87 protein-coding genes, 7 tRNA genes and 2 pseudogenes are annotated in these 99423 nt (G+C 52.9%); 24 read left to right on the top strand and 72 right to left on the bottom strand.

The genetic code is table 11. From position 1 onward, the window contains the following. The 9 genes from ACY1JZ_RS24715 to ACY1JZ_RS24675 all read right to left on the bottom strand — a co-directional run. Positions 1-4089: prealbumin-like fold domain-containing protein (locus ACY1JZ_RS24715; protein ID WP_462631404.1), on the bottom strand; the 4089-nt coding region annotated here is incomplete at its 3' end. A 565-nt stretch (positions 4090-4654) separates the two neighbouring features. Beyond that, positions 4655-5563, bottom strand: coding sequence for a sugar phosphate isomerase/epimerase family protein (locus ACY1JZ_RS24710; protein WP_462631397.1), 909 nt, complete (start codon positions 5561-5563; stop codon positions 4655-4657). Between the two features lie 60 nt (positions 5564-5623). Next, positions 5624-6568, bottom strand: coding sequence for a sugar phosphate isomerase/epimerase family protein (locus tag ACY1JZ_RS24705; protein ID WP_462631395.1), 945 nt, complete (start codon positions 6566-6568; stop codon positions 5624-5626). Positions 6569-6591: 23 nt separating this feature from the next. Next, a complete protein-coding gene (locus tag ACY1JZ_RS24700; RefSeq protein ID WP_462631393.1) occupies positions 6592-7365 on the bottom strand; it encodes a sugar phosphate isomerase/epimerase family protein in 774 nt (257 codons plus the stop codon). Positions 7366-7385: 20 nt separating this feature from the next. Then, the gene (locus ACY1JZ_RS24695; RefSeq protein ID WP_270169156.1) at positions 7386-8228 is read right to left on the bottom strand and encodes a carbohydrate ABC transporter permease; all 843 of its coding nucleotides are present in this window, start codon (positions 8226-8228) and stop codon (positions 7386-7388) included. Beyond that, positions 8228-9139 carry a carbohydrate ABC transporter permease gene (locus ACY1JZ_RS24690; protein WP_270169154.1) on the bottom strand — a complete coding sequence of 304 codons (912 nt, stop codon included), beginning with the start codon at positions 9137-9139 and terminating at the stop codon, positions 8228-8230. Before ACY1JZ_RS24690 ends, ACY1JZ_RS24695 begins: the two co-directional genes overlap by 1 nt. A gap of 18 nt (positions 9140-9157) precedes the next feature. Continuing rightward, complete coding sequence (locus tag ACY1JZ_RS24685) at positions 9158-10510, bottom strand: ABC transporter substrate-binding protein (RefSeq protein ID WP_462631391.1); 1353 nt, start codon at positions 10508-10510, stop codon at positions 9158-9160. Between the two features lie 42 nt (positions 10511-10552). Next, on the bottom strand, positions 10553-11482 hold the full coding sequence (locus ACY1JZ_RS24680; RefSeq protein WP_462631390.1) for a 2-hydroxyacid dehydrogenase: 930 nt from the start codon (positions 11480-11482) through the stop codon (positions 10553-10555). A gap of 47 nt (positions 11483-11529) precedes the next feature. Continuing rightward, positions 11530-12345 carry a sugar phosphate isomerase/epimerase family protein gene (locus ACY1JZ_RS24675; RefSeq protein ID WP_462631389.1) on the bottom strand — a complete coding sequence of 272 codons (816 nt, stop codon included), beginning with the start codon at positions 12343-12345 and terminating at the stop codon, positions 11530-11532. Between the two features lie 263 nt (positions 12346-12608). On the opposite strand from ACY1JZ_RS24675, the gene ACY1JZ_RS24670 reads away from it, so the two are divergent. Together ACY1JZ_RS24670 and ACY1JZ_RS24665 are read left to right on the top strand one after the other, a co-directional pair. Next, a complete protein-coding gene (locus ACY1JZ_RS24670) occupies positions 12609-13325 on the top strand; it encodes a response regulator transcription factor (protein WP_270169146.1) in 717 nt (238 codons plus the stop codon). Between the two features lie 3 nt (positions 13326-13328). Further along, entirely contained in the window at positions 13329-15122 is a 1794-nt protein-coding gene (locus ACY1JZ_RS24665) for a cache domain-containing sensor histidine kinase (protein WP_462631387.1), read from the top strand. 166 nt (positions 15123-15288) lie between these two features. Here ACY1JZ_RS24665 and ACY1JZ_RS24660 read toward each other — a convergent pair whose 3' ends face one another. The 9 genes from ACY1JZ_RS24660 to ACY1JZ_RS24620 form a co-directional block, all read right to left on the bottom strand. Then, entirely contained in the window at positions 15289-16269 is a 981-nt protein-coding gene (locus ACY1JZ_RS24660) for a helix-turn-helix transcriptional regulator (RefSeq protein ID WP_462631386.1), read from the bottom strand. Positions 16270-16411: 142 nt separating this feature from the next. Then, positions 16412-17950: a glutamine-hydrolyzing GMP synthase gene (gene guaA / locus ACY1JZ_RS24655; RefSeq protein WP_270169140.1), complete on the bottom strand. Its 1539-nt coding sequence runs from the start codon at positions 17948-17950 to the stop codon at positions 16412-16414. Positions 17951-18005: 55 nt separating this feature from the next. Next, positions 18006-20723 carry a transglutaminase TgpA family protein gene (locus ACY1JZ_RS24650; RefSeq protein ID WP_462631385.1) on the bottom strand — a complete coding sequence of 906 codons (2718 nt, stop codon included), beginning with the start codon at positions 20721-20723 and terminating at the stop codon, positions 18006-18008. Beyond that, positions 20692-21993 carry a DUF58 domain-containing protein gene (locus ACY1JZ_RS24645; protein WP_462631383.1) on the bottom strand — a complete coding sequence of 434 codons (1302 nt, stop codon included), beginning with the start codon at positions 21991-21993 and terminating at the stop codon, positions 20692-20694. The genes ACY1JZ_RS24650 and ACY1JZ_RS24645 overlap by 32 nt, the downstream gene beginning before the upstream one ends. After that, complete coding sequence (locus ACY1JZ_RS24640; RefSeq protein ID WP_462631381.1) at positions 21990-23345, bottom strand: AAA family ATPase; 1356 nt, start codon at positions 23343-23345, stop codon at positions 21990-21992. Before ACY1JZ_RS24640 ends, ACY1JZ_RS24645 begins: the two co-directional genes overlap by 4 nt. Before the next feature lie 190 nt (positions 23346-23535). Continuing rightward, positions 23536-24006 carry a thioredoxin-dependent thiol peroxidase gene (bcp, locus tag ACY1JZ_RS24635; protein ID WP_462631403.1) on the bottom strand — a complete coding sequence of 157 codons (471 nt, stop codon included), beginning with the start codon at positions 24004-24006 and terminating at the stop codon, positions 23536-23538. A gap of 80 nt (positions 24007-24086) precedes the next feature. Continuing rightward, positions 24087-24878, bottom strand: coding sequence for an ABC transporter permease (locus ACY1JZ_RS24630; protein ID WP_462631379.1), 792 nt, complete (start codon positions 24876-24878; stop codon positions 24087-24089). Between the two features lie 4 nt (positions 24879-24882). Further along, entirely contained in the window at positions 24883-25677 is a 795-nt protein-coding gene (locus ACY1JZ_RS24625; protein ID WP_270169131.1) for an ABC transporter permease, read from the bottom strand. After that, a complete protein-coding gene (locus ACY1JZ_RS24620; RefSeq protein WP_270169129.1) occupies positions 25674-26681 on the bottom strand; it encodes an ABC transporter ATP-binding protein in 1008 nt (335 codons plus the stop codon). The genes ACY1JZ_RS24625 and ACY1JZ_RS24620 overlap by 4 nt, the downstream gene beginning before the upstream one ends. A 459-nt stretch (positions 26682-27140) precedes the next feature. Between ACY1JZ_RS24620 and ACY1JZ_RS24615 the strand changes: the two genes are divergently transcribed. From ACY1JZ_RS24615 to ACY1JZ_RS24605, 3 genes are all read left to right on the top strand, one after another. Further along, complete coding sequence (locus ACY1JZ_RS24615) at positions 27141-28292, top strand: LCP family protein (protein ID WP_270169127.1); 1152 nt, start codon at positions 27141-27143, stop codon at positions 28290-28292. A 205-nt stretch (positions 28293-28497) separates the two neighbouring features. Beyond that, positions 28498-29826 carry a glutamate-1-semialdehyde 2,1-aminomutase gene (locus ACY1JZ_RS24610; protein WP_462631376.1) on the top strand — a complete coding sequence of 443 codons (1329 nt, stop codon included), beginning with the start codon at positions 28498-28500 and terminating at the stop codon, positions 29824-29826. Further along, positions 29823-30782, top strand: a complete 960-nt coding sequence (locus ACY1JZ_RS24605) for an acetylxylan esterase (RefSeq protein ID WP_462631375.1) — start codon at positions 29823-29825, stop codon at positions 30780-30782. Before ACY1JZ_RS24610 ends, ACY1JZ_RS24605 begins: the two co-directional genes overlap by 4 nt. Positions 30783-31349: 567 nt before the next feature. Here ACY1JZ_RS24605 and ACY1JZ_RS24600 read toward each other — a convergent pair. The 5 genes from ACY1JZ_RS24600 to ACY1JZ_RS24580 are packed head-to-tail and all read right to left on the bottom strand — an operon-like array spanning position 31350 to position 35823. Beyond that, a complete protein-coding gene (locus ACY1JZ_RS24600; protein WP_462631373.1) occupies positions 31350-32423 on the bottom strand; it encodes an ABC transporter substrate-binding protein in 1074 nt (357 codons plus the stop codon). Beyond that, positions 32420-33226: an ABC transporter permease gene (locus tag ACY1JZ_RS24595; protein WP_270169121.1), complete on the bottom strand. Its 807-nt coding sequence runs from the start codon at positions 33224-33226 to the stop codon at positions 32420-32422. Before ACY1JZ_RS24595 ends, ACY1JZ_RS24600 begins: the two co-directional genes overlap by 4 nt. Further along, positions 33223-34029, bottom strand: a complete 807-nt coding sequence (locus ACY1JZ_RS24590; protein WP_270169120.1) for an ABC transporter permease — start codon at positions 34027-34029, stop codon at positions 33223-33225. The genes ACY1JZ_RS24595 and ACY1JZ_RS24590 overlap by 4 nt, the downstream gene beginning before the upstream one ends. Beyond that, positions 34026-35135: an ABC transporter ATP-binding protein gene (locus tag ACY1JZ_RS24585; RefSeq protein ID WP_270169119.1), complete on the bottom strand. Its 1110-nt coding sequence runs from the start codon at positions 35133-35135 to the stop codon at positions 34026-34028. Before ACY1JZ_RS24585 ends, ACY1JZ_RS24590 begins: the two co-directional genes overlap by 4 nt. A 19-nt stretch (positions 35136-35154) precedes the next feature. Further along, positions 35155-35823 carry a fumarylacetoacetate hydrolase family protein gene (locus ACY1JZ_RS24580; protein ID WP_462631370.1) on the bottom strand — a complete coding sequence of 223 codons (669 nt, stop codon included), beginning with the start codon at positions 35821-35823 and terminating at the stop codon, positions 35155-35157. A 201-nt stretch (positions 35824-36024) separates the two neighbouring features. Here ACY1JZ_RS24580 and ACY1JZ_RS24575 point away from each other — a divergent pair, with 201 nt between their 5' ends. Next, positions 36025-36240, top strand: a complete 216-nt coding sequence (locus tag ACY1JZ_RS24575; RefSeq protein ID WP_462631369.1) for a hypothetical protein — start codon at positions 36025-36027, stop codon at positions 36238-36240. Between the two features lie 36 nt (positions 36241-36276). On the opposite strand, the gene ACY1JZ_RS24570 is transcribed toward ACY1JZ_RS24575, so the two are convergent. The 5 genes from ACY1JZ_RS24570 to sigY are packed head-to-tail and all read right to left on the bottom strand — an operon-like array spanning position 36277 to position 39083. Further along, a complete protein-coding gene (locus ACY1JZ_RS24570) occupies positions 36277-37101 on the bottom strand; it encodes an ABC transporter permease subunit (protein WP_270169116.1) in 825 nt (274 codons plus the stop codon). Continuing rightward, entirely contained in the window at positions 37091-37999 is a 909-nt protein-coding gene (locus tag ACY1JZ_RS24565; RefSeq protein WP_462631367.1) for an ABC transporter ATP-binding protein, read from the bottom strand. The genes ACY1JZ_RS24570 and ACY1JZ_RS24565 overlap by 11 nt, the downstream gene beginning before the upstream one ends. Then, complete coding sequence (locus ACY1JZ_RS24560; protein WP_462631365.1) at positions 37996-38190, bottom strand: sigma-Y antisigma factor component; 195 nt, start codon at positions 38188-38190, stop codon at positions 37996-37998. The genes ACY1JZ_RS24565 and ACY1JZ_RS24560 overlap by 4 nt, the downstream gene beginning before the upstream one ends. Further along, positions 38180-38563 (bottom strand): DUF5345 family protein, encoded by a 384-nt coding sequence (locus ACY1JZ_RS24555; RefSeq protein ID WP_462631363.1) that lies wholly within the window; start codon positions 38561-38563, stop codon positions 38180-38182. Before ACY1JZ_RS24555 ends, ACY1JZ_RS24560 begins: the two co-directional genes overlap by 11 nt. Further along, complete coding sequence (gene sigY / locus ACY1JZ_RS24550; protein WP_462631361.1) at positions 38550-39083, bottom strand: RNA polymerase sigma factor SigY; 534 nt, start codon at positions 39081-39083, stop codon at positions 38550-38552. The genes ACY1JZ_RS24555 and sigY overlap by 14 nt, the downstream gene beginning before the upstream one ends. 333 nt (positions 39084-39416) lie before the next feature. Between sigY and ACY1JZ_RS24545 the strand changes: the two are divergent. Both ACY1JZ_RS24545 and ACY1JZ_RS24540 read left to right on the top strand, forming a co-directional pair. Continuing rightward, positions 39417-40322 (top strand): annotated as a pseudogene (locus ACY1JZ_RS24545) (endo-1,4-beta-xylanase); the annotation flags it as partial. Next, the gene (locus ACY1JZ_RS24540) at positions 40299-40817 is read left to right on the top strand and encodes a hypothetical protein (protein ID WP_462631401.1); all 519 of its coding nucleotides are present in this window, start codon (positions 40299-40301) and stop codon (positions 40815-40817) included. The pseudogene ACY1JZ_RS24545 and the gene ACY1JZ_RS24540, both read left to right, overlap by 24 nt. 184 nt (positions 40818-41001) lie before the next feature. On the opposite strand, the gene ACY1JZ_RS24535 is transcribed toward ACY1JZ_RS24540, so the two are convergent. Continuing rightward, entirely contained in the window at positions 41002-41790 is a 789-nt protein-coding gene (locus ACY1JZ_RS24535; RefSeq protein WP_462631359.1) for a nucleotidyltransferase domain-containing protein, read from the bottom strand. Between the two features lie 184 nt (positions 41791-41974). Between ACY1JZ_RS24535 and ACY1JZ_RS24530 the strand changes: the two genes are divergently transcribed. Together ACY1JZ_RS24530 and ACY1JZ_RS24525 are read left to right on the top strand one after the other, a co-directional pair. After that, positions 41975-43315: a helix-turn-helix transcriptional regulator gene (locus ACY1JZ_RS24530; protein ID WP_462631357.1), complete on the top strand. Its 1341-nt coding sequence runs from the start codon at positions 41975-41977 to the stop codon at positions 43313-43315. Next, the gene (locus ACY1JZ_RS24525) at positions 43290-44141 is read left to right on the top strand and encodes a WYL domain-containing protein (protein ID WP_462631355.1); all 852 of its coding nucleotides are present in this window, start codon (positions 43290-43292) and stop codon (positions 44139-44141) included. The genes ACY1JZ_RS24530 and ACY1JZ_RS24525 overlap by 26 nt, the downstream gene beginning before the upstream one ends. On the opposite strand, the gene ACY1JZ_RS24520 is transcribed toward ACY1JZ_RS24525, so the two are convergent. From ACY1JZ_RS24520 to ACY1JZ_RS24490, 7 genes are all read right to left on the bottom strand, one after another. Then, positions 44138-45295, bottom strand: coding sequence for an acyltransferase (locus ACY1JZ_RS24520; RefSeq protein ID WP_462631354.1), 1158 nt, complete (start codon positions 45293-45295; stop codon positions 44138-44140). The genes ACY1JZ_RS24525 and ACY1JZ_RS24520 overlap by 4 nt on opposite strands. 126 nt (positions 45296-45421) lie before the next feature. Beyond that, on the bottom strand, positions 45422-47002 hold the full coding sequence (gene gntK, locus ACY1JZ_RS24515) for a gluconokinase (protein ID WP_462631400.1): 1581 nt from the start codon (positions 47000-47002) through the stop codon (positions 45422-45424). 256 nt (positions 47003-47258) lie between these two features. Beyond that, the gene (locus tag ACY1JZ_RS24510; protein WP_462631352.1) at positions 47259-47930 is read right to left on the bottom strand and encodes a GntR family transcriptional regulator; all 672 of its coding nucleotides are present in this window, start codon (positions 47928-47930) and stop codon (positions 47259-47261) included. A 68-nt stretch (positions 47931-47998) separates the two neighbouring features. Further along, complete coding sequence (locus ACY1JZ_RS24505; protein ID WP_462631350.1) at positions 47999-48748, bottom strand: amino acid ABC transporter ATP-binding protein; 750 nt, start codon at positions 48746-48748, stop codon at positions 47999-48001. Between the two features lie 15 nt (positions 48749-48763). Beyond that, positions 48764-49423, bottom strand: coding sequence for an amino acid ABC transporter permease (locus ACY1JZ_RS24500; protein WP_270169104.1), 660 nt, complete (start codon positions 49421-49423; stop codon positions 48764-48766). 13 nt (positions 49424-49436) lie between these two features. Then, complete coding sequence (locus ACY1JZ_RS24495) at positions 49437-50240, bottom strand: amino acid ABC transporter substrate-binding protein (RefSeq protein WP_462631349.1); 804 nt, start codon at positions 50238-50240, stop codon at positions 49437-49439. 181 nt (positions 50241-50421) lie between these two features. Beyond that, a complete protein-coding gene (locus ACY1JZ_RS24490; RefSeq protein ID WP_462631348.1) occupies positions 50422-51603 on the bottom strand; it encodes an SEC-C metal-binding domain-containing protein in 1182 nt (393 codons plus the stop codon). Positions 51604-51991: 388 nt separating this feature from the next. Between ACY1JZ_RS24490 and ACY1JZ_RS24485 the strand changes: the two genes are divergently transcribed. Beyond that, positions 51992-53146, top strand: coding sequence for a GntR family transcriptional regulator (locus ACY1JZ_RS24485; RefSeq protein ID WP_462631347.1), 1155 nt, complete (start codon positions 51992-51994; stop codon positions 53144-53146). 291 nt (positions 53147-53437) lie between these two features. Further along, entirely contained in the window at positions 53438-56203 is a 2766-nt protein-coding gene (locus ACY1JZ_RS24480; protein WP_462631346.1) for an alpha-mannosidase, read from the top strand. Positions 56204-56285: 82 nt separating this feature from the next. Here ACY1JZ_RS24480 and ACY1JZ_RS24475 read toward each other — a convergent pair whose 3' ends face one another. From ACY1JZ_RS24475 to ACY1JZ_RS24455, 5 genes are all read right to left on the bottom strand, one after another. Continuing rightward, positions 56286-57506 (bottom strand): aminopeptidase, encoded by a 1221-nt coding sequence (locus ACY1JZ_RS24475; protein ID WP_270172343.1) that lies wholly within the window; start codon positions 57504-57506, stop codon positions 56286-56288. Positions 57507-57657: 151 nt separating this feature from the next. After that, positions 57658-57948 carry a hypothetical protein gene (locus ACY1JZ_RS24470; RefSeq protein ID WP_462631344.1) on the bottom strand — a complete coding sequence of 97 codons (291 nt, stop codon included), beginning with the start codon at positions 57946-57948 and terminating at the stop codon, positions 57658-57660. 132 nt (positions 57949-58080) lie between these two features. Further along, positions 58081-59985 carry a cyclic nucleotide-binding domain-containing protein gene (locus tag ACY1JZ_RS24465; RefSeq protein ID WP_462631342.1) on the bottom strand — a complete coding sequence of 635 codons (1905 nt, stop codon included), beginning with the start codon at positions 59983-59985 and terminating at the stop codon, positions 58081-58083. A 104-nt stretch (positions 59986-60089) separates the two neighbouring features. After that, a complete protein-coding gene (locus ACY1JZ_RS24460; RefSeq protein ID WP_270169095.1) occupies positions 60090-60698 on the bottom strand; it encodes a hypothetical protein in 609 nt (202 codons plus the stop codon). Positions 60699-60859: 161 nt separating this feature from the next. After that, positions 60860-61504: a hypothetical protein gene (locus ACY1JZ_RS24455; RefSeq protein WP_270169094.1), complete on the bottom strand. Its 645-nt coding sequence runs from the start codon at positions 61502-61504 to the stop codon at positions 60860-60862. Positions 61505-61720: 216 nt separating this feature from the next. On the opposite strand from ACY1JZ_RS24455, the gene ACY1JZ_RS24450 reads away from it, so the two are divergent. After that, a complete protein-coding gene (locus ACY1JZ_RS24450) occupies positions 61721-63463 on the top strand; it encodes a glycosyl hydrolase (protein WP_462631340.1) in 1743 nt (580 codons plus the stop codon). Between the two features lie 258 nt (positions 63464-63721). On the opposite strand, the gene ACY1JZ_RS24445 is transcribed toward ACY1JZ_RS24450, so the two are convergent. The 4 genes from ACY1JZ_RS24445 to ACY1JZ_RS24430 form a co-directional block, all read right to left on the bottom strand. Next, complete coding sequence (locus tag ACY1JZ_RS24445) at positions 63722-63901, bottom strand: hypothetical protein (RefSeq protein ID WP_462631338.1); 180 nt, start codon at positions 63899-63901, stop codon at positions 63722-63724. A gap of 115 nt (positions 63902-64016) precedes the next feature. Then, positions 64017-64772, bottom strand: a complete 756-nt coding sequence (locus ACY1JZ_RS24440) for a MerR family transcriptional regulator (protein WP_462631336.1) — start codon at positions 64770-64772, stop codon at positions 64017-64019. A gap of 265 nt (positions 64773-65037) precedes the next feature. Continuing rightward, positions 65038-66222, bottom strand: a complete 1185-nt coding sequence (locus ACY1JZ_RS24435) for a hypothetical protein (RefSeq protein WP_462631335.1) — start codon at positions 66220-66222, stop codon at positions 65038-65040. A gap of 270 nt (positions 66223-66492) precedes the next feature. Next, a complete protein-coding gene (locus ACY1JZ_RS24430) occupies positions 66493-67386 on the bottom strand; it encodes an alpha/beta hydrolase (RefSeq protein ID WP_462631333.1) in 894 nt (297 codons plus the stop codon). 370 nt (positions 67387-67756) lie between these two features. Here ACY1JZ_RS24430 and ACY1JZ_RS24425 point away from each other — a divergent pair, with 370 nt between their 5' ends. Next, positions 67757-67834 carry a transposase gene (locus tag ACY1JZ_RS24425; protein ID WP_462631398.1) on the top strand — a complete coding sequence of 26 codons (78 nt, stop codon included), beginning with the start codon at positions 67757-67759 and terminating at the stop codon, positions 67832-67834. A 216-nt stretch (positions 67835-68050) separates the two neighbouring features. On the opposite strand, the gene ACY1JZ_RS24420 is transcribed toward ACY1JZ_RS24425, so the two are convergent. Further along, positions 68051-68881: a NotI family restriction endonuclease gene (locus ACY1JZ_RS24420; protein ID WP_462631332.1), complete on the bottom strand. Its 831-nt coding sequence runs from the start codon at positions 68879-68881 to the stop codon at positions 68051-68053. Then, entirely contained in the window at positions 68874-69929 is a 1056-nt protein-coding gene (locus tag ACY1JZ_RS24415; protein ID WP_270169083.1) for a DNA-methyltransferase, read from the bottom strand. Before ACY1JZ_RS24415 ends, ACY1JZ_RS24420 begins: the two co-directional genes overlap by 8 nt. A gap of 338 nt (positions 69930-70267) precedes the next feature. Between ACY1JZ_RS24415 and ACY1JZ_RS24410 the strand changes: the two genes are divergently transcribed. Further along, a complete protein-coding gene (locus tag ACY1JZ_RS24410) occupies positions 70268-70447 on the top strand; it encodes a hypothetical protein (RefSeq protein ID WP_462631331.1) in 180 nt (59 codons plus the stop codon). A 380-nt stretch (positions 70448-70827) separates the two neighbouring features. Here the strand turns inward: ACY1JZ_RS24410 and ACY1JZ_RS24405 are convergent. The 3 genes and pseudogenes from ACY1JZ_RS24405 to ACY1JZ_RS24395 form a co-directional block, all read right to left on the bottom strand. Further along, positions 70828-70954, bottom strand: a pseudogene (locus tag ACY1JZ_RS24405) (GNAT family N-acetyltransferase); the annotation flags it as partial. 97 nt (positions 70955-71051) lie between these two features. Continuing rightward, on the bottom strand, positions 71052-71264 hold the full coding sequence (locus ACY1JZ_RS24400; protein ID WP_462631329.1) for a helix-turn-helix domain-containing protein: 213 nt from the start codon (positions 71262-71264) through the stop codon (positions 71052-71054). 148 nt (positions 71265-71412) lie between these two features. Beyond that, positions 71413-71625, bottom strand: coding sequence for a helix-turn-helix domain-containing protein (locus ACY1JZ_RS24395; protein WP_462631329.1), 213 nt, complete (start codon positions 71623-71625; stop codon positions 71413-71415). 317 nt (positions 71626-71942) lie between these two features. Between ACY1JZ_RS24395 and ACY1JZ_RS24390 the strand changes: the two genes are divergently transcribed. Further along, complete coding sequence (locus ACY1JZ_RS24390) at positions 71943-72251, top strand: DUF6809 family protein (protein WP_462631327.1); 309 nt, start codon at positions 71943-71945, stop codon at positions 72249-72251. Between the two features lie 167 nt (positions 72252-72418). Here ACY1JZ_RS24390 and ACY1JZ_RS24385 read toward each other — a convergent pair whose 3' ends face one another. The 7 genes from ACY1JZ_RS24385 to ACY1JZ_RS24355 all read right to left on the bottom strand — a co-directional run bounded on the left by ACY1JZ_RS24385 (position 72419) and on the right by ACY1JZ_RS24355 (position 78546). Then, positions 72419-72715, bottom strand: a complete 297-nt coding sequence (locus ACY1JZ_RS24385) for a type II toxin-antitoxin system RelE/ParE family toxin (RefSeq protein WP_462631326.1) — start codon at positions 72713-72715, stop codon at positions 72419-72421. Beyond that, entirely contained in the window at positions 72716-73102 is a 387-nt protein-coding gene (locus ACY1JZ_RS24380; protein ID WP_462631324.1) for an AbrB/MazE/SpoVT family DNA-binding domain-containing protein, read from the bottom strand. Positions 73103-73309: 207 nt separating this feature from the next. After that, positions 73310-74266, bottom strand: coding sequence for an acetylxylan esterase (locus tag ACY1JZ_RS24375; protein ID WP_462631322.1), 957 nt, complete (start codon positions 74264-74266; stop codon positions 73310-73312). A gap of 64 nt (positions 74267-74330) precedes the next feature. Further along, a complete protein-coding gene (locus tag ACY1JZ_RS24370; protein ID WP_270169071.1) occupies positions 74331-75353 on the bottom strand; it encodes a glycoside hydrolase family 130 protein in 1023 nt (340 codons plus the stop codon). Between the two features lie 32 nt (positions 75354-75385). Then, positions 75386-76219 (bottom strand): carbohydrate ABC transporter permease, encoded by an 834-nt coding sequence (locus tag ACY1JZ_RS24365; protein ID WP_462631320.1) that lies wholly within the window; start codon positions 76217-76219, stop codon positions 75386-75388. A gap of 1 nt (position 76220) precedes the next feature. Continuing rightward, the gene (locus tag ACY1JZ_RS24360; protein WP_442954898.1) at positions 76221-77060 is read right to left on the bottom strand and encodes a carbohydrate ABC transporter permease; all 840 of its coding nucleotides are present in this window, start codon (positions 77058-77060) and stop codon (positions 76221-76223) included. Positions 77061-77205: 145 nt separating this feature from the next. Next, on the bottom strand, positions 77206-78546 hold the full coding sequence (locus ACY1JZ_RS24355) for an ABC transporter substrate-binding protein (protein WP_462631319.1): 1341 nt from the start codon (positions 78544-78546) through the stop codon (positions 77206-77208). A gap of 386 nt (positions 78547-78932) precedes the next feature. On the opposite strand from ACY1JZ_RS24355, the gene ACY1JZ_RS24350 reads away from it, so the two are divergent. The 3 genes from ACY1JZ_RS24350 (at position 78933) to ACY1JZ_RS24340 (ending at position 82597) form a co-directional block, all read left to right on the top strand. Then, a complete protein-coding gene (locus ACY1JZ_RS24350) occupies positions 78933-79940 on the top strand; it encodes a substrate-binding domain-containing protein (RefSeq protein WP_462631318.1) in 1008 nt (335 codons plus the stop codon). 261 nt (positions 79941-80201) lie between these two features. Then, positions 80202-81389 carry an AGE family epimerase/isomerase gene (locus ACY1JZ_RS24345; RefSeq protein WP_462631317.1) on the top strand — a complete coding sequence of 396 codons (1188 nt, stop codon included), beginning with the start codon at positions 80202-80204 and terminating at the stop codon, positions 81387-81389. Positions 81390-81424: 35 nt separating this feature from the next. Then, the gene (locus ACY1JZ_RS24340) at positions 81425-82597 is read left to right on the top strand and encodes a glycoside hydrolase family 130 protein (protein ID WP_462631315.1); all 1173 of its coding nucleotides are present in this window, start codon (positions 81425-81427) and stop codon (positions 82595-82597) included. A gap of 139 nt (positions 82598-82736) precedes the next feature. Here the strand turns inward: ACY1JZ_RS24340 and ACY1JZ_RS24335 are convergent, their stop codons facing one another. Next, complete coding sequence (locus ACY1JZ_RS24335; protein ID WP_462631314.1) at positions 82737-84431, bottom strand: hypothetical protein; 1695 nt, start codon at positions 84429-84431, stop codon at positions 82737-82739. Positions 84432-84693: 262 nt separating this feature from the next. Here ACY1JZ_RS24335 and ACY1JZ_RS24330 point away from each other — a divergent pair, with 262 nt between their 5' ends. The 3 genes from ACY1JZ_RS24330 (at position 84694) to ACY1JZ_RS24320 (ending at position 87285) form a co-directional block, all read left to right on the top strand. Beyond that, positions 84694-85104: a YybH family protein gene (locus ACY1JZ_RS24330; RefSeq protein ID WP_462631313.1), complete on the top strand. Its 411-nt coding sequence runs from the start codon at positions 84694-84696 to the stop codon at positions 85102-85104. A 391-nt stretch (positions 85105-85495) separates the two neighbouring features. Continuing rightward, positions 85496-86563, top strand: coding sequence for a hypothetical protein (locus ACY1JZ_RS24325; protein ID WP_462631312.1), 1068 nt, complete (start codon positions 85496-85498; stop codon positions 86561-86563). A 152-nt stretch (positions 86564-86715) separates the two neighbouring features. Beyond that, complete coding sequence (locus ACY1JZ_RS24320) at positions 86716-87285, top strand: hypothetical protein (protein WP_462631311.1); 570 nt, start codon at positions 86716-86718, stop codon at positions 87283-87285. Positions 87286-87809: 524 nt separating this feature from the next. Here the strand turns inward: ACY1JZ_RS24320 and iolG are convergent. From iolG to iolD, 6 genes are all read right to left on the bottom strand, one after another. Then, positions 87810-88856, bottom strand: coding sequence for an inositol 2-dehydrogenase (gene iolG / locus ACY1JZ_RS24315; RefSeq protein WP_462631309.1), 1047 nt, complete (start codon positions 88854-88856; stop codon positions 87810-87812). A gap of 211 nt (positions 88857-89067) precedes the next feature. After that, positions 89068-90522, bottom strand: coding sequence for a CoA-acylating methylmalonate-semialdehyde dehydrogenase (locus ACY1JZ_RS24310; protein ID WP_462631307.1), 1455 nt, complete (start codon positions 90520-90522; stop codon positions 89068-89070). Beyond that, the gene (gene iolC, locus ACY1JZ_RS24305; protein WP_462631305.1) at positions 90519-91532 is read right to left on the bottom strand and encodes a 5-dehydro-2-deoxygluconokinase; all 1014 of its coding nucleotides are present in this window, start codon (positions 91530-91532) and stop codon (positions 90519-90521) included. Before iolC ends, ACY1JZ_RS24310 begins: the two co-directional genes overlap by 4 nt. Continuing rightward, entirely contained in the window at positions 91529-92362 is an 834-nt protein-coding gene (iolB, locus tag ACY1JZ_RS24300) for a 5-deoxy-glucuronate isomerase (protein ID WP_462631303.1), read from the bottom strand. The genes iolC and iolB overlap by 4 nt, the downstream gene beginning before the upstream one ends. A 241-nt stretch (positions 92363-92603) precedes the next feature. Continuing rightward, positions 92604-93506, bottom strand: a complete 903-nt coding sequence (gene iolE / locus ACY1JZ_RS24295) for a myo-inosose-2 dehydratase (protein ID WP_462631302.1) — start codon at positions 93504-93506, stop codon at positions 92604-92606. Between the two features lie 39 nt (positions 93507-93545). Then, entirely contained in the window at positions 93546-95411 is a 1866-nt protein-coding gene (gene iolD, locus ACY1JZ_RS24290; protein WP_462631300.1) for a 3D-(3,5/4)-trihydroxycyclohexane-1,2-dione acylhydrolase (decyclizing), read from the bottom strand. Positions 95412-95952: 541 nt separating this feature from the next. On the opposite strand from iolD, the gene ACY1JZ_RS24285 reads away from it, so the two are divergent. Next, the gene (locus ACY1JZ_RS24285; RefSeq protein ID WP_462631299.1) at positions 95953-97221 is read left to right on the top strand and encodes a copper amine oxidase N-terminal domain-containing protein; all 1269 of its coding nucleotides are present in this window, start codon (positions 95953-95955) and stop codon (positions 97219-97221) included. Positions 97222-97345: 124 nt separating this feature from the next. Next, positions 97346-97630 (top strand): TM2 domain-containing protein, encoded by a 285-nt coding sequence (locus tag ACY1JZ_RS24280; RefSeq protein WP_462631298.1) that lies wholly within the window; start codon positions 97346-97348, stop codon positions 97628-97630. A gap of 272 nt (positions 97631-97902) precedes the next feature. Here ACY1JZ_RS24280 and ACY1JZ_RS24275 read toward each other — a convergent pair whose 3' ends face one another. The 8 genes from ACY1JZ_RS24275 to ACY1JZ_RS24240 form a co-directional block, all read right to left on the bottom strand. Further along, on the bottom strand, positions 97903-98502 hold the full coding sequence (locus tag ACY1JZ_RS24275) for a restriction endonuclease (protein WP_462631297.1): 600 nt from the start codon (positions 98500-98502) through the stop codon (positions 97903-97905). A 266-nt stretch (positions 98503-98768) separates the two neighbouring features. Continuing rightward, positions 98769-98842: transfer RNA gene (locus ACY1JZ_RS24270), tRNA-Gly, on the bottom strand. A 9-nt stretch (positions 98843-98851) separates the two neighbouring features. Then, positions 98852-98928, bottom strand: a tRNA-Pro gene (locus tag ACY1JZ_RS24265). Positions 98929-98948: 20 nt separating this feature from the next. Continuing rightward, positions 98949-99025: transfer RNA gene (locus ACY1JZ_RS24260), tRNA-Arg, on the bottom strand. Between the two features lie 3 nt (positions 99026-99028). Further along, positions 99029-99103: transfer RNA gene (locus ACY1JZ_RS24255), tRNA-Gly, on the bottom strand. Between the two features lie 6 nt (positions 99104-99109). Beyond that, positions 99110-99197: transfer RNA gene (locus ACY1JZ_RS24250), tRNA-Leu, on the bottom strand. Between the two features lie 13 nt (positions 99198-99210). Further along, positions 99211-99283: transfer RNA gene (locus ACY1JZ_RS24245), tRNA-Lys, on the bottom strand. 19 nt (positions 99284-99302) lie between these two features. Continuing rightward, a tRNA-His gene (locus ACY1JZ_RS24240) sits at positions 99303-99378 on the bottom strand. Between the last annotated feature and the right edge of the window lie 45 nt (positions 99379-99423).

Raw genomic sequence — 99423 nt, 5'->3', positions numbered from 1 at the left:
AGGCAGATTCAGGATGTCCAGCGTCTCCCCGTCCTTGAGCTGGAAGCTGTCGCCGGATTGGATCGTTCCTGTACTGCCATCCGACTTCTCATACGTGTAGCTTCCATCCTTGCCGGTGTCCTCAAAGCTGACGGTGTATTCGAAATCTCGCGTCTTATTGCCGCCATTGCCCATTACCTTATTGCTGATAGTCAGCTTGGCTACCATTCGTTCATTGAGGAAGTCTGCCTTATGATCGCCCTTATACTCGATCGAACCGGAATACTCTCTCGTCTCTGGCGTGGTCGTATATCCGTCGATGATCGTATACTCGGCCTGCGTTACAGCATAGACCAGACCCTCGGGCAATGCCGGGAGCGTCACCGCTTCCCCGTGTTTGAGGGTGAACTTGTCTCCGCTCTTGAGCGTGCCCGATGTTCCATCTGACTTCTTGTAGGCGTATTCTCTGTCATTGCCTGTCCCGGTAAAGGTCACCGTGTATTCAAAACCCTTGAACACATCAGCGCCATTCCCTTCCACCTTATTACTGATGGTCAGCTTTCCTTGTGCCGGTGTAGGGACAACCAGAGGATCATCAGAGCCTACCTTGACGCCATCTACCCAGATGGGCTTCCCTGGCGTATTGCCGACGTATACCTGATAGATTCTTGTCGTTGGCAACCAGGTTGTGGTATCAATATACGTTTCCTTCAGCTCATAATACCCTGGGTCCGGGAATAACAGATTAAGCTTCCCTCCGGTACCGGTTGTTCCTTTGGCAACTTGAGTTCCATCATTCTTCTTGTAGAGTGTAAACTCTACACCAGACAGCGGATTGCCCTCGGGATCTACCTTGGTCAGGGGCAACAGAGCATTGGAGGTGGAGCTTCCAGCTACGTCCGCACTGTCGAGCGTGCTTTCGCTTTTGGCACTGACAGATTTCAGCTTGTCATCGCCCTCCAGCTTGACCTCGTTGCCCATCTTGTCTCCAGGCTTCGCTTTCTTGGGATCAACCTCTGTTTGATATACAAATTGATAGAGCTTGTTTGGATCTTTCATCTTGAAGGTTAGCACCGTAGTGCCTTCCGCACCTGGTTCAGCCTTCACCTGAACTTCAGCATCAGGGTCGCTCAGATCCAGTGCTGCGCCGACTCGTTTCAGAGCGCCGCTGGCAGTCAGCTCGGCAGGATACACTGCCATGCTAGGCGATGTCAGCACAAGCTCGCCGCTGCTATCATAGCGCGGATTCATGCCGGCACCCAGAGTGTCCTGCAAGTATACCCCTTTCTCCATGTTGAACGGCGGGGTATAATTCACTGTCCATTCCAGCACCCCTGGCACTGGCTTGCTTACGGATTTGCCTAAGGTCTGAACCGGCACAATCATCTTGCGTTGTTCGGTCACAACCTTTTCTTCCCCGCCCCATATCATGTGAAGATCGGCTTTGTTATACAGCACCTGCTTGTCTGTGCCGCCCGTTAGATATTCCTCCAGATACTTCTCTAATGCCGTGTTGGACGGTCTTGCCTTTATCAAAATCACATAAGGGCTTTCCAACTTGGAGAAGGTGAAGGTTCCTACGTTTCCACTATGGGAGAAGCTGACGACATGAGCAGTCGTACCAGGTTCAATAACGGTTTTGGCATCGTTTCTGATACCATACTCGGTACCTCCGCCATTACCGGAGGAACCCTCCCAGAGCTCGAATTCCTTGTCATCTGAAAACGGCACGAATTCCCAGCCATCGGGCAGTGTATCCACAAGCCTGATGTTGCTGATGACTCGGCTGCCGCCTTGCTTCGCCATTTCCTCTGTGTTGTACCCCGGCATATTCACGCCTAAGCGGAATGTAACCGTCTTGGTTGTCCTATCATAGGCGGACAATGTCCATGCTGCATTATCGTCGTTTCTAATGTAGCTGCTGACGTCATTGGGCTTCACATTTTCAAGTGTACCGTCTTCCTTCAGCGGCTTCGACGCAAAGAGCATGTCCTTGTTCAGCATACGCAGATGAAGATTAACAGAGATTTGCGCCGATTTTACGACTGCTCCATCAACTAGCAGAGCACGATTCCAGCGTGTTTTATTAGTAGAAGTAGCATCCTGTCTGAATAGAATATCTGGACTGGTCTCAAGGGAACGGAAGCTGAAGGACGCGGCTGTGTCGGTATATCCGGTCACTTTGATCAGATCCGCCACCACTTTACCGTCCACAGTCAATGGGATAACCTTCAAGGTTAACCCGTCGCCGCTCTTGAGGGTTCCCTCGTGATATTGCTTCCATAGCTGAGCCGTATTCAAGTTTTGCTTGATTTTCGCAATCGTTTGCGAATCTACCTCTCCGGTTGCATCGACAGCGTTGTCTAGGACATTCAAATCTCCGCCATGCACCAGCACATCGTATACCGCCGCGTTTGGAAGAGCATACTGAGGCGTTAGCGTGACGGTCCACGTGATACCACCCAGATTATAGTCCTCCGTCGAGATAGAGCCTGCTTTTGTAAAAGCATGTGCGCCGATTGTAATGATAGCGTCGTCCGTTACCGAAGCAGGCCTTGGACCGCTAGTCACATCATTATCCTGAATGCCACCTGGTGTATTCAATGTCCAGTTGGCGAGCGGGTTGATTGTGAAGCTGGAGCCAGTTGTCACTTTACTCTGAATCACTAGCTCTACACGTCCATTAACCGTTCCAAAGGAATAAACGCCGTCCGTTGGTACAATTGACTGTTCTTCAGATGCGACGCCATCCTCCCATGCCTGCCACTTGGCAGATACGAAGTCGAGTCCCGCAGGCAAAGCGTTGGTGATCGTAAAGTTTTGCAACCCTTTTTTATTATATTGGTTGACAACGATCTTCCATGTAATGGTTTCACTCGGATGGTCATAAGAGCCTGATGCTTGAATCCAGTCAGGTGCAATCCACGTTTCACGCGTTACACTTGCTTTCACCTCATCATTCGTATCCTTCAGGTCAGCTTTGGGATCAAAGCGTTGTCCCTTATCACGCCCTGGATCAATGGACACATTACGATACTCTTTATAATACAAGTCCTTATGAAACCATGCCTGATACTCGACCTTAGGCTCCACCCCTGTGCCCTTCGGGAAGAGGTAGCTCAGACCGCCATCTTCATCGATGGACGGATCTACCTGAGAACCGTTTACCTTAAAGGAACCTGGCACATATACCATACGGTAATCGGAGGGCTTCGTGTAATACGTCATTCCGTCGAGCGGCAGCTTGATTGTGGGATCAAGCACATCAAACGAGGATGGAGTGGACTCGAAGGTCAAATATCCATCCTGATAGGCCGGTACGGTTACATACCACCAGGTCCAGCTTTTCGTCTTGGGCCAGTTGTTGCCGGTCAAGGTAATGCTGTACCCCGGCGTAACATCCGGGTTCTTCAGCTCATAGGCTTGCCCGAATATCGAGATTGGCTTGGTGTCGCCATATTCCATTCCCGTAATATCCGCTCCGGCAGTCGTTTCAAAGCTGAGGACAACTCCTCGTCCAACTCCGTTGAAGAAGTTATCATCGCCGTTAAACACAATCCTGATGCTATTCGGTGTGAAATAGACCGTACCGAGCGGTTTTACACCGGATTCTGTCTGTGCATTGAGGACTCTATTCGCAGTCGGCAGCACCACTTCCTTGAAGTAGTCCTCTCTCTTCAGCTCAACCCAGTCACCCTTTTGAATATAGCTTGCGGGGTCTGCATTCGTTGGATCGGGGTCATCGCCATTCACGAGCACCCTGAGATCTGCCAGCTTGAGAGTAAGCGGTAATCTCCCCTGAATTGTACCGCCTGACTGAACAGTAGAGCCTCCCTGTGACACTTCCACAGCAAAGGTTGAATTAGCTCCTGTAAGTACTGCTGTTTTGTCCGTCGGGCCTGCCGCCCTCGCAACAATATTCTCCAGCACCTCAGGTTCACTCGCCACTTCTGTAGCGGCATCATCTTGCACGCTCTCCACATCGGATTCCGAAGATGGTTCTTCCGCGTTCGGCAGGTCTGATTCAATGACCGACTCCGTATCGGAGCCGTGCGGGAGGCTCTCTGCATATGCCGCAGCAGAGAACATCACCGTCTGCAGGATTAGCATAACTGCCAAAAATAAAGGCAGGAACGCTTTACCTACATAGCTTTTTCGTTTCGACACCCATGTCTCCTCCATTCCCTAAATCCGCGAACTTTCTTGTTGACAGCAGGTTGATTCCCGGGCATTATGCCTCACGCGAATAAACCCATGCTGTTTGCCCAAGATCATGTACACCGTAGAGACTTCAAGGAAATCAGATGCAATGGGTACATGTCGAGCGTTCAGTAGGTGGCCTGTCCTTCGTAGTTCTTCCCTCCTTTCTTTCGAGCATGTTCACCATGACGCCTATCAATTTGGAATAATATACCAAAAATCGATACGGCATTCATATTATAGCAGGCCAATCTATACGAAAAATATACAAGGCTCGACAAACAACGCTAATCACTTCCACCTCAGCATTTGAAGCCAGTACAAGGCATAGGAAATAAGTCACAAGCGCTATGAACTTGAATGCATAGACAACTCGTCCTCTGACAAAATGTAAAAAAACTCCCTTCTATTTTGCGAAACAACGCAAATAGAAGAGAGTAATTTTGAACAAGGGTAGAGAGAACGCCCCTAACGGTTATGCCGATTCCTTCCCTGCCATCTGAATCGCAGCTTCCAGAATCGTTCTGGCTGATTTGGCATTCTGCTCTATATCGCTTTGTTCATGGCTTCTGACTTCCATGGCAATGCGCACTCCCTTCCCTTCCGGGTCATTCGGCTGTCCGACCGCCCTCAGGATAGAAGCTATTTTTTCCGTTGTCAGAAACCCTGGCAGGCCAATCGGCATATGATGATCGCCATATCCTTCGCTTTCCTTGTCCAGAATGGCATTGGAGAAATGAATTTGTTCCAGGCATGATCCAGCCAGGGCAATAGCCTGCTCTATGTCTTCTCCGTTCAGCGCCGCATGAGCGGTATCAAAGGCAATACCCGCATTGAGATATTGCTGTCTCACCCTGGACAGGAGCGCAACCGCGTCCTCTGTTGGGCCTACAAGCCGTTTCTTGTGGGCATCCCGATCGAGCGGCTCCACCAATATCGTCAGATTGTACGAAGCGGCTTCCTCACAAATGGCGCACAAGCTCTCATAGAAGGCTTCGAAGCCTTCCTTGCGCCGCTCGATACCCGGGTCGGGGCCAGGGATAAACGCAACGTTGGATGCGCCACATTCTGCGGCCAGGTACAGATTTTCCTTGATCCGTCGCACCGTCTCCAGCCGCAAGGAGGAGTCCAGCGAAGACACATCCAGATTGTGGCGGTAAATAAAGAAGGTCAGCCATTGGGTAATAACAAGTCCGTTAGCCTGTGCCGTCGTCCGAATCCGTCCCCGATCCTCCGCATCAAAGCCATCGCAAATTTCGAAGGAGCGGTAGAAGCCCTCCGAGCCCAGCTCCTCGATCAGACCTGCCGTATATCCCTTGTCATTCATAACGGGATGATAGATTTCCGGTATAAGCAATGATGGCAAAAAAAGTTGCTGTGTCATACGTTTCACTCCCTATGATTAAATGCCGCCAATGCGGGCTTTGCCCTAGCTATGTCCGCGCTAGCTCAGAAGCGCTTCCTCACGCTCACGGAAATAAGCTGCCGATTGCATCACCATGTGATCCAGCAATGCCTTGTCCGGCTTGCCATACATTGCCGGGTAGGGGTCTCCTCCGGGACCAAGCGGCTCCGGTGTTACGAAGCGTCCCTCCCGATTGTAGCCAAGCACATACAGCGCCATAATGACGGTATCCAGATCAAGCGAACCCTCTCCGAGTGCGCAGCGATTGCTGTCCGCCAGATGGAGATTGACGAGTTGCTCACCGGCAGCCAGCAGCGATTCTCCGATATGGGCTTCCTCCGCCTGCATGTGGTATATATCCGCATTGATATGTCCGATGCCAGGATGGTCTACAGCGCGAATATATTTCTGGGCGTCCGCGATCGAATGGACAAAGCTTACCTCCGCAGAGCGGATCGGCTCAATTGCAGCTTTCACGCCATGCTTGACGAATAAATCGGCCACCAGGCGCAGCGTCTCGACGCTGCGATCAAACTCCATATCGTCATATTTGGCCGCACGCCCGACAGCTCCCGGTACAACGAGCAGATAGCTTCCTCCAACCGCCTCGGTAAATTCGATTTCCCGCTTCAGGTAATCAATCGCCGCCTGACGATGAATGGCACGGTTGCTGGACAAATCATTGTCCGCTGAGAACATGCCGCAGACACCAGACACCTTGAGATCATGTTCATCCAGCACCGCTAGCGTTTCGTTTACCTTGTAGCCTAGATCGCCACCGTAATGATTTCCATGCAGCTCGATATAACGAATACCGGCCTTCTGTAGCCGTTTCGCCGTATCCTCCAGTGATTCTAATCCAAAGCCCCAATTGCTCCATGAGAAATTCAGACGTTGCTGACCATTGAATTTCCCGCTTTGCTTCAACTCCAAAAATGCATTCCTGATCCGTTCATTTTTGACGATATAGTTCTGCACCGACATGATCGGCCATCTCCTCTCATTATCTAGGCTTGTGACAACAGCTCCACGTAATATCGGGTCGCCCGCTCCGAGTCCTCCACAGCTATCGGAAATTCAATTACCCGCGGCAACTCCGCGGAGAAGCAGGGCAACACGTCTCTCCAGCGGGCATCGGCATCTGTGGGTAGCGGAGCCGCCGCCATAACGCCGTCACACGTTGCCGACCACTTGAAATGAACATATACGATATAAGGCGTGAGCAATTGCGCTGCCGCTACAATATCCTCGCCAAGCCATAACCAGTTGCCAACGTCAAAGGTCATGCGAACTGGAATATGAAGCTCCGCGCAATCATCCAGGAAGGACTTCAGCACAGCGGGACGTCCTCCATGCTCGCTCTGGTCGTTCTCTACGGTCAGTTGTATGGGCAGCTTCATGTATCCGGCTTCCTCCAGGCAGACGCGCAGTGCAGACAGATCGGACAAGCCATGGCGATAGCCGCCCAAGGTTGTTTTCACAAATTCTGCCCCCAGCTTCCTGCCTTCCTCCAATGCGCGAAGCAGTTGTTCGCGGTTCAAGCCTCCGTCACTTTCCCACAGCTCCAAGGGAACGGAATAAGCGGCGCGCAGACCGCTGCCCTGAACGGCTGCCCGCAATTCTTCATACGGCGGCTCGTCTCCCTCAAGCAGCTCCCGCCGGATTTCAAAACCCGCTGCCCCGGAGCGGGCCGCCATGGCGGCAATATAAGCTTGCCCGCGCCGCTCTGCCAGCGTACCGTATACCGAGGCTGCTACAAATACAGGTGATTCATGATTCATTCTGTTCCCTCCGTTGCGGGTTATCCTTTGATACCCGTTGTTGCAATACCTTCCACAAAATAACGCTGTGCCATAAAGAACACCGCCAGACACGGAATAATGGAGACAACCGACATAGCCATGACCTGATCCCAGTTCGAAATCGAGGAGGTATCCAGCGACATCCGCAAACCAAGGGACACTGGATATTTTTTGACACTGTTAATAAAGATCAGAGAGTTGAAGAAATCGTTCCAGGTCCAGATAAACTGGAATACAGCAGCGGACACGACCGCCGGCTTGCTCAGCGGCAACAAAATATGCGTCAATATTTTGAAGGAATTGCAGCCATCCATAACTGCCGATTCATCCAGATCACGCGGAAGACCACGCAAAAATTGCACCATCATAAAGATAAAAAAGGGATACGTGGCAAATGCCGCCGGAATAATAAACGTCCAGTACGTATCCAACCAGCCAAAGTTACGGAAAAGCAGGTAACTCGGGATAATAATGACCGCATTAGGCAGCATCAACGTAGCAATCATTAAGGAAAACAACACATTTTTGCCCGGGAACCGAAAACGCGCAAAGCCGTAGGCCACAAGCAGACTGGATATAACAGTGGCGATAACCGTAGGCACCACCATCAGGAAGGAGTTGAAGAAGAAGGTGCTGAATCCGAACTGCCCTGTGCCCTTCCAACCGTTAATGTAGGAATTGATTTGGAATTGAGACGGAAGCAAGCTTACCGTCGAGAATATTTCATGCATAGGCTTGAAAGAGGCGCTGACCATCCACAAAATCGGATAAATCAGGATGGCGCCAAAAATCGTCAAAAATACGATTCTGCCCATACTGCTTATACGCATCAGCATAGTCATCAAAATTTGCCCCCATCCTCGTAGTGAGTCCAATATTTCTGCGATTTAAAAGCAATAATCGTAAACAGCATGATGCAGATAAATAATATCCAGGACAACGCCGAGGCATAACCCATTTTGGAAAATTGGAACGCATCCTGATACAGCTTCAGTCCAAACAAATAGGTACTATTCAAAGGTCCGCCGTTCGTAATCAGGAAAGCCGCCGTAAACTCCTGGAAGGCATTGACCGTCTGCATAATAAGGTTAAAGAACAGAATAGGCGTCAGCAGAGGGAACGTAATGCTGAAGAACATCCGCAGCTTGGAAGCGCCATCAATTGTACCGGCTTCGTACAGATCCTTCGGGATTTGCTTCAGCCCGGCCAGGAACAGAACCATCGATGAGCCGAATTGCCAGACCGTCAGCAAGCTGATCGACATTATGGCCAGCGAAGGAATGCCAAACCAGTTCACAGCCGGAATGCCGATGGAGGTCAGAAACTGATTAACAATTCCGTCAACGGTGAACATCGAGCGCCACAGCACCGCGATGGCTACACTCCCGCCAAGAATAGACGGGAGATAGTAGATCGTGCGGTACAATGAAATAAACTTCAGCTTCATGTTCAGAATAACGGCAATGATCAGCGCAAAACCAAGCTTTCCAGGCACCGAAAGCAACACATACAAGAAGGTTGCCTTCAAGGACGGAAAAAACAGCGGGTCCTTGGTGAACATGTAGACGTAGTTGGACAGACCAACAAACGTTTCTTTTCTCAACAGACTAAAATCGGTAAACGAATAATAGAATGAGGCCATAAAAGGATACAGCTTGAACACAAGCATACCGATGATGAATGGCAAGACATACAGCAGACCTGCCCATTGCCTGTCCTCCGAACGTTTGAAAATGCTTGCTGAGCGAATCATGTGTACCACCTTATTTCATTATTTTTTGGTTGCTGCCTCGATCTCTTTCAGCTTGGACTCATAGCGTTCTACCATTTCTTTGGCACCCGCCTCCGGAGAAGCCTTGCCGAATGCTACCTTCTCAACGACTTCGTTGGTAATTTTAAGCAACTCCTGATTATTATTGATATAGCTCGGAGCGGCATCCTGATGAGCAAGCGCAGTATCCAGAGCTTCCGCAACCACCTGATCCAGCTCGTTACGATCAAGGAGCAGCTTCTTCGCAGACGGCTTAACCGGGATGGAGCGCTCCACGCCCAGCGTCAGCGTCGCTTGCTCGCTCGTGAAGAACCAATCCAGGAACTTTGCCGCCTCTTCGATATTTTTGGAACCTTGGTTAATGCCGATCAATTGTGACGGTCTTGCATTAAGACCAGAGGAAACCGCCTTATCCTTGATCGGGAACAGCGTAGTTGCAATGTCGAAACCAACTGCTGTCCCGCGATGCTTCGGAATATCCGTAACATTGGCAATTGTCATCGCTGTTTGGCCGTTAATCCACTTCGGATTTTGCTCTGTCTTGGCATTGTACAACGCGCTTTCTCCAAGCGGCTGCAGAACGCCGCGTTCAAACAAGGACTGTAGGAAAGCGAACGTCTGGGTCATGGATTGCTGGTCGAAGCCCAGGGAGTAATCGGAGTTTACCAAATATCGGCCTGTCAATTGACTGTGATAGGACGGTATAATCTTCTCCGTGAGCGTAGCCAGATCGGAATTAATCAGATAGTAATCTGCGTTTTTCTGATGCAGCTTTTCGCCCTCCTCCAGCACCTGCTCCCAGGTCCAATCTGCGTCGGTCGGCAGCCCTTCACGCTCCATAAACGTTTTGTTCGTAATAGCTGTCAATGCATTGATCCCGGTAGGCAACCCTTGCAGCTTGCCATTGATAATCGCCCAATCCTTCAGGAATTGCTCGTCGAATTCACTTAAATCAATGGTATCTGCCAGCGTATTCATATCCACGAACAAATCGCCTTGACTGACCAGATCATTAATCCACAAATAATCAAGCTGGATCAGATCGGGAGCCGTTCCGCCCGAAAGCTGCGTCTGAAGCTTCTGGTAATAACCGTCGAAAGTACCGTATTCCGCTTCGATGGTAACATTCGGATGCTCGTCCATATACATCTTGATTGCCGCCAGCGTAGCCTGATGCCGGCTCTCGCCTCCCCACCAGGAGAAACGCAGCGTCACTTCTTTGTCTCCGGTCGTTTCCGAACCATCGTTCCCGTTCTTGCCCTCCGTATTCGAGCCGGAGCATGCAGACAGCAGAAGCGTAGTACCCAGCAGCAAGGTCATTCCCGCTTTGATGGATTTATGAATATTGAACATTTGATCTCCCCCTATGGCTTACTATGATAGAACTGAATAGAATTATCGATTGACACAGGATGGCATTGGCTGCCCTGCAAGTCCGCACAACAAATTGTCTACCGCCAGCATCGCCATGCGTGTACGTGTCTCCAAGGTTGCGCTGCCAATATGCGGGGTTACCAGCACATTAGGCAACTCCAGCAAAGGATGATCTCCCGGCAGTGGCTCCGGGTCAGTCACATCCAGTGCAGCATATGCGATCTTGTGCTCTCGCAAAGCCTCGTATAGTGCAGATGTCTGCACCAGCGCTCCTCTTGAAGCGTTTACAAAATAAGCCGATGGCTTCATACGATCAAATTGCTCCTTGCCGAACATCCCTTTGCTATCGCTGGTCAGAGGCACAAGCACCACGATACAATCTGACTGCTCCAGCAGCTCGTCCAGTCGGACATGTCTAGCCTCCAGTTGCGCCTCATGCGGGCTGGGCTTTCGATTGCAATAGATAATATTCATGCCGCTTGCCCGCGCCCTTCTTGCCACCGCGGTACCAATATCGCCCATGCCCGCGATCCCAAGCGTTTTGCCGTACAGGTCGCTGCCCATCACTTCCTGCCACTGACCCGCCTTGACCAGTTGCCAGCCCTCATGGATTCTGCGCATCGCCGATAGCATAATGCCGAATACCAGATCCGCGGTCGCTTCGGCCAGCACCCCTGGCGTATTGCCAAATGGAATGCCTCTTGCCGTACAGGCGGCAACATCAATATTGTCATAGCCCTTGCCTACCTGCGCCAGAGCACGCAGCCTTGGTGCCGCTTTCAATAATGTCTCGTCCACTGAAATCGTGTGCCCGACACTTAATATGCCCTCAGCGTCCGCAACCCATTCCAGCAGCACCTCCCGCGGAATCGCTCCTCCGCCCTCCCATACCCGCACATCACAATGCTCCAGCAGCTTAGCATAAGGAGCTGGCCACGTTGGTTCCGTCAATACGACCCTAGGTTTGATGGGTAACCCTTCTTTCTTCAGAAGATTTGTTATTCCGTATAAGGAAGCAAGCTTTCCGTAACATAACGACTATTCATCATCATGGCTCCGTCCGGATCGGCCACCGCCTTCGCCGATTCCTCTTCCACCATGATCCAGCCATTGTAGCCCGTATCATGCAAATGCTTAACAATCCGAGGGAAATCAATGATGCCCTCACCCATCGATTCCCACACATGGCTCGCGGATGCGTCCTTGAAGTGCACATGCCGGATAAACGGCCTGTATAGCTCGAATACCTCTGCCACATCCATACCGCCGCATGCGATATGGCCAGCATCCGGCGTATAGCCGACAACCCTGCTGTCCAGTCCATCGAACATCACCTGGTAATCCTCGCCCGTGCGGAACAAGGACCCTGGCGGCGAATTGGGATGGAACGAAGCGACTACCCCCTGCTCCGCTGCCCTTCTGCCGATCTCATTGACACAACGGAGCAGATCGCGCTGTCTTCGCTGCAATTGCTCTCGATTGCTTCCGGGCATCTGCACGATATTGAGCAAGGCATGTGGAAAATGCTTCAGATAATTAATATAATAATCTGCCGTTTTCCGCTCCTCTTCGCTTTCCTCATTGCCCGTCCACTTCAGTGACAAGGTCAAGGCCGCAAGCTCAAGCCCCCGCTTGTGCAACTCCTCCTTCAAAAATTGAGGCGAGTTGTCGAATCGGCCCAGCATCACAACCTGCGTATCCAGTCCTTTGAAGCCTCCGGCTGCGATAACATCCATAATATGTGGCAAATTGTCCGATTGTGTCTCATAAGACAACTGCCATGTGTAACCGTGACATCCAAACTTGATGCCCATTGTTTTCCCCCCTAGAGAATACATATTGTCGGCTCCATTCCATGATAGCACTTACATTTTGCGATCTATAGGCGTTTCAGTTACGATAGAGCATCCGTAATTATGCAGTTTGAAGCATCCATTTCACGAAAGGTATCATTAATTACGAAAATATATCCATCCTTAATTTATTGCGATACGGCTATGGAGTTATACACCGGAGCAAGCTATACTGAAAATGTGAAAGATATTTGTCGATTTTGTTTGCACGGGGGGATGATGACATGCACAGGCTTCTGCTCGTAGATGATGAAAAAGAAACCAGGCTCGGGCTTCGCAACTATTTCCCGTGGCGAGAAATCGGATTTGAAATTGCTGGAGAGGCGGAAAACGGTGTTGATGCTCTTGCCATACTGGAGTCAGAGCATATTGATGTGATTTTAAGCGATATTCGTATGCCTGTTATGGACGGACTGGATCTTGCCCACGAAATATTTAGTAAGCGCTTACCGGTCAAAATCGTATTTTTGAGCGGACATCGGGAATTCGAATATGCTCAAAAGGCGCTTCTGTATGGAGTCAAAAATTATATTGTAAAACCTACCAGATACGATGAGCTAGTGGATACGTTCAAAAAATTGAATGCGGAGCTGCAAGCTTCTAATGTCCATAAGACGGAAAACACAGGAGAGCACAAGGTTGTAACGACCGTCCGTCAATACATTCAGAGAAACCTCGCCACTGCCAGTCTGGAGGAGGCCGCGGAGCAGGTGTTTATGACGCCGCAATATCTCAGCAAATTCATTAAGGACAAGACTGGGCACAATTATTCCGAGCTGCTGTTGGCCCGACGAATGGAGAAGGCTAAGGAGCTGCTGGAGGATTTGCGCTACAAAATTTATCAGGTCAGCGAGATGGTTGGATATACCAATTCCAAAAATTTCACCCGCGCCTTTCATAAATATTATGGCAAGCCGCCACGAGACTGGAGAGGCGAATAACGGGTGAAAACAGTACACACTTTTTTTGTAAAAAACTTCATTGCTGTAATTCTGCCCATGTTTATACCGATTTTAGTGCTAGGCGGCTTGTTTCATCTGATTATCAAAACCCAGATCAAGGATACCATTATTGTCAACAATTCCAATTCGCTCCACCAGACGATTGACACCTTTAATCTGATTTTTAATGAGCTGGACGCCGTTTCCTTGTATTTCTCGAATCCGGTCATCAAGCAGAACCTGAGCCGTATTCTGAAGGAGCCGAGTCTGTCATCCGGCGATTTGACACTGTTTGACACCCTGCGGCAATTTGTGAATGTACCAGCCATTACAAGACCGTACATCCATTCCATTTATATGTATATACCTAACGACTACGGTCGATTTTACAACAACAACTATGGCATTGACTATCTGGAGCAATCCTACGACAGCACGTGGCAGCGTTCGCTTGGAATCCATGAGCATGAATCGATGTGGGCGGAGCCGCGCGCCATCAAGGAATATTCATTTGAGCCCCCTAAGGAGGTCATTACATTCTACCGCCGACTTAACTTGGGACAGCCATCGGGCCATGACGGCATTCTGATTATGAACATTTCGACAGATTACATCAACAAGCAATTGGAGCAGTTGAAGAAGCTGCCCGAGCAGCAATTTTATGTACTTGACGCAAGCCGACAGCTTATAATCAGCAGTGCTCAGTCAGCGCCTCTGACGGACAATCAGATCGAAGAGGTGGCTGCAAGCGAGCTCACCGTCTTCACCTTGCCTTCAGTTGGAGGCTCCAATCTTATATCCAAGGTTCAGTCCGATTCGTACAACTGGAGCTTCGTCACCGTAATTGCGGAGAAAAGCCTGTACAAGGTGCCGAATTCTCTGGCCAAGCTCACCTTCTCTCTACTCGCGGCTTGCTTCCTGATTGGTGCGGTGCTCGCCTTTGTACTGACCCGCAAAAATTATCACAATGTTAAAACGATATTGAACATTATCCAGTCCGCGCAGAAGGGAGGCGTCGTCTCCAAAATCGAAAAAAAACCGTCGGATGTGTATCATTACATTATCCAAAACGTGCTCAAAACATTTGTGGAAAACAATTATTTGTCCGTGCAGCTCTCCGAGCGGAAATATCGTTACGAAGTCATTGAGCTCAAGGCGTTGCAGTCACAAATGAATCCTCATTTTCTGCTTAACACGCTCCAAACCATTTATTGGAAGGTGCTTGAGCTGACAGGTAAGCCCAACGAAGCCAATGCCATGCTAGAACATCTGGGAGATATATTGAAGTTTTCACTGGATGTCCATGCTCAGTTGATTCCGCTGGAGGATGAGCTGAGATATACGCGCAGCTATATCGAGATCCTCAAATACCGCTATCGCGATAAATTCAGCGTTGTATGGGATGTGTACGAGACGGTTCTGCATTACCATGTGACCAAGCTGCTGCTTCAGCCGCTTGTCGAGAATGCGCTGTATCATGGTATCAAGAACAAAAAGGGAACCGGAATCATTCGGATCAAAATTCGCGAACGGGGCGGGCAACTGGTACTGAGCGTAACCGACAACGGGACGGGCATGGCTCCCAATCGCCTGAATCAGATCAAGAGCAAGCTGCGCTGCTCGCTGGACAGCTCCGATGACAGCCAGACCAGCCATATCGGCTTGTCCAACACCTATAAGCGGCTTCATCTGCAATTCGGAGCCTCCGCCTCTCTGGTAATCCGCTCCAAGCCCGGTTGGGGCACTCAGGTCGAGATTGTGGTTCCCTTAAGTCTGACTAACCGTTCCCAAGCATAAACGGCTAATACGCAGCCCCTGTGCAGGGTTGACTGAGAAAATAGGCCAACCAGCAATATTTGATTGACCTGATAATACGAAGAGGGGCTGTCCAGCAAGTCTTGTAGACACTGTTGGACGCCCCCGTTACCCTCAGCTTCACCTGTACCTTTTTCCTGAAACGCCCCTAATGAACTCCATCATTCTTCTTTACTGGTCTGATATATTTCAGAAACCGCTCCGGATCATGATAACAATACATGATTCTGCCAGGGGAAATATCCAAGCAGTAACTGGTATTTGTAGAATCGAAGGCTGCCATTGCCTTCTCAATCTTCTCCTCTACACTACGATTTTCCTGCTCATACTCAAATGGCCCATGTTCGAAAACAACATATTCTGCTTCGGGAACATCCATCATTCGCATTTGTGAGGGTACTTCACCTCTATAATCCCATGGAAGACGTATCCCGTAACACTCTATACGTGGGAAACCCCAATCGCATCGTCTACCGTCAGGGTCACTAATGTAGGCCATAATCTGACCGCTGCCGCTGTTAGCCTCGCTCCCACCATCGTCATCCAATTTACCCTTAATACTATCAAGTAATCCGCAAATTGTTTCGCAATCCTGCCCCGGAATAAGACTTTGCTTTTGCCAAAAATCCCAGTACCCATTACTCTCACTGTTTTTAATGTGCAAAAATTTATGTGCGGGAATCGTTACAAAATAAATGTTAACCTCATCTGTAGATTTCATCATACCAATCTCTCCTAATCCTAAAAAGTAGCGGTCAAAAGAGTTTATTTTTGTACGAAGAACGACAGGCTTAGGCGCTTTACGGTATTCACTTGGCGCTACACCGTAGGTTGCTTTGAATGCTCTGCTAAAAGCTTCATGTGATGAAAAACCATAATTACAAGCAATATCCAACATACTTCTCTCACTATCTCGAACCTCTTTTAGTGCAAAAGCTAATCTTCTATGGCGTAGATAGTCACGAAATGGCATACCCGCTATTTCTTTAAATTTTCTCGTTGTATAAAACTCGGAATAACCCAGCCTGCGAGAAAGAGAGCTTAATGTCAAAGCTTCATCACAACCATTTTTAATACATTGATCAATTTCATCAACGATGATCTGGATTTGCTCCTGCCACGTATACATTCTTCTACTCACCTCTTTTCAACTGCTTTACCCTTAGTATAAGAATTTGAAGGGATTAGGATTTGATTTGACTTGCTGTAATGATATTGCACCAAAAAAAGAGCTAGAAGGCCCTATTAAAGGCTTTCTAGCTCCATCGTACCTATTCCCACTCAATCGTTGCAGGCGGCTTGGACGTTACGTCGTAAACGATACGGTTAACGTTGTCCACTTCGTTGACGATACGAACGGAGATTTTCTCCAGTACGTCCCAAGGGATTCGCGCCCAGTCGGCGGTCATGCCGTCGATCGAGGTGACGGCGCGGATGCCGACGGTGTAGGAGTAGGTGCGTGCATCGCCCATAACGCCCACGCTCTTCATGTTCGGCAGCGCAGTGAAATATTGCCAGATCTCGCGATCCAGACCTGCCTTGATGATCTCATCACGCAGTATCGCATCTGACTCGCGCACAATGTGCAGCTTCTCCTCGGTCACCTCGCCCAGCACACGAATCGCAAGTCCAGGGCCAGGGAATGGCTGACGCCATACGATCGCATCCGGCAGGCCGCACTCGGTTCCCACCTTGCGAACCTCATCCTTGAACAAGGCTTTCAGCGGCTCGACAAGCTTGAACTTAATGTCCTCTGGCAGGCCGCCTACGTTGTGATGCGATTTGATCGTTTGCGCCGTAGCTGTGCCGCTCTCTACAATGTCCGTATACAGCGTACCTTGCGCCAAAAATTCAAAGTCGTCCAGCTTGTCCGACTCTTCCTGGAACACATAAATAAACTCGTTGCCGATAATTTTACGTTTTTGCTCTGGATCGTCTACGCCAGCTAGCTTGCTCATGAAGCGATCTCTGGCATCAATCTTGAGCACCTTCATATCGAACTTGCCCACGAAGGTCTCCATGACACTCTCTGCTTCGCCCTTGCGCAGCAGGCCATGATCAATAAACATACACGTCAGTTGATCCCCGATCGCCTTGTGCAGCAGGATCGCAACAACAGAGGAATCCACGCCGCCAGACAGCGCGCACAGCACCTTGCTGCTGCCCACCTGCTCGCGAATCTCGCGAATCGTATCATCGATGAAGGTCGTCATGCTCCATGAGCCCTCACAGCCGCACACCTCATAGAGGAAATTGCGGATCATCTCATTGCCGTAGACGGAGTGGCGCACTTCTGGGTGGAACTGCACCGCGTAAAATTGCTTCTCCGCATGGCTCATCGCCGCGATTGGCGCATGATCTGTGCCCGCATCTATTGTAAAGCCTTGCGGCGGCTCGACCACGAGGTCGCTATGGCTCATCCATACCGTCTGAACCTTGTCCAGTCCTTTGATCAGATGGCTCTCCGAGCGGAACTCCACCTCAGCCTTGCCATACTCCCGCTTGCCTGCGCGCTCTACCTTGCCCTGAAGCTGGTGAGACATCAACTGCATGCCGTAGCAAATACCCAGAATCGGAATACCCAGATCATATACAGCCGGATCTACAATCGGCGAATTCTCTTCATATACGCTCGCCGGGCCGCCCGAGAACACGATGCCTTTAGGATTCAGCTCACGAATCTTCTCTGCTGTCGTGTTGAACGGCAGCAGCTCGCTGTACACCCCCAGGTCGCGGATGCGTCTGGCGATCAGTTGGTTATATTGTCCTCCAAAGTCGAGAACAACGATAATTTCATTAGCAGTTGTCATGTCCGTGCCTCCCTCAATTCATAGCAAATATTATATATAACCAGGATAGACACGGTCAAGCATTAACGGACAAACTGTCCTTGACCCCAGCAGATGGGAGTGGAATCAGGACAGCCATCACCTGCCCATACTCCGGCGGCACCATGCCTCCTCCGCCATAGCGCTGCTGCTCCTCCCAGGTCACTAGCTGCTCCAGCCGTTCAGCGGCTGATTGCGCAAGCGCGAGCCGGGCGATATATTCCCGCCCCGTCATCCCTGCGGGCTTGGAGCCGTAACGGTCGTACAGCAGCCGCCAGTACGCGGCGCTGACCGTGAGGAAGTGGCGGCGCGCGGCGCTGCTTCCAGGCGCAGCTCTGCGGTAGCGCCGCAGCGCCCAGTTGAGCGCCAGTTGCCTGCGCGCAAGCCACAACGCGGCACTGCCGCCGCCAAGCAGCAGGGCAGGGCACAGGAGCAGCAGCGCCGTCTGCGGCTGCCATAGCGCTTGTAACTGCTCATCCAGGTTCTGCGTCCAAGCTGAGGCCGCAGGCTGGGGCGACGCCCCGGCTCCGACCGCTGCGCCATAGCCGGGTGTAGGATCGAACGCGACCCAGCCTGAGCCAGGGATATAGGCCTCGACCCAGGCATGGGCATCGCTCCCGCGTACCGTATAGGCGGTCAGCGGCGATGAGGCTTCCGCCTGTTGCATCGGCACGGATGCGCTGCTGCCTAGTTGCCGCGCCTGCAATGCTCCAGCCGTTACCGGCTCGCCCGGTACGAATCCCTTTACCCAGCGGGCGGGTATGCCTTGTGTACGCAGCATGATGACCATTGCGGTCGAGAAATGCACACAATAGCCCTGCTGCTGCTCGAACAGGAAGTGATCGACAAAGTCGCGCCCCTGCTCCGGCACGCTCGTATCCTCCAACGTGTAGAGGTAGGAGGAGCGCAGATAATGCTCAAGCGTCTTGGCCTGCTCCTGGAATCCACCTTTTCCTTCCATTATATGTGAAGCCAGCTTCCCAATCCTCTCCGGCAGTCCTTCGGGCAATTGCAGGTACCTTTCCATGCCCTGCACCCCATGCCCGCTACTCTCCCCCGCCACCGCTCCGGTGCTTGGCTCTGCCAGTTCGCCCTGCGTTTGCATCCGCCATCCAGGCGGATCAGCAGGCAGCACAGCCTGGATCGTATAGGAGCGGACACCCGCCCCTGTCGGCCTGAGCGTGCCTGTGTCGGCATCCGCAGCGTAATCGCTTGCCTGCTTGCCGTCCGCCTCCAATTTCAATACCATTCCATCCTGACCGCCATGGAACAACGGCCAATCGGAGGACGGCTGCTCCAGCACTATCCGCTGAACAATGACATCGCTGGACATTTTATGGCTCAGGCTAACGAGCGGTTCGTCTTCCCTGTTCATCCCATTAGATGAGACCCTCTCCCTCTCGCCCATCCATTCCCCCTGCTGTAGCTCTCCGTTACGTTCAATAGGCTCGTTCACTACAGTCCGGCTCTCCTGCTGCTGCGTAGTCAACGGCGTTACAGCCGATGGACTTGTGGAGGGCTCAGCATCACCGCCAATCATCTTGCGCACAAGCCGCTGCTCACTAAGCTTCCATCCCCGGCCATCATATACATCCATCACATCTCCACGCCAATAGAGGGGACGAGGGGAATAGCCCGTGAACAGCACCCTCTCATCCGTCGCGAGCGGCTGGCCGAGGGTGCCGCTATAGGCGCCGTAGCCAGTCCGCCCCCGATCGCCGAGTGCATCCGCCAGACCCTGTGACTGGAGCGTAGCCTCAAGCTGATGTCTGGAGACTCCCCCATGCTCCTGCGCCCACAGTCGACTGGCTGACCATCCTTCTACCCAGCCTGCTGGCTCGTCCAGCCGCGGCTTGCCTGACGCCGCCCCCCACCCTGCAGCGAGCAAGACAGCCGCGCATACGGTCGCGGACAGCCACCATCTGGAAGGTTTGAGAGCGCGCAGCACAGCAGGCTTCCTGTGTAATAGAATGCTTCCGTCATAACAGATCGCGCGGCAGTATGTGATGCACGCTGTCAGCATCATCCCGGCCGTAGCCGTCACTATAAGCTCCCGCTCTACCGGAATGCCTCCTGCCCAATGAAGATGCAGCAGATAGATGCCTGTGCCCAGAGCCAGACCCGGCCCCCAGAACCGATGCCACATCAAGCTCTGCAATGTATGGGCGAGCAGCACTGCACCGATGAACAGCAGCAGCGTCCGCAGCTCTCCAGAAACCTCCATTCGACCGGACAGCAAGCGACTCAGATCGGACCATAACGCCCCTCCTAGCCTGGACGGCCATTGAACGGGGTCAGCATGTCGGTAATATAACGCCATGACTGCATACAGGCAGCTTGCGCCATTGAGCAGCAGCGCCGCGTACCCTGGCAGCAGCAGCACACCGCTCGCAAGCGCGATCGCCATGAGAGGGTAGAGCGGGCCAATATGATATAATCCCGTCACCGCCTGCATCCCTTCAAGTGGAAGCAGCCACTGACACAGGAGCGTCAGCAGCAGCGCGGTCGTCACCAGACGCACCAGGAATGGCCAACGTTGCGGCACAGCAATCTGGCGACTTGCCCCAGCCGCCTCGGACGGAGCGCTCTCTCTGTCTGCTCGTTGCCCACCGCGACTTACCTGTCCACTGTGGCTTGCCTGTCCTCTTTCGCTCGTCCGTCCTCTATAGCTAGCCTGTCCTATGGCATCAATTTTGCCGCCGCCTCGGCTTGTACCAGCCGTATCAGGATACGAGTCCGCTCCCCTGATCCTCATCGCGCTCCTCCTCTCCACATGCCGCGGTCTGCCGCAGGCCGCTTCGTGCCATCGTCCACAGCTTGACCGCCCCGCCTTGCTGCTCGAACATGCGGATCTGCTCGCGCATCGCATGGGCTGGCGCAGCACCACGACTGATGAGCCATAGCTCCACCCGGCAACGCCGAGCGGCAGCAAGCCGCAGCAGCTCTTCCCAGCCGCCTGCCTCGCTGCTGATGCAGAGCAGCACACCGCCCTGCGGAAGCCGCAGCTTGTCCGCAACCAGTACCGTCGCCAGGCTCCTCTGCCCATCCGCCCGCACACGCGCCAGCAACAATGCTGCTGCGGTAGCCCCCGCTTGTGAGGCTCCGCCCCCTCCGTACTGGCGCAGTCTCAGCGGCTGTGCGCTGTTGCAGAGCAGTTGCGCCTGCATACCTTGGCGGATAGCCTCCCCGTAGGCATACAGCGCCTTGGCGATACAGGCATCGAATCGCTCCATATCTTGCCCATGCGCGGCTGCGGAACCGTCCAAGGCAATCAGGCAACGGGCAGCTCCCTCCTGCCCCTGCTTGCGTACCTGCAGCCCGCGCCCCTTGGCAGCCTGCCGCCAGTCCAGGTAACGGTACGCATCCCCTGGCATGTAAGGACGCCGCTCCTCGCCAGGTCCGGCCTGGTGACTTCGCCAGCCCACCGCTGCTGCCGCTCCGGGCAGTCCCTGCCCCGCTCTTCCCGCAAGCCTCCCTCCTCCAGTCCAGAGCTTCAGCTTCTCTCCTGCCGCTGACTGCGGGAGCACGAGCACACGAGCATCGCAGGATACCCGCAGCTTCAGTCTCCGGCTACATAGTCCTAGCAGATCGCCTGCCTCGACCTGAAGGCGATTGAACGCCCATTCGCCCCGCCGTACCGGAGAGATATAATAGTGCAGTCGAAAGTCGGTACGGAACCAAGGCAGCACAATTCGGCGATACCGCACCGGCTGTGCCTGTTCATCTGTCATGCTGGACAACTCATCCTGAATGGCAATCCATACAATCGGCCATATAGGAGCCGACTGAAATCGCAGCTCTACCCGCAGTTCCTCTCCGGCTTGCAGCAGCTCGGCCGACAGCCGTCGCTCAGCCGCGAGCCTGCGAACAGCGAGCCATGGGGACAAGCCAGCCAGCAGGATGATTCCGGTCAAGATCGCTAGGGCGAACCACTCCACATAGCCGCCACGCTTCCCGATGCCTGCGGCAAGGAAGCCCCAGACACCGAGCAGGATCGGCCAACTGATCCACGGACGCCCTCTCATGACAGCCTCCTGCCCGCATCCGACTCGCCTGGTAGCGGACACTGTCTTAGAATCTTCTCCAGCGCCTGCTCCGCGGCGCGTCCGTCGACATAGTAATCGTCGCGCGGCACCAGCCGATGTGCCAGCACCGGCAGCGCTGTCGCCTTCAGATCATCCGGTACGACATACTCCCGCCCGTCCAGATAAGCGGTCGCTTGCGCTGCCCTCACCCAGTCACGGGTAGCGCGCGGGCTGGCTCCAAGCGCCAGCGCGGCAGCCTGCCGGGTCGCAGTCACGACCTGTACCGCATAGCCAAGCAGCGAGCGATGCACGCTCACCCGAGCCGTCCGCCGCTGCAGCTCCAGCCAGTGTCCTGCAGGCATGACAGATGTATGCCCCTGCGACTGCCTGGCCGGGGGTCGGCTGTGCTCCAGCATGCGAACCTCATCCGCTACAGACGGATAACCGATCCCCAGCCGCATAATGAAGCGATCGAGCTGTGCCCCAGGCAATGGGAAGGTGCCTTCATCCTGAAGCGGGTTTTGCGTGGCGATCAGCATGAACGGCTCTGGCAGCTCGCGGGTCACGCCATCAATCGTCATCCTGCGCTCCTCCATCGCCTCCAGGAGCGCCGCCTGGGTGCGCGGCATCGTCCGGTTCAACTCATCGGCCAGCACCACATGATTCATCAATGGCCCCGGCCGATACACGAAATCCCGCTGACTGGCATCCCAGATCGAACCGCCGGTAATATCGGCAGGCTGCAGATCAGGCGTAAACTGAATTCTTCCGAACGTGCCCCCTATAGCCCCCGCAAATGCACGCGCCAACAGCGTCTTGCCTACTCCCGGCACATCCTCCAGCAGCAGGTGCCCGCCCGCCAGCAGCGCTGCCAGCGCCAGCCGGACAACCTCCTCCTTGCCCAGCAACGCTTCATTCAGTCTGCCTCTCAGTCGCTCCAACTGCTGCCGAGCCTCTATCTCGTGCAGCTCCTGCCCAGGACGCTCCTGCCCCTCCTGCTCAGGCAGCTCCTGCCCAGAACGCCGCTGCAACTCCTGCTCAGGCAGCTCCTGCCCAGAACGCCGCTGCAACTCCTGCTCAGGCAGCTCCTGCCCAGAACGCCGCTGCAACTCCTGCTCGGGCAGTTCCTTCCCAGAACGCCGCTGCAACTCCTGCTCAGGCAGCTCCCACCCAGAATTCTGCCGCCTCTCCATTTCGCGCTGCTCCCGCCCAGAACTCTGCCGCCTCTCCATCTCGCGCAGCTCCTGCACAGAACCATACCGCTTCTCCATCTCGCGCTGCTCCTGTCCCCGCAACGATTCCGCTCGCAGCGCAGCAGCCGCTGCGAGCCGAGCCTCTCCACTGTCCCTCATACTCATTCCTCCCTGCACCCTACTTCTATCAACCATTCTCTCCATAGCAGGCTGCTTTTAATCGGTAGATAGCAATCTTACAGTCGGTGCAGACTTCATATGAGAACAGGGGTAATCCTGATTCACAACTCAAAAAGCCTGGCAACTACGGAATCTCTCCCGTTAGCCGCCAGGCTGAATACTGCTAGGTTTACATGGCCTGCAATGCTTCCAGCACCTGCTCGATATGCCCCTTCAGCCGTACATTGCGCCATTCGCGCACCAGCTTGCCATCCTCATCAATCAGGAACGTGGAACGAACGATGCCCATGTATTCCTTACCGTACATTTTTTTGAGCTGCCATACGCCATACGCCTCACAAGCGGTATGCTCCGTATCGGCCAGCAGCACGAACGGCAGGCTGTACTTCTCAATAAATTTCACATGAGACTTCACATCGTCCGCACTCACTCCGATGACGACCGCCCCGCTGCCCTCTATGTCGCCATAGGCGTCGCGGAAGGCGCAGGATTGCTGCGAGCAGGTCGGCGTATTATCCTTTGGATAAAAATACAAAATAACTCTCTTGCCGCGAAAATCGCTCAGCGCCACCTCTTGTCCGCTTGAGGACGGCAGCCTGATCTCTGGCACCGTCTCCCCAGCCTTCAGTTCATTGCCCATATCTGCTTCCTCCCATTCGTTCAATTGGTAACCTTCCTGTGCGGGCAACCCGTTGTATTGCTCGCCACTCCCTCGCTTCCCTACGATCCCGCGCCGCGGTATCGCTTCACGCCATGGTTCCAGAACAGCAGCGCCCCGCCTGCGAACACGAGTCCAATGACCGGCGTCAGCAGTGCCAGCGAGCTCTCATGCCCGCTGCCCGGCTGCAGGAAATAAGACGCGGGATAGACACCGACAAAGGCGAACGGAATCAGCCATGTCAGAATGAATCGAATCACCTTGTTATAGATGCCCACAGGGTAGCGTCCATAGTTCTGAATATTATACATCAGCGGCACAATTCCTGTCGGAGAGTCCGAATAAAATGACAGCGCCGTAATTGAAATATAGATCCCTGCGTAGACCAGCACAGAACCAAGCACCAGCAGCGCCAGCATCAGCACATCGACAAGACCGAAGGTCAAGCCAAGCTGTGCCCCGGCAATCCACATAATAGCTGCGCCCACCAGCGAGCCGATAACGGAGGGCGGGTCCATATTTTCCAGCAGAATCTGTCCGAGATTATGGGCGGGACGAGTCAGCACGCGATCCATCTCCCCTTTGACAATATACCGCTCGCTGAAGTTCCACAGATTGAAGAAGGTGGTAAAGATGCCGTAAGGAATCATAAAATAGCCGTACACAAACACAACCTCCGCCTGCGACCAGCCCCCCAGCGACTGCGTATGCTGAAACACGATCAGGATAAAGATCAGATTCATCCCCTGGAACAGCAGGTCAGACAGCACCTCAATCCAGAAATCCGCACGGTAGGTGAGACGGGTTTTGGCGTAGTTTTTAAAGTATTCCCAAAATAATTGTGTATAGAACATGTTCTTATCCTCCCTGCACGAACAGACGGTTCCGCGCTCTTCTCCAGATCCACCAGATCGGAAGCAGCAGCGCTACAAACCACAGCGCCTGCAATCCCAGCACCTGAAGCGCCTGGCTTCCCTCCGTGCGTCCGGTGAATACGGAGCTTGGCAGATAGGTAATCGCCTGGAACGGCAGCCATTTCATCACGGCCTCTAACCAACCCGGAAAGAAAGTAACCGGCACAATGACGCCCGAGAACAGATCGACCATAACCCGCTTCATCCGCATCATGCCCTCATTATTTTCCACATAGAAGGCGAATAGCCCGGTCAGCATATTAATCTGCGTATTAATGAGAAAGCTGAACGCCAGCATCACCAGATAGACCAGCCAGGTCGTTGCGCTCGTCGGCAGTGTCACCGGAAAGATCAGGCAGACGACGATCATCCCCGGCACCATGAATAGCAGCAGTCGGAACAGCCCTTCTCCAAAACCCTGCATCATCTTGACCAGCAGATAGGAATAAGGACGGATGAACTGGATCGCCACACTGCCATCCCGAATCTCATTAGCAATCTCCCGATCGAGATTGTTGAAGTAGAATGCCCGCGACATCCATGAGACAGCCACATAGGTCGTCATCTGCGCGACCGTGAAGCCGCCAAGCGTCTCCTGATCCCCGAAGATCGCCAGCCATAAGAAGTAATATGCGCCAATGTTAATGGCATAAATAACAATACCACTATAATAATTCACTCGATAAGCCAGCATCGTCAAAAATCGAATGCGAATGATGTCCAGATAAGCGCTGTTCATGATGAAGACACCTTCTCCGACTGATAGATCTCCCTGACGATCTCATCTGTATTCGTCTCCAGAATTTTAATGTCGCGAATCTCTGCAGCGCCCACGACCCGAGCCAGCGCATCCGACACATTGACGGCGTGCGGCAGCCACATTTTGGCGGTCAGCCCGTTCTCGACCTTCCATTGCACGTTGAGTCCCGATGTCCACGACTCCAGTTGTCCGGTCGTCACACTATGAGCGAATTGGAAGTGAATCTCTCTCCCCTTGCTCCAGTTCGACTTGAGCCGCTCCAGGCTGCCGTCATAAATAATCGACCCATCATCCAGCATAATGACACGCGAGCACAGCGCCTCAATATCCTGCAGATCATGCGTGGTCAGCAAAATTGTCGTGCCGTATTGTTTGTTCAATCCCATCAGGAAATCCCGAATTTCCGTCTTCACCAGGATGTCCAGCCCGATCGTCGGCTCATCCAAAAACAGGATCGACGGATTATGCAGCAGCGACGCCACCAGCTCGCAGCGCATCCGCTGCCCCAGACTGAGCTTGCGCACCGGTCGGTTCAACAGCTCGCCAAGCTGCAGCCGCTCTACCAATTCATCCAGCCGCTTGCGGAAGTCAGCCTCCGGTACACGGTATACCTTGCGCAGTAGCTGAAATGATTCAATCACGCCGATGTCCCACCATAGCTGACTGCGCTGCCCGAATACGACCCCGATATTTTTCACGAACTTCTCCCGTTCCTTATGGGGGATGTAACCCCCAACCTCAACCTTGCCGGAGGTCGGCACCAGGATGCCGGTCAGCATCTTGATCGTAGTGGACTTGCCTGCTCCATTCTCCCCGATATAGCCGCATATCTCTCCTTGCGGAATCTGGAAGCTGATCTGCTTGACCGCCTCCACCTCCGTATATTCCCTTCTTAATAGATCCTTCAGCGCTCCGCCTAAGCCTTCGCGGTTTTTCTGCACGTTGAATTTCTTCTGCAGCTTGTGCACATCAATTGCCAACATAAAAGCTCTCTGCTCCCTTCGCTTCGACATTTCCCGGGAAATTGTGTTATAGTTTGAAATAATAGAAAATGACTTGCTTAGACACCTCTTTGCAATTTATAATTCTATGATGGTATGCTGTCTTACTCAAGGAGCAAGCTTAGTCCATAGGGTAACGCAAGCAGCTATCCAGGCATCCGGGCAGGGATCGCTCACAACCATCTATAAGCTTAGTCTGCGACGGTTATAATTTCAAGTATCAACCTTGGCGGATTGGTTTATGTGGGCATGGAGCTGGATATGAACGGTACTGGAGGGCAAGGCTTAATGAACAATTCTCTGCCGGTTCACGTCTACTTCATATAGGCCATGCATTGCAAGAGCGCAGCAAGGGAGCGTTAGGATGTCCCATTGATCTGAATTGTTATAGCTGAGCCTCGTTTTGAATTCAAGAATATACGGATGGGTGATGAAACGAAGATGTCTGCTAATCATGGTAAGAAAATGAAGAAACCTTGGAAGATGGCACTCTATGGTGTGTTGATCGCACTGGGGCTAGTCGCTGGATTTGTGGCTTACCAGGGCTTGGGCATCTACAATGCGCTGGATAATTTTCAGAAGCCGCAGGGCGAATCCCGATTTGAACAGTTCACACAACAAACCTCATATACCGAGCCGCCCAAGTGGGAAGGCACGGAACGGGTCAATATTGTGCTGCTGGGTGGAGATGGCCGGGAGGAGAATAGCAACGGCATCGCCCGCTCCGACTCCATCCTGATTGCATCGATTGATCCTGTGTCGAAGAAGGCACATCTATTCTCCGTGCTGCGCGACACCTATGTTGATATTCCAGGGTACGGCAAGCAGCGGATCAACACCGCCATTACACTTGGCGGCCCGACACTGGCGATGAAGACGATCGGCAACCTGCTCGGACTCGATATTCAATATTACGTTTATGCCGAATTCGAAGGCTTCAAATCGCTGATTGACGCGATGGGCGGCATTGACTTTGAAGTCGAGAAGAACATGCATTACACGGACAAAGCCGACGGCCATCGATATGACATCGATCTCAAAAAAGGCTGGCAGCACCTCGATGGCGACAAGGCGCTCCAATATGTGCGCTTCCGCCACGATGCCATGTCCGACTTCACACGTACAGAGCGTCAGCGCAATTTTATGGAGGCTGTAGCGAAGGAGCTTCAATCCACATGGAATCTGCTGCGAATGAAGGAAATATTGGAGAGTGTACAAGACTATATCGAGACGAACCTGACGGTTCAGGATATGCTCAAGCTCGGACAACTGGGACTGAACCTGCAGATGGCTGGCTCTGCACAGGTGCCGCCGATGGACTTGCTCTACGATCTGAAGGTTGGCGGCGCATCCGTACTCGGCGTGCGCGACCAAGCGAAGGTGCTCGCTTACGTTCAGGAGCAACTAAGCAAGGATACCCGAGCCGAGGAGGCAGCCGCCAAGGCTGAGCAAGACGGCTCTGCCACCGACGGCGGAGCAGGCAGTCCGGCTTCCGGCTCAGCCGAACAGAGCGGGACAACAGACCCGAGCACCACAGGTGCTACGGGCACCGCGCCTGACAGCAACTCGTCAGCAGCCAAGCCGCGGTCATAGTTACACGACGCACCCGAAGTGATCTAAAGAGGATCAGGGAGGGTGCGTTTTTGTGTCATGCATGAGAGGCATCTCCCGCGCATCACCGGGCTCTCTATTAACAATCCGCGATAAAGTTGTTAGAATGAAGGCAGACTTCCGCCTTGCGGCGGTTCGGCTTATGGCTGTAACTACATGGCCTTAAAGATTAGGAGGATTAATATTCATGACACTCAATCCACGCAATCATTCCGCGCTTCTGTATAAGGAGGCGCTGGAGCATATCGTCGGCGGGGTCAACAGTCCGTCCCGCTCCTTCAAGGCCGTCGGCGGCGGCGCTCCGGTATTTATGAATCGTGCCAGCGGCGCTCACTTCTGGGATGTCGATGGCAATCGTTATATTGACTATCTGGCGGCATTCGGCCCGATCATTACCGGTCACGCCCATCCGCATGTGACGGATGCGATCGTTCGCGCAGCTCAGAATGGCACCCTGTATGGAACACCGACCGAGCTGGAGATTACGCTTGCGCGCATGATCAAGCAAGCGATTCCTTCTCTGGACAAGGTGCGCTTCGTCAATTCCGGCACGGAGGCCGTGATGACCACCATCCGTGTTGCCCGCGCCTACACGAAGCGGAGCAAGATTATTAAGTTTGCTGGTTGTTATCATGGCCATTCAGATCTCGTTCTCGTCGCCGCAGGCTCTGGCCCGTCTACACTCGGTATCCCTGACAGTGCGGGCGTGCCAAGCAGCATCGCCAGCGAGGTCATTACCGTCCCTTATAATGATCCAGATAGCCTGAAGGCCGCTCTGGAGCGCTGGGGCGATGAGGTAGCCGCGGTGATGATCGAGCCGATCGTAGGCAACTTCGGCATGGTCATGCCAAGGCCAGGCTTTCTGGAGACCTTGTGCCAGCTCACTCGCGAAGCAGGGGCACTCGTCATCTATGACGAGGTGATCAGCGCATTCCGCTTCCATTACGGCGGCTCGCAGACGTATGCAGCGTTAGACAACCATGCCGCTATCGAGCCGGATCTGACCGCACTGGGCAAAATTATCGGAGGCGGCCTGCCGATCGGCGCCTATGGCGGACGCAAGGAGATTATGGAGCAGGTCGCTCCTCTGGGCCCCGCCTACCAGGCTGGCACCATGGCTGGCAATCCGGCGTCCATCTCGGCGGGCATCGCCTGTCTGGAGGTATTGCAGGCTCCTGGTGTGTACCAGCAGATGGAGCAGCAGGCGATTCAACTGACCGAGGGACTGTTGCAGGCAGCCCAGCGCCATGGCATTGGCCTGACGGTCAACCGGATTAGCGGAGCGTTCTCGACTCATTTCTGCCAGCATCCGGTCACGAATTACGATGAAGCCCAGGATACAGACGGCGAGCAGTTCGCCCGCTTCTTCCGCCTGATGCTCGATCAGGGCATCTATCTGGCTCCCTCCAAGTATGAAGCCTGGTTCCTGACCACGGCGCATACCGATGAAGATATAGCGGCCACCCTCACTGCTGCTGAGGCTGCCTTCGCTCAGATGGGGAGGCAGGGCGAATGAATGCGATCAGCAGGCGCATTCAGGAGCTGCATGCTATCCGGCCTGTCACCAAGCCACCGGATGATCTGGAGCAGTATTGGGCAGCCGCTACCCGCGAAGCGACAGGCAGCGGCTACCGTGCAGAGCGAAGCCCGGAGCCGACTCTGATGGGCATGCAGTTGCATCATGTCGTCTATGAGGGCTTCGCCGATACACCTATCCACGGCAGGCTGATGCTCCCGCTTCATGCCTCTGCCGAAGCGCCCGTGCCCTGTCTGATCGCCTTTCCAGGCTACCATGGCGGTCCGATCTCTCCGGAGCTGTCGGCTTACTGGATCAGCCTGGGGATCGGCGTGCTCGCGGTAGATGTCCGCGGCCAAGGCGGAGAGAGCGGCAACCGGCTCGGCAGCAGCTTCGGCATGACGATGGGCTGGATCACTGAGGGCATCCTCGACCGGGAGCGGACGTACTATCGCGCGGTTGCAATCGATGCCCTGCGTGCAGCCGATTGGCTGCTTCGACAGCCTGAGGTAGACACAGCAAGGGTCGGTACCTTTGGCGCCAGCCAGGGCGGTGGACTGTCGCTGCTCGTATCTGCGCTCGATGCGCGGATCAGCCTGACCATAGCTGACATTCCGAATTTGTGCCATCTCGACTACGGACTATTTCATTCCACAAGCTCCCTGACCGAACTGCAGCAGTTTCTCCGTCTCTATCCGCAGCATCTGGAGACGGTACTGCGCCATCTGAACGATGTGGATATGGTGCATCTGGCTCCCAGACTGCATGCCCCGCTCCTCATGTCGGTGGGCTTGAAGGATACAATCTGCATGCCGGAGCAGATCTTCCCGGTCTACCACGCGGCCTCATCCGCCGAGAAGCATCTGGAGATCTACCCGTTCACCGGACATGCCGTAGAGGCAGCACAACGCCAGAGAGCCATGGACTTCGCCGTCCGCCATTGGCTGGAGAGCTAGGCTGCCTGAACGTTAATGTACCAGGGCGTGTGTTCTAACCCGCGCAAGGGCATCATTCACCGCCGTATTGCCCCGTGCTGCGTTGCATGCTCTTGTCGTACCCCCGGTACGCCTGCGAGAATGCGCCTTGCCCGGAACGAGAATTCGGCGAAATCTGCTCCCCTCGGAGCTTGAAGACACAGCCGAGATGAACTGCTGAGACTGCTTGGAAATGCTGAGACTATTGAGAATGCCTGTCAGCCATACCTCAAGTCGCGAAGAAGGGAGCCTTCTGCCCATGTGCATGAAGACTCCCTTTCTTAATGTCCAACAGGAGTAGACACATGTCCTGCAAATGGTGGACATAGCCCACCCCTACGCTCTCGGCGCAGCATACCACCACATGTAGACTTAGCAGCACCTGCTCCTTCAACATATAGAATCCACACGACAGCCGTTCCAGCACTGCAAGTGTCCACTATTTGAAAGACAAATCCCCACCAATTGTCCACCTACACAGGACATCATCCGAATAGGGCAGCTATGTCCCAATTGTCCACCTACACAGGATGCAACCAAGTAGAGCCGCTATTTCCGATGCATCTTGAACTCCAGGAACAGCTCATTATAATGCGCCAGCATCGGACGCCCCAGATTTTCATATACCTCCAGCTTCGAGGTCAGCTCTGCATCTGGATAGAAACGTTCATCCTCTCTGATCTCCTCTGGCAGCAGTGCAAGAGCAGCCGCATTAGGCGTTGAATAGCCGACATATTCGGTATTTTGCGCACCCACCTCCGGGTCCAGCATGAAATTAATAAATCGATGTGCGCCCTCAATATTAGTCGCGGTCTTCGGTATGACCATATTGTCGAACCACAGATTCGTGCCTTCCTCCGGCACCACGAACTCCAGCTTCTCATTATCACTCATAATCTCCGAAGCATCACCCGACCAGACGACGCCGATCGCCGCTTCCTCACCGGCAAGCAGCATCTTGATCTCATCGCCTACGATAGCTTTCACATTCGGGGTGAGCTTATTCAGTCGATCCAGCGCTTCGCGCAGATGCCCCTCATTCGTATCATTCAGCGAGTAGCCGAGCGAATTCAGACTCATCCCGATCACCTCGCGCGCACCGTCGACCAGCAGGATCTGATTGCGCAGCCCTTCATCCCACAGGTCGGCCCAGCTCGTAATCTCCTTGTTGCCCAGCAGCTCCGGGTTGTAGACCAAGCCGACCGTTCCCCAGAAATATGGAACCGAGTAGGCATTGCCCGGGTCAAAGGGCAGATCCATGAAGCGCTTGTCGATATTCGCCAGATTCGGCAGCTTGCGATGATCAAGCGGCAGCAGCAGCCCCTCCTCCTTCATCTTGCTGATCGCATATTCCGAAGGAATACTCACATCATAGGAGGTACCGCCCTGTTCAATCTTGGTCATCATCGCCTCATTGGAATCAAAGGTCTGATAGATCACCTTGATACCCGTCTCCTGCTCGAACCGTGCGATCAGCTCCGGGTCAATATAATCGCCCCAGTTGTAGATGGTCAGCGTATCACTGCCCTTGAACCCTTGGGAGGCATTGAGCCAGGAGGTCATATACATCAGCACAGCCGTCAACAGGATGACGCCTGCCAGCATTCGCAGCAGTTGCTTCATGGTGCCACCTCCGCATTAGTCGGCTTGTTGCCTGATTTCTGGCTAATGAAGTAATAGCCGACGACGAGCAGCGCTGTGAACAAGAACAGCAGAGTCGACAGCGCATTAATCGACAGCGACACCCCGTGGCGCGCGCGGGAGTAGATCTCCACCGACAGCGTAGAGAAGCCGTTGCCTGTGACGAAGAAGGTGACCGCGAAATCATCCAGCGAGTAGGTGAAGGCCATGAAAAATCCGGCGAAGATGCCCGGCTTGATGAAGGGCAGCGTCACCTTCGTCAGCACCTGCCAGCGGCTCGCGCCCAGATCGCGGGCAGCGTCAATCAGTGTCGGGCTCATCTCCTCCAGCTTCGGCAGCACCATGAGCACGACGATCGGCACGCTGAAGGCCACATGCGAGATCAGGACGGAGCTGAAGCCGAGCTGCACGCCGGCCATCGTGAACAGAATCAGAAACGAAGCGCCGATGATGACATCCGGGCTGACGATCAGCACATTATTAAGCGAGAGCAGCGCCTGCTTGCTCCGAAGCTGTCTTACATGACGGATCGCCAGCGCGCCGACAATGCCGAGCACCGTAGAGATGAGCGAAGCAAGCAGTGCGATGACGAGCGTATTGAGCACAATAATGAGCAGCCGCGTATCTGAGAACACCTCGCCGTACCACTCCAGAGAGAAGCTCTCGAACTCCCGCATCGTTCCGCCGCTATTGAACGAATAATACGTCAGGTACATAATGGGGCTGTACAGCACGATGAACACCGCTACCAGATAGAGCCGGCCCCAGTTAAGTTGTCGTTTCATTTGGCCCCCCTCGTCTTCCGTCCTCCGGTAACGACCATAATCAACACCATCATCAGAATCAGGAAGACCGCGATCGTCGCCCCCATCCCCCAGTCCTGTGTCACAAGAAAATGCTGCTCAATCGCCGTCCCCAATGTAATGACCCGATTGCCCGCGATGAGGCGGGTAATCATAAACAGCGACAAGGCCGGGATGAAGACCACCTGACAGCCCGCCTTGACGCCTCCGAGCGTAAGCGGGAGGATGACACGGCGGAAGGTTGTCCAGGCCGAAGCGCCCAAGTCGCGCGATGCATCCAGCAGTGACGGCGGCAGCTCCTCCAGCGCATTATAGATGGGCAGCACCATGAACGGTATAAAGATATAGACCGATACAAAGATAAAGCTGAAATCGGTGAACAAAATCTGCCGGGTACCGATACCGATCAGCTCCAGCAGGCCGTTAGCCAGCCCGTAGGTTCCAAACAGGCCGATAAAGGCATAGGCCTTGAGCAGCAGATTAATCCAGCTCGGCAGGATGATCAGCAGCAGCCATAGCTGCTTGTGCTTCGTCCTCGTAATGAGATACGCGGTCGGATATGCAATCACGAGCGACCACAGGGTGACCAGCAGCGCGTACCAGAACGAATTGAGCGTCATCTTCATATAGACCGGAGTAAAAAACCGCGCATAGTTCCCCAGTGTCAGCTTGCCCTCTACATCAAACAGCGAATAGTAGCCGATCAGAGCGATCGGAGCCACGACGAATAACACAATCCACAGCACATAAGGGACTAGATAAATATTGCGCGCTCTCGTCATCATGCTCTCCCGTCCTCTTGCAGCGCATAGCCCTCCAAGCGTCTGTCGAACTCCTCCTCCGACTCGCCGAACCGCATGACATGGATCGCCTCCGGGTCAAAGTCGAGTCCGGTTACCGTATGTACCTCAGCCTTGCGGGTCGAATGCACCATCCAGCGGTTGCCGGCATGATCCGAGCCGATAATCTCATAGTGAACGCCGCGGAATAGCTGAGAATCGACGGTAATCTTCAGCTTGCCCCGCTCAGGCGGCACCATCTCCAGATCCTCTGGGCGAATGACGATCTCGACCGGCTCGTCCGGGCGCAGCCCCTTGTCCACACACTCAAACGGCTGCCCGGCGAACTCTACCAGGCAGTCACGCAGCATCTTGCCGGGCACAATATTTGATTCTCCGATGAAATCCGCCACAAAGCGGTTGATGGGCTCATCATAGATGTCCGTCGGTGTGCCGCTCTGCTGGATCGTTCCCTCGTTCAACACGAAGATCTCGTCCGACATCGCCAGCGCCTCCTCCTGATCATGCGTGACGAAGATAAAGGTAATCCCCAGACGCCGCTGCAGCTCGCGCAGCTCCACCTGCATCTCGGTCCGCAGCTTCAGATCGAGCGCCGACAGCGGCTCATCCAGCAGCAGAATCTCCGGCTCGTTGACGATCGCGCGGGCAATCGCTACCCGCTGCCGCTGCCCGCCGGACATCTCGGATATTTCCCGCGATTCGTAGCCTGCCAGATTGACGAAGCGCAGCGCCTCCGTCACCTTCTGCTTAATCTGATCCTTTTGCATTTTTTTGATCCGCAAGCCGAAGGCTACATTCTCAAATACATTCAGATGCGGGAACAGGGCATAATCCTGAAATACCGTGTTCACTTGCCGCTTCTCCGCAGGCACCCGGTTAATCAGCTCGCCATTGAACAAGATATTGCCCTCCGATGGCTCCATAAAACCGGCAATCAGACGTAAAATCGTCGTCTTGCCGCAGCCGGAAGGGCCCAGCAGCGTATAGAACTGCCCGCGCTTGATCTCGAAGCTAACCTCCTTCAGAACAGGAGGCTCCTGCTCATAGCGCTTGGTCACCTTCTCGAAGCGAATGATGCTCTCCTCTGTCATCGCCATCCTCCTCTATCCTTCATGCTTCGATTGCGAACCGGCAATGTCCCCGCCGTTCATCGCCCCAGAACAGCGCCATCTCATCCTGATCCTGAATGGCTCCGACCCCCGCCGGAGTTCCTGTGAAGATCACATCGCCTGCACCTAATCCGTAATGCTGTCCGATATGATCCACCAGTGTCTGCAGATCGAAGATCATGTCTGCGATATGCCCGCGCTGCCGCTCAATTCCATTCACCTGCAACGAGAATTCCGCCTTGGCCAGCTCATCCGGCCCATCGATCCGCTCAAATGCCGTCATGGGCGCCGAGCCCTTGAAGCCCTTCGCCTTCAACCATGGATGCTGCTTGCGCTTCAAGTCATCCTGCAGCTCGCGCAGCGTCAGATCAAGCCCCAGGGCGAAGCCCGTCACCAGCTCCTGTGCCTTCATGCCCGCTTCATATTCACGGCCGATGGCAATGACCAGCTCAGCTTCATAATGCACCGCGCCATATCGTCCCGGCAAGGCGATCGTCTGCCCGTTCATAGGCGCCGCGGCTCTGGGCGGCTTCATGAATAGCATCGGGCTGTCCGGCACCTCATTGCCCAGCTCCGCGGCATGCAGCTTGTAATTGCGACCTACACAATATAGGGAGCCCAACTGTAGGCCGGGCCATATCGTCTGTATCGTCTGTATCGATAATGTCATGTCTCCATATCCTCCTTGCGATAGTATTCTCTTCTTGTCCTGCTTCTTACCCTTACTCGAATTATAGCATTAAGAGCGCCAGGATAAATCCCCATGGCGCTCTTGTTTGTGTCACATCACGTCTTTTATTGTTAAATTTCACCTCTGAATTTGTTAAAATAGAGGAAAGTGTCGAGATTAGTTGGAAGGAGTACCTGACCTATGGCCATACAATACCGATTGACTACCGATGCGCAGCTGCAGGAGGCAGTCGAGGAGCAACTGCGGGTGCGCGTGTTCAAGGATGATCTGCTCATTGAATCAAGCGCACTGCTCATCCGCTACGATGACAGCTTGATCGTCACCCAGTCGGGAGTGAGCGATCTTAGCTATCACCAGCGGGATGAATGCGAGCTATTTGCATTGAAGCGGAGGTAAGGATATTGCAGCAGAGGAGCGGTCGCTTCTCTGCTGCTAATGCACCTGACGCTCGAACAGCACATCGCGGTCATTCATGCGGGCAATGAGCAGCAGGAGCACTACATTGATAACGAGCAGCACAGCACCCAGCAGCGCCAGCAGCAGTGGGCTGAGCACAACTGCGCCCGATGATTGTCCGACGATCAGCCCGATGATCGGCAGCACGATGATGCCAGCCACCTGCTGTCCCTCCTGAAAGCTGCGAACGCGCGCAGAGACAAGTACGCTGCAGAGGATAGCCGTGATGGTGAACACCGGAATGACCCATAACATAATTAGCAGCCACTTGGCTCCAACCAGCATCAGGCTGCCGAACATCGGATACACGATCAAGTTGACCGAGATGCTACAGAGGACAAAGCTGCACAGCGCGGAACCATAAGCGGGAATAAAGGCGGCGAGCAGCTTGGCCAGAAACAGCTCCTTCACTTCGATCGGCGCGAATAGCAGGCTCTCCAGCGTGCGCCGCTCCTTCTCGCTGATGAAGCTGTTGACCGCAATCATCATCGCGTTAATAACCGGGATCAGCATGAAGATAGGAATGAACATATAGTTCAGCATGTAGTCAATGAATTGATGATTCAATGTAGACAGCGACCCGCCAGACAGCTCCACTCCCTGAAGCTGCTTCAGCAGCTCATTGAGTCTGCCTCCGCTCAGTGTGCTGATGTCCATCCATCGGCCGGCCGCAGCCATCGCTGTGGGAAATATAACCCCAAGCAGCAGCGGCAGGATCACCAGGCCGAGCCACACCTTGCTGGTGCGCCAGATGGAGGTCATATCCTTCACAGCTATCGCCCGAACAACTCTATTGTTCATTATAGGTTCGCCTCACTTCGAAATAGATAGACTCCAGGCTGCGGTTGACGATCTGAACTGAATGCACCCAGGTATAGGACAATAGCAGCCGCAGCAGCTCAGGGATCTGATCCCGTCCCGGAAGCGTCAGCTCAAGCCGTCCGTCCCCCACTGCCCTTGGGCGGTAGGCTGACGGCAATCGTGCATCATTTGACGTTGCGCCCGTCTCCACATGAAGCACCACGCTCGCTGCGTACTTTCCTTCAAGCTCTGCCAGGTTTCCTTGCTCGATGATGCGCCCCTGCTCCAGGAACAGATAGGAATCACATACATTCTCCAATTGGTGCAGCACATGCGAGCAGAGGATCGTTGTTGTCCCCTCTTCGCGGTTCATCTGCTCCAGGTAGGTCAGAATCTCCCGAATCCCGTCCGGGTCAAGCCCATTGGTCGGCTCATCCAAGAACAGCAGCCGTGGTCGATGCAGCAGCGCCTTGGCAATCGCCAGACGCTTCTTCATCCCGGTGCTGAATCCCCCGATTCGCCTGTCCTTCGCTTCGGTCAGCCCGACTTGACGGAGCAGGCTGCCGATGCGTTCCCGTTCCTTCTCTACGCCGTAGATGCGGGCGAAGAACCGGAGATTCTCCTCCGCTGTCATATCCGGGTACAAGCCAGCACTCTCGGTCACGACACCGCTCATCTGTCGGATGGCATTGCCTTGCAGCCTCGCATCCTTCCCATCCACCGATATAGAACCGCCATCTTGCGAGATCACCCCTTGAATGAGCCGCACTATCGTCGTCTTCCCTGCCCCGTTAGGTCCGAGCAGCCCGACGATCTCTCCCTGCGGGACGGTAAAGGATACCCGGTCAATAATAGTTTTGCCACCCAGTGATTTGCTTACTTCCTCTAGCCGAATCATGCCTTCCTCCCCTTCCGCTTGACGAAATAGAGATAGATGAGCAGATAGGTCGGGAACTGAACCAGGCCAAGCAGTCCCCACAGCCATTTGTTATGGCCTCTGCGCTCTGCATCCCGAAACATCCAGCTTCCCTGCAGCAGCAATATGGTAACGACCGTGACAATCACGAGCGCGTTCAGCTCAGTCCCCATCCCTCTTCCCCTCCCTCTTCCTAAGCTCGGTATATATCAACACCGGTGCTAAGGCCAGCCCTGCAACCTGCACCCAGATCAGGTAACGCGCATCCTCCGCCAGCGCAGTAGCCAGCCCGCCGAGCAAAACAGCCGCAACCAGCAAAAAGAACAGCCATTCCCTTCTTCGCTTGCGGCGCAGCCGCTGTCCATTCTCGGCGACCTGCGCCTCGAACCAGCTCAGCTCTGTCGGGACGGGAGGCAGCCAACTGTCCATACGCTCCATATCCGACTGGAGCTGCCGAATCCGTTGCTCCTCCTCTACCCCAGTTACCGCTTCTGGCAAGTCGCCGCTCCTGTGCGGTGTGCCGCTCTTCGCATTATCCTTGCTCATCGTCCGTCAGCTCCTTTCGCAATGCCAGTATTCCATTGGATACCCTGGATTTGACGGTTCCGGCCGGAATGTCCAGCATACGCCCAATTTCCTCATAGGTATAACCATAATAATGCTTGAGTACAATCGGGATGCGAATCCCCTCCGGCATCTGCGCGAGCGCATCGAGCAGATGCGGCCATTCATCTCCGTGCGCCTGAGCTTGCCAGCGCATACGACGCAGCGCCTGCTGCTGCTGCTCCTGCCATGCCTGCTCTCGCTTGCGACGGCGCAGATAATCGATATACAGGCGCGTGCCGATCGTAATGAGCCAGGAGGAGAACTTCGAGCTTCCATTATATAGCCCGATCTTCTCCATCGCCTTCAGCATCGTCTCCTGGGCCAGATCCTCAGCTAACTGCGGATGCATCGTCACTTTGCGTAGATAGCTAACCAGCCGTGTATAATGATCGCGGAACAGCAGCGACAATGACAGCGAATCGCCGCGCTGGGCGGCCTTGATTAGCTCGTGTTCTTCCATCCTTCCCATCCCCATATCTCTGCGAAGCGCAGCCCATTAGATTGATCTTCTGATTGACTCTACATGAATGATTACGTTCAGCGTACCCCAATCGTTCACTTCTCCCTTGGAAGGAACCGATATTTTTAAAGAAAATCTATAGTTTTTATAGTAGGACAAAATGACATTTATTATTATAATATGAAATGAAAGCGATTTTAACAGAAGTGGAAGGAGGGAGCTTGAAGGGATAGGGAGAAGACGAGAGGCCCACTGACATAACCAGGATAGAAAGGGCTGATTTACATGAAACGACAAAAAAACAGATATGTCATTTGGTTCACTGTATTAGCAATGCTCTGCTCCGTGCTCACCTTTGCCTCTCCACAATCCGCCTACGCGGGCTTGGCAACGGGCAATAAATTTCTGGGGAATATTATCGCAGGCAGTGTCCCCTCCAACTTCGGAACGTATTGGAATCAGGTGACGCCTGAGAATTCCACCAAATGGGGTGCTGTAGAGGGCACACGGAATGTGATGAACTGGGGACAAGCCGACATGGCTTACAACTATGCTCGCAACAACGGTATGCCATTCAAGTTCCATACGCTCATCTGGGGCAGCCAGGAGCCTAACTGGGTAAAAGGACTGTCGGCGGCCGATCAACGGGCTGAGGTGCTGCAGTGGATGCAGGCTGCTGCCCAGCGTTACGGACAATCGGAATATATCGACGTCGTTAACGAGCCGCTGCACGCCAAACCATCCTTCCGCAATGCGATCGGTGGAGACGGTGCGACTGGCTGGGACTGGGTCATCTGGTCTTTCCAACAAGCTCGAGCCTTATTCCCGAACTCCAAGCTGCTGATTAATGAGTACGGAATTATTAGCGACCCGAACAAGGCACAGCAATACATTCAGATTATTAACCTGCTCAAGGCCAGAGGTCTGGTCGATGGCATCGGCATCCAGGCTCACCATTTCAATATGAACAATGTATCGGTCAGTACGATGAATTCGGTATTGAACGCACTGGGTGCAACGGGTCTGCCGATCTACGTATCCGAGCTGGATATGACGGGCAACGACTCCCAACAACTGGCTCGTTACCAACAGAAATTCCCTGTCCTGTGGGAGCATCCTTCGGTAAAAGGCATTACGCTGTGGGGCTATATCGAGAATCAGACCTGGGAGCCAGGAACTCACCTGATTACAAGCTCTGGCGCCGAGCGTCCTGCGATGCAATGGCTGCGTCAATACTTGACAGGCAATAGCGGTAACCCCGGCAATCCTGGTAGTGGCGGCACCACGCTTGCAACCTTCGAGTCCGGCACTGAAGGCTGGAGCGGTGGCACGATTGTAGGTGGGCCATGGTCCACAACCGCATGGAGCTCGCAGGGTACCCGTTCCCTGCAAGCAGATATTACGATGTCGTCTGGAAGCGGGCACTATCTGTACAAGAGCGGCAACACTAGCTTCAGCGGCAACACGAAGCTGAAAGCGACGGTCAAGGGCGCTTCCTGGGGTAACTATGGCTCAGGCCTTGGCGTAAAGCTGTATGTGAAGCATGGCAGCAGCTATGCCTGGAAGGATAGCGGCTGGGCGACGATCGGCGCGGGCGGACAGATTAATCTGACGCTTGACCTTGCAGGAGTTGATGTAGCCAACATTAAGGAGTACGGCGTACAGTTCATCGGCGCCTCCAACTCATCCGGCACAACGGCTGTCTATGTAGATAATGTTACATTGGGCAACTAACTGAAATTGCACTGGAGCTGATATGCTAGCGCATTCGGCAGTGGCAAGCGATGCTTGCCTGCTGAGTGCTGCCGCTAATGCTCAACTATACGCCTAATAGAGAGGGGGCCTGGCGCACCTCTCTATTAGGCGTGCCCTACAGCTCGCTCAAGGTGTCTTTCTATAACGTCTCTAATTGAAGCTGCTACGTCCACATGGCCTGGATGGTCTCCTGGAACAACGTATCGAGCTGCTCATCCGCCTGGACTGGCGAGCCGCTCATATCACCAGCAAGCTGCGCGTAATGACGGAGCTTCTCCTCAATATAGACATGAATCGGCTCAATGCGCGCCCCCTGACTCAGCTCCTCGCCTGCGAGCTTGCGCTGCAGGAGCTGATCAAGCGCAAGCCTCAGCTCGCTGCCTCGATCCACCAAGGCCTCGCATAGCTCGCCAAAGTCAAGCGGAGGCAACGTTCCGTTACGCTCCATCCACCCGCAAGCCAGCAGCGGGCGCAGCACGTAGAAATACTTTTTGAGCCTCACCTGATCGCCTCGCAGATAATCACGGAAATTCCCCTGTGCCATATGCAAGTAATGATACATCGCCGCCCTCGGAGAGAATATCTGCTCAGACAGCATGCGCAGCCGCTCCGCACATCCTCCCACCTCAACATAGCGAATCGGCGATTGCAGCCACTCCATCAATGGTGGATTGCTCTTGCGGAAGAGCAGCAACGCCTTGCGCAGGTCCCACCCATTTATATCCAGAAGATCATCGATCGGACGCTCGATAACATCCCGGCGTTCAAAGATCGACAAATAGCTCCTCACCGGTCTAATATAGAGAAAACGGACATCGTAATCACTGTCCTGCGACGGGAAGCCCCAGGCACGGCTGCCGGATTCACAGGCGTAGACGATGCGTACTTGCTCCTCCTGTTCAATTTGCCGCAGCGCCGCTTGAATGCGTGCTTCGATCGTAGTTGCAGACATGGAACCCACTCCTCTTTCTTGATGATCGTCGTTGCTTCTATCATCGTCTGGCTGTGACCATTTGAACAGGGTGCAAGTATAGCGATGTATTTGGTCTTGACTGCAACCTGTATGCTGCGACCATCGTCCTTACTATACATCTTCCCAGTAGCTTCATGTCCATACATCTATAAGGAGGCGCTTCATGGCTAAGGAAAGCTTTGATAAGGAGATTCAGTTCCTGCGGCTGCTGGCCTTGACCGGCGGGGCCTACAACAGGCAGCAATATGCGCAGCGGCTCGGCATCTCCGTACATACATTTGACAAGACGCTGCGGCGGCTCAAGGATATCGTTCAGACCATCCATAGCCCGCAGGAGCTGCCCGGACAGCCAGGACGGGACCTGGCGGAGCAACTGCAATTCCGCTATTACGAATCGGCTGATCCGATCCTGCTGTTCCTGTTCCGTGCCCGGTCGCTCAAGGAATCGGAGAGCCATCGGCTGTCGTTGCTCGTTGCCGCACTGCAGGAGGCTCCGCTGACCGCCTTGGAGCTGCTGGAGCAATGCTGTGCCGAGCTTCCCGCCGAGCTGACCGCGCCGGATGAGAAGACGATCCGAACCGATCTGAAATATCTGGAGGAGGTCGGGGTCATACGCAAGACGGACAGCACGCGCCCCTATCGGTATGAGCTGGATCGACGGATCGTTACGAACCTGACGCCTGATGAGCAGCTTGATTTGTACGATTTCGTTGATATCATGGCGAACACGCAGATTCCATCCGTTCAGGGCTATCTGCTGCGCGAGAGCTTGAAGAAGGCGCTGCGCGCCCATGATGAGACCGCCCCCGGCTGGAATGAGACGCTCTGGTACAAGTACCATTACCACTCCCGTATTCTCGACGAGGCTCATCTTCCGATGGTCATCCTGGCGATCGAGCAGCGCAGGCGGCTTCGTTTTCTCTATTTTTCACCCAAGTCCGCCAAGAGCTACGCCTCGCAGAATACAAACCCGCTTTTCGAGCGGGAGAGCAAGGGATATCAGGAGATGGTACTGCCGCTCCGGGTTGTCTATGACCATCAATATGGACGCTGGTATCTGCTCGGCTTCAATGGCCGCCGCGGCATCATGAAGTTTCGGATGGAGGGACTGACCCAGATCGAGGAAGCCTCTCCCGTCACTGAAGAGTTCTTCGCGTACAAGCAGGCAGAGCTCGTGGAGAAGATGCGCTATAGCTGGCTGATCGACACAGGTGCGCCAGTGCGCGTTCGGGTGAGGTTTTTTAACCCGCTGCCTGAGCCCGGCGGACATAACTTCGTGAAGAACCGGGTGCTGCTGCAGGGACAATGGGGAACCATTACGGAGGAGGACGAGGACGGCTTCCTCTACGAAATTACCGTGAATGGCATCACTGAAATCAAGCCGTGGCTGCGCAGCTTCGGATCTAGCTGCGAGGTGCTGGAGCCGCGCGAGCTGCGCAATCAACTGATCGAGGAATGGAAGGAGCTGTATACCTACTATGAGTCTGTTCGAGAAGGTATTTAATTACCAGTTATTATCCCGCCTGGACGAGGCTGGCGCTTATACGATCACCTCGCAGGAGCGCTCATGGCTGAAATCGATGCTTGCCGACCCTGTCGCCGCAGGCGCCTTCGAAGCTGGAACATTGGCTAAGCTACAGACACTTCTGCAGCAGGAGCCGGACAATCACCTGCCGCTCCACATCATGGAGAAGGCCAAGAGCGCTCAGGGCGCGGTCTTCCATCCGCAGCTCCGAACGCTCCGCCATATCATTATGCGTCGCCAAGGGATCAGGATGATCTGCCGTCTGCGCGATGGACAGATGACAAGAGAGCAGCAGGGCTTCCCCTATAAGCTGGAATATTCCATGGTCAAGCGGGAATGGTCGCTGCTGTGGCTGCGTACCCGCGGGAGACGGTCGCTGATGGCGACCAGGCTGGATCATATCGTGTCGCTCCATGAGGTCCCCCTGCCCGCAGACCGTGCCGATCAATGGGCTGAGTGGATCACCCGCACCCTGCAACAGCGCAAGCAGCAGGCGGTGCTGGAGGTACCTCCCCTCTACAACCCGGAGCTATCCCGCATCCTGTATGCCTTCTCCTGCTTCGAGAAGACGGTAGATTACAATGCGGAGCATCGCACCTATCGCATCACCCTGCTGTTCCCAGGCAATGAGGCCGAATATGTACTCTCCAAAATCCGCTTCCTCGGGATGCGCGTGCGCGTCATTGAGGGCGATTATTTCAAGCGGCGGATGCTGGAGGCGGCCGCCAAGTCGCTGGCACGCTATGGACTCATTATGCCAGCGGCTGCCGAAGCCGCCTCCGCCGCCTCTGCCCCTGACAGTTAACCCGTCTGCGCCTTCGGCTTGCGTGCCGGAGAGTTGCCGAAGATCATCCAGGAGAACGGCACATACCTGATGACCAGGCTAACGACGATCCAGGACGGAATCAGCGCAAAGAAAAAGCCGCCTACATACCAGAGATGAATCAGCATCGAGTTGCCCGTTGTCGGTGGGAAATTGCGGTAGATCAAGTTAAAAAACGGGTGAATCAGATAGATGCCAAATGACAGCGCGCCGAGCTGACTAATCCACTTCACCAGCACCGGCGAGCAATGCCGGTAGACGAAGAAGGCAATCTGCAGCAATACGACGGTGCCCAGATACGTATGGGCATTCCAGAGAAATTCATACAGCGTGGTATTATAACTTGTCCCATAAATCCGGGATTGGTAATAGATGTTGACATGACTCAGCGCCGCTGTCAGCCAGGCTGCCCATAGCACCACCCAGAAGATGACGCGCGGGACGGTTGCATTCTCGCGACTGGCGATGATCCATTCCTTAATCTGCGGGAAGAAGCTGCCCAGGAATGCGCCCAGCATAAAGTACGACATGTACGAGAACATCCAGCTTCCCGGATACTTTACTTGCCAGTAGAACTTGTTCATGAAGACGAAGCCCCACTGAATCGCCAGCCCGATCGGCACACTCCACTTCAGCAGCGTCCTGCTGCTCTTGAGCAGCAGCAGTGCAATCGGGAAGAACAGATAGAACTGGCTGTTGATGAATACGAAATAGAGATGCGTCCAGGCCTTGCCCGTCAGCAGTTGAATGCCGAAATGCTGCAGCGTCTCGATGACGCCCAAGTCACGGTTATTCAGAATATACGAGATAATGTAATACATGACGGAGAACATGAAATACGGCACCAGAATATATTTGAGCCGCTTGCGATAGAAGCCGCCCACCAGCTCCTTGGTCATCGGACGCTCATAATAATTGTAGAACAGAACGAAGCTGCTCAGAAAAATAAACGAGGGCGTTCCGTATTTCATGAAGATATTGACGAAGTTGTAAGCGAAAAAATAGCCCGATTCCTTCATGTTCAATGTTGCAAATGACGTGGAATGGACGCACAGGACAGCAATAATGCAGAGTGCTCTAACAATCTGCAACTGCGGAATATTGTCTCTGCGCAGCGGTGTTGTGGCAGTACCCAAATTAGCTCGTCTCCTTGTTATAAATTCGGCTATCTAGCAGCAGTCCTCTGCTCGACTACATTCATTATAGCGGATATGCCTTTACATTTCCCGTTCCAAATCATTAATTATTACTTAAAATTCCCTTTATGCATTCCACTTGCGCTGATAGGCCGCAATCGCTGCATATTCCGCCTCCAGCTTGCCGGCAAGGCGGGTATAGATCGGCAGCAGCTCGCGGTACATCAAGACAGCCTCTGGCTGCGGCTCATGAGCGTGCGTCTCCCCCACCATACCAGAGACAGCCTCTAATGTGTCAGCATGCCTCATCGCATACAATCCCAACACTGCTGCGCCCAGGCAGGAGCTCTCGAAGCTCTCGGGCACGATGACCCGTTGGTCGAAGATGTCGGCCATCATCTGCCGCCACAGTGGCGAGCGGGCGAAGCCGCCCGTAGCCATCAAGCGAATCGGCTGCCCCATCTGCTCCTCCATCACCTGCAGCACCGTGTACAGGTTAAAGAGAACACCTTCCATCACCGCTCGAATCATATGAGCGCGCGTATGGCGCATCGTAAGTCCGAAGAATGACCCGCGCGCATCGGCATTCCAGAGCGGAGCCCGTTCTCCGGTATAATACGGGTGAAACAGCAGTCCGTCCGCGCCAGGGCGAATCCTCTCTGCCTGGGCAGTCATTAGATCGTAAGCATCCACGCCAAGGCGCTGCGCCTCCGCGCACTCCGGCGCAGCCAGCTCATTGCGTGCCCAGCGCAGCAGCATGCCGCCGTTATTAACCGCCCCGCCAATCACCCAATGCTGCTCCGTCAATGCATAGCAGAAGGTGCGCCCCTGCGGGTCGGTCATCGGACGATCCACCACAGTACGGATTGCGCCGCTGGTGCCGATCGTTACGGCGACGACTCCCGGCCCGATCGCATTCACGCCCAGATTGGACAGCACGCCGTCCGTTGCCCCAACGATAAACGGCACGGAAGCAGCCAGACCCATCGCTTCCGCTGCGTGACGATTCATGCCTTCCATGCGATAGGTCGTCGGCACGAGCCGCGATAGCTGCTGCGGTGCAAGGCCCGCCAGCTCTAGCGCCTTAGCGTCCCATTCCAGCCGCTCCAGATGGAGAAGACCGGTCGCGGAGGCCATCGAATGATCGATAACGTAGTCGCCGAAGAGGCGGAAGAAGAGATACTCCTTGATGGAGATGAACTTGGCTGTGCGTGCGAACAGCTCCGGTCGCTCATGGCGCAGCCAGAGCAGCTTCGTAAGCGGCGACATCGGATGAATGGGTACCCCTGTCCTGTTATAGAGAGCTTGACTGCCCGCTTGCTGCTTCAGCCACTCGGACCAGCCCGCGCTCCGGTTGTCAGCCCAGGTTAAGCAGCGCATGAGCGGCTCTCCTTGCTCATCGACGGGAATGACGCTATGCATCGCTGCGCTCACGGCTACAAACCATACCTCATCAGGCCCGATACCGCTGCGCGCCATGGTCTGTCCGATCGTGTACAGCACGGCCTGATAGATCTCCTCCGGGCTCTGCTCCGCACTGTCCGCCGCCTCTGTATAGAGCGGATATTCACGTTCAGTCCGCAGTACAACGCGCCCGTCCAGTCGGAAGAGTACCGCCTTGGTACTCGTGGTTCCAATGTCCAGGCCAATCATGTAGCTGGCAGCCTTCTTGCTTTCCTTCTTGCTCTCCTTCGTGCCTTCCTTCATCGTCTCCTCATTCCTTCCCGCATTCATTCTATGGTTTCCCCCAACTGCTCTACCATCAGTCCCACCACCTGACTACCATCTGCCCATTGTGCACGGAGCACCGAGCTTGCTTCGCAGTACCTCCGCCGCTTATATGTCTACCTGCTCCCTACTCTCGCTTCCCCTATTGTACATCGGTGTACTTGTCGACAAGTTGAAGCTGCGAAAAATCTTTCGCTATAGAATAGCAGACCTAACCTTGCAGTACTCTATCCCGTCAGCTCAATGTAGCGCTCAGTGTGCGCTGTGAATCGGCAAAATATTCCCTCACCACAAGCAATACCTGCTCCTTGTCTCCCGATTCCAATGCCCCCAGCAAGTTCCGATGCTTGTCGATGACCCGTTCCAATCTGGCCTCGCCCTCAGTGAACAGGCTCTCCGTCGTCACCAGCATAACCGCCATCACAAGCTGCGAAATGCTGTTCCACAGATGCCGCATTCTAGTATGACCTGCCGACTCCACCAGCGTCTCGTGAAACATGAAGTCAAGATAGGCAAATTCCACCGCATCCCTATGCTTCGCAGCCAGCTCCATCCGGTCGATGCGCTGCTGCTGCTGTATCAGCAGCTCCGGCGGGCAATTGTCGGCAATCCTCTCCTGCACGAAGCTCTCGATCAGATAGCGAACGTCATACAGCTCGGCTCGGTCTTGTGCGTTCAGTCCGAGCACGATCGCCCCCATGCGCTCCAGACGGATCAGCCCCTCTCCCGCCAGCGCACGCAGCGCCTCCCGGACAGGGGAGCGGCTTGTGCCAAAATCAGCCGCCACCCGATTCTCGGAGATGACCTCGCCAGGCCGAAGCTGCCCCTTGATCACCTGCAGCCGCAGCTCGCAGGCGATCACCTCGCCGCGCGAAGCTCCTTGCAGCCATGTCGCTGGATAATTCATCGTGCAGCCTCTCCTCCCCCATCGGAATGTCACGTTCCCACTAGCTTCGAGCAATGCACGAACGCTCTCTAGACCGTTACGACACGGTTCAGGAAGCTGCGCGTGCGCTCATGCCGAGGGTTAGCGAACAATTGACTCGGCGGCCCTTCCTCCACAACCTCGCCATTATCCATGAAGAGCACCCGATCAGCTACCTCGCGAGCAAAGCCCATCTCATGCGTAACAATAACCATCGTCATATGCTCCTCAGCCAATTGCTTGATGACGCGCAGCACCTCGCCTACAAGCTCCGGGTCAAGCGCAGAGGTGGGCTCGTCGAACAGCATGATCGCCGGATTCAGCATGAGCGCCCGAGCGATCGCTACCCGTTGCTTCTGTCCGCCGGACAGCCTTGCTGGATAAGCATCAGCCTTGTCGGCCAGGCCAACCTTAGAGAGCAGCTCCTTGCTGCGCTCGCGCACCTCTGCCGCAGGCCGCTTCTGCACCGTGCGCGGCGCAAGCTCCAGATTATCCTGCACCGACAGATGCGGGAACAGGTTGAAATGCTGGAATACCATGCCCATGCCGGAGGTAATCGACTTGATCTGCGGCGTGGAGGCATATCTGCCGTCCTGAACCAGGTAGCGGTCGCCGATGCGGATGCTGCCGCCGTGGATATGCTCCAGGTGGACAAGACTGCGCAGCATCGTGCTTTTGCCTGAGCCGGATGGCCCAATGACGGCGACAACCTCGTTCTTGCGAATCTCAAAGCTGACGTTCTTCAGTACATCCAGACTGCCGAACGATTTTTTAAGATTGGTCACTTGAATCAAACTCATCCTTCGCCAGTCCTTTTACTCGTATTTGAATCGTTTCTCCAAAAACTTGAAAAACAGCGTCAGCACAAGCGTCATGAATAGATAGATAATGCCCACAACTATAAAAGGCGTCAGTGACGCATCACGGTTCACTGCTGTTTGCGCAAAATGAAGCAGCTCCGGCACAGCGACCGCATACAGCAGCGCTGTATCCTTCACCAGCGTAATCGACTCATTTGCCACAGCAGGCAGCGCCACCCGAAACATCTGCGGCATAATGACCTTGGTCGTCGTCTGCCAACGGCTCAGCCCAAGCACCTGCGCCGCCTCATGCTGCCCCTTGTCGATCGACAGCAGGCCGCCGCGGAAGATCTCGGCAAAGTAAGCCGCGTAATTGAGAACAAAGCCGATACAGGCCGCTAGGAAGCGGTCGAAGACCAGATATTCCCCTACACCTGGCAGCATCGGCAGACCGAAGCAGATGAACAGCAGTTGCAGCAGCAGCGGCGTACCGCGCATCACATAGATATAGCTATGCGCGAACCAGGCTACGGCTCTAATGCGGCTCTGCGCCATCAGGGTGAAGAGAAAGCCGAGCGGCACAGACAGGGCAATCGCAATCAGGAACATGCTGATGGTTGTGCCTGCGCCCTCCAGCATTGGTTTGGATATTTTGACCAGATATTCCACATTCATCGTCGCTTCACACCTATTTCAGGACTTTGTCTTCGCCAAACCATTTCACGGAGATTTCCGCCGCCTTGCCATTCTCATTCAATGCATCCAGTGCAGCCTGCAGCTCGTTAAGCAGCGCTTCATCCGTCTTGCGTACCCCTACCCCATACTCCTCGGGCGATAGCGCCTCGTCCAGCAGTTTATATACGCCTGGCTCTTTGGACATATAATATCTGGCTACCACTTCATCGATGATGACGGCTTGCGTGCGTCCGTTCTTCAGGTCGCTCAGTGCAAGAACGTTGTCCGCATATTCCGACACCTTGACCTCCGACTTGATCGGGCTGCTCTCCAGCGCATCCGATGCCGAGGACAACGATTGCAGACCGACTTCCTTGCCAGCCAGATCCTGAATCGCCTTAATCTCCGAGCCCTCCAGCACAGCAACCACCTGGCTGTTCTTCAGGTACGGCTTGGTGAACAGCACCTTTTGCTTGCGGTCCTCGGTAATGGTGTAGCCGTTCCAGATCAGATCGATGCGCTTGCTGTTCAGCTCCGATTCCTTCGCCTTCCAGTCGATCGGCTGGAACTTCACCTCGTAGCCCATCTGCTCGGCTGCCGCACGCGCATAGTCAATGTCAAAGCCGACAATTTCATTATTATCGTCCCGGAAGCCCATCGGAGCGAATTTGTCATCGATTCCGATGACCAGCTTCTTGCTGGCTCCCTCTCCTGCAGCTCCCGTGGTTCCCGTCCCGCTCTCGGGCTTCTCTCCACAGGCAGCCAGCATGACTGTGAACAGGGATACAGCCAATAGTATTAAACTAAACTTCTTCATCGCGATTAATCCTCCCTAATTGAAGGCACAGCAAACCGAGCTCTCCCCTTACGGGCAGGCGGCCGCTTCGCCTTGCCTACTCTAACAAAGCTTCCATGCTCCTCGTGTCCGTCCTGTCAGGACAGGCACCGCAGAGCTTCATCATACCATACCCCAGGCCGCAGCGTCGATAACGATCACCTCAAGCCGAGCAACACTTTTTGAACTTTTTGCCGCTTCCACAAGGGCAAGGGTCGTTGCGTCCGACCTTCTTCCTGCTCTCCAGGCTGAATACCTCGCCCGCTGGCTGCGCCGGTACTGGCGACCGCAGCACATTGCCGCTCCGCGCCGCAATTTCATTCGGCGTATGTCCCTTGAGCGCCCATTGTCTCGTTGAATTAAAGATCGCAACCAGGAAGGCCATGACTTCATCCAGCGTCTGCACATCCTCCATCTCAATCATGCTCTGAACGAAGGACATAATCTCGTTGAATTCCGCCCCCTCTTGAATGCGCCACACACACGATAGCACGATCTCATGGGCTTCCTCCGCCGTCAGCGTGTAGTTGCTTCGAATATACTGGGCGAAGGCATTGAACTCGGGTGTTGTCTCCACATAACCGAATTCAGCCGCCTGCAGCACGCGTTCCTTCGGCAACTCGCAGTACCCAAGACTTGGACGCGACTCCTGCTCCTTGAGAATAGCTTGCAGATGCTCCTCCTCCACCAATCGCCAGTGCGCCCAGCCCAGGCTCGTCGGTTGGAACTGCGGCACATAGTCTAATGATTCAAGAACCGTCTCCAGATATGCGAGCTCCTGAAGCGGTTCCTTCATATAATCACGAATAAGCTCCATCAGCTTGCCCTTCTTCACGAGGCCGTAGTAATAGAGCAATCCATAGGTCAGCTTCAGCCATTGGTCATTGCGCTTAAGCTGCTGCTTCAGCTCCAGGATATTCAGGCCCTTCACGCTTTCCCGCAGCTCAAGCGGCATAATCAGCACCCTGCGGCCATCGAGCGTGCCAGGAAATAGCCATCCCTGCTGCTGATAATAGGCCGCCTCAGACACCCCGATCTGCTCCGCCCCCAGCACCCCATTGCGGCTGGCCGCTCTTGCAAGCAGCTCATAGCGATGGCTGTCTATTCTCATCCATTGCTTGTGCAGCAGCTCCGGCACAGCTTCACATAGCCGTCCGATCAGCTCCGGCTTTTTAAGGCTGCTGGCGTTCCTGACCCCCAGCTTCTGGCGAAGCTTGTCCAATTCCTCCTTGGTCAACCGGGACAAGCCCTCCTCAAGAGTCAGCCCTTCCGTAATCTCGGACCAGAGCCGAGCCTGAAATTTAGGGCTTGCCAGTTTACTATTCATCTTGTTTACATTCCACATGCCAATAACTCCTATCCATTATTACTCACTAAATTATAACGTTAACACACATTCCCCCCTTTTTTCCACCACAAATAGCGAATTAGCTGCGGCTGGCACCGCTTGCTATCCTGCTTTCACGCCTTCTAACGACGTGTGTCATCCATGAAGCAACGGAGGATAGAAGCAGGTTAACATGGCCTTCGTGTCGAACATTAATGAGGAGAGCGCTATTAAAGCAATGAAGGTTAGAAGGCTTGCGCCTTTTCACTTATAGTTGATTCAAGAATAGCTACAGATAGGCTTCACACAGTGAATATATCATGATATATTATTATAAATACTGCATCAATGATTCCATTTCGCCCTTGATCTGGTCTAGAATTGGCAGTTCCAGGAGGATTGTAACATGTCCAATGATTCACCATCCACATCCAGGCCCATGTATGAACAGATATTTGCCTCGCTGCGCGAGCGCATCGAGAAGAAGCAATACACCGTTGGCGATCGCGTTCCATCGGAGAAGGAGCTGTGCGAGGAGTTCGGCGTCAGCCGCATCACCAGCAAGAAAGCGCTCGAGATGCTGGCAACCGACGGCTATATCGTCCGTCAGCCCGGACGCGGCTCCTTCGTCTCCGTCCCTCAGCCTGCTGCCGCGGCAGTGCCAGTGAGTGCAAGCGCAGCACGCGGCGGCATGCTGCTGATCGGCTTAATCATCACGACCTTCAGCGACAGCTATGGCACCGGACTGGTTCATGCGATGGAGGAGGCCTCGCGCGCGAACGGCTGCTTCCTCGTCCTGCGACGGACGCTGGGCAAGCCCGAGCATGAGGAAGAGGCCATTCGCCAGTTGCTGGAGCTGGGAGTAGACGGGCTGATCATCTTCCCGGCACAGGGAGAATTTTTCAGTGCAGAGATTTTGAAGCTGGTGATCTCTCAGTTCCCGCTCGTTATGGTTGACCGTTACCTTAAAGGGATTAACGCCGCATCCGTCTGCACCGATAATCTGGAGGCGGCCAAGGACGCAGCGCGCCATCTGTTTGGACTCGGCCACAAGCATATTGCCCTGCTCACCCAGCCGCCTGTGAACACCACAACTATCGAGGATCGGATTGAAGGCTTTATTCAGGCTCATGCCGAGCAAGGCATCATCGTGGACCGCGAGCTGTGGCTCGAATCGATTACCTCGACGCTGCCGAGCGTTCCCGATGAAGAGTGCCGCAGCCGCGACATCCAGGCGATCATGGAGCATCTGCGCCGCAACCCGCACATTACAGCGGTGTTCGCTATCGAGTACGAGGTGGCGGAGCTGACGCACATCGCCGCGCAGCAGCTTGGCTTGTCTGTGCCGGAGCAGTTGTCCATCATCTGCTTCGACTCCCCCGACAGCAGCGACCTGAGCCGCTATACGCACATGCGCCAAAATCAGAATGAAATGGGTCGCCTTGCCTTCGAGCATGTGCTGCAGTTGCAGAAGGGCGAAGCCAGCAATCAACGAACGACGCTGCAAGCGGCGCTCGTTCAGGGCGCCTCTACCGGAGCAGCCCGTCAGACAGCACAATAGGCTCGTAGCGAGCTTTGATGCTCTCGCCCCCCCCTTCTTGCGGAGGAGCTTCGTATGATCAGGTCAGCCAGATAACTGGCTGACCTATTTTTATGGCTGTTTTTAGCTACCGCCCCAGTCTGCGTTTCGCCACACCGTTATCATTATGATATATGATCTCAATTAAAGTCTTGCTGAAAATTAATATGTTATACTATTATTATATTTATATATCATTTAAGGGCTATATACTCCCCATACATGGCCAAATGTGGCCAAGCGGACGCTGCCCAACAAGAAAGGGAATTGAACATGACGACCGCCAAGACTGCTCATCTTATTTCTCACACTCATTGGGATCGTGAATGGTACATGCCTTACGAGTACCACCATGTCCTGCTTGTCGAGCTGATGGACAAGCTGCTGGAGACGCTGGAGCATGACCCGGATTACCGCTATTTCCACCTGGATGGACAGACGATCATCATCGAGGACTATCTTCAGGTTCGCCCCGAGCAGCGCGAGAAGCTCGAGGGCTTTATCCGCAGCGGACGCATCCATATCGGCCCGTGGTATGTGCTGCAGGATGAATTTTTGACGAGCAGCGAGGCCAACATCCGCAATCTGCTGACTGGTCATCGGGATGCCGCCCCCTTTGGTGTCATCTCGAAGACGGGGTATTTTCCAGACTCGTTCGGCAATATGGGGCAAGCTCCACAAATCCTGCAGCAAGCGGGCATCGATAATGCGCTCTTCGGGCGTGGCGTCAAGCCGACTGGCTTCAACAATATGGTCGGGCAAGCCGATACCTATGAATCTCCCTATTCGGAGATGATCTGGCGATCGCCGGACGGCTCGAGCGTGCTTGGGGTGCTGTTTGCCAACTGGTACTGCAATGGCATGGAGGCGCCTACCGACAAGGATGAGGCTCGGCGCTACTGGGATCAGAAGCTGGCCGAGGCCGAGAGCTTCGCCTCTACGCCACAGCTCCTGTTCATGAACGGCTGCGACCATCAGCCGATCCAGACGGATCTGTCCGAGGCGATCCGCACCGCGCGCGAGCTCTACCCGGACATTACGTTCCAGCATTCCAACTTCGATGATTATCTAGCCGCCCTCAAGCAACAACTGCCGGATGATCTCGTTACGATCGAGGGCGAGCTGCGCAGCCAGCGTACCGACGGCTGGGGCACACTCGTCAACACCGCTTCGGCTCGTATCTACCTGAAGCAGATGAACCAGCTTGGGCAGACCTTGCTGGAGAAGGTGGCGGAGCCGCTGGCTGCATTTGCCCATATCGACGGCGGCCTAGATTACCCGCATCATCTGCTCCGTTACGGCTGGAAAACACTGATGCAGAATCATCCCCATGACAGCATCTGCGGATGCTCGGTGGACGAGGTGCATCGCGAGATGGTCACCCGCTTCGACAAGAGCCGTCATGTTGCCAAGAGCATCATCGATCAGAGCGCGCAAGCGATCGTCAAGTCGATCGATACAGCGTCTGTAGCTGCCTGGGGCAAGGAGGCCGCCGTATTCACCATCTTTAATACGACCGGCTGGGCGCGTAGCGGTACGGTGTCGGCTGAGCTGACAGTGGCCAAGAAATATTTCCCTGAGGGCCCGTCCCCAAGCGCACTGGCTCGGGAGCTGGAGCAACTGCCACTCGCAAGTTGGGGTGTTCTTGACCACGCGGGCAAGCTTGTCGATGCACACATCGAGGATCTGGGCGTGCACTTCGGCTACGAGCTGCCGAAGGATCGCTTCCGCCAGCCCTACATGGGACGCAAGGTCAAGGTGACGCTGCATGTGGCCGACATTGCCTCGATGGGCTACGCGAGCTATGCGCTCGTCGCGGACGCGAAGGCGAAGTGTTCCGGGACGCTCGTCCCGTTCGATTCGGTGCAGGTTCGTGGATTGATGATGGAAAATGGCAGACTGGTGGCTACAGTTGAGGAGAATGGCTCCCTTACCCTGCTGGACAAGCAGAGCGGGCGCACTTATAGCAGCCTGAATCTGTATGAGAATACCGGCGATATAGGCAATGAATATGTGTACCGCCAGCCTGCTGGCGAGTCGGCCATGACAACTGAAGGTCTGCGGGCGGTAAGCCAGGTTGTGGAGCAGAGCAGCACCCGCGCGGTCATCGAGAGCACGCTGCACTGGAGCATCCCGGCGCGAGCGGATGAGCAGTTCGCTGTGGAGAAGAAAGAGATGGTGCCATTCACCGAGCGCACCGCGCAGCGGGTGGAGCAGACGGTACCGCTCATCCTGACGACCCGCTACATTCTGGAGGCAGGCAGCGGCATGGTGCAGGTGGAGACGAGATTCAACAACCAGGCTCAGGATCATCGGCTGCGCGCGCTGTTCCCCTCCGGCATTCGGGCAGAGCAGCATGAGGTCGATTCGATCTTCGAGGTGGCGCGGCGCGATACGAAGCCGGCCCCGGAATGGACGAATCCAAGCAACTGCCAGCATCAGCAGGCGTTCGTCAGTGTCTCGGATCACAAGCACGGCTTGACGATTGCCAACCAAGGACTGAACGAATACGAGGTGCTGCAGGACGATGCAGGCACGATCGCCGTTACGCTGCTGCGGGCGGTATCGGAGCTAGGCGACTGGGGCGTCTTCGAGACACCGGAGGCGCAATGTCAGGGCGAGCAGTTCGTCCAGTATGCCATCCTCCCTCATGGCGGCAACGGCATCGAATCCGGCGCTTACGCCCAGGCATACCAGTACCAGGTTCCATGGACATGGGCGCAGACTGACGTTCATGCCGGCTCGTTGCCGCCAGTTCATCAGTGGCTGCAATGGACGGAGGCCGCATCAGCAGACGCAGCAACGCAACGCGCTGCGCTCGCCCTGTCGGCGGTGAAGCTGTCTGAGGCGCATAACGATCTGATTGTACGCTGGTACAATATGAGCGGTGAGACGGTATCATTGTCCGCCAGCGCTGTAGGTACCACAGGCACCCCCTATGAGAGCGACATCCTGGAGCGACGTCATCAGCCGCTCACTGACGAACCGCAGGCCGTTGGAAAATATAAGATTGTTACCCGCGCTTATCCGCTAGCGTAAGGTACGTTCATCTGCATCACCAAACAGGACACTTCACAGGGCGATCCCCCAGATGAAGTGTCCTGTTCTATCATGCTAGCTTCTATAGTGCCCAGGCACCCTTGCGGAACACCGGAATCCGGTTGCCATCCGCATCGATCCCGTCAATGTCCATCTCTGCAGAGCCGATCATGAAGTCGACATGCGTAATGCTCGCATTCACACCCGCCTCGGCCAGCTCCTCCGTCGTCATCGTTTCCCCACCCTGCACATTGAAGGCATACCCACTGCCAATCGCCAGGTGATTAGAGGCATTCTCGTCAAACAGCGTATTGTAGAACAGAATGTTGGAATTGGAGATCGGGGATTCGTGAGGCACGAGCGCCACCTCTCCAAGATAGTGCGAGCCCTCATCGGTATCCACAAGCTGCTGCAATATATCCTGCCCTTGCTCCGCCTCTACCTTGATGATGCGTCCTTGCTCGAAGGTCAGCTTGAAGTTGTCGATAATATTGCCTCCGTAGCTGAGCGGCTTCGTACTCGACACATAGCCGTTCACCCCGTTGCGATTCGGTACGGTGAAGACCTCCTCCGTCGGCATGTTCGCCATGAACGAGACGCCGCGCGCGCTTGTACTGCCTGCCCCTACCCACAGATGCTTGGGCGGCAGCTCAATCGTCAGATCGGTGCCCGGTGCGCTGTAATGCAGCTTCGCCAGCCGCTTGCTGTTGAGCACCTCCACCTTGCTGAGCAAGGTGCTGTGATGCTCCTGCCATGCTTGCACCGGATCATCCGCATGGAGCCGTACAGCGGTGAAGATCGCCTCCCACAGCCTGTCAACCCCCTGCTCGGCTGGAAGCTCGGGGAACACCTTCGCCGCCCAATCCTTGGTCGCCGCGGCAATGACCGTCCAGCTTACCTTGTTCGCCTGAACCGCACGGCGGAAGTTCTGCAAGCCTTGCCCGGATGCCTTCTGGAAGCTCGCGATCCGGTTCGGGTCAATTCCCTTGAGCAGATCCGGATTCGGCGAGAGAATCGAGATGAAGGCCGCTCCCGCTTCGACGAACGAGTCGCGTTTGGCTGTCTCCCAGCTAGGAAAATGCGAGAACACCTCGTCCGCCGCCCGTTCGTATTTCATCCGGGAGAGCACCTCGTCTGACCAGTCAACATGGACATTGGCTGCGCCTGCCTCATACGCCTTGCCCGCCAGCTCACGAACGAAGGCCGCCATCTCTATCGACGCCGTAATAAATACTTCCTGTCCTGGCTGGATATTGACACCAACCTTTACGATCAACTCTGCATATTTCTGCCACTCTGCCATGTACTTATCCGCCACGATCCATTCTCCTTCACTATGTAATTGATCATGTCTAATTTTACCATAGCACAGGCGAAATTCATAAATATCACATCCACAGCTCACTGCTGCATCGCTCTGAATCCGCGACCGTTTTCAGACCAACCCATTTCACTCATGGCCGTACAGCAGTTGCGCTGACTGCTCTTCTGGCCGCTTCCAGCAGTTCGGCCTCCGTATACACCTGCTCTGCCATTGGCGATACGACGAGTATAGACAGCTCCAGCTCGCCCGTATCTCCCTCCTGCACGCGCAGCTCCACTTGATCAGGTAGATTCAGTCCGGACAGCTCCTTGACCGCTGCCTCCGGGTTGGCGATTGCCAGGGCGCGAAATGCCGGGTCTTCTGCTACTCGCCATTTGAACACTTCGTATGTTTCCAGTGCCTCCTCAATGGTCCATTCCATTGCTCTACCTCCCGCAAACCATCTCATGCTATTACATTAGCTGAATTTCCTGTTATTTTCTGTAATCTAAATTACAAATTGAATATTTGATCCCCTGCATGGGGGGCAAGCCCACTGCTTCAGCTTTCTCTATCATGAAGTCGTGACACGCAGCGCCTGTCCGCAGCGGGCGCAATAGCTGGCCTCGGGAGGCGAGACCGTACCGCAGCCATCACAGACCAGCGCTTGCTTGACTTGAGAGCCGAGCAAGCTCTCCGGCACCTCTTCCCCTGAATGCTCCCTGTCCAGCAACGGATTGAGCAGCTCCAACTGAGCCCGCTCCTCTCGCATTCCCTTGCGAAGCAGCCGGTACAGCAGGAGAAGACCGAGCACGCCGATGACGATCATGCCAGCCAGGCGGACAGCACCCTCCATATAGCGGTTATCCCATAACGCATGCAGCGCAAAGCTGGCGAACAGGAGCAGCATCATATGGCGATAGCTCCGTACAGACGAGCGTCGTGCGCCTGCTGGGTGATGTCTCAGGCCGTACCATAGCCCAGCCGCAGCAATCGCCGTCCAGGTGCCGTGACCAAAGGGCGACAGCAGTGCTCTGACCCATAGCACCGCCAGCATATCTGCGGCGGCGCCCTGTTGAAGATAGGTCCAGCCATACAGTATGCTCTCAGCCGCTGCAAACCCCATCCCGACAGCGGCGCCGAATACAATGCCATCCATGAGGAAGCGCTCCCGGCGGCTGCGCAGCAGCAGCACACAAACCAGCAGCTTCAAGGTTTCTTCCAGAAGGCTTACAGCGATCGGCTCCCAGACCGCTCCCAGGCGGCTCCCTTCGCCCCCACGGAACAGCCAGTAGCGCTCCAATAGCCAGGCTGCAGGCGCCGCAGTAGCGGCCGACAGCAGAAATGCCTGGGCGAGACGGGGCAGGCGATAACCGAGCAGTTGCGTCCCCCGCATGTAGGCCACAAAAGCTACCGGCCCAGCCACTCCCCCGACCAGCAGAGCCGATGCGATCCACACCGGATGCTTCTGCCAGATGGCAAGGACGGTGGTCACCACAAATAGCCCGCCGAGCAGCAACAGCACATCGATCCATCGGTCAGCGCCGCGATTAGTCTGACGCGAGTTGCGGGCCGCTTCATCAGCACGCTCGCTGTCTAAGCCAGAGTGGGCGCCGGAGTGGGGACGGTGATTCCATCCTGCCGCGTCGTCCTTAGCAGATGCCGCCTTCCGAAGCTGCAACAGATCCGCCAGATCAGGACGGCGTAGACGCAGCAGCTCGATGAATTGGCGATGAACCTGCTCATACTGCTGTAATATATAATGAAACTCCGACTCTCCCAGCAACAGCAGCTCGCCATCCTCCAGCGCGGTAACTGTGCCGCTATGTGCGCCACCTAGCAGCAGATCCGCTTCTCCAAAGCAGTCTCCGCTACCCATTACGCCGATGCGCCGCCCGTTCTGAACCGACTCGAAGCGCCCCTTGGCAACCATATACAGCTCGCTCGACGGCGTTACCTCGGTGATGATCCTCTCCCCTCGGACCACCTTCACTCTGCTCGTCACCTCGGCCAGGCCGCGCAGCTCCGCGTCTGGAATGGTCGACCAGATCGTCGCCTTGCGCAGTAATCCATGAATCAGGCGGATGCGCGCCGAGAACAGCAGGCTCTCATGAAACATCGGGCTGGCCTCGGCGAGCCGAGCAAAATCAGCCGCATTCAGGCGCAGCGCTGTTACCTCGCCGAGCGCTTTCACATCGGCTGTCCGTTTCTCCTGCAGGATGAGTGCGATCTCGCCCACCAGCGCGCCCGGCTTCAGCACATCGAGCACAATCGGGCGGCCTGTCAGACTATGAGAAGCTACCAGCGCCTGGCCGCTCATAATAAAGTAACAGCATTCGCCAACCGTTCCTTCAGCAATAAATGACGTGCCATTGCTTAACTTCACCTTGCGCATGGCCGCAGCCGCTATCTCTAATTCATGATCAGGCACACCGTGCAGCAGTATATTTTGCCGCAAAAATTGAACCGCGCTATCCATCGCCATCTCTCCATAGAAGAACGGAATCAGCCCATTCAGGCTGATTCCGCATCGTATTCAACAAACTATAGTCAATTGTAGCCATGCCTTGTAGCAAGAGGCCTCTAGCGCATATTGCCAATAATAGAGCTGCGGCTATCCTGCATCTTCTTAATGAAATTCGTCATCACATCAAACGCCTCATTGCGCTTATTCGTCATGCTTTGCAGCCTTAGCATATCCATTTGCTGCGAGGAGTTGAGCGAATCAATCGCTTGACGAAGCAATGTAACCAGACTACCTAGCTCCTGATAGCTGTAATTCGCCTTCTTCGTCATGAGGTAGCCTTTGTCTGCGAGCTTATTCGTCGTGCCGTCGTCCAGCTTATATGCGCCATTGACAGGCTGGGCCAGTGCGGCATTCACGCTGCTGAGCAGCATATTCAGCTCGGCGATCTGCTGATTGCGAGCCTGCACACTATCCATCTGGGATTGCAACTGCTGTTCCAGCAACTTGCTGCGCTGCTGCTGTACCATCAAGAGCGCCGTTTCGATATCCATCGACTGAATATCGACGGGGATGATTCCTGGGAAGCCGATCATGTTGCTGGCGCCTCCGCCATCAATCGCCCCTTTGACCGCACTATATGCTTGGTCATTCATCATGACGCCCGCCCCTGCGACCATCCCCAATACCAGCATTCCTGACATGGACAATACCGTTCTCTTCTTCATTATAACTCCCCCACGCTTCCATTGTATTTGTTAGCTTTATTATAAGGGAGCGCGCGTGTGAGAATCTGTAATCACAATTACATTTCATGAATCTGGGGGGGAATTACGGTGTGAAAAGAATAAGAGACCTGCTTGGGGCGTGCACAGGTCTCTTGCTTGATTTACTTATTCGCTTTTAACGAGGTGGACAGTGGAACCGTGCTATGCAGCACATAATCGCCTTTGCCCCATGGATAATTGACCGTCAGGTTTGTCGGGAAGTTCGTATAGGAGCCTCCGCTAGTGCTCTGTACGAGTACCTGAGAAAAGGATGCATAGGAATATTTGTTTTTATCCTGGTTATCATGTGTGCTGTGAACCATCTTGACAGTAGTAGACGATGTCAGCGAATTCTGAGTCGGCAATGTGTAGGCTGCCGTACCGTTAATGTACAACGTTGCTGTATTGTTAAGGTTGTTGATTAGTTTCAGATGAATCTGCGATCCAGCCGAAGGCTGGTTCGTCAATGGATCCGTGCGATTGTATGCACTCGAGGATTTGCCGCAATTCAGAAACTTATTCCATCCCGTAGAGGGCTTATACGATATACCGCCTTCACAAGTATCCCCCAATCCTAGGTAGAATGCGATGTAGCTGCCATCATTGGATACGAACACATCACTAGGAATCGTTAGATACGCTTGAATGCCCGTATATTTGCCTGTTGTCACAACTCTCGCAGCGCCCTCTCCTGTTACGGCAAAGGCATTGCTAGAAAAGGTAAGCATCAGGATTGCAGAGAATAGTAGCATCGTTACTTTCTTCATTATAATGATAGCCTCCTAATCGGTATTTCGCCCCAATCAGATGATTACATAAATTATGTAATATCTTAATTATATTGTTTAAATTACCAATTTAACAATAGTTCTTATATCCTGTTATTTTTCTATATTAAAACGATTACATTTAAATTTTCCTGACATATTTCGACATCCTATGATACTATGAAGGCAAATCCTCTGGAGAGGAAGGATAGGTCTATGAATAAATCTGCCCTACTAGCGAGTCTCATCTCGTTGCTGCTAATGATAGCCTCCCCGTCCTCTGTGTTACAGACCGCCGAAGCGGCTACACTCCATCACTGGCAGCTATATAAAAATGGCGAGGCGCATCTCAGGCAGGGCAAGCTCAAGCAGGCGATTGCCGAGCTGGAGCAGGCTGTAAGCCAATCGGAGCAGGCAGGGTATCTGCGGAAGCTGGCTGAGGCCTACGAGCAGAGCAAGCAATATCAAAAGGCGGCGGACACCTACTACCGCGAAGCTCGCATCCATAAGGTGCTGGGCGAGCAGTCTGGAGATCTGAACACGTACTATGCGGTACTGGCCAAGGCCGACGCCTTGAATACGGAGATCGAGGTATATGTAGAATCGCCTGCAATGCAAGGGACAGTGGGAGCAGCAAGCACTGTGACTGGAGGCCGGGATCTCGCGAAGTTCGAGCCGCCAAGCGGCATGTACATCGGGGCCTACATAGACAAAGATAGCCATATGGTCAAGCTGGGTGACGACAAATTCAAGGCGTTCAACAAGCTTGCAGGCAAGCAGCATGCCATTTATTTCACCTATCACCGCTACGGCAGCCCCTTCCCGTATCATTGGGCGGAGCAGGTAGGGAAAGCTGGCGGTGCCATTCAGTTAGCCTTCCAGCCGGACAACGGGCTGGACGAAGTGAAGGATGGCCCCTATCTTCGCCAGTTCGCGCGTGATGCGAAGGCCGCGGGAGTGCCTGTCTTCCTGCGCTTCGCTTCCGAGATGAACGGCAACTGGGTCAAGTGGAACGGCAATCCGCAGCAGTATATCCAGACATTCCGTCTCGTCGCCAAGGTCATGCGGGAGGAGGCGGATAATATCGCGATGGTCTGGTCGCCCGCTGCCAATCCGAAGCCAACCATCCAGGCGTACTATCCTGGCGATGAGTGGGTGGACTGGGTGGGGTTGAGCATCTACAGTGTAAAGTATTTTAACGGCAAGCTGGGCAGTCCTGCCGATCAGGTGAATCCGCTTGACTCCCTCGATGAAGTCTATCAGACCTATGCCGCCCGCAAGCCGATCATGGTCAGCGAATATGCAGCGACTCATTATAGCAAGGCCGGGGACACCTCTACCCTCTACTTCGCGCAGACCAAGATGAACATGCTCTACCATGGTGCGAAGCTGAAATATCCGCGTCTCAAGGCAATCAGTTGGTTCAGCCTCAACACCTTGACCGACTCGCATCGTGCAGAGCGGAGCCTGAACAACTTCAGCCTGACCGAGAATGACAAGGTGCTGGCCGCCTACAGCAAGCTGATCGCTGACCCGTACTACCTGTCATCTGTCCTGCCTGCCTCTGCTGCCAGACCAAGCACCAACAGCTCGGGATCTTCTGCCACGGCAGAATCAGATACCAGCCGGCAGCCCGCAGCCGGGCAGAGCGCCGCATCAGCCGCATCGACTGCAGGCATCGTTCAACGGGATTATCCTTACACCCTTCGCAGACTCACTGCTACGAAGCTTAAGCAGCCATCTACAGTCATCGTATGGGTGAAGACGTATGATCCGTATATCAGCAAGGTCGTCATCAAGCTGAACGGCAAGCTGGCACTGTCGCGGCAGCAATATCCGTACAGCTTCAAGCTTGATCCGTCGAAGCTCCCCGCAGGCGATCAGAAGCTTGAAGTCATCGTCTTCGATTCCAAGGGCGCTGAGGCATCCCGCAGAAGCTTCACCCTGCGCACAGGATAAATTTTCATATTTATCCTTGCATCCAAACATGTATTCGCATTATAATAAGAACAAATGTTCTTTATTTGGAGGCGAACGAATGCTCATTGACAGCTATATCGGACGCAATGTCGAGATCGTCTATAGAGACAGCAGAGGGGTAACGACCACACGGCGCGTTGCCGTGTATTCGGTGCGGAACGGCAAGGTGCGTGTCCTTGATTGGGACAGACGCACCTTCGGGACGTTGGCCGCTGGCCGTATCCTCTCTGCCGTTCCTCATTCACTGAGCTGCTGCGCAACTCCGCCGCGCTTGGCTACTGACGACCGTTCACACTCGTCAGACAGAGCTGCATCCTTGTCTCTCGCCACGGACCATACAAGTTCCACAGACACTGACGAGATGAGTTGCCCAGCAGAGACGAACACGGATGGGATGCAGCCACTATATTCCTTCACCGTTCATCACCTACATCGATTACTGCGATCATAGTGCGGATATAGAAGAACACGCCTCGGCACAGGATGCCGGGCGTGTGTTCGTCATTTATGAGGCAGAGAGACCTGCGCTAACTTAATCCTGTGACATGCTATCGGCGTATATCGCCATCGCATCCCGCATGAAGACAGCCAGCCCGTCACCGAATTGGTCGATATTATGCTTGAAGCGCTCATCCTCGACATACATTTGCCCCAGATTTTTGAATGCCTCAAGCGTGTAGTCATAGCCTGTGTTGCTGTTGAGCCAAGTGTACCATTCCCCGATCGCTGTCTGTGCATCGGCATGATCCGGTGCTAGCTGACGCACTGCCGCCAGCCTGCGGTAGAGGTCATTCATTGACTCTCCCAGCTTATGCTGCTCCTGCTTGTTCATGGTGTCGAGCTTGGCATGAGAGCGATTCACCGCTTCATCCCCCCAGCGCTCTCTCGCCTCCTGCTCATACGGACGACTACTGAAGTCGAATCCGGTGAATCGTTCCTGATGGGTCATCGTCATCTCACCTTTCATATGACGAACCGTCTTGTCGATCGTCTCCAGCATCTGGTCGATGCGGTCTCGCTTCTCCAGCAGCAGCATCCGGTGCTGATGGAGCGCGGCCAGTCGATCAAAGGACGGGGCAGTCACAATATCCTTAATCTGCTTGAGTGGGAATCCCAGCTCCCTGAAGAACAAGATCTGCTGCAGCAGCTCCAAGTTCGCTTCAGAGTATAGACGGTATCCGGATTCCGTCGTCTCCTCTGGCAGCAGCAGCCCGATCTCATCATAATGGTGAAGTGTGCGCACACTCGTCCCGACCAGATCAGCCACCTCCTTGACTCTCATTCCCAATGCCTTCACCCCCCTCGCCATTTACTATAGAGTATAACGTAACGTAAGAGTCAATGGGGAGATTAGAACTAACAATCGCCACAACGGAGCCTAACCCCCATCGACATCGATGAGGGTTAGGCTTGTTCGCCCTGACAGCCTTATAGCTTGCAGCTTGATGCTTGATGCTGTCAGCAGTATTATGTGGCCGAGGAATCGAAATCCTGCTTCGTGCAGGAGATCGAGCTGTATTGTTATGCCCCTTCGCTTTCTCCAGGCACAATACCTAGTTGCTTACACGGCCTTTGCCTGGCTTCCCTTCCGGGCGTCCCGCCTCTTTGTCTCCCAAGGTTGGCCGCTCGCCATTCACCTGCTTCGTCACATGCTCGCTCAGCTCGGCGACTCGCTGATCGTACTGCTCCTGGGTCAGCTTGCCATCTGCCAGCTCCGCTGCCAGCTTCTCTGTTCTCTCCTTCACAAGCAGATCGACAACTGCCGATGTTGCCACACCCTGCTCCTTCGCCAGCTCAGCCAGTGTCTTGCCTGATTCCAGCGCCTCTCTCAGCTCGTCCGTTGTCTTGCCGAGCAGGCTGGCTACCTCCTCGGAGCCGCCGAGCATACCCGCTGGACCATGACCCTTACGATCTGGAGTGCCCGGGCCGCCAAAGCCCAGCTCGCCGTTCACCTGTTTCGTCGCATGCTCGCTTAACTCAGCGACTCGCTGATCATACTGCTCCTGGGTCAGCTTGCCATCTGCCAGCTCTGCTGCCAGCCTCTCTGTTCTCTCCTTCACAAGTAGGTCGACAACTGCCGATGTTGCCACACCCTGCTCCTTCGCCAGCTCGGCCAGTGTCTTGCCTGTTTCCAGCGCCTCTCTCAGCTCGTCCGTTGTCTTGCCAAGCAAGCTGGCTACCTCCTCGGAGCCGCCGAGCATGCCTGCCGGGCCATGACCGACAGGGGCGGGAATGCCCAAGCCTCCCGGGCCGCCCAGGCCGCCTGGACCTCCGATAGCCGCCCAATCTCCGTTTATCAGGTTCGTTGCAAGCTCCGTCAACGCACTGACGCGCTTAGTATATTGCTCTTGTGTCAGCTTGCCATCTGCCAAATCCTCGTCTAATCTCGCTGTCTGGGCTTTCACAATCGCATCAATGACCGTCTGGACGCTCACACCCTGCCCACTTGCCAGATCGGCCAGCGTCTTGCCAGACTGTAGTGCTTCCTTCACATCATCCGCGCTTAGCCCGAGCACTCCCGCCAATTCGTCAGATGCCAGCCAGCCGCCGCCGAGACGACCGTGCCCCCCCTTGCCCTGCTGAACTCCGCCAAATCCGGCACGCTTGCCATCCAATGAAGACTGATATTTCGTGGAGCTATCAGCGGCTGCATTTACAGCCTGCGTCGTGAACATACCTGCACCTACTGAGATTGTTAATGCTAATGTGCCAACTGCTAATCTTCTCCATTGCTTCATTTCCTTTGCACCTCGCTAGGGATTCGTATTGGCTGAATAGCCTGGTAGCGAATTCCTTGCTTGCTACCTGCCATTTCAACTATCTCTAGCTTAACCAGTCCAGATAAGAGGAACTTGAAATGGGGCTGAAAGTTCGCTGAATACTTGGGAGGCTCTCATGACGCATCTGGTCTCCCATTTACGAGGCAGATCGCGATAGCCGCTACAATGCGCAACGGCTCCGCCCCTGCATTACACAGGTTCGGAGCCGCGGCTCACCTTCTATTGCTCTTACTTAAATATGCGTTGCGAGAATTGATACAGCCCGCTGCTCCATACTTTGCCTTCATGTCCGCCCACATCGAGATACCACATATGCGGAACGTTCATGCTATTCAAGCTGTTGTGGAAGTTTTGGCTGATCCACAGCAGTCCATCCGATGCTCCACAAGACAGCCACAGCAGCTTCAGTTGGCTGGCAGCATACGACGGATTGGTGATGAGCTGGTTAGCCGACTTTGTATTCGGTGCAGACGAGAACGCGCCGACCCAAGCGAATTTGTCCAGATGCTTCAGGCCAAAGTTCAGTGACTGACCGCCACCCATCGACAACCCAGCCAGTGCGCGATTCAGACGATTCTTGTTCACCGGATAGTTATTTTCAACATGGGGGATAAGGTCATTGACCAGATCGAATTCGAAGCGTTCGAAGGCTTGTTGCTTGTCTGGAGCGAAAATATCGCCAATCGGACGGTCATCCCACATCGCACGGCCATTCGGGAAGACGACAATCATCGGCTCAAGCTTGTTCTCGGAATACAGATTATCCAGAATATTTCTCGGATTCATGCCATTGAGCCATTCATATTGATCTCCGCCAATACCATGCAGCAGGTAGAGTACGTTATATTTTTTGGTAGGCGTATATCCTGGCGGCGTATACACCATAGCGTTCCTCGTCTTGCCTACTGTCGAGGAGTAGTAGCTCATCTGATGCACATTGCCATGCGGAATCCAGCTACGGTATCCGTCATATCCCTGTGGAGCCGCGATGATGGGGTAACTGGCAGGTGTGACGAGTGAATTGCTCTGTTCCTGTGTCTGAGGCGCAGCAAAAGACATCGACGGCACCAGCAGTGCGGCAGCGATGGCCAGACTTACTAAACGAGTTAGACCTTTTTTCATTATAATCTCTCCTCCTGATATGTTCATTGAATTGGACTTGCGGCTGCACATAGCCCGAATGATACGGTTCTGTTACTCTCTCAGAAGCGATCCTCCCTATAAAAATTGCTCTATTAAAACCGCTTTCAACTCGAAAAATGAATCACCTCCCGCACGTCTGCAATCTTCTGCTCACTTCAGTAGCGCAGAACTCGCAGACATATTTTGTAAGCGTATTCAATTTGAATCTTATCATAATTTCAAATTATTGTAAATAAGAACTTTTTAAAGTAAAAACTATACTTTTTACACTGTTTTACCCGCTTTTTCTTTATTTCTCGACACATGAATCTCTCTCCTCTCCCTTGTAACGGGACAGATGAGATGAGTCATATGTATCGCAGGACGTTGGACGATCGAGACATTCTTCAAGTGGATGAAGCAGCATTTACAATTCAAGCACCTCTAGGGCACCGAGCAAACATGCTGTCTGTAGTTAGGTCTGGATCGCCCTTATTGAGTACTACTTGCTCGTACTTGTAAGAAAATGAAGGTCAACACAGAGTATTACAGTTCACTCGCTGGCAAAGTGATTATGATAAGCGAAAAAATTGCAACATTTACCCATAGGTTACACGACTTTAGGCAACGCTAGTGAGTCCAAAATAAACAGAAGTAGTCCGGTTTATATTTTGAGCAAGGTTTTCTCCGAAATTTTAGCTTGAAGTTTGGTCAGAATTATTTCTAACTCAATCCTAGCCTCGGACTGTAGCCCTAAACATAATTCCATACCCACCACGTCTGTGCTGTGTCTTGAACCCATTTGAAGACGAAGCCCCGTAGGATTTAGACCGTATGAATGAAAGTGCATTGAGTCTCCAAGCTTAGCTTCCTTGACATGTTCAAACGAGAATTCTTTTCTCATGTACGACATTAGTGGGTCTTGAACAACAAGAACAAGATGTTTATTAAGGTGTTCGAAGGTAGTAAGTTTATGATGTAATTGTACTAAGATTGTTTTAGCTGTCATTTTCCAATTCATACCGAAGGTTTTTTTCGATTCAGTATCCTCTTGTTTAACTGGAATCCCTCTTGTGGCGAGGAATCGTTGTCTTTCAGGCCACACAGTTCCAGTTGTATCAAGTGTCTGTAGTTCTATCCCAACAAAATCCATTACCTTCTCATTGTTTACAGAGACAAGGAAGTAATCCACATTTCCACCCGGTATTTCAACCTCAGAAACAACATGAAGCTCATTACCCGGCTCATGAAGGGTAAGAAGGTGAATGCAATCGAGAAAAATCTGTCTTCTTTCCAGTAGACGGAAAGGACAAATTATTACATCACCTCCACTGTATTTCATAGTACAAGTTCCAATGGATATTTCAGGTTCGCTTTTTCTGTTTTTCAAACATTTTCTATCAAGATATGGGCAATGTTGTGAAGAAACAACTCCACTCCAATCCAAAGCATTATTAGATGTTGGCAATCCAAATAACTCGACTACTTTAGACAAGGAGATGACACCTCTCTTCAGAAACTTTTATATAACGATCAGATATGTCAATACCTACAGATTTTCGATTAAATTGTCTTGCAACTAACATGGTTGTGCCTGTACCACAAAATGGGTCTAACACGATACCATTTTCGGGACAAGTTGCTAAAATAGGTATTTTGCATAAATCTTCAGGATAGGGGGCGAAATGATTGTCATCTCTTTGCTGAGTATCCTCAGGGATTATATCCCATACATCGGTTGGTTTACTTCCATTCGGATGATATTTCAAAAAGTAAAATCCTTTATCCTGAAGTTCCTTAGCACGACCCGACACTTGAGTAGAATCGGAATGAGTTGCTCTTTGTTGACCCTTAATTACCATTCTAAAATCAGCCAATTTACCATTCATAACATCTTGTAAGATTGAGTCGAGAGCGCTAAATGCTGAGCGTTTTTGTTCTTCAGTTAATACAGTAGACAATTCAATTTGACGTTTGTATCGAACGCCACTCACACCAGTGGCGGAAACTATAGCACCATTAACCACTTTAGCTTCTTTGGGCTTCGAGCGTATTGCATCGACATCATAGTAATACTTTGCTTGTTTGACAAAATGAAAAATAGGTTCATGTATATTACCTAGTTTGTCTTTGGAATTATCCATCCCACCTTTTACTTTGTTCCAAACAATATCGTTCCTTAGTATCCAGCCCTGTTCATCCATTAAGGTTATTGCTATTCGCCAAGGGATACCAAGTTGTTTTTTGTTTAAGTAAGTATCGCCGATGTTCAACCAAAACGAACCCGTTGGCTTTAACACTCTCTTGAGTTCAGCAAAGATTGTAGTTAAGATTTTAATAAATTCTTTATAGTCCTTTTCTAAACCGATTCCTCCACCTGAGTATTGCCTTTTACCCCAATAAGGAGGACTCGTCATGCAAAAATCAATGCTTTCGTCTGGCAATTGTTTTAGCACTTCTAATGCATCGCCTTGAAGAAACAATGGGCTTTTTTCATCTGATAGTGCATAGTCGTTAAATTTTATTTTATAGTCATTTAACATAGTCATTGAACCTCACTTATTTCTCTCTTAATTCCTGAAGAAGTAGCCACCTTATTATAGCACAGGAAGGAAGCCTGTTCGTGTTATTGATGCTCTTAGAAGCATCGCGAGATTTAACCATTTTTAATGTCATCCTGCAAGAATCCATGGCAAGATCAATCGTTCCGCCATGCGTATTACTGGAAAAGTGAAAGTACCGATTGCTGTCCTTAAAGAAATAAAGACTGCCAATTTGCTTGGCATGATATGCGCGGCGGCCGCCGTTCTCAAGTCCATACCCTGTGATTTTGCAAATTCAATCAAAATTTATCCAAAACGTGAAAGGGGATGCTTCGTTCATGGGACTGGAAAAAATCTTGGATGATATTGAACGCAGAGGACAACACAAAGGTGAGCAAAAAGGCAAAGAAGATGTGGCTAAACAGTTAATACGAATGGGGATGGATGATTCATCCATTGCCCAAGCCACCGGATTTTCGATCCAAACCATTGAAGATTGGCGCAAGCAAGCTTTCTGATTTCCATTCCTTTGGAGCGGTTTTCTTTTTCATTTCCATATGATGTATGACTTTGCGTAAATTTTTTTAGAAACTATAACCTTCTCATACTTATTCTCAAAAAAGTAAGATGACCCTTGCTTATCTATGAGATTAAATCCTTTATTTTCCATTAAATCAGTAATTACTCGATCGCTATTCGTGGATTTACTCATATAGGAATGTGAGGTGTAGGAGGCTTCTATTTCTACAATATCCTTATTAGATAACTGTAATTTGATTATACCCATAACTGAAGGGGAGTTTGTTACAGTCAAAATCACAATAGAAAATAGTAATAATGTTATTACCAACGAAATTACTTTCGATCGATTCATAATTATCTACCTCGTTTCGTAAAGATGCTCCTTAGACATTGCGTACATGATTTCCCGATTGGGTGATGGCAATTCATCCTTCATTCCTGAGCGGCACCAGCCAAATAAATTCTCCCGTTTCTTTCAGGATAATCCCTAATCGCAGACGAAGCTCGCCAATGTCTCCACCCTGTGCTACAGCGGTTTTTGAATCATTATACTAAAACAGGCCGAAATGTCACAGACCCGAGACATTTCGGCTTGTTCCGTCAAGGATAAGGCGTAGACTTGTCTGTCAGTCCCAATAAATAATCTGTACTGACCTCGTGAAATCGAGCTAGCTTGATTAAAACTGTGCTTGGCAAATCCAACTCGCCTCGCTCATACCTGGAGTAAGTCGCCTGAGTGACATTTAAATACTGTGCCAATTTCTGCTGTGTGAGATCCTTATCTTCCCGCAAATCCCTTATTCGTCTATACATACGAATCACCCAAACACATTCTATATTATGCATTTTTCGCATATTGACTTTTATGCATTTTTCGTATATTTTATAAATACAGAATGAAATTTAGAGATTTAAACATCAGTATTGTGAATAAGGAGATACGTTGCTGCGGCTTGTTCCGTCAAGGATAAGGCGTAGACTTGTCCGTCAGTCCTAATAGATAATCTGTACTGACCTCGTGAAATCGGGCTAGCTTGATTAAAACTGTGCTTGGCAAATCCAACTCGCCTCGCTCATACCTGGAGTAAGTCGCCTGAGTGACATTTAAATACTGTGCCAATTTCTGCTGTGTCAAATCTTTATCTTCCCGCAAATCTCTTATTCGTCTATACATACGAATCACCCAAACACATTCTATATTATGCAATTTCTGCATATTCATTTTTATGCGTTTTTCGTATATTTTTTATACGGTATAATTAAATTTGACTAAGTCTGATTCCAGCTTTTCCAAAGCGTAAAGAAAGAGGGTGGCTGATGACATAGCATTCGTTTCCCCTGATCTCAACCAATCCATGGGGGATACAAGGAAGCGGGCAACAACAGGATCAGCAGCCGCTTTTCTTTCGTAGTGATGCCACACCGCGGCAATCCTTTTCCAAGTGCTGATTTCAACCTTGAACTCATTTAAAATCAAGAAAGGAGCAACAAATGAAAAACATCTTACACGATCTATACGAGGGCAAGATACGCCCTGAGGAACAATGCGTGCCCCAGTCTTCCTATTACCACGAATTAAACCATCAAGTATCGAATGCCATACTCCAATGGAAGCAACGCCTCTCCACAGAGGAATTCGACCAGTTGCAGGAGCTGCTGGATTTACGCAGGGAGTCTGATGCCTTGCAATCCCAGGAAGCCTTTACCTTCGGCTTTAAGCTGGGGGCGCTCGTCATGATCGATGTGCTTCAGGCTTCCCCATCCGAAGGGCAGGAGAGACAAGCGAACTCCTCCGCATAGATGTGAACGGCTGTCGCTTCTCCGAAGGCTAGTCTACCTCCTCACGCCATAACCATGACAACAGCCGGCGCTATAGCAGCGCCGGCCGACTCATTACGTCAGTGGAATGTATAGAGTGTCCTAGAACATGACAAAGCCGCCTTTCCGGCGGCTTCGCGACAATATATTCAGCTCTTAAGATAACACTTTAGCTCTTCGTAGAAGTTTTCTCTGGAGCCTGCCAAAATGACAACCACAAGCTCACCTTCCTCATTTTCCTCTATTCGGTAGGCGATTTCATAGTTCGTACCTTTATAGGATACATCGTACCCATACACACCAGCCAGGTCACCAGTTTTAAGTTCCCCAACAGAGGGATCAAGTCGAATCGCTGTAATTGCATCAAGGTAGGCTGATTTTAGTGGTTTCTCGAGCAGCTTCTTAAAATATCGTTTTGCGGGGCCTAGGTATAGGACAGGAAGCATCTAATCCCCCATGACATCGCCAAAAAGCTCTTCCGTCTCTTCATTTCCCGTTCCTCTAAAATTCCGAGCAACTTCTCCAGATTCGGCAATAAGATTTTTAATGGCGAAGTGATATTCGTTTTGCTTCTCACGGAATTGCTCCAGCAGCCTCTCCCCTGTATATCCCTCTTTGATCAGATCAGCCAAAATAAGATCAGCAAAATAATCATTACCCCTGGTTTCACGTACAGGGCGCATGATAATGTTGCCACCCTTAATACTGAATTCCACTTCATCCTTGATTCCTGCTTGTTCAAAAAGTTTTTGAGGTATTGTAACTTGGCGTTTCTGAGAGACACGCGCACGCTTCCATTCCATAGGACTCACCGCCTCATTCTCTATTGCCATAGTATCCCCCTTCTTTGTTTCTCTATTCCCCGAATCCAATTTCTTTGTTTCTTTACTCTTTATATTACACGTTTTTCCGAAAATTGAAAGCACTAATCGCCCTATTTCAAGAAGGTGAACTTAGCGTAACGGCCTCAGCCGCCGCTCTCATAGTTAACAGGGCTGTTCCTCACTGATTCGGATGAGCAATAGCCCTCCCTTGTCGCGTTACAACGCCAACAGCTCCTGCATGACACGGTCGCCGAGCAGCGGGAGATGCTCATGGCCATATTCATGATACACAAGCAATTCCTTCTCCGACTGAATTTTATTGTATGCCGCAAATTGAGTGATCGGCGGACATGCCAGATCAGCAAGCGCAGTTACGAACAGAACCCTCGACTGGATGCGCGCTGCCAGATTCTGAATATCAATGTAGCCCAGCTTGCGGAATACCTCCTCCTGCCGGGTATGAAGCGGGTCCATAAATCGAAAATAATAGGCTATTTCCTCGTAAGCGGTATTGACGATATCCATCTGCCAAGCCTTGCGGTAATCGGTCAGGAACGGATAGACCGGTATCGCCAGCTTTACTGACGGCTCCAGCGCCGCACAGGCTAACGACAGCGCTCCGCCTTGGGAGCAGCCGTGCACCGCAATTTTGCTGCTGTCCACCTGATCCATCGATTTCAGGATCTTGACGGCTTGAACCACATCCAGGAACACATTCCGGTAATACAGCTTATCGGCACTGTCTTCATCAAGCCCTCTGATAATATGGCCCTTAAGTGTAGTGCCCCTGGCAGGAAGATTATCCTGTGACAGCCCGCCCTGTCCTCTGCAATCCATGGCAAGGACGGTGATGCCATGAGCTGCATAGGCTGCTTTATCGGACCAGTCGCCGCTCCCCGTATGATAGCCATGGAAGAGCGCGAGGCCCGGACCTTGATGCTGCGTCTGTCTGGGCTTCACATATTTGGCATGAATCCGCGCGCCGCCCACCCCTGTAAAATAAAGATGATAGCAAGCGGCAAGCGGGGTCTGGAACTCTGCTTCTACCAGCTCGTAGTACAACGGCTGTACATACAGCTCCTGCAGCGCACGCTCCCAGTACTCATCCAAGTCATCCGGTCTAGGGCTGCTGCCCTCATAGCGGAGCAAATCTTCGATTCTGTCATTTGCCAAATCTATCCCCTCCAGAAGAAGTGAAATATCAGGCCATCCTACTTCGGCCGCTGTTGCTTCCCCCTTACATCACTCCGAGGCCGGCATCATCCCCCACGTCCTCATGGGTTGCCTTGACGTAATCCACAATCTCCTGAACAGTCGTATAGGCTACACCCACATAAGTATCCGCTGCCCCGTAATAGATGGCAATCCGGCCCGTCTCGGCATCTGTCAAGGCTGCACAAGGGAACACAACATTAGGAACAAAGCCTCGTTCTTCATACCATTCCTCCGGGGTCAGCACATAATCGCGGGAACGGTACTTGACCCTGGATGGCTCATCCTTATCAAGGATGACAGCGCTCATACTGTAGACTAGGCCGTTGCAGGTTCCGGTTACCCCATGATAGAACATCAGCCAGCCCTCGGTGGTTTCAATCGGCGCCGGCCCGCCGCCGATTTTCACGGCCTGCCACCAGCCCTGGCCTCCTTTGGTCATGACATGCCGATGTTTGCCCCAATAGACGAAATCCGGGCTCTCGCTCAGGAACACATCTCCGAACGGAGTGTGCCCGCTATCGCTTGGACGGGACAGCATAACAAAGTTTCCGTTCATCTTCTTGGGGAATAACACACCGTTCCGGTTAAACGGAAGGAACGGATTCTCCAGACGGACAAAGGTCTTGAAATCGGTTGTTTTCGCCACGCCAATCGCCGCTCCATAGAAATCGGTGCACCAGATGATATAGTAGGCATCCTCTACATAGACAAGACGCGGATCGTAGGCATAATTCGGCATAAAAGGCTCGCCCTGCTCGTTCACAAAGGCAATCCGTTCTTCCTCGATCATCCAGCTCAGCCCGTCCTTGCTACGGCCCATGTGCAGATGAGGACGACCGTTAATCGTCTCTGCCCGAAACACGCCGATAAACTCATCTTCAAAGGGCACAACTGCACTGTTGAAAATACGCGCGATCCCCTTAACTGGATTCCGCTTAATCACCGGATTGCCCGAATGTCTCCAGACCGGTCCCGTTGCCGATTCCGGCTTTTCCTGCCAAGGTATGTTAGCCAGCTTCTCTCCAATAATACGAATATCCGTCATATTAGTACCCCTTCCACAATAGATCATATTCTCTATTTAACTGAACCTTGTGCAAACCCGTTGTATATGTACTTCTGAAGGGCCAGGAAAATAATCAGAATCGGAATGATAGTAATCATGATTCCGGCGCTGATGACCTCCCATTGCGAGCCGTAGGGCCCTTTAAATTTGAATAATGCTGTCGAGAGCACCTGGAGATGCTCGCTTGGCATATATAGAAACGGAGTATAGAAATCGTTATAGATGTTTACGCCTTTTACAATAATGACCGTTACGACGGCCGGAGCCAGCAGTGGCAGAATAATCTTCCAGAAGATCGTGAAATAAGAAGCACCATCCAGCATGGCCGACTCATCCAGTGAATCCGAGATGGAGTTAAGAAATTGCATGAAGATATAGACCGCAATAATATCGGTGCCCAAGTATAGAAGAATCGGAGCGAAGCGCGTATCTACCAGGTGCAGAGCGGTAATAATACGAAAAGTAGCAACCTGGGTCGTGACACCGGGAATGAGTGTAGCCAGCAGAAAGGCGCCGATCAGCAGCTTTTTACCGCGGAATTGGAAGCGGTTGAGCACATAAGCGATCATCGCCCCTAGCAATGATGCACCGATAATGGAGATAATGACAATAATCATGGTATTGGCAAAGCCAAGCAGCATTTTACCGTTGATGAACGCCTTGGAGTAGTTAACCACATTCATCCAGTTATCCGGTAGAGTTAACGGACTTGTATCCCCATACTCCTTGTTGGTCTTCAGGGAAGCGAACAGGACGACTGCAATCGGAACCAGCGCACCGAACGCACCAAGGAGCAGGCTAACATATTTCAGAACATTGGCTACTGTATACCTCACCGTGTGCATCCTACTTGTCCTCCTTGATGAAAATCCGCTGCAGCAGCGTTACCAGAATAACGATGAACAGCAGAACGACCGCCATCGCCGAAGCAAGACCCAGCTTGTTGTACTTGAACGCCGTTGTCACGGTCTGAATAACGAAGGTATTACTGCCGTTGGACCCGCCGGTCATAATGTAAGGAATATCGAATGCGCTGATGGCGCCACTGATCGACAGAATCAGATTGAGCTGAACGATGCTCTTGATGCTTGGCAGAATAATATGACGGAACTGGTGCCAGCGGTTCGCTCCGTCAATATCTGCGGCTTCGTAGATATCCTTGCTGATGGAGGAGATCGCCCCTAGGAAAATGACGAAATTAAAGCCCATATAGCGCCAGATGGATGCGCCGGCCAGAGAAATATTAATGATATTCGGATTGAGCAGCCAGCCCTGCGTATAGGCCCCCAAGCCAAGCGCCTGCAGCAGCGTATCCAGTGTTCCGTCTGGCCGGAAGAAGATCAGGAAGATAAAGCCGATCGCCACCCCGTTGAGCAGATAGGGAAAGAACAGGACGCCCTTGAAGAAGTTTTTGAACCGGACATTGGTGCTCAGAATCGTCGCAAAATACAGGGCGATCCCCATCTGCACAAACGAGCCGGCAAAGTAATACAAGCTTACTTTAAAGACGGTAAAGTATTTGGAATCTGTAAAAATCGTTCTGTAGTTCTCCAGTCCAACATAATCAAAATTTTTGCTGTAGCCGTTCCAGTTGGTAAAGCTGTACATGAACATGTTAAATACGGGCAAGTACGCAAATGTAAATAGCAAAGCCACCGGAATGAAAGAGAAGGCAAAGATCATCATTTTCCGTTGGGTGTTGTAGCTCAGGTTTTTGAACACCACTCACACCTCCAATTGCTCATGCTCTCTGTGTGTTTGTTAATGTGCCGAGCAGGGGGAAGCGCCGAGCGCCTCCCTGAACGACCCGGTCTGATGAAGCCGCTAACGGCTATTCACTCAGAACCTTGGCCCGAGCCTTCACCCATGTATCATTCAGATCCTTCATGATATCGTCATAGGATTCACTGGTATTGCCGATAGCTGCTTCAATGATGCGCTTCTTGAATTCTGGCTGCCACAGGCCGATTTCGCCTTCCCTGTCGATTTTGTCAACCAGCCCCTCCTGTCCGGCGTTGGCCGGCGACTGAAGCTCGAACAACACATTGGTTCCTTCAAATTGCTTGAGCGCATCAGGAAGCGGGGAGCCTACAAGCGGATTCATGCCGCCAGCCTGCTCTGTCGGGTAACCGGATTTCTGGATGAACCAGTCAATCCAGGCTCGTGCGGCTTCCTTGTTCTTGCTGTACTTGCTGATACCCAGCATGTAATCGTCCGCCAAGGGCATGATGACTTCCTGCGCATTGGTAGGGAATGGCATGTATGCGATATGATCTTTATTCGCTGCAAGGCCCTGTACCTGGCCGATCGCCCAGGAGCCCAGCACCATCGCCCCGATTTTGCCGTTAGCCATATCCGCCTTTGAGGATTCCCAGTTTGTCGTCGTCGGGTCAGGCTCGATCAGACCTTCCTTAGCAGCATCATACATTAACTTATACAGCTCATAATGCGGCTGTCCCGCCACAAAGTTATCATCTGTGTTCGGCTGCTCGATATTGACATAATCCACACGACCAGCTACTGTGGTCAGCACGGCTTCCCACTGGGTAAGCGGCCAACTGTCCGCATAGTTGGTGTACAGCGGAATAGCGTCTCCCTTTTCCTTGATAGCCTTCAGCGCTGCGAGGAACTCATCCGGTGTACGCGGCGCCTTCGTGACTCCTGCATCCTCGAATACCTTTTTGTTATACAAGACGCCGGAGAAATTGACGGCCAGAGGGATGCCATAGGCTTGCCCGTCAACTGTGCGCTCCTCCAGACCGATGTATTCCTTGCTCAGCTCGTCAAAGCTGCCAAGCGGCTCAAAAAATTCTGCTGTATCCGCCAGAGGTATGCTCGTCGGCAGCAGCAGTACATCACCGTAATCCTTGGAGTTCATACGGACTGTAATTTGACCTTCATAATCGGAAAGCGCTTGAAACTTCACCTTTACATCCGGGTAGGTTTTATTGAATTCGGTTGCATAATCCTTAAATACCGTATCAACAATATCCGTTCTTTGGGTAATGACTGTAATCTCACCGGATGGTCCTGAAGCGTTCGCTTCGCTTCCGCTGTTATTGGTCCCCGTGACGGGAGCATTGCTGCCATTGTTATTTCCTGAGCAACCGGCGAGTACAGCAGCCAACAAATTTAATGACAAGAAACCGATAGCAAGCTTTCTTTTTGTCATTCCGCTTAATCCCCTCTCTTAATTTTATTAAGTTATCGATAAATTACTACTACAGTCTATTTTGAAGACGCTTCCTTGTCAATATTTATTTAAGTTCTCTCCCATTTAGACTTTTGTTAAGCACTGAAAATACTTTATCTCCTGTTAGCTTAGTTGTATACTAGGGCGTGTATGCAAACCCGCATAAGGGCATCTATCCCCGCCTTTTCGCTCCCTGCTGCGTTGCTTTTCGCAGGCGTACCCCGGTACGCCTGCGAAAAAGCGCCTGGCATGGAACGAAAATTCGGCAACATCTGCTCCTTGCGGAGTTTGCATACACACCCTAGTGGCTGAATAACTTGCTGATTCCGCTTTAATCTACATATCTGGGATGGTGAATAGATAGGATGAAAAACAACATTACGATGAAAGATATCGCAAATACGCTAGGAGTCAGCAGCGTTACGGTATCCAAGGCGTTAAGCGATAAGGAAGGCGTCAGCGACAGCCTGAAGCTCAAAATCAAAAAGGTTGCCGACGAGCTTGGTTATAGATATAACTCTGCAGCCAAATCAATTAAGGAAGGGCTGTCTTACAACGTCGGTGTTATGATCCCGCAACGGTTTACCGGCATTAATGATTCTTTCTATATGCGTGTGTATCAGCAAATTTCGCTGCATCTTGATCGGTTCGGTTACTTTGGCATCCTCAATATTTTGAGCAATGAGGATGAGGAGCAGCTCAACTTTCCGAGAATTTACAACGAGAGCAAGGTGGACGGCATCGTTATTCTGGGTCAGGTCAGCAAGCCTTATATCGAGACCGTCCAAAAAATGAAATTGCCCAAGCTGTTCCTTGATTTTTACGACGAGCATGCCGAGATCGACTCCATTGTCACCGATAATTTCTACGGTGCATACGAGCTAACGAACTATCTGCTGCGGATGGGGCATCGCGAGATCGCTTACGTCGGCAATATTTATTCGACAAGCAGCATTCAGGATCGCTTCCTCGGTTATTACAAGTCTTTACTTGAGCATGGACTTGCTCTGGAGGATCGGCTCATTCTGAATGACCGCGATGAGCGCGGAGTGTTTATCAACATTGAACTTCCCGATAAGATGCCGACAGCCTTTGTCTGCAACTGCGACCAGGTAGCCTATAACCTCTATGAGCGTCTTACTGCAGACGGCTACCACGTACCTGATGACTGCTCGGTCGTTGGCTTCGATAATGATGTGTACGCCACCTTGCTCAACCCCCAATTGACAACCGTTGAAGTGGATGTAAGCCTGATGGCGGAAACAACGGTAAAGTTCATTATGGAGAAAATAGCCGGCTCCAGCCGTCAGAACGGCCGTGTGCTCATTCCAGGAAACATTATTTACCGCGACTCCGTCAAAAAGCTGGGATAACCGAGAAACAGCAGTGAAAACAAAAACGTTAACTTAATTTAGTTTATAAATTAGGTTAACGTTTTTGTTTTATTAAGTAATTTATATTGATAACCTAACCTTTATCTCGTATATTAAATTTAGGCGGCGTGCCTTCCCCTTCCTTCAGAAGACAATCATCCGCCCATTCATTCATTTCGAGGTGTTGTCTATTGAATCAAGATAAGTGCAAGGTTTTCACAAGTCAGCTTTCACCCCATCTGCAGAAGGAGAGGATTCAAGGTGGATAACAAGCAATGGTCGGATGAGCTGCGGGCGGAGCTTCTGGAGAACATTCTCCCCTTCTGGATCAGCCGGACGACCGACACCAGCCACGGCGGCTTCATCGGCGAGATTAATCATCAGATGGAGAGACGTGCCGCGGCGGACAAGGGGCTTGTGCTGAATGCCCGTATTTTGTGGACCTTCTCTGCCGCCTACCGTTATTTTCCAGAAGTGAACTACGCGGAAATTGCCGAGCGCTCCTACAGGTATATAATGAAACACTTTCAGGACAAGGAGTACGGAGGTTTTTACTGGAGTGTCGATTATGCAGGAAAGCCGTCTGAGTTAAAAAAGCAGGTCTACGGCCAATCCTTCGTAATCTATGCCCTTACAGAGTATTACCGCGCCTTCCAGACAGAAGACGCCCTCCAGACAGCCATTGCCGTCTACCGGCTGCTTGAGCAGCACGCGCATGATCAGGTTCATCAGGGCTACATCGAGGCGCTGTCACGTGACTGGAAGCCGACTGCGAACCTCAGCCTCAGCGATAAGGACTTGAACGAAAAGAAATCGATGAATACACATCTCCATGTGATGGAGGCCTATACGAATCTGTACCGCGTCTGGACATCCGATGAGCTGCGGAATAGCTTGAGTGAATTAATTCAACTTACGCTCCAGCACATTATTGATCCCGATCAGCACCGCTTCCGGCTCTTTTTCGGAGAGGATTGGGAGGTAAAAAGCGATCATGTCTCCTACGGGCACGACATCGAGGGAAGCTGGCTGCTCGTGGAGGCCGCAGAGGTGCTCGGCGACCATGAGCTGCTGGACAGAGTCAGACGAGTCGCTGTGGATATGGCTCAGGCTGTCTATGAGAACGGTACTGACAACGACGGCGGCATCTGGAACGAGGCTGACGGCGGCGGCCTGACCGATGCGAACAAGGACTGGTGGCCGCAGGGGGAAGCAATGGTCGGGTTCTACAATGCTTACCAGTTATCCGGCAATCCGTCTTACAGGACCGCCGCGCTGAACGCCTGGCATTTTATCAAGACATACATTGTCGATAAGGCGGACGGCGAATGGCACTGGGGCGTAGATCAGGCAGGCAGGCCGCTGTCGCATGAGCCCAAGGTCAGCGCCTGGAAGTGCCCTTATCATAACAGCAGAGCCTGTCTGGAATTGCTGGAACGCTTGGCCTGACCTGCCTTATACCATCATAAAGCGAGGGAGTTCATATGGGGATTTTTGAACAAAGAAAACAGCTTCTGACAGAGCAATACGAGTCGCTTATTGCCCGCCGCAATGACATCGTTCCTGCCGGAAACGGAGTCTATGACCGGTATCACTATCCTGTATTGACAGCAGCGCACGCTCCGCTGATCTGGAAATATGATTTCGACCCGGCAACGAACCCTTATTTCTCCGAACGGATCGGGGTTAACGCGGTTTTTAATCCCGGAGCCATCTCTTTAAACGGGAAATTTTATCTGGTAGCCCGTGTGGAAGGCGCTGATCGGAAATCATTTTTTGCGGTTGCTGAAAGTGATAACGGCGTAGACGGCTTCCGCTTCTGGGACCGCCCGGTCGTTCTGCCAGAGACGGAGGTCCCCGATACGAATGTCTACGATATGCGCCTGGTTGCACATGAGGACGGCTGGATCTACGGCCTGTTCTGCACCGAGCGCAAGGACCCGGACGCAGTTCCGGGAGATCTGTCCAGCGCTATCGCCCAATGCGGCATCGCTCGCACCAAGGATCTGACAAGCTGGGAGCGCCTCGATGATCTGAAGACAGCGTCCGCTCAGCAGCGCAACGTCGTGCTGCACCCGGAATTTGTCGACGGACACTATGCCTTCTATACACGTCCGCAGGATGGCTTCATTGACACCGGCTCGGGCGGCGGCATCGGCTGGGGACTGTCCGCCTCCATCGAGCATGCGGTGATTGACAAGGAGATGATCATCGACGAACGGTATTATCATACAATCAAAGAAGTAAAGAACGGCCAGGGGCCGGCGCCAATCAAAACGGAGCGCGGCTGGCTGCACATCGCCCACGGAGTCAGAAATACAGCAGCAGGACTGCGTTATGTGCTCTACGCCTTCCTCTCCGATCTGGAGAAGCCCTATCACGTCACCCATCGGCCTGGCGGCTATCTGATTGCACCCGAGGGCGACGAGCGAATCGGCGATGTGTCCAATGTCGTCTTCTGCAACGGCGTCATTGCAGCCGATAACGGTGAAGTGTATATCTACTATGCCTCTTCGGATACCCGCATTCATGTTGCGTCAACAAGCGTCGACCGACTGCTAGATTATGTGCTGCATACGCCACAGGACGCGATGCGCTCCTTCGCCGCTGTCGCTCAGCGCATCGAGCTGATCGAGCACAATCTGGCGCTGCAGTGAACGGCAAGTGTCTGTAACAGAACACACAGCCTTAGTCCGGGCGCGTCCGAACTAAGGCTGTTGTTGTGACCGACGCTACAGCAGCAGATATTGAACCTACTCCGATCCAGCCGACGCTATAGAAGCGCCGGCCGATTCACTACGTCAATGGAATCGTATAGAATGTCCTCTGATTCTGTTCATTAGTGAACCATACGATCCGATTATTATATACAATGGGTGACACCTGGGATAGCTTGAAGTAGCGAACGCTCTTGATCGCTCCCACCTTATTGCCCTTGCCATCCAGTCGCACATACTTGACCAAGGATGCAGCATCATAATCGTCACTCTCGAACTCCTGCCACAGCAGCATGAAGCTTTCCTCGCTAAGCTTGACGAGCTGGGGAACGGAAGCCCGCTGTTTTTTACCGATATAGCTCGCGATCGACGTATAGGTGATGTCCCCCTGCTCCACGTTGCTGCGCGGCACGGCTGCAATCTTAATCTCACGCTCACGGTCGTCTGCACCGCTAATCTCATAGCTTGTATACTCGGTTGCAGCATTATGATTGATCGTGTTATACGCCACCAGGTATGAGCTGCCAGATTGTTCGAATCCGCCCAACGATACGCCTGTTGCATTGGCCCCGATTCGTCCGGGGATCGTAACGACATCACGTTCCACATAGCTCAGCCCGTCGCCCTTCTGGATGACGATCGACCGTGGGTAGGCATCGCCATGATCCAGCAGCACATGCTCAGCTCCGTCGAACAGCACGTATTGGTCAAAGGAATGACTGACATGATTCTTTTGAAACCGTCCCAGATCATTGGTGACCTGCATCTTCTCGCTATCGATCATGACTGTAAGCTGGGATTGGTGATTCAATCCGTCCTCTGTTGTATAGCGCTCTCTTGCCGTATGAAGCACGAGCGTGCTGCCTTGCTCCGCCAGCCGCGCCGAGCCCGCATCAAACGGAATGACCGTATAAGCATTGGTTACCGCCGCGCTGGATATGCGCTTGAATTGCTTATCATACTTCACCACGCGCAGCACTTCCAGGCTGTCCTTCTCCGCTTTATTTTCCTGCCCGAATACAATGTAGTTGTAGTCAGAGCCGCTGTAGAAGGCGCCAAACATAGGCAGCTCATAGTCCAGCGCCACGGAGGAGACGAGCTCGAAGCGGTCATTGTATGTATGAATGTAGAGCTTGTCCGACGCATCGACCGTTGTCAAGGTCTGATCCTTGTTCGCATACACATATTGCTGGATCGGGCTCGCCCAGCGTGTGTACTCTCTGCCTTGTGCATTATTCTCCAGTGTTCCCTTGGATGCTGCGCGATAGGCATCCTTGGGCGCCTTGCTATTCATATAGATCGTGTCGTTGGCCCGGTCATAGGCTACTTGGAAGCCAGTAATCGCCGCCAGATCACGAAGCTGAAAATACGTCTCTTGATCAATCACATAGGCCTGCATCGTGTGCGCCTTGCCATCGACGATCAGTGCGGATGATGATGGAACAGCACGTTTACTATCCCATCCGAAGTTATCCGCAGGTCTCTCGCCCGTGTACGGCTGTTCGCTTGTCAATGCAATCGCATTGGCCTGGCTGTTCCAGCCGACATTGAATTCGCTTGGCGTATTGTTCATGGCGACGGCGACGTCACGCAGTCTGAAATAATTGGCATAATCAATATTATAGCCGTAGATATACCAGCGCTCTCCATTGACGATCATCGTGCTCTCGGTTCCTTGTGCGCTCTTGCCTGCGCTTGCCTGCGCCGCAGGAAGCTGCCCCCCTGATGCCAACACCATCACGAGCACCAGCAGCATCGCTATTCTCTTGTTCAACTTGTCTTCCCCCATCTGTCATATGGTTTCACGATGACTCTGGAGCCCTGCCACTGCGCGCCTCCCGTCTCACAGGCAGACCAGCCCCTGAAGCGGTGTGTTGGCAGGGCCCTCCATAGACACCGTCTCTATCCAGTATATCGATGGTGTGGGAGATTGGGAAATACAATTTGTGAGCCATTATCGATTGGTCGGCAACCTTCGGGATTATATTTCCGTCTAATGGAAATTATGAGTATAATTTGAAGGGATGAGATATGTAGTGCACCCGGAACAAGCGCTCGAACAATACATACAGGCCACCAATAGCCATGAGTTCGACAACGTGGCGAAGATGCTGCATCCCCATGCCGTCTATTGGTTTGGAGATAAAGAGTGTAAGACGATCGACGAGATTCGTCATTATTTCGAGAATGCCTGGAGGATGATTCATGAGGAAAAGTACGCTGCTTCCCACGTTCAGTGGTTGGTGAATACGGCGAATGCGGCGACCTGCATCTATTATTATCACTATGAAGGCTATGCGAATGGCAAGTTCGTTCAAGGCAGCGGCAGAGCCACCAACGTATTCTTGAAGGATGAACAGGGGAACTGGAAGCTGGTGCATGAGCATCTGAGCGGATTACCGGCTCACCGCGATACATCGTCTATAGTTACCACATTCCCCCTATGACTGTATCTCCACTGTTATGTTGCTTATCAGGATAGGTTATCGGAATCACAGAAGCTTTTCCTTTTGCATTTGCCCAGCATAATCAGCGGCTGCTCTATGAATTTGCTTTTTCTTTCGTCATCTAATCCTTTGCCGCTTCTCGCGACATTTCCTCACTACAAATTATAATAAAAATTGTAATATATTTAATTATTTATAAATAAGTGAAACTTTTTCAAATTTCAAACGTCTTACTTAATATAGGGTTCGGAAGGAAGGTATCAGAAAGGGGGACAGACTAAATTTTTTTATATTTCAAATCCCTATAATTTTTCAGCAAAGATTATACATAAAGCTGATTTTCTCAAATTTGAAACACATAAAAATAAGAAAATAAAAGAGGTGAGTGACTTTGAAGAAAGTGTTTTCGTTGTCAATTTTCTTCTTAATTTCATGCTTAATGGTTACTTCTACTAGTTTTGCCAACTCTTTTTACGAAAAAAATACAAATGAAATTGCATCACGCATTTCTTTGCCATCTGAATTTTTTCATAACATTAGCGAGAAGGATTTGAAAAGACCATTTAATACCAATAACTCAATTGATAAAACTCAAATTCAAGACAAATTCGAGGAATTGATGCAAGCTTCCACAAAAATTATTTCTGCTCAAATAAAGGGTGAGAATCCAACTACACTACAGTCAGAATATTCAAATATTGAAGAGGACTTATATGCAATGGGTGTAAAAAAATTAACAGAGAATGAAGTTTCTTCTTTAGTTTCAACTATGAGTGGAGAGCACAGCATCTTGTCTAACACCCCCGGTGTCCCATCTTCCATAAATAATAATTGGTATTCCATAGGTCCAATTTACCAAATTAGTGGAAGCCAGACACATACTATATATGAGATTTATGCAGCACCTAAAGGTTTACAAAGTAATTTGGCAAGTAGAATCGATCTTGATCTATGGGTAGAAACAAATCAAACTGCCACATTCCTTAATCAATTGGTTTCAATTTATGTACAAAAAGCCATCTCAATGATAAAGGTTGTGGAATGGCTTCCCTATGAACTGTTGTTCCCTAATAGTAGTCCTCCGAATCTGGCTCAATCAGATTATGAAATTTGGGGAGCAGGTTCGTCTATTATGTGCTACTCTTGGGTGCAACACACCTCAAATAATTCAAATGGAAGCTATGTATTGACAATGGCTACACATACCGCAACAATGGATGTTCAGCATAACTTTCGTGGGATAAGACCAAATGGTCAAGCATATTCTGCAACACCTGTTCATCAAGTTGAAACTCAGTACTCAAACCATTATGCTAGTGTTTCAAAAGCTGTAGAGCACTTTAGTAATTTTGGAGCTCACACTATGTATTCAGTCGACAAATTTGAATATAGGAGGAATAATATTGTACAAGGCAGTTACCACCCTCCACTAGCATATCACCCTGCACATGTAAACTAAAACAAAATCTCCAAGGACCGATTGAAATTTGATTAGTTCTTGGGGATTTATGTAATGTTTCTCAACTTTCAAACGCCTATTTTGGAAATGATATAATGTATCTCAGAATACTCATCTTAGGAAACAACGACTTGAATGGGGGATTACATCGTATGATGAGAAGATGGAAGTCGATGAATCCAACAGCAAGAAAAACAGGGATGATCATTATTCCAATTCTACTTACTATATCAATTATAATAATGATCATCACATATCCACAGCAGAGAGATATGACGCTAACAGGCATCGTTTATCAGTCCGGTAATGACAATGACAGCTTCAAGCATGAGGTGAACTTGAGAGTCAAGGGGAAATTCGAAAAAAGCCTTTGGGGTAAGCATAAGTTTCAAGGTTATTTTGAAATTCAAGACGACAGATTCAGTTTACAAGGCGACCAGACCTATGTAGAGATTGCTTATCAAGAGAATAAACCCGCCGTGTTAGGATATGTTCAGTTTAATGACGAGGGCAGCACAAGCCTCATATCGCTTGGGGATATATTCATAAATGAGGATTTTACAGCATTTACAATTTTAATGACCTATATTGATGGGCAACCGACGGGATGGAATCATAATGATGGTTATGTACTATCAGCCCCAGTCAAGGATCGTGAGGAAGCCGTACATCTCACGCGAAAGCTGACAAAGGGCTATATGGACTGGAATACAGAATTATAGATAGAACTCGAAAATCGGCTCAACCTAATAATCAGTGCTTGACAGAAAACAGAGCTTAGCGGAGGGGCGGAGGGATTCTGGAGAAACGTCAGTGTTCGCCTTTAAAGACCGATTCCCACCATAGTTCTCATATAAATAAAAGGAATCGGGCTTTAAAAGCAATCGGAAGAACCCTCTGTCCCGTAGCGTCTCATCTCGGCCCAAGTCAAGCACTGATTTCTGGTTTGAGCCCGAAAATCGATGTCATACTACCAGTGCGTGTCTGAAAACTCTGAACGGATCAGATCTGGTCTTCTGTCGAAAAAAAACTAGGGAGGCTCATGAGAGCTCTCCCTGAATGACGCGCTTATCTTATGCGATGCTTATTCTATGAACCATAGATGACCGCGTGTGTTCAGACCTAGCACTTGCTTTACACAGGTGATGCAGCCTTCCACTATACAGGCTCCAACTGCAAGCTGAAGGCTTGCCAGCGCATCACAATCACATATGCCCCGCCACGCCCGCTGCCTGACGCTTGCTGGCTATTCCTGCGCCCACTGCTGCTGTTGCAGCGCAACCTCCAGCTCCTGCAGGGCGACCGGCCGCCGCTCACGCAGCGAGAGCTTGGCGGCGTGAGCGATCAGCTCCGCCTGATAGCCATCATACGCGCTCACCGGAACGTCAGCTCCACCAGCTATCGCCTGCACGAACGATTCCAGCTCCCGCACATACGCCCCGGTGTACCGCTCCAGGAAGAAATAAAGAGGCTTATCGCGGTAGACGCCTGCCGCAGTGTGCAGCTCCGCTGTATTCGGTGTATCGTTCTGGATGCTCAGACATCCCTCCGAGCCGAACACCTCGACACGCTGATCATAATAATGCGCCTTGCGGCTATTGTCGATGACTCCCAGTGCACCGCTCGCGAAGCGCAGGGAGATCGTCGCCGTATCGATGTCGTCATGCTTCGCGAAGACCGGATCGATCAGCACCGCGCCTTGAGCGTATACCTCGACGACTTCACTGTTCATCATGAATCGCGCCAGATCAAAATCATGGATCGCCATATCGATGAACAGCCCGCCTGAGCTGGCGATATACGATTCTGGCGGCGGCTCCGGGTCGCGCGAGGTGATGCGCAGCAGGTGCGGCTCACCGATCCGTCCTGCGCGCACCAGCTCCTGCACACGGCTCATATTATGATCGAATCGGCGATTGAAGCCCGTCTGGAACTTCAGCCCCTTCGCCTTCACCAGCTCCACAATCTGTGCCGTCTCACGCAGATTGAAGCTGATCGGCTTCTCGCAGAAGATATGCTTGCCTGCCTGCAGCGCCTCCTTGATCAAGTCAATATGCGTATCAGTGGGCGAGCAGATGAGCACCGCCTCAATCTCCGCATCGTCCAGTATGTCCCGATAGCTCCCGCTAACGCGCACCCCTGGCAGACCGCTAGCGTCTGCCCAGCTCTGGAGCGAATCCGGATACAGATCCGAGATCGCCCGCACCTGCGCCTGCGGCAGCCCCCTCATATTCTCGGCATGCAGCTTACCGATTCGTCCTGCGCCTATAATTCCAAGCTTCACTTGCTTCATCTGCCTGCCGTCCCCTCTCCTCATCATGCTCCAGCCTTATGCTGTTTCAAGCTCCATATCACTCGAAAACAATCCTTCCAATAACCCATCTACAGAGACGGCCACCGCTCTGCGGAACAATCGTGTCCGTCGCCTTCGACTCCTTATTGTGCCGCAGCCATGTTCGGTTGCCCCTTGCGATGCCAGCGTACTTATGTCAAGACTCTACATCCTAGTACCGTGCGACAACCATCTTCTTCCGAGTGAAAAACTCCACGCCATCGCGTCCATTTGCGTGCAGGTCGCCATAGAATGATTTCTTATATCCAGAGAACGGGAAGAACGCCATCGGTGCCGGAACCCCGACATTAACACCCAGCATCCCCGCATCGATCGTCTCACGGAACGTGCGCACCGCACTCAGGCTCGTCGTATACAAGCAGGCTCCATTAGCGAACTCTGAGCCATTCGTCAGCTCGATCGCCTCTTCCAGCGTCGCCACACGGACAATCTGCAGCACCGGAGCAAAAATCTCGTCGCGCCAGATTGTCATCCCAGGCTGCGCATGATCGAAGATCGTCGGCCCGACGAAGTACCCTTCTCCCTGGCTCGCCTCGCACTCCCGGCCATCGAGCAGCAGCTTCGCCCCCTCCTCGATGCCGCTACGAATATAGGAGGCGGTGCGCTCCTTATGACCCTCGCGAATGACCGGCCCGAGGAAGTTGCCTGGCGTCAGTCCGCTGCCGATCGATAGCCCCTTGGCCGCCGCAAGCAAGCGCTCCGTAAGCTCATCCGCTGTCTCGCCTACAGCCACCACGACCGAGCATGCCATACAGCGTTCGCCCGCAGAACCGAAGGCCGCATTCGTGATCTCCTTCACTGCCAGCTCCAGATCAGCATCCGGCAGGACGATCGAATGGTTCTTCGCTCCGCCCAGCGCCTGCACCCGCTTCCCATGAGCTGCTGCCGTCTTATACACGTATTCAGCCACCGGCTGCGAGCCGACGAAGGAGATCGCCTTCACATCCTCGTGCTCCAGCAGCCCGTTCACGACCTCATGAGCGCCATGCACGATGTTGAACACACCATCCGGCAGCCCCGCCTCCTGCAGCAGCTCAGCCAGACGGCATGCCAGCAGCGGCGTCCGCTCCGATGGCTTGAGTACGAACGTATTGCCGCAGGCAATCGCGAGCGGGAACATCCAGCATGGCACCATCATCGGGAAGTTAAACGGCGTAATGCCGCCGATGACCCCGAGTGGATAACGGTACATTGAGGATTCCAGCCCCGTCGCAATATCTGGCAGCGTGCTCCCCATCATCAGGCTTGGCGCGCCCGCAGCGAATTCGACACATTCAATGCCGCGCTGTACCTCACCCTGCGCCTCCGCCAGATTTTTGCCGTTCTCGATCGTGATCAGCTTCGCCAGCTCATCCCAATGCTTCACCAGCAACTGCTGGTACGCGAACATGATCCGTGCGCGACGCGGCACGGGCACGCGGCTCCATTCTTGGAATGCTGCCTGAGCCACCGCTACAGCCTGCTCTACATCCGCTGCCGTAGACAACGGCACCGTTGCAATCACCTCGCCTGTAGCCGGATTAACCACCTGCTCGGTACGGCTTGTGCCAGCATCCGTCCATTTTCCTCCAATATAGTTCTGCACCGCTCTTACCTCTGCTGTCATGGTGTCTCCCCCTCTTCACTACTGAACTCTGCAATCAACGCATCGATCTGCTCCACCGTCGGCATCGCATCCGAGCAGCTATGGCTGGACACGACGATCGACGCTGCCGCGCTGCCATACTGCTGGCAAGCCTCCAGTGGTCGGCCATGCATCAGGGAGTAGATGAAAGCTCCTGCATAGGCGTCGCCTGCTCCGAACGTCTTCACCATCTGCTTCGCCGGGAAAATACCGCCCCGATGGCTCACCCCATCGGGTGTGAATACAACCGAGCCGTGCCCGCCGTGCTTGACCACCACGAGCTGTGCTCCTTGCTCGAACCAGTGCCGTGCCGTCGCCTCATCCCCCTCGCCCCTTGGCCCGGAGGTTCTCTCCAGCAGGTCGAACTCCTCGCGCCCGCCAAGCAGAATGTCGCACTGCGCTGCCGCCAGGTTGCAGTAGATACTCGCTTCATCCAGCGACCTCCAAGTGAATGCGCGATAGTCGATGTCGAGGATCGTCACCGTCTTATGCTTGCGCGCATAGGCCAGCGCCTGGAATACCGCCTCGCGCGACGGGCTTTTGGCAAGCGCCGTGCCGGAGATCAGCAGCGCCCTGGACCTCGCAATCATCTCCTCCTGCACTTCATTGGGCCGCAGCTCCAGATCAGCCGCGTGCTCACGATACATCAGAATGCTGCAATCGGTCGGCGACTTGATCTCCGTAAGCGCTAGCCCAGTCACTGCGCCGCTGTCATCCGTCACGATATTGTCAGTGCGGATGCTCATACGCTCCAGATACCCACGGATGAACCGTCCAAGCGCATCATCAGCGATCTTGCCGATGAAGCCCGTGCGCATGCCGAGCCGTGCCAGCGCAATTGTAATATTGGCAGGCGAGCCGCCGACATATTTGGTGAAGGTGACCGTCTCTTCCATCGGACGGTTGCGCTCATTGGCATTCAGATCGACACAGACTCTGCCCAGCGCCACAAAATCCAGCTCCCGATGGTCAGGAAACACGATGCCGTTCATTTCTGCTCCTCCTTGGTCGGCGCTGGCGGCATCAGCCACTCATGAGCCGGATCATTGTAAAATTTCCATGTACGGATCGGGCCGGCCATGACATTGAGATAATACAGGTCATAGCCCGGCGGCGCTGAGACTGGATGGAAGCCCTTGGGCACCAGCACCACATCTCCGTCTCGCACGGTTAGCGTCTCATTCAGCGGCTCAGGATCATCAATCGTGTAGACACGCTGCACAGCGAATCCGCCTGCCTGCTTCACCCGATGGTAGTAGGTCTCCTCCAACTGCGACTCGTTGGGCAGATTGTTGCGGTCATGCTTGTGCGGTGGATAGCTCGACCAATGGCCGCCTGGTGTGAACACCTCGACCACAAGCAGACAATCAGCCAGCTCCTGCTCGGGCAGAATGTTATGAATATGCCGTTCCATATTGCCATAGCCGCGCCGCTCAACCCCCACCTGCTCAGGACGGATCACCCGAGCTGCATAGCTGCCCTTGCCCGGAGCCGAGCAGAGCGCGACCTCCATATCCGTCCGTGCTTGCAGATGAAGCTCATCTCCCGGAGGTACATAGACGCTAAATGGCGGTATTTGCTCGAATATGCTCATTCGCTGGCCGATCTCCTCACATGGCAGCTCGCGGGTCGACACCTCGCCCCGGCCAGAGAGCACAACCAGACAATACTCTTTATCCTCTGTCTTTCTGCTCAGCCGCTGTCCAGGCTTCAGGCTGAACACCTCAAAGCCGACATATGCCCAGCCAGCCGACTGTGGCGTAATCTCCAGTACCTTCCCCTCATGATCCGGCTGTCTCGTTGGTACAATAAGCTCTGCCATCTTCATCCTCCTGCATGAACCTCGTATTAGTTGACTCTATTCTCCGTACATATCAAAGACCGTGAGCCTTTGATTCATCGTTGGGACCCGTTGCCTTCGGTCGGCTCGTCATGCTCCTGTCACCCCATCGTCATGGTCGCATCAGCCAAGAGCGCACTCTTCCTAGAGTGTGGCGTTCGCCCGATTCTTCTTCCGATAGAATCAGGCTCCACACTGCCTTCGTCTTTATCGTATCTGTAGCCTATTGCGAGCCTGCTCCAGCCGCCTGCTCGATGTAAGCCAGCGATTTCTTCGCATATTCATAGGGATTAGCCACCGCAGGGTCTTGCTCCGCCTCAATAATCATCCAATCGTCGTATCCCAGCTCGCGCAGCTTGGCGAAGATCGGTACGAAATCAATCGCCCCATCGCCTGGCACCGTGAACACGCCCTCAATGACCGCAGTCTGGAACGGAATCCCGTCACGCTCCACCCGCTCCAGCACCTCCTGCCGGACGTCCTTCAGATGGACATAGCCGACCCGGCTGCCATGTCGCTCCAGCAGCTCCAGCGGATCGCTTCCGCCATAATACGCGTGACCGGTATCATAGAGCAGCGATACCAGCTCGGGGTCCGTCGTGCGCATGAGGCGATCGATCTCCGCGCCCCGCTCCACATTCGTGCCCATATGGTAATGATAGACCAGCTTCATGCCATACTCGCGGCAGATCGCCCCCGCCTGATGCAGCCCCTCGACCATATGGCCCCATTCCTCATCCGTTAGCGGCAGCACCGTGCGCTCTGCACGGTCGCGCCGCGGATCGCCGATAATCGAGCCGCCCAGCTCGCAGGTCACGACGACCTTGCTGCCCATCTCATGCAGAAATTCAACATGGCTTCGGTATGCTGCCAGCTCCTCCGTCCGGCGTGACGGATCGGAGAACAGCACGCCCTTCCACTGCGAGGTCAATTGAATGCCGCGCTCCGCAAGCGCCGCCTTCAGAGCCTTGGCATCCTTGGGGAATTTGCGACAATTCTCCGTCGCCGCAAAGCCCAGCGATTCAAAATCCTTCATTAATTCCTCAAATGTATAATGATCACCCAGCTCCAGCACATCCTCGTTCACCCAGTTAATCGGTGAAATCCCCAGCTTCAAGCTTGCCATCGCCTGCCTCCTCTATCCATTGATTCGTCTACAGGTATATTAAATCGGTCGTACCTGCTTCAGCCGCTCCTCCTGCTCCTTCGCAGCGCTTAGCACGGCCTCGCTTTCCGATACCTCAGCAACCCCTACTCGCCACCATGACTCATAATCTCCAGTATTCGTACCCGGCAGCACCTGCACCTCGATCAGCGTCGAGCCTGGCTCCACCTTCGCCAGCTCCAGCGCCGCACGCAGCTCCTCGACTGTCTCGGCGCGATAGGACGCAACCCCCAGCCCCTCGGCGATCAAGGCAAAGTTGACGGGTACATAGCCTCCTGTCAGCCTCCCGCTATCCTCCGACCGGAAGCGGAACTCATTGCCGAAGCCAGAGCTGCCATGACCTCGTTGCAGGTTATGAATACATTGATAACCGTGATTGTTCAGGAGCACGACCTGAATCTTCCGCCCCTCCTGGATGCTGGTCAACAGCTCCGAATGAAGCATAAGGAAGCTGCCATCTCCTACAAGTGCATAGACCTCGCGCTGCGGCTCCGCCAGCTTGACACCCAGCGCACCTGATACCTCGTAGCCCATACAGGAGAAGCCGTATTCCATATGATAGGTTTGCGGCTGCTCGCAGCGCCAGAGACGATGCAGATCGCCAGGCAAGCTCCCGGCTGCGCAGACGATGACATCGTCCTCACCCAAGAAGCGATTCAGCTCGCCCAGCACTCGCGTCTGCGCCAGCCCATCCTCGCGTTCGACTCCATACAGCCGTTCCACCTCGGCATCCCACTCCTGCTTCAGCGCCTGCAGTTCTCCACTAGCGTATCCCGCCTGATACCCCCGCTCTGCCAGCCTCGGAGCAAGCGCTTGCAATGCTTCCTTCGCATCAGCAACCAGCCTGGCAGCCTCCAGCTTGATCGCGTCCAATTCGCTGACATTAATAGACAGGAATTCGACCTGCGGATTGCAGAAGGCGCTCTTGGAGGCCGTAGGGAAGTCTGCCAGCCGTGTACCGACACAAAGCACCAGATCCGCCTCCTTCGCCAGCTTGTTGGCGGCCAGCGAGCCGGTGACCCCAACAGCGCCCATGTATAATGGATGCTGCCACGATACCGCGCTTTTGCCTGCCTGTGTCTCCGTCACCGGAATACCGAATCGCTCTGCAAACGCTCTCAACTCCGATTGCGCACAAGAGTAATGCACGCCTCCTCCTGCAATGATGAGCGGGCGCTTCTTGCCCGTAATAAGCTCTGCTGCACGCTCCAGCGCAGCTCTCCCTGGCAGCCTCCGGTCAATGTGATGGACACGCTTGCGGAAGAAGCTCTGCGGATAGTCATACGCCTCACACTGCACATCCTGTGGCAGCGACAGCGTCACCGCACCAGTATCCGCCGGATCGGTCAGCACCCGCATCGCCTGCAGCGCAGCGCTCATCAGTTGTTCCGGTCTAGTGATCCGATCCCAGTAACGGCTGACCGGCTTAAATGCATCATTGGCCGACACCGTATAATCCGCCGGGTTCTCGATCTGCTGCAGCACCGGGTCCGGCTGACGGCAAGCGAAGATGTCGCCCGGCAGGAACAGTACCGGAATCCGGTTCACAGTCGCTGTCCCTGCTGCCGTCACCATGTTGAGTGCTCCTGGTCCGATAGAAGAGGTGCACGCATATATTTCCAGCCGGCTCCGCTGCTTCGCGAATGCCATCGCCGCATGTGCCATACCCTGCTCATTTTTGCCTTGAATGAACGTTAATTGCCCCCTGTCATTCTCCAGCGCCTCGCCGATGCCCGTTACATTGCCGTGCCCGAAAATGCCCATTACGCCCCGCACGAACTTGCTCTCGACACCATCGAGCTCAATGTACTGGTTATCCAAAAAACGTACCAGCGCCTGCGCCATTGTTAGTCGAATCGTTCCCATCCTGCACCTCCCATTAGGGTATGCGCTTAACCAAAAATCAAAAAAATAATGAAAAATCTCTCTTTCTTGCTACAACTGCCGCTAACGTTACATCATCATGCTACCTGATTATCACAATATAATTATCATCGCACGCAACTCCAAGCGCGTGTTGCTTCGCAGCATAACCGCGGTCAGTCGAACCTCAAGCAGTTCGCCGCACTGTGTAGAGAAAGAGCTCCTTCATTTTTCTTCTATTCAATTGGGGTAAGCGCTTTACTTAACTGCATTATAACCGATTCCTCCTCCCATTGACAATAGCTTCCTTGCAAATTCCTTGATGCCAACCGAATACATCACTCACACTCACACTTTTGAAGCGTGGGCTGCTCAAGGGAACCTCACCCCTGACCTTATATAAGTACACATTCGGACAACTGCAACTTTTGGCTGTTATGAAAGTACAATCCTATAGATATGGAGCAAGGAAGGCTCTATAGAAATCTGTGTTTAAAACCTTACGCATTACGCATTACGCATTACGTCCAGGAGGTAGATTAAAATGCTTTGGCGACTACGTCTGCTACTATTCGTCTTCATTGTTGCTCTCATGCTGAATAACCTGTCCATTCCTCATGCCGCGCAAGCAGCAACCCTTCAATCCGAGGTTACCATCCGGGTGAATGGCAAGACTGTCGATATGAAGGAAAGCCCGGCATATGTGGATTCCAAGCTACATCTGACCTATGTGCCACTGCGATTTGTATCTGAAGCCCTTGGGGCAAAGGTGGATTGGCAGAATATGAAATCACCGATCAAGGTCACCCTGACGGAGCCAATTCGACAAGAGATTACGGTGTGGCTAAATCGCAAGCAAGCGATCTTGAACGATGCCACAGTGGAACTTGCTGGCAGTCCGACACTGAACAATGGGCGACTCATGGTGCCGCTGCGTGTCATTTCCGAAGGGCTAGGCGCCAAGGTAAGCTGGAGCTCTATCGGTGGCGGGAGAGGGATTGTGGACATCACAGCGCCTTGGACCGAGCCTGGATTCGATCGCATGACGTACAAGCTGCAGGCGATGCCGGTTCATGTAGCAGGAGTTCGTGGAGATTATTATGGGGATGAGAATGTGACAATAGAGCAGTTGCAGCACTATGATGCTTATCTGGATCAGACAGTTATGCCCCGCATCGCCGCTTGGTTTCCCCAAGTGAACCAGGTTGAGGCCAAACCGCCCTCCATTATCGTATTATCCACTGCCGACAGCCTGCGCACATGGACAAGCAAGCTCTGGCTGGCCTACTATCCCGAGCATTATGCAACGTTCTACTTCGAATCCAATGTCATTCTATTAACCTCGCAGTTCGATCGTTCAACGGAAACGATGCTCACGCTAGCTGCTCATGAGTATACCCATTGGCTGATGCGTCATGCGTTCGGCAGTACGAGCAAGCTTCCCGTCTGGCTAGATGAGGGGATCGCTCACCATGTCGCCTGGGCCATCAGAGAGCAACGAACAGACTGGAACACCGCAATGGCTGCGAGCAGTTGGGAGGACATCGCACAGTCCAACACGGAAGTGCCTGAGCTATGGACATACACAAATCAGGACAGTTGGATCATTGCAGCCACTCAGATGCTTATCCAAGCTTACGGCTACGACAAGCTCGCTCGCTTCCTCTCTCTAACAGCCAGCCAGTCAGCAGAAGCAGCCTTCAAGCAAGCCTTTGGCATCACACCAGACCAGTACCAGCAGCTATTCGACCAAGAGGTGGCGCGTCAGCGTCATCTCTTGGTTTCTTTCGATCAGATCCCCTCCCCCTTCTGAGCCAGCGAGAGGATCATAATTCTATTTATAAAATTTATTATATTTATAGGCAGGAATTCTCAAAAAAATAGAGAATTTCAATATGGTTATTATTACCTACGTCCGAGAGGGGCTTTTATGAATTATGAACCAATACCAACCGCCTAACCATCAATCTTCTCCGCAAGCTGTTCCTCACATTATTATTAACAATGGCCCGTATCCCTATCAGCCCAAAAGCACTATTGTTGCCTTGCTGCTATGCTTTTTCTTAGGGGGATTCGGCTTCCATCGGTTCTATGTGGGCAAGGTTGGCACAGGACTTCTTTACTTTTTCACGCTAGGTCTCGGTGGAATCGGAATTCTGTTCGATTTCATTATGATATTGATTGGCTCGTTCAGGGACAAAGCAGGATACCCCCTGCAGTAAACGCCTATTTTCAGAATGCATACAAAACAAGCACGACATGAATGCGATGAGGATGTAACGCATTGTAAAACTTCTATGCCCATCTCTGCCCCATGGGACAGAAGGAGAGCCCTGGGTCACACACCAGGGCTCTTTCTAGCCATTGCGCCTCATCCGCTAAAACATAATGGGAATTAAATACAAGGCTTAATAAAACAACTGTAATAACAAATCTAATGCACTTCACTTTGCCGCCTCCTAATTATTCTTCTTTTTATTACTTATAGAGAGCTTCATACTGCCTTCGCCTGGCTCTTGGCTTTACCGGCTGACTTCATTCTTAATATCATTTCAATAAGCTCTTCGCGATTAATCAGCCTGACAGAGTTCGATTTCGCCAGTGTGTAAGCTTGCTCGGTATAGTCCGCATTTGTAATCACCCAAGCCTCTGACGCACCATAATAGGCAACGGAGGTCTGTACCTCCTGCACTGCCTTAACCCCTACATTCTTGCTGTAGCGTTTGGCCTGCACAGCAATCTTTTTCCCATTCTTCAGGAGGATCAGATCCGCTCCGTAATCCCCCGCCGCTGGCGTGAGATTTACCTGATAACCCATTCGAGTGAAGAGCTGCACCAAGTATTTCTCGAATTGCCGCCCTTCCATCTTGTCAATATCATCGATTCTGGAGCTGCGCAGCCTTTCCTTACGCTGTTGTTTTATTGCGTAACCTATGACAAAGAGCAAACCTATGTAAGCCCCTGTAATCACTCCTGTTACCTGAAAGGACTTACTCAAGTAATATGAGAACCACGCTACAAGCAAAACCGATGCTTTTAAGAATGCATCAAGTGCGTCCTCCTGCTGCCGCTTCTTACTTCTACGTCTTGCCATGAATACAACCCCTCCCCTTTTATGACAATATTCTACAACATAGGAGGATAGTCCTTCCTGATTGGCGAAATATGTTACTTGGGAGGGATGTTTGTTGGATTTTCGGAATTGAAGAGATGATTTATTCAGTTATAGTAAATTCAGCACTTCATAGCGGCTCTGCGGGAGGACGTCAAGCCGGAGTTTCTTAATTTGTTCTGTCGTTTGTCGAATTTTGCGCAAAGAAAAAACCCTTGCGCCACAAGGGTTTCAGACGTTTAATATTCTGGAGCGGGTGATGGGAATCGAACCCACGCTATTAGCTTGGAAGGCTAAAGTTCTACCATTGAACTACACCCGCAACATATGATGGTCGGGACGACACGATTTGAACATGCGACCCCCTGGTCCCAAACCAGGTGCTCTACCAAGCTGAGCTACGTCCCGAAGACAATCATGGATGTAAATGGCGTGCCCTGAGAGATTCGAACTCCCGACCTTTTGATTCGTAGTCAAACGCTCTATCCAGCTGAGCTAAGGGCACATATGGAGCGGAAGACGGGAATCGAACCCGCGACCCTCGCCTTGGCAAGGCGATGCTCTACCGCTGAGCCACTTCCGCAAGTTATGGTGCGGTCGAGAGGACTCGAACCTCCACGGGGGGTTAGCCCACACGGACCTGAACCGTGCGCGTCTGCCAATTCCGCCACGACCGCATATTATGAAGCATGAGACATGTAGGATTCGAACCTACGACACCCTGATTAAAAGTCAGGTGCTCTACCAACTGAGCTAATGTCTCACAGTTGGTAAGATTATTATGGGGCGATCGATGGGACTTGAACCCACGAATGCCGGAGCCACAATCCGGTGCGTTAACCCCTTCGCCACGACCGCCATAATACTGGTGGAGGATGATGGATTCGAACCACCGAACTCGTC

Source organism: Paenibacillus sp. J5 (genome assembly GCF_054955055.1).
This window is presented reverse-complemented; position numbering and strand designations above follow the sequence as displayed.

Coding starts and splice junctions, on each gene's coding strand:
- ACY1JZ_RS24695 (WP_270169156.1), bottom strand. CDS start 8,228: ATGACTATGCTGATGCGTATAAGCAGTATGGGCAGAATCGTATTTTTG.
- ACY1JZ_RS24390 (WP_462631327.1), top strand. CDS start 71,943: ATGAAAAACATCTTACACGATCTATACGAGGGCAAGATACGCCCTGAG.
- ACY1JZ_RS24690 (WP_270169154.1), bottom strand. CDS start 9,139: ATGATTCGCTCAGCAAGCATTTTCAAACGTTCGGAGGACAGGCAATGG.
- ACY1JZ_RS24540 (WP_462631401.1), top strand. CDS start 40,299: ATGCAATGGCTGCGTCAATACTTGACAGGCAATAGCGGTAACCCCGGC.
- sigY (WP_462631361.1), bottom strand. CDS start 39,083: ATGGAAGAACACGAGCTAATCAAGGCCGCCCAGCGCGGCGATTCGCTG.
- ACY1JZ_RS24400 (WP_462631329.1), bottom strand. CDS start 71,264: ATGTATAGACGAATAAGGGATTTGCGGGAAGATAAGGATCTCACACAG.
- ACY1JZ_RS24285 (WP_462631299.1), top strand. CDS start 95,953: ATGCTTTGGCGACTACGTCTGCTACTATTCGTCTTCATTGTTGCTCTC.
- iolC (WP_462631305.1), bottom strand. CDS start 91,532: ATGAACGGCATCGTGTTTCCTGACCATCGGGAGCTGGATTTTGTGGCG.
- ACY1JZ_RS24415 (WP_270169083.1), bottom strand. CDS start 69,929: ATGTTAAATGACTATAAAATAAAATTTAACGACTATGCACTATCAGAT.
- ACY1JZ_RS24610 (WP_462631376.1), top strand. CDS start 28,498: ATGACACTCAATCCACGCAATCATTCCGCGCTTCTGTATAAGGAGGCG.
- ACY1JZ_RS24580 (WP_462631370.1), bottom strand. CDS start 35,823: ATGACATTATCGATACAGACGATACAGACGATATGGCCCGGCCTACAG.
- ACY1JZ_RS24595 (WP_270169121.1), bottom strand. CDS start 33,226: ATGAAACGACAACTTAACTGGGGCCGGCTCTATCTGGTAGCGGTGTTC.
- ACY1JZ_RS24625 (WP_270169131.1), bottom strand. CDS start 25,677: ATGAACAGCGCTTATCTGGACATCATTCGCATTCGATTTTTGACGATG.
- ACY1JZ_RS24590 (WP_270169120.1), bottom strand. CDS start 34,029: ATGATGACGAGAGCGCGCAATATTTATCTAGTCCCTTATGTGCTGTGG.
- ACY1JZ_RS24490 (WP_462631348.1), bottom strand. CDS start 51,603: ATGTGGAATGTAAACAAGATGAATAGTAAACTGGCAAGCCCTAAATTT.
- ACY1JZ_RS24485 (WP_462631347.1), top strand. CDS start 51,992: ATGTCCAATGATTCACCATCCACATCCAGGCCCATGTATGAACAGATA.
- ACY1JZ_RS24565 (WP_462631367.1), bottom strand. CDS start 37,999: ATGATTCGGCTAGAGGAAGTAAGCAAATCACTGGGTGGCAAAACTATT.
- ACY1JZ_RS24575 (WP_462631369.1), top strand. CDS start 36,025: ATGGCCATACAATACCGATTGACTACCGATGCGCAGCTGCAGGAGGCA.
- ACY1JZ_RS24310 (WP_462631307.1), bottom strand. CDS start 90,522: ATGACAGCAGAGGTAAGAGCGGTGCAGAACTATATTGGAGGAAAATGG.
- ACY1JZ_RS24360 (WP_442954898.1), bottom strand. CDS start 77,060: ATGATGATCTTTGCCTTCTCTTTCATTCCGGTGGCTTTGCTATTTACA.
- ACY1JZ_RS24710 (WP_462631397.1), bottom strand. CDS start 5,563: ATGACACAGCAACTTTTTTTGCCATCATTGCTTATACCGGAAATCTAT.
- ACY1JZ_RS24410 (WP_462631331.1), top strand. CDS start 70,268: ATGGGACTGGAAAAAATCTTGGATGATATTGAACGCAGAGGACAACAC.
- ACY1JZ_RS24705 (WP_462631395.1), bottom strand. CDS start 6,568: ATGTCGGTGCAGAACTATATCGTCAAAAATGAACGGATCAGGAATGCA.
- ACY1JZ_RS24560 (WP_462631365.1), bottom strand. CDS start 38,190: ATGGGGACTGAGCTGAACGCGCTCGTGATTGTCACGGTCGTTACCATA.
- ACY1JZ_RS24450 (WP_462631340.1), top strand. CDS start 61,721: ATGAATAAATCTGCCCTACTAGCGAGTCTCATCTCGTTGCTGCTAATG.
- ACY1JZ_RS24670 (WP_270169146.1), top strand. CDS start 12,609: ATGCACAGGCTTCTGCTCGTAGATGATGAAAAAGAAACCAGGCTCGGG.
- ACY1JZ_RS24530 (WP_462631357.1), top strand. CDS start 41,975: ATGGCTAAGGAAAGCTTTGATAAGGAGATTCAGTTCCTGCGGCTGCTG.
- ACY1JZ_RS24505 (WP_462631350.1), bottom strand. CDS start 48,748: ATGAGTTTGATTCAAGTGACCAATCTTAAAAAATCGTTCGGCAGTCTG.
- iolB (WP_462631303.1), bottom strand. CDS start 92,362: ATGGCAGAGCTTATTGTACCAACGAGACAGCCGGATCATGAGGGGAAG.
- ACY1JZ_RS24630 (WP_462631379.1), bottom strand. CDS start 24,878: ATGTTCTATACACAATTATTTTGGGAATACTTTAAAAACTACGCCAAA.
- ACY1JZ_RS24395 (WP_462631329.1), bottom strand. CDS start 71,625: ATGTATAGACGAATAAGAGATTTGCGGGAAGATAAAGATTTGACACAG.
- ACY1JZ_RS24650 (WP_462631385.1), bottom strand. CDS start 20,723: ATGAGGATCAGGGGAGCGGACTCGTATCCTGATACGGCTGGTACAAGC.
- gntK (WP_462631400.1), bottom strand. CDS start 47,002: ATGAAGGAAGGCACGAAGGAGAGCAAGAAGGAAAGCAAGAAGGCTGCC.
- ACY1JZ_RS24615 (WP_270169127.1), top strand. CDS start 27,141: ATGTCTGCTAATCATGGTAAGAAAATGAAGAAACCTTGGAAGATGGCA.
- ACY1JZ_RS24605 (WP_462631375.1), top strand. CDS start 29,823: ATGAATGCGATCAGCAGGCGCATTCAGGAGCTGCATGCTATCCGGCCT.
- ACY1JZ_RS24600 (WP_462631373.1), bottom strand. CDS start 32,423: ATGAAGCAACTGCTGCGAATGCTGGCAGGCGTCATCCTGTTGACGGCT.
- ACY1JZ_RS24535 (WP_462631359.1), bottom strand. CDS start 41,790: ATGTCTGCAACTACGATCGAAGCACGCATTCAAGCGGCGCTGCGGCAA.
- ACY1JZ_RS24675 (WP_462631389.1), bottom strand. CDS start 12,345: ATGGGCATCAAGTTTGGATGTCACGGTTACACATGGCAGTTGTCTTAT.
- ACY1JZ_RS24350 (WP_462631318.1), top strand. CDS start 78,933: ATGAAAAACAACATTACGATGAAAGATATCGCAAATACGCTAGGAGTC.
- ACY1JZ_RS24640 (WP_462631381.1), bottom strand. CDS start 23,345: ATGAGGGACAGTGGAGAGGCTCGGCTCGCAGCGGCTGCTGCGCTGCGA.
- ACY1JZ_RS24480 (WP_462631346.1), top strand. CDS start 53,438: ATGACGACCGCCAAGACTGCTCATCTTATTTCTCACACTCATTGGGAT.
- ACY1JZ_RS24355 (WP_462631319.1), bottom strand. CDS start 78,546: ATGACAAAAAGAAAGCTTGCTATCGGTTTCTTGTCATTAAATTTGTTG.
- ACY1JZ_RS24430 (WP_462631333.1), bottom strand. CDS start 67,386: ATGAAAAAAGGTCTAACTCGTTTAGTAAGTCTGGCCATCGCTGCCGCA.
- ACY1JZ_RS24455 (WP_270169094.1), bottom strand. CDS start 61,504: ATGAAGAAAGTAACGATGCTACTATTCTCTGCAATCCTGATGCTTACC.
- ACY1JZ_RS24510 (WP_462631352.1), bottom strand. CDS start 47,930: ATGAATTATCCAGCGACATGGCTGCAAGGAGCTTCGCGCGGCGAGGTG.
- ACY1JZ_RS24275 (WP_462631297.1), bottom strand. CDS start 98,502: ATGGCAAGACGTAGAAGTAAGAAGCGGCAGCAGGAGGACGCACTTGAT.
- ACY1JZ_RS24370 (WP_270169071.1), bottom strand. CDS start 75,353: ATGACGGATATTCGTATTATTGGAGAGAAGCTGGCTAACATACCTTGG.
- iolD (WP_462631300.1), bottom strand. CDS start 95,411: ATGGGAACGATTCGACTAACAATGGCGCAGGCGCTGGTACGTTTTTTG.
- ACY1JZ_RS24585 (WP_270169119.1), bottom strand. CDS start 35,135: ATGACAGAGGAGAGCATCATTCGCTTCGAGAAGGTGACCAAGCGCTAT.
- ACY1JZ_RS24645 (WP_462631383.1), bottom strand. CDS start 21,993: ATGAGAGGGCGTCCGTGGATCAGTTGGCCGATCCTGCTCGGTGTCTGG.
- ACY1JZ_RS24500 (WP_270169104.1), bottom strand. CDS start 49,423: ATGAATGTGGAATATCTGGTCAAAATATCCAAACCAATGCTGGAGGGC.
- ACY1JZ_RS24320 (WP_462631311.1), top strand. CDS start 86,716: ATGATGAGAAGATGGAAGTCGATGAATCCAACAGCAAGAAAAACAGGG.
- ACY1JZ_RS24385 (WP_462631326.1), bottom strand. CDS start 72,715: ATGCTTCCTGTCCTATACCTAGGCCCCGCAAAACGATATTTTAAGAAG.
- ACY1JZ_RS24495 (WP_462631349.1), bottom strand. CDS start 50,240: ATGAAGAAGTTTAGTTTAATACTATTGGCTGTATCCCTGTTCACAGTC.
- ACY1JZ_RS24465 (WP_462631342.1), bottom strand. CDS start 59,985: ATGGATAGCGCGGTTCAATTTTTGCGGCAAAATATACTGCTGCACGGT.
- ACY1JZ_RS24460 (WP_270169095.1), bottom strand. CDS start 60,698: ATGAAGAAGAGAACGGTATTGTCCATGTCAGGAATGCTGGTATTGGGG.
- ACY1JZ_RS24620 (WP_270169129.1), bottom strand. CDS start 26,681: ATGTTGGCAATTGATGTGCACAAGCTGCAGAAGAAATTCAACGTGCAG.
- ACY1JZ_RS24365 (WP_462631320.1), bottom strand. CDS start 76,219: ATGCACACGGTGAGGTATACAGTAGCCAATGTTCTGAAATATGTTAGC.
- ACY1JZ_RS24570 (WP_270169116.1), bottom strand. CDS start 37,101: ATGAACAATAGAGTTGTTCGGGCGATAGCTGTGAAGGATATGACCTCC.
- ACY1JZ_RS24475 (WP_270172343.1), bottom strand. CDS start 57,506: ATGGCAGAGTGGCAGAAATATGCAGAGTTGATCGTAAAGGTTGGTGTC.
- iolG (WP_462631309.1), bottom strand. CDS start 88,856: ATGAAGCAAGTGAAGCTTGGAATTATAGGCGCAGGACGAATCGGTAAG.
- ACY1JZ_RS24435 (WP_462631335.1), bottom strand. CDS start 66,222: ATGAAGCAATGGAGAAGATTAGCAGTTGGCACATTAGCATTAACAATC.
- ACY1JZ_RS24700 (WP_462631393.1), bottom strand. CDS start 7,365: ATGAATCATGAATCACCTGTATTTGTAGCAGCCTCGGTATACGGTACG.
- ACY1JZ_RS24525 (WP_462631355.1), top strand. CDS start 43,290: ATGAGTCTGTTCGAGAAGGTATTTAATTACCAGTTATTATCCCGCCTG.
- ACY1JZ_RS24340 (WP_462631315.1), top strand. CDS start 81,425: ATGGGGATTTTTGAACAAAGAAAACAGCTTCTGACAGAGCAATACGAG.
- ACY1JZ_RS24555 (WP_462631363.1), bottom strand. CDS start 38,563: ATGAGCAAGGATAATGCGAAGAGCGGCACACCGCACAGGAGCGGCGAC.
- iolE (WP_462631302.1), bottom strand. CDS start 93,506: ATGGCAAGCTTGAAGCTGGGGATTTCACCGATTAACTGGGTGAACGAG.
- ACY1JZ_RS24685 (WP_462631391.1), bottom strand. CDS start 10,510: ATGTTCAATATTCATAAATCCATCAAAGCGGGAATGACCTTGCTGCTG.
- ACY1JZ_RS24660 (WP_462631386.1), bottom strand. CDS start 16,269: ATGTATACGTGGCAGGAGCAAATCCAGATCATCGTTGATGAAATTGAT.
- ACY1JZ_RS24280 (WP_462631298.1), top strand. CDS start 97,346: ATGAACCAATACCAACCGCCTAACCATCAATCTTCTCCGCAAGCTGTT.
- guaA (WP_270169140.1), bottom strand. CDS start 17,950: ATGACAACTGCTAATGAAATTATCGTTGTTCTCGACTTTGGAGGACAA.
- ACY1JZ_RS24380 (WP_462631324.1), bottom strand. CDS start 73,102: ATGGCAATAGAGAATGAGGCGGTGAGTCCTATGGAATGGAAGCGTGCG.
- ACY1JZ_RS24470 (WP_462631344.1), bottom strand. CDS start 57,948: ATGGAATGGACCATTGAGGAGGCACTGGAAACATACGAAGTGTTCAAA.
- bcp (WP_462631403.1), bottom strand. CDS start 24,006: ATGGGCAATGAACTGAAGGCTGGGGAGACGGTGCCAGAGATCAGGCTG.